The 111,227-nt window shown below is 63.7% G+C and carries 113 protein-coding genes (2 of these 113 cut by a window edge); 57 read left to right on the top strand and 56 right to left on the bottom strand.

Annotated elements, in window-relative coordinates:
- Nucleotides 1-656, bottom strand: partial view of a thiaminase II gene (gene tenA, locus BLR35_RS09305; protein WP_090380830.1) — the 5' portion only. 22 nt of this gene lie to the left of the window's left edge; the window shows 656 of its 678 coding nt (coding positions 1-656); it begins with the start codon at nucleotides 654-656; its stop codon lies beyond the left edge, outside the window.
- Nucleotides 657-784: 128 nt separating this feature from the next.
- Nucleotides 785-1,864 (bottom strand): guanosine monophosphate reductase, encoded by a 1,080-nt coding sequence (locus tag BLR35_RS09310; protein ID WP_090380832.1) that lies wholly within the window; start codon nucleotides 1,862-1,864, stop codon nucleotides 785-787.
- 110 nt (nucleotides 1,865-1,974) lie between these two features.
- Between BLR35_RS09310 and BLR35_RS09315 the strand changes: the two genes are divergently transcribed.
- Together BLR35_RS09315 and BLR35_RS09320 are read left to right on the top strand one after the other, a co-directional pair.
- A complete protein-coding gene (locus tag BLR35_RS09315) occupies nucleotides 1,975-3,396 on the top strand; it encodes an FAD-dependent oxidoreductase (RefSeq protein WP_090380834.1) in 1,422 nt (473 codons plus the stop codon).
- Nucleotides 3,397-3,446: 50 nt separating this feature from the next.
- Nucleotides 3,447-4,022, top strand: coding sequence for a peroxidase-related enzyme (locus tag BLR35_RS09320; protein ID WP_090380837.1), 576 nt, complete (start codon nucleotides 3,447-3,449; stop codon nucleotides 4,020-4,022).
- A 36-nt stretch (nucleotides 4,023-4,058) separates the two neighbouring features.
- Here BLR35_RS09320 and BLR35_RS09325 read toward each other — a convergent pair whose 3' ends face one another.
- Nucleotides 4,059-4,892, bottom strand: coding sequence for an alpha/beta fold hydrolase (locus BLR35_RS09325; protein WP_090380840.1), 834 nt, complete (start codon nucleotides 4,890-4,892; stop codon nucleotides 4,059-4,061).
- 67 nt (nucleotides 4,893-4,959) lie between these two features.
- Entirely contained in the window at nucleotides 4,960-5,484 is a 525-nt protein-coding gene (locus BLR35_RS09330; protein ID WP_090380843.1) for an HVO_A0114 family putative DNA-binding protein, read from the bottom strand.
- Nucleotides 5,485-5,658: 174 nt separating this feature from the next.
- Here BLR35_RS09330 and BLR35_RS09335 point away from each other — a divergent pair, with 174 nt between their 5' ends.
- From BLR35_RS09335 to BLR35_RS09345, 3 genes are all read left to right on the top strand, one after another.
- Nucleotides 5,659-6,309, top strand: a complete 651-nt coding sequence (locus BLR35_RS09335) for a cysteine hydrolase family protein (protein WP_090380846.1) — start codon at nucleotides 5,659-5,661, stop codon at nucleotides 6,307-6,309.
- A gap of 152 nt (nucleotides 6,310-6,461) precedes the next feature.
- Nucleotides 6,462-8,324 carry a glycoside hydrolase family 15 protein gene (locus BLR35_RS09340; RefSeq protein ID WP_090382899.1) on the top strand — a complete coding sequence of 621 codons (1,863 nt, stop codon included), beginning with the start codon at nucleotides 6,462-6,464 and terminating at the stop codon, nucleotides 8,322-8,324.
- Between the two features lie 75 nt (nucleotides 8,325-8,399).
- Nucleotides 8,400-9,410, top strand: coding sequence for a mechanosensitive ion channel family protein (locus BLR35_RS09345; protein WP_090382902.1), 1,011 nt, complete (start codon nucleotides 8,400-8,402; stop codon nucleotides 9,408-9,410).
- A 124-nt stretch (nucleotides 9,411-9,534) separates the two neighbouring features.
- On the opposite strand, the gene msrA is transcribed toward BLR35_RS09345, so the two are convergent.
- The 3 genes from msrA to BLR35_RS09360 all read right to left on the bottom strand — a co-directional run bounded on the left by msrA (nucleotide 9,535) and on the right by BLR35_RS09360 (nucleotide 11,302).
- Entirely contained in the window at nucleotides 9,535-10,068 is a 534-nt protein-coding gene (msrA, locus tag BLR35_RS09350; protein ID WP_090380849.1) for a peptide-methionine (S)-S-oxide reductase MsrA, read from the bottom strand.
- Between the two features lie 62 nt (nucleotides 10,069-10,130).
- The gene (locus BLR35_RS09355; RefSeq protein WP_090380851.1) at nucleotides 10,131-10,571 is read right to left on the bottom strand and encodes a hypothetical protein; all 441 of its coding nucleotides are present in this window, start codon (nucleotides 10,569-10,571) and stop codon (nucleotides 10,131-10,133) included.
- Nucleotides 10,572-10,627: 56 nt separating this feature from the next.
- On the bottom strand, nucleotides 10,628-11,302 hold the full coding sequence (locus BLR35_RS09360; protein ID WP_090380854.1) for a 2,5-diamino-6-(ribosylamino)-4(3H)-pyrimidinone 5'-phosphate reductase: 675 nt from the start codon (nucleotides 11,300-11,302) through the stop codon (nucleotides 10,628-10,630).
- A gap of 89 nt (nucleotides 11,303-11,391) precedes the next feature.
- Between BLR35_RS09360 and udk the strand changes: the two genes are divergently transcribed.
- On the top strand, nucleotides 11,392-12,081 hold the full coding sequence (gene udk / locus BLR35_RS09365; protein ID WP_090380857.1) for a uridine kinase: 690 nt from the start codon (nucleotides 11,392-11,394) through the stop codon (nucleotides 12,079-12,081).
- On the opposite strand, the gene BLR35_RS09370 is transcribed toward udk, so the two are convergent.
- From BLR35_RS09370 to BLR35_RS09380, 3 genes are read right to left on the bottom strand one after another with little or no spacing between them, the layout of a single operon-like run.
- Nucleotides 12,078-13,031: a DMT family transporter gene (locus BLR35_RS09370; protein WP_090380860.1), complete on the bottom strand. Its 954-nt coding sequence runs from the start codon at nucleotides 13,029-13,031 to the stop codon at nucleotides 12,078-12,080. The two genes, udk and BLR35_RS09370, sit on opposite strands and share 4 nt — an antisense overlap.
- 56 nt (nucleotides 13,032-13,087) lie before the next feature.
- Nucleotides 13,088-13,567 (bottom strand): SRPBCC family protein, encoded by a 480-nt coding sequence (locus tag BLR35_RS09375; protein WP_090380863.1) that lies wholly within the window; start codon nucleotides 13,565-13,567, stop codon nucleotides 13,088-13,090.
- 46 nt (nucleotides 13,568-13,613) lie between these two features.
- Entirely contained in the window at nucleotides 13,614-14,609 is a 996-nt protein-coding gene (locus BLR35_RS09380; RefSeq protein WP_090380866.1) for a phosphate uptake regulator PhoU, read from the bottom strand.
- 468 nt (nucleotides 14,610-15,077) lie between these two features.
- Here BLR35_RS09380 and BLR35_RS09385 point away from each other — a divergent pair, with 468 nt between their 5' ends.
- From BLR35_RS09385 to phoU, 5 genes are read left to right on the top strand one after another with little or no spacing between them, the layout of a single operon-like run.
- Complete coding sequence (locus BLR35_RS09385; RefSeq protein ID WP_090380875.1) at nucleotides 15,078-16,115, top strand: PstS family phosphate ABC transporter substrate-binding protein; 1,038 nt, start codon at nucleotides 15,078-15,080, stop codon at nucleotides 16,113-16,115.
- Between the two features lie 14 nt (nucleotides 16,116-16,129).
- The gene (gene pstC / locus BLR35_RS09390; protein WP_090380877.1) at nucleotides 16,130-17,131 is read left to right on the top strand and encodes a phosphate ABC transporter permease subunit PstC; all 1,002 of its coding nucleotides are present in this window, start codon (nucleotides 16,130-16,132) and stop codon (nucleotides 17,129-17,131) included.
- Complete coding sequence (pstA, locus tag BLR35_RS09395) at nucleotides 17,128-18,027, top strand: phosphate ABC transporter permease PstA (RefSeq protein ID WP_090380879.1); 900 nt, start codon at nucleotides 17,128-17,130, stop codon at nucleotides 18,025-18,027. The genes pstC and pstA overlap by 4 nt, the downstream gene beginning before the upstream one ends.
- A gap of 1 nt (nucleotide 18,028) precedes the next feature.
- Nucleotides 18,029-18,865: a phosphate ABC transporter ATP-binding protein PstB gene (gene pstB / locus BLR35_RS09400; protein ID WP_090380888.1), complete on the top strand. Its 837-nt coding sequence runs from the start codon at nucleotides 18,029-18,031 to the stop codon at nucleotides 18,863-18,865.
- A 2-nt stretch (nucleotides 18,866-18,867) separates the two neighbouring features.
- Complete coding sequence (gene phoU, locus BLR35_RS09405) at nucleotides 18,868-19,527, top strand: phosphate signaling complex protein PhoU (protein WP_090380889.1); 660 nt, start codon at nucleotides 18,868-18,870, stop codon at nucleotides 19,525-19,527.
- 10 nt (nucleotides 19,528-19,537) lie between these two features.
- Here the strand turns inward: phoU and BLR35_RS09410 are convergent, their stop codons facing one another.
- The 3 genes from BLR35_RS09410 to lrpA1 form a co-directional block, all read right to left on the bottom strand.
- Nucleotides 19,538-20,362: an ABC transporter permease gene (locus BLR35_RS09410; RefSeq protein WP_090380890.1), complete on the bottom strand. Its 825-nt coding sequence runs from the start codon at nucleotides 20,360-20,362 to the stop codon at nucleotides 19,538-19,540.
- Nucleotides 20,359-21,030 carry an ABC transporter ATP-binding protein gene (locus BLR35_RS09415; protein WP_090380891.1) on the bottom strand — a complete coding sequence of 224 codons (672 nt, stop codon included), beginning with the start codon at nucleotides 21,028-21,030 and terminating at the stop codon, nucleotides 20,359-20,361. The genes BLR35_RS09410 and BLR35_RS09415 overlap by 4 nt, the downstream gene beginning before the upstream one ends.
- A 144-nt stretch (nucleotides 21,031-21,174) precedes the next feature.
- A complete protein-coding gene (lrpA1, locus tag BLR35_RS09420; protein ID WP_090380893.1) occupies nucleotides 21,175-21,603 on the bottom strand; it encodes an HTH-type transcriptional regulator LrpA1 in 429 nt (142 codons plus the stop codon).
- Nucleotides 21,604-21,756: 153 nt separating this feature from the next.
- Between lrpA1 and BLR35_RS09425 the strand changes: the two genes are divergently transcribed.
- Nucleotides 21,757-22,077 (top strand): hypothetical protein, encoded by a 321-nt coding sequence (locus tag BLR35_RS09425; protein ID WP_090382904.1) that lies wholly within the window; start codon nucleotides 21,757-21,759, stop codon nucleotides 22,075-22,077.
- Between the two features lie 54 nt (nucleotides 22,078-22,131).
- Complete coding sequence (locus tag BLR35_RS09430; protein ID WP_090380895.1) at nucleotides 22,132-22,668, top strand: DUF5815 family protein; 537 nt, start codon at nucleotides 22,132-22,134, stop codon at nucleotides 22,666-22,668.
- Between the two features lie 9 nt (nucleotides 22,669-22,677).
- Here BLR35_RS09430 and BLR35_RS09435 read toward each other — a convergent pair whose 3' ends face one another.
- Complete coding sequence (locus BLR35_RS09435) at nucleotides 22,678-23,112, bottom strand: hypothetical protein (protein WP_090380898.1); 435 nt, start codon at nucleotides 23,110-23,112, stop codon at nucleotides 22,678-22,680.
- Between the two features lie 133 nt (nucleotides 23,113-23,245).
- On the opposite strand from BLR35_RS09435, the gene BLR35_RS09440 reads away from it, so the two are divergent.
- Together BLR35_RS09440 and carB are read left to right on the top strand one after the other, a co-directional pair.
- Nucleotides 23,246-25,114: a rhomboid family intramembrane serine protease gene (locus BLR35_RS09440; protein ID WP_090382907.1), complete on the top strand. Its 1,869-nt coding sequence runs from the start codon at nucleotides 23,246-23,248 to the stop codon at nucleotides 25,112-25,114.
- 158 nt (nucleotides 25,115-25,272) lie between these two features.
- Complete coding sequence (gene carB, locus BLR35_RS09445; protein WP_090380900.1) at nucleotides 25,273-28,443, top strand: carbamoyl-phosphate synthase large subunit; 3,171 nt, start codon at nucleotides 25,273-25,275, stop codon at nucleotides 28,441-28,443.
- Nucleotides 28,444-28,513: 70 nt separating this feature from the next.
- Here the strand turns inward: carB and BLR35_RS09450 are convergent, their stop codons facing one another.
- From BLR35_RS09450 to BLR35_RS09475, 6 genes are all read right to left on the bottom strand, one after another.
- Nucleotides 28,514-29,230: a DUF7519 family protein gene (locus BLR35_RS09450; RefSeq protein WP_244510215.1), complete on the bottom strand. Its 717-nt coding sequence runs from the start codon at nucleotides 29,228-29,230 to the stop codon at nucleotides 28,514-28,516.
- A complete protein-coding gene (locus BLR35_RS09455) occupies nucleotides 29,227-30,495 on the bottom strand; it encodes a DUF58 domain-containing protein (protein WP_090380902.1) in 1,269 nt (422 codons plus the stop codon). The genes BLR35_RS09450 and BLR35_RS09455 overlap by 4 nt, the downstream gene beginning before the upstream one ends.
- Nucleotides 30,492-31,079: a DUF7269 family protein gene (locus tag BLR35_RS09460; RefSeq protein WP_090380910.1), complete on the bottom strand. Its 588-nt coding sequence runs from the start codon at nucleotides 31,077-31,079 to the stop codon at nucleotides 30,492-30,494. The genes BLR35_RS09455 and BLR35_RS09460 overlap by 4 nt, the downstream gene beginning before the upstream one ends.
- Nucleotides 31,079-31,771, bottom strand: coding sequence for a DUF4129 domain-containing protein (locus BLR35_RS09465; RefSeq protein WP_244510216.1), 693 nt, complete (start codon nucleotides 31,769-31,771; stop codon nucleotides 31,079-31,081). Before BLR35_RS09465 ends, BLR35_RS09460 begins: the two co-directional genes overlap by 1 nt.
- Before the next feature lie 297 nt (nucleotides 31,772-32,068).
- Nucleotides 32,069-33,742, bottom strand: coding sequence for a hypothetical protein (locus BLR35_RS09470; RefSeq protein WP_090380913.1), 1,674 nt, complete (start codon nucleotides 33,740-33,742; stop codon nucleotides 32,069-32,071).
- A gap of 131 nt (nucleotides 33,743-33,873) precedes the next feature.
- On the bottom strand, nucleotides 33,874-34,854 hold the full coding sequence (locus BLR35_RS09475) for a M48 family metalloprotease (protein ID WP_090380915.1): 981 nt from the start codon (nucleotides 34,852-34,854) through the stop codon (nucleotides 33,874-33,876).
- Between the two features lie 115 nt (nucleotides 34,855-34,969).
- On the opposite strand from BLR35_RS09475, the gene BLR35_RS09480 reads away from it, so the two are divergent.
- The 6 genes from BLR35_RS09480 to BLR35_RS09505 all read left to right on the top strand — a co-directional run bounded on the left by BLR35_RS09480 (nucleotide 34,970) and on the right by BLR35_RS09505 (nucleotide 41,462).
- Nucleotides 34,970-35,755 (top strand): ABC transporter ATP-binding protein, encoded by a 786-nt coding sequence (locus BLR35_RS09480; RefSeq protein WP_090380917.1) that lies wholly within the window; start codon nucleotides 34,970-34,972, stop codon nucleotides 35,753-35,755.
- Between the two features lie 58 nt (nucleotides 35,756-35,813).
- Nucleotides 35,814-36,647 carry a hypothetical protein gene (locus tag BLR35_RS09485; protein ID WP_090380920.1) on the top strand — a complete coding sequence of 278 codons (834 nt, stop codon included), beginning with the start codon at nucleotides 35,814-35,816 and terminating at the stop codon, nucleotides 36,645-36,647.
- Between the two features lie 78 nt (nucleotides 36,648-36,725).
- A complete protein-coding gene (folP, locus tag BLR35_RS09490) occupies nucleotides 36,726-39,191 on the top strand; it encodes a dihydropteroate synthase (protein WP_090380922.1) in 2,466 nt (821 codons plus the stop codon).
- Between the two features lie 72 nt (nucleotides 39,192-39,263).
- Nucleotides 39,264-40,442 (top strand): LolA family protein, encoded by a 1,179-nt coding sequence (locus BLR35_RS09495; protein WP_090380924.1) that lies wholly within the window; start codon nucleotides 39,264-39,266, stop codon nucleotides 40,440-40,442.
- 52 nt (nucleotides 40,443-40,494) lie between these two features.
- Nucleotides 40,495-40,692 carry a hypothetical protein gene (locus tag BLR35_RS09500; RefSeq protein WP_090382915.1) on the top strand — a complete coding sequence of 66 codons (198 nt, stop codon included), beginning with the start codon at nucleotides 40,495-40,497 and terminating at the stop codon, nucleotides 40,690-40,692.
- 110 nt (nucleotides 40,693-40,802) lie between these two features.
- A complete protein-coding gene (locus BLR35_RS09505) occupies nucleotides 40,803-41,462 on the top strand; it encodes a hypothetical protein (RefSeq protein WP_139169263.1) in 660 nt (219 codons plus the stop codon).
- Between the two features lie 23 nt (nucleotides 41,463-41,485).
- Here the strand turns inward: BLR35_RS09505 and BLR35_RS09510 are convergent, their stop codons facing one another.
- Together BLR35_RS09510 and BLR35_RS09515 are read right to left on the bottom strand one after the other, a co-directional pair.
- Entirely contained in the window at nucleotides 41,486-42,421 is a 936-nt protein-coding gene (locus tag BLR35_RS09510) for a thiamine pyrophosphate-dependent enzyme (protein ID WP_090380929.1), read from the bottom strand.
- A gap of 2 nt (nucleotides 42,422-42,423) precedes the next feature.
- A complete protein-coding gene (locus BLR35_RS09515; RefSeq protein WP_090380932.1) occupies nucleotides 42,424-44,331 on the bottom strand; it encodes a 2-oxoacid:acceptor oxidoreductase subunit alpha in 1,908 nt (635 codons plus the stop codon).
- Between the two features lie 256 nt (nucleotides 44,332-44,587).
- Here BLR35_RS09515 and BLR35_RS09520 point away from each other — a divergent pair, with 256 nt between their 5' ends.
- The gene (locus BLR35_RS09520) at nucleotides 44,588-45,322 is read left to right on the top strand and encodes an OsmC family protein (protein ID WP_090380935.1); all 735 of its coding nucleotides are present in this window, start codon (nucleotides 44,588-44,590) and stop codon (nucleotides 45,320-45,322) included.
- On the opposite strand, the gene BLR35_RS09525 is transcribed toward BLR35_RS09520, so the two are convergent.
- The 7 genes from BLR35_RS09525 to BLR35_RS09555 all read right to left on the bottom strand — a co-directional run bounded on the left by BLR35_RS09525 (nucleotide 45,323) and on the right by BLR35_RS09555 (nucleotide 51,098).
- Entirely contained in the window at nucleotides 45,323-46,030 is a 708-nt protein-coding gene (locus BLR35_RS09525; RefSeq protein WP_090380937.1) for an HD domain-containing protein, read from the bottom strand.
- Nucleotides 46,031-46,142: 112 nt separating this feature from the next.
- The gene (locus BLR35_RS09530) at nucleotides 46,143-46,823 is read right to left on the bottom strand and encodes an HAD family hydrolase (protein WP_090380940.1); all 681 of its coding nucleotides are present in this window, start codon (nucleotides 46,821-46,823) and stop codon (nucleotides 46,143-46,145) included.
- Between the two features lie 45 nt (nucleotides 46,824-46,868).
- A complete protein-coding gene (locus BLR35_RS09535; RefSeq protein ID WP_090380942.1) occupies nucleotides 46,869-47,645 on the bottom strand; it encodes a PHP domain-containing protein in 777 nt (258 codons plus the stop codon).
- Nucleotides 47,646-47,741: 96 nt separating this feature from the next.
- Nucleotides 47,742-48,533, bottom strand: coding sequence for a DUF7847 domain-containing protein (locus tag BLR35_RS09540; RefSeq protein WP_090380945.1), 792 nt, complete (start codon nucleotides 48,531-48,533; stop codon nucleotides 47,742-47,744).
- Nucleotides 48,534-48,657: 124 nt separating this feature from the next.
- Entirely contained in the window at nucleotides 48,658-49,809 is a 1,152-nt protein-coding gene (gene aroC, locus BLR35_RS09545) for a chorismate synthase (RefSeq protein WP_090380947.1), read from the bottom strand.
- A gap of 66 nt (nucleotides 49,810-49,875) precedes the next feature.
- Nucleotides 49,876-50,577, bottom strand: a complete 702-nt coding sequence (locus BLR35_RS09550) for a cytochrome c biogenesis CcdA family protein (protein ID WP_090380950.1) — start codon at nucleotides 50,575-50,577, stop codon at nucleotides 49,876-49,878.
- The gene (locus BLR35_RS09555) at nucleotides 50,574-51,098 is read right to left on the bottom strand and encodes a TlpA family protein disulfide reductase (RefSeq protein WP_090380955.1); all 525 of its coding nucleotides are present in this window, start codon (nucleotides 51,096-51,098) and stop codon (nucleotides 50,574-50,576) included. Before BLR35_RS09555 ends, BLR35_RS09550 begins: the two co-directional genes overlap by 4 nt.
- A 238-nt stretch (nucleotides 51,099-51,336) precedes the next feature.
- Here BLR35_RS09555 and BLR35_RS09560 point away from each other — a divergent pair, with 238 nt between their 5' ends.
- Nucleotides 51,337-51,654: a DUF8011 family protein gene (locus BLR35_RS09560; RefSeq protein WP_139169264.1), complete on the top strand. Its 318-nt coding sequence runs from the start codon at nucleotides 51,337-51,339 to the stop codon at nucleotides 51,652-51,654.
- 9 nt (nucleotides 51,655-51,663) lie between these two features.
- Here the strand turns inward: BLR35_RS09560 and BLR35_RS09565 are convergent, their stop codons facing one another.
- Nucleotides 51,664-52,968, bottom strand: a complete 1,305-nt coding sequence (locus BLR35_RS09565) for an alkaline phosphatase family protein (protein ID WP_090380960.1) — start codon at nucleotides 52,966-52,968, stop codon at nucleotides 51,664-51,666.
- A 331-nt stretch (nucleotides 52,969-53,299) separates the two neighbouring features.
- Here BLR35_RS09565 and BLR35_RS09570 point away from each other — a divergent pair, with 331 nt between their 5' ends.
- Complete coding sequence (locus tag BLR35_RS09570) at nucleotides 53,300-55,315, top strand: MEDS domain-containing protein (protein WP_090380962.1); 2,016 nt, start codon at nucleotides 53,300-53,302, stop codon at nucleotides 55,313-55,315.
- Nucleotides 55,316-55,324: 9 nt separating this feature from the next.
- Here BLR35_RS09570 and aroA read toward each other — a convergent pair whose 3' ends face one another.
- Together aroA and BLR35_RS09580 are read right to left on the bottom strand one after the other, a co-directional pair.
- Nucleotides 55,325-56,614 (bottom strand): 3-phosphoshikimate 1-carboxyvinyltransferase, encoded by a 1,290-nt coding sequence (aroA, locus tag BLR35_RS09575; protein WP_090380964.1) that lies wholly within the window; start codon nucleotides 56,612-56,614, stop codon nucleotides 55,325-55,327.
- Nucleotides 56,615-56,703: 89 nt separating this feature from the next.
- Nucleotides 56,704-57,081: a RidA family protein gene (locus BLR35_RS09580; RefSeq protein WP_139169265.1), complete on the bottom strand. Its 378-nt coding sequence runs from the start codon at nucleotides 57,079-57,081 to the stop codon at nucleotides 56,704-56,706.
- Between the two features lie 200 nt (nucleotides 57,082-57,281).
- Between BLR35_RS09580 and BLR35_RS09585 the strand changes: the two genes are divergently transcribed.
- On the top strand, nucleotides 57,282-57,602 hold the full coding sequence (locus BLR35_RS09585) for a cupin domain-containing protein (protein ID WP_090380969.1): 321 nt from the start codon (nucleotides 57,282-57,284) through the stop codon (nucleotides 57,600-57,602).
- Between the two features lie 15 nt (nucleotides 57,603-57,617).
- Here BLR35_RS09585 and BLR35_RS09590 read toward each other — a convergent pair whose 3' ends face one another.
- Entirely contained in the window at nucleotides 57,618-58,790 is a 1,173-nt protein-coding gene (locus BLR35_RS09590; RefSeq protein WP_090380970.1) for a LolA family protein, read from the bottom strand.
- Nucleotides 58,791-58,901: 111 nt separating this feature from the next.
- Between BLR35_RS09590 and BLR35_RS09595 the strand changes: the two genes are divergently transcribed.
- The gene (locus BLR35_RS09595) at nucleotides 58,902-60,092 is read left to right on the top strand and encodes a M24 family metallopeptidase (RefSeq protein ID WP_211704974.1); all 1,191 of its coding nucleotides are present in this window, start codon (nucleotides 58,902-58,904) and stop codon (nucleotides 60,090-60,092) included.
- Between the two features lie 66 nt (nucleotides 60,093-60,158).
- The gene (locus BLR35_RS09600) at nucleotides 60,159-60,617 is read left to right on the top strand and encodes a response regulator (protein ID WP_090380975.1); all 459 of its coding nucleotides are present in this window, start codon (nucleotides 60,159-60,161) and stop codon (nucleotides 60,615-60,617) included.
- Nucleotides 60,618-60,623: 6 nt separating this feature from the next.
- Here the strand turns inward: BLR35_RS09600 and BLR35_RS09605 are convergent, their stop codons facing one another.
- Nucleotides 60,624-61,631, bottom strand: a complete 1,008-nt coding sequence (locus BLR35_RS09605) for a sodium:calcium antiporter (RefSeq protein WP_090380978.1) — start codon at nucleotides 61,629-61,631, stop codon at nucleotides 60,624-60,626.
- Between the two features lie 64 nt (nucleotides 61,632-61,695).
- Nucleotides 61,696-62,736, bottom strand: a complete 1,041-nt coding sequence (locus BLR35_RS09610) for an NAD(P)/FAD-dependent oxidoreductase (protein WP_090380982.1) — start codon at nucleotides 62,734-62,736, stop codon at nucleotides 61,696-61,698.
- A 164-nt stretch (nucleotides 62,737-62,900) separates the two neighbouring features.
- On the opposite strand from BLR35_RS09610, the gene BLR35_RS09615 reads away from it, so the two are divergent.
- The 8 genes from BLR35_RS09615 to BLR35_RS09650 all read left to right on the top strand — a co-directional run bounded on the left by BLR35_RS09615 (nucleotide 62,901) and on the right by BLR35_RS09650 (nucleotide 68,169).
- Nucleotides 62,901-63,299, top strand: coding sequence for an ABC transporter permease (locus BLR35_RS09615; RefSeq protein WP_090380983.1), 399 nt, complete (start codon nucleotides 62,901-62,903; stop codon nucleotides 63,297-63,299).
- A 117-nt stretch (nucleotides 63,300-63,416) separates the two neighbouring features.
- On the top strand, nucleotides 63,417-63,728 hold the full coding sequence (locus tag BLR35_RS09620; protein WP_090380987.1) for a nucleoside triphosphate pyrophosphohydrolase: 312 nt from the start codon (nucleotides 63,417-63,419) through the stop codon (nucleotides 63,726-63,728).
- Nucleotides 63,729-63,785: 57 nt separating this feature from the next.
- Nucleotides 63,786-64,544, top strand: coding sequence for a prephenate dehydrogenase/arogenate dehydrogenase family protein (locus BLR35_RS09625; protein WP_090380989.1), 759 nt, complete (start codon nucleotides 63,786-63,788; stop codon nucleotides 64,542-64,544).
- Entirely contained in the window at nucleotides 64,541-66,025 is a 1,485-nt protein-coding gene (locus tag BLR35_RS09630; protein WP_090380991.1) for a small ribosomal subunit Rsm22 family protein, read from the top strand. Before BLR35_RS09625 ends, BLR35_RS09630 begins: the two co-directional genes overlap by 4 nt.
- 56 nt (nucleotides 66,026-66,081) lie before the next feature.
- Nucleotides 66,082-66,900, top strand: a complete 819-nt coding sequence (gene surE, locus BLR35_RS09635; protein WP_090380993.1) for a 5'/3'-nucleotidase SurE — start codon at nucleotides 66,082-66,084, stop codon at nucleotides 66,898-66,900.
- An 83-nt stretch (nucleotides 66,901-66,983) separates the two neighbouring features.
- Nucleotides 66,984-67,214: an Rdx family protein gene (locus BLR35_RS09640; RefSeq protein WP_090380995.1), complete on the top strand. Its 231-nt coding sequence runs from the start codon at nucleotides 66,984-66,986 to the stop codon at nucleotides 67,212-67,214.
- Nucleotides 67,215-67,473: 259 nt separating this feature from the next.
- Nucleotides 67,474-67,869 (top strand): helix-turn-helix transcriptional regulator, encoded by a 396-nt coding sequence (locus tag BLR35_RS09645; protein WP_090380999.1) that lies wholly within the window; start codon nucleotides 67,474-67,476, stop codon nucleotides 67,867-67,869.
- Nucleotides 67,870-68,022: 153 nt separating this feature from the next.
- Nucleotides 68,023-68,169 (top strand): DUF1328 domain-containing protein, encoded by a 147-nt coding sequence (locus tag BLR35_RS09650; RefSeq protein WP_090381001.1) that lies wholly within the window; start codon nucleotides 68,023-68,025, stop codon nucleotides 68,167-68,169.
- 34 nt (nucleotides 68,170-68,203) lie between these two features.
- Here BLR35_RS09650 and BLR35_RS09655 read toward each other — a convergent pair whose 3' ends face one another.
- On the bottom strand, nucleotides 68,204-68,599 hold the full coding sequence (locus BLR35_RS09655) for a hypothetical protein (RefSeq protein ID WP_090381004.1): 396 nt from the start codon (nucleotides 68,597-68,599) through the stop codon (nucleotides 68,204-68,206).
- Nucleotides 68,600-68,717: 118 nt separating this feature from the next.
- On the opposite strand from BLR35_RS09655, the gene BLR35_RS09660 reads away from it, so the two are divergent.
- Complete coding sequence (locus tag BLR35_RS09660) at nucleotides 68,718-69,002, top strand: DUF7967 family protein (protein WP_090381006.1); 285 nt, start codon at nucleotides 68,718-68,720, stop codon at nucleotides 69,000-69,002.
- A gap of 215 nt (nucleotides 69,003-69,217) precedes the next feature.
- On the opposite strand, the gene BLR35_RS20670 is transcribed toward BLR35_RS09660, so the two are convergent.
- Both BLR35_RS20670 and BLR35_RS09665 read right to left on the bottom strand, forming a co-directional pair.
- Nucleotides 69,218-69,376 (bottom strand): hypothetical protein, encoded by a 159-nt coding sequence (locus BLR35_RS20670; protein ID WP_170831004.1) that lies wholly within the window; start codon nucleotides 69,374-69,376, stop codon nucleotides 69,218-69,220.
- A 78-nt stretch (nucleotides 69,377-69,454) separates the two neighbouring features.
- The gene (locus BLR35_RS09665; protein ID WP_170831005.1) at nucleotides 69,455-72,115 is read right to left on the bottom strand and encodes a valine--tRNA ligase; all 2,661 of its coding nucleotides are present in this window, start codon (nucleotides 72,113-72,115) and stop codon (nucleotides 69,455-69,457) included.
- A gap of 331 nt (nucleotides 72,116-72,446) precedes the next feature.
- Between BLR35_RS09665 and BLR35_RS09670 the strand changes: the two genes are divergently transcribed.
- From BLR35_RS09670 to BLR35_RS09685, 4 genes are all read left to right on the top strand, one after another.
- On the top strand, nucleotides 72,447-73,241 hold the full coding sequence (locus BLR35_RS09670) for an alpha/beta fold hydrolase (RefSeq protein ID WP_090381012.1): 795 nt from the start codon (nucleotides 72,447-72,449) through the stop codon (nucleotides 73,239-73,241).
- Nucleotides 73,242-73,354: 113 nt separating this feature from the next.
- The gene (locus tag BLR35_RS09675) at nucleotides 73,355-76,372 is read left to right on the top strand and encodes an MMPL family transporter (RefSeq protein WP_090381014.1); all 3,018 of its coding nucleotides are present in this window, start codon (nucleotides 73,355-73,357) and stop codon (nucleotides 76,370-76,372) included.
- Nucleotides 76,373-76,568: 196 nt separating this feature from the next.
- A complete protein-coding gene (locus BLR35_RS09680; RefSeq protein ID WP_090381017.1) occupies nucleotides 76,569-77,456 on the top strand; it encodes a DUF4097 family beta strand repeat-containing protein in 888 nt (295 codons plus the stop codon).
- 90 nt (nucleotides 77,457-77,546) lie between these two features.
- Nucleotides 77,547-78,605, top strand: a complete 1,059-nt coding sequence (locus BLR35_RS09685) for an NAD(P)-dependent alcohol dehydrogenase (protein WP_090382918.1) — start codon at nucleotides 77,547-77,549, stop codon at nucleotides 78,603-78,605.
- A 9-nt stretch (nucleotides 78,606-78,614) separates the two neighbouring features.
- Here the strand turns inward: BLR35_RS09685 and BLR35_RS20970 are convergent, their stop codons facing one another.
- From BLR35_RS20970 to BLR35_RS09720, 7 genes are all read right to left on the bottom strand, one after another.
- Complete coding sequence (locus BLR35_RS20970; protein WP_244510218.1) at nucleotides 78,615-79,040, bottom strand: hypothetical protein; 426 nt, start codon at nucleotides 79,038-79,040, stop codon at nucleotides 78,615-78,617.
- Nucleotides 79,041-79,365: 325 nt separating this feature from the next.
- Nucleotides 79,366-80,040, bottom strand: a complete 675-nt coding sequence (locus BLR35_RS09695; protein ID WP_090381021.1) for a sensor domain-containing protein — start codon at nucleotides 80,038-80,040, stop codon at nucleotides 79,366-79,368.
- An 82-nt stretch (nucleotides 80,041-80,122) separates the two neighbouring features.
- Complete coding sequence (locus tag BLR35_RS09700; RefSeq protein WP_090381024.1) at nucleotides 80,123-80,407, bottom strand: DUF7521 family protein; 285 nt, start codon at nucleotides 80,405-80,407, stop codon at nucleotides 80,123-80,125.
- Nucleotides 80,394-80,780 carry a hypothetical protein gene (locus BLR35_RS09705; RefSeq protein WP_244510219.1) on the bottom strand — a complete coding sequence of 129 codons (387 nt, stop codon included), beginning with the start codon at nucleotides 80,778-80,780 and terminating at the stop codon, nucleotides 80,394-80,396. The genes BLR35_RS09700 and BLR35_RS09705 overlap by 14 nt, the downstream gene beginning before the upstream one ends.
- A complete protein-coding gene (locus tag BLR35_RS09710; RefSeq protein ID WP_090381026.1) occupies nucleotides 80,777-81,124 on the bottom strand; it encodes an ArsR/SmtB family transcription factor in 348 nt (115 codons plus the stop codon). The genes BLR35_RS09705 and BLR35_RS09710 overlap by 4 nt, the downstream gene beginning before the upstream one ends.
- 164 nt (nucleotides 81,125-81,288) lie before the next feature.
- Nucleotides 81,289-82,929 carry an ABC transporter permease gene (locus tag BLR35_RS09715; RefSeq protein ID WP_090381029.1) on the bottom strand — a complete coding sequence of 547 codons (1,641 nt, stop codon included), beginning with the start codon at nucleotides 82,927-82,929 and terminating at the stop codon, nucleotides 81,289-81,291.
- A gap of 1 nt (nucleotide 82,930) precedes the next feature.
- Nucleotides 82,931-83,806, bottom strand: coding sequence for an ABC transporter ATP-binding protein (locus tag BLR35_RS09720; protein ID WP_090381031.1), 876 nt, complete (start codon nucleotides 83,804-83,806; stop codon nucleotides 82,931-82,933).
- Nucleotides 83,807-83,984: 178 nt separating this feature from the next.
- Between BLR35_RS09720 and BLR35_RS09725 the strand changes: the two genes are divergently transcribed.
- Nucleotides 83,985-84,770: a sensor domain-containing protein gene (locus tag BLR35_RS09725; protein ID WP_244510220.1), complete on the top strand. Its 786-nt coding sequence runs from the start codon at nucleotides 83,985-83,987 to the stop codon at nucleotides 84,768-84,770.
- On the opposite strand, the gene BLR35_RS09730 is transcribed toward BLR35_RS09725, so the two are convergent.
- The 5 genes from BLR35_RS09730 to BLR35_RS09750 all read right to left on the bottom strand — a co-directional run bounded on the left by BLR35_RS09730 (nucleotide 84,771) and on the right by BLR35_RS09750 (nucleotide 90,140).
- Nucleotides 84,771-85,679: an HFX_2341 family transcriptional regulator gene (locus BLR35_RS09730; RefSeq protein WP_090381039.1), complete on the bottom strand. Its 909-nt coding sequence runs from the start codon at nucleotides 85,677-85,679 to the stop codon at nucleotides 84,771-84,773. It lies immediately after the preceding gene.
- A 1,300-nt stretch (nucleotides 85,680-86,979) separates the two neighbouring features.
- Entirely contained in the window at nucleotides 86,980-87,588 is a 609-nt protein-coding gene (locus BLR35_RS09735; RefSeq protein WP_090381042.1) for a DUF6517 family protein, read from the bottom strand.
- Nucleotides 87,589-87,692: 104 nt separating this feature from the next.
- Complete coding sequence (locus BLR35_RS09740; protein WP_090381045.1) at nucleotides 87,693-88,100, bottom strand: hypothetical protein; 408 nt, start codon at nucleotides 88,098-88,100, stop codon at nucleotides 87,693-87,695.
- 226 nt (nucleotides 88,101-88,326) lie between these two features.
- Nucleotides 88,327-89,880, bottom strand: coding sequence for a sodium:solute symporter family protein (locus BLR35_RS09745; protein WP_090381047.1), 1,554 nt, complete (start codon nucleotides 89,878-89,880; stop codon nucleotides 88,327-88,329).
- Nucleotides 89,877-90,140 carry a DUF3311 domain-containing protein gene (locus tag BLR35_RS09750; protein ID WP_090381050.1) on the bottom strand — a complete coding sequence of 88 codons (264 nt, stop codon included), beginning with the start codon at nucleotides 90,138-90,140 and terminating at the stop codon, nucleotides 89,877-89,879. Before BLR35_RS09750 ends, BLR35_RS09745 begins: the two co-directional genes overlap by 4 nt.
- Before the next feature lie 175 nt (nucleotides 90,141-90,315).
- Between BLR35_RS09750 and BLR35_RS09755 the strand changes: the two genes are divergently transcribed.
- The 3 genes from BLR35_RS09755 (at nucleotide 90,316) to BLR35_RS09765 (ending at nucleotide 92,880) form a co-directional block, all read left to right on the top strand.
- Nucleotides 90,316-91,119 (top strand): ArsR/SmtB family transcription factor, encoded by an 804-nt coding sequence (locus tag BLR35_RS09755; protein ID WP_090381052.1) that lies wholly within the window; start codon nucleotides 90,316-90,318, stop codon nucleotides 91,117-91,119.
- 129 nt (nucleotides 91,120-91,248) lie between these two features.
- A complete protein-coding gene (dnaG, locus tag BLR35_RS09760; protein ID WP_090381055.1) occupies nucleotides 91,249-92,607 on the top strand; it encodes a DNA primase DnaG in 1,359 nt (452 codons plus the stop codon).
- A gap of 90 nt (nucleotides 92,608-92,697) precedes the next feature.
- Complete coding sequence (locus BLR35_RS09765; RefSeq protein WP_090381059.1) at nucleotides 92,698-92,880, top strand: hypothetical protein; 183 nt, start codon at nucleotides 92,698-92,700, stop codon at nucleotides 92,878-92,880.
- 3 nt (nucleotides 92,881-92,883) lie between these two features.
- On the opposite strand, the gene BLR35_RS09770 is transcribed toward BLR35_RS09765, so the two are convergent.
- Complete coding sequence (locus tag BLR35_RS09770; RefSeq protein ID WP_090381062.1) at nucleotides 92,884-94,221, bottom strand: DUF92 domain-containing protein; 1,338 nt, start codon at nucleotides 94,219-94,221, stop codon at nucleotides 92,884-92,886.
- Nucleotides 94,222-94,419: 198 nt separating this feature from the next.
- Here BLR35_RS09770 and BLR35_RS09775 point away from each other — a divergent pair, with 198 nt between their 5' ends.
- From BLR35_RS09775 to BLR35_RS09790, 4 genes are all read left to right on the top strand, one after another.
- Nucleotides 94,420-95,025, top strand: coding sequence for an undecaprenyl diphosphate synthase family protein (locus tag BLR35_RS09775; RefSeq protein WP_090381064.1), 606 nt, complete (start codon nucleotides 94,420-94,422; stop codon nucleotides 95,023-95,025).
- Between the two features lie 97 nt (nucleotides 95,026-95,122).
- Complete coding sequence (locus tag BLR35_RS09780) at nucleotides 95,123-95,953, top strand: DUF7847 domain-containing protein (RefSeq protein ID WP_090381066.1); 831 nt, start codon at nucleotides 95,123-95,125, stop codon at nucleotides 95,951-95,953.
- A gap of 108 nt (nucleotides 95,954-96,061) precedes the next feature.
- The gene (locus BLR35_RS09785) at nucleotides 96,062-96,514 is read left to right on the top strand and encodes an ArsR/SmtB family transcription factor (RefSeq protein ID WP_090381069.1); all 453 of its coding nucleotides are present in this window, start codon (nucleotides 96,062-96,064) and stop codon (nucleotides 96,512-96,514) included.
- Nucleotides 96,511-97,455 (top strand): hypothetical protein, encoded by a 945-nt coding sequence (locus BLR35_RS09790; RefSeq protein ID WP_139169266.1) that lies wholly within the window; start codon nucleotides 96,511-96,513, stop codon nucleotides 97,453-97,455. Before BLR35_RS09785 ends, BLR35_RS09790 begins: the two co-directional genes overlap by 4 nt.
- Here BLR35_RS09790 and BLR35_RS09795 read toward each other — a convergent pair.
- A complete protein-coding gene (locus BLR35_RS09795) occupies nucleotides 97,452-98,798 on the bottom strand; it encodes a hypothetical protein (protein ID WP_090381074.1) in 1,347 nt (448 codons plus the stop codon). The genes BLR35_RS09790 and BLR35_RS09795 overlap by 4 nt on opposite strands.
- A 251-nt stretch (nucleotides 98,799-99,049) precedes the next feature.
- Between BLR35_RS09795 and BLR35_RS09800 the strand changes: the two genes are divergently transcribed.
- The gene (locus tag BLR35_RS09800) at nucleotides 99,050-101,101 is read left to right on the top strand and encodes a cation:proton antiporter (RefSeq protein ID WP_090382920.1); all 2,052 of its coding nucleotides are present in this window, start codon (nucleotides 99,050-99,052) and stop codon (nucleotides 101,099-101,101) included.
- 24 nt (nucleotides 101,102-101,125) lie between these two features.
- Here BLR35_RS09800 and uppS read toward each other — a convergent pair whose 3' ends face one another.
- On the bottom strand, nucleotides 101,126-102,067 hold the full coding sequence (uppS, locus tag BLR35_RS09805) for a polyprenyl diphosphate synthase (RefSeq protein WP_090381076.1): 942 nt from the start codon (nucleotides 102,065-102,067) through the stop codon (nucleotides 101,126-101,128).
- Nucleotides 102,068-102,230: 163 nt separating this feature from the next.
- On the opposite strand from uppS, the gene BLR35_RS09810 reads away from it, so the two are divergent.
- The 5 genes from BLR35_RS09810 to BLR35_RS09835 all read left to right on the top strand — a co-directional run bounded on the left by BLR35_RS09810 (nucleotide 102,231) and on the right by BLR35_RS09835 (nucleotide 105,894).
- Nucleotides 102,231-102,635, top strand: a complete 405-nt coding sequence (locus BLR35_RS09810; protein ID WP_090381078.1) for a DUF5778 family protein — start codon at nucleotides 102,231-102,233, stop codon at nucleotides 102,633-102,635.
- 357 nt (nucleotides 102,636-102,992) lie between these two features.
- Nucleotides 102,993-104,330: a glutamyl-tRNA reductase gene (gene hemA / locus BLR35_RS09820; RefSeq protein ID WP_090381083.1), complete on the top strand. Its 1,338-nt coding sequence runs from the start codon at nucleotides 102,993-102,995 to the stop codon at nucleotides 104,328-104,330.
- Between the two features lie 92 nt (nucleotides 104,331-104,422).
- A complete protein-coding gene (locus tag BLR35_RS09825; RefSeq protein ID WP_090381085.1) occupies nucleotides 104,423-104,710 on the top strand; it encodes a 4a-hydroxytetrahydrobiopterin dehydratase in 288 nt (95 codons plus the stop codon).
- Between the two features lie 19 nt (nucleotides 104,711-104,729).
- Entirely contained in the window at nucleotides 104,730-105,116 is a 387-nt protein-coding gene (gene lwrS, locus BLR35_RS09830) for an LWR-salt protein (RefSeq protein ID WP_090381090.1), read from the top strand.
- Nucleotides 105,117-105,255: 139 nt separating this feature from the next.
- Nucleotides 105,256-105,894 carry an HAD family hydrolase gene (locus BLR35_RS09835; protein ID WP_090381092.1) on the top strand — a complete coding sequence of 213 codons (639 nt, stop codon included), beginning with the start codon at nucleotides 105,256-105,258 and terminating at the stop codon, nucleotides 105,892-105,894.
- A gap of 3 nt (nucleotides 105,895-105,897) precedes the next feature.
- On the opposite strand, the gene BLR35_RS09840 is transcribed toward BLR35_RS09835, so the two are convergent.
- The 3 genes from BLR35_RS09840 to BLR35_RS09850 are packed head-to-tail and all read right to left on the bottom strand — an operon-like array spanning nucleotide 105,898 to nucleotide 108,938.
- Complete coding sequence (locus tag BLR35_RS09840; protein WP_090381094.1) at nucleotides 105,898-106,545, bottom strand: helix-turn-helix domain-containing protein; 648 nt, start codon at nucleotides 106,543-106,545, stop codon at nucleotides 105,898-105,900.
- A gap of 54 nt (nucleotides 106,546-106,599) precedes the next feature.
- Nucleotides 106,600-108,537 (bottom strand): molybdopterin biosynthesis protein, encoded by a 1,938-nt coding sequence (locus tag BLR35_RS09845; RefSeq protein ID WP_090381097.1) that lies wholly within the window; start codon nucleotides 108,535-108,537, stop codon nucleotides 106,600-106,602.
- Nucleotides 108,538-108,587: 50 nt separating this feature from the next.
- A complete protein-coding gene (locus BLR35_RS09850; protein ID WP_090381099.1) occupies nucleotides 108,588-108,938 on the bottom strand; it encodes a hypothetical protein in 351 nt (116 codons plus the stop codon).
- A gap of 393 nt (nucleotides 108,939-109,331) precedes the next feature.
- On the opposite strand from BLR35_RS09850, the gene BLR35_RS09855 reads away from it, so the two are divergent.
- The 3 genes in view from BLR35_RS09855 to BLR35_RS09865 are tightly spaced (at most 11 nt apart) and all read left to right on the top strand, a layout consistent with a single transcriptional unit that may run on beyond the window.
- The gene (locus BLR35_RS09855) at nucleotides 109,332-110,273 is read left to right on the top strand and encodes an ABC transporter substrate-binding protein (RefSeq protein WP_090381102.1); all 942 of its coding nucleotides are present in this window, start codon (nucleotides 109,332-109,334) and stop codon (nucleotides 110,271-110,273) included.
- A gap of 11 nt (nucleotides 110,274-110,284) precedes the next feature.
- On the top strand, nucleotides 110,285-111,001 hold the full coding sequence (locus tag BLR35_RS09860) for an ABC transporter permease (protein WP_090381104.1): 717 nt from the start codon (nucleotides 110,285-110,287) through the stop codon (nucleotides 110,999-111,001).
- On the top strand, nucleotides 110,998-111,227 hold the 5' portion of the coding sequence (locus BLR35_RS09865) for an amino acid ABC transporter ATP-binding protein (protein ID WP_090381107.1). Its footprint extends 538 nt past the window's final position; only the first 230 of its 768 coding nucleotides appear in the window; the start codon lies at nucleotides 110,998-111,000; its stop codon lies off the right edge, out of view. The genes BLR35_RS09860 and BLR35_RS09865 overlap by 4 nt, the downstream gene beginning before the upstream one ends.

Consider the following 111,227-nt stretch of genomic DNA (forward strand, 5'->3'; position numbering starts at 1 on the left):
TCCCACCCTTCCTGCGTGTACGCCATCTCCCAGAACTGGTGCTCGAGTCGGGCACTCGTCAGGAACGCCTCGCGCATGGCTTCGTGTTCGCCGGGGTGGCGTTCGCCACAGCGGTCGACGAACGCGCGCATCCAGTCGACGGCCTCGCGGAACTCGTCGCTGGTGTACTTCTCGACGAACGGGACGTAGGGGTTGTCCGCCGTTTCAAGGTTTTCCGCCATGTGCTCGGCGATGTCGAGGTAGCCCTGTCCGCAGGGGTAGATCGCCGCTGCGATTTCGGCGAGCGAACCCTCGTGAGCGGTCCGCACGAGGTAGTTCGTGTAGGCGACGCAAGTCGGCGACTTCTGGACGGTCTCGAGTTCCGTAGGTTCGATCCCGTAGTCGGCGGCGAACTCGCGGTGGAGGTCCATCTCGAAGTCCAATATTTCGTGGGCGACGCCTAGCAGGTGCGTCATCGTCTCCTCGTCGCGGGCCTTCGCGCCGCCGATAGCGAAGACTCGAGCGTAGTCCAGCAGGTACCGGTAATCCTGGCGGACCCAGGTCAGGAACGCCTCCTCGTCCAAGGTCCCTGCTGCGAGTTCCCGAACGAAGGGGTGTCGCTTCTGTGCGTCCCAGATCGATTCGCCGTCCTCGAGGAGTTGATCGCTGAACGCCATCGACCGAACCTACGTATTAGGTAGTAATATAATCTAGTTATCCTCGGTCGTACTGGTTCCTCGCGAACGGTACCGACGCGTCCCGACGTCGAACGCGGTGAACGTGTGAACGTCGTCGAAAAGAGTCGTTAGTCGTCCGCCGTCGCGGTATCCATGCTGTCGACGCTGACCGTCTCCCACTCGTCGTCGGTGTGGGCTCCCTCCCGTTCCCTGGCGCTCGCCGCGACGCGGATGAACTCCGCCGTCGCTCGCGCGTCCGGAATCGTGTGGCCGCCGCAGTAGGAGAGCCCAGACTTGATGCCGGCACAGAACTCCGAGGCGACGTCTTCGACGGGTCCCTTGTACGGCGTCAGCCCCTCGACGCCCTCGTCGGCGCGGACGTTCTCGCTCTTGTCGTTTCGTTCGTTCGCCGCCGCGGTCGTCGCCATGCCGCGGGATCGCTTGTACCGAACGCCGTCGACTTCGACGATCTCGCTCGGCGCTTCCTCGGTGCCGGCGAAGAGACTCCCGAGCATCACCGTGTCCGCGCCGGCCATCAGCGCCTTCACCGCGTCGCCGGAGGTCCGGATTCCGCCGTCGGCGACGACAGTGACGTCGAGTTTCCGGGCGACGTCGGCACAGTCGTCGACGGCCGTCAACTGTGGTACGCCGGCCCCCGCGACTTTCCGGGTCGTACAGTGAGAGCCCGGTCCGACGCCGACCTTGACGCAGTCTGCACCGGCCTCGGCGAGATCTTCGACGCCCTCGGGCGTCGCTACGTTCCCCACGATCAGGTCGACGTCGGGGAACGTCGAGCGAAGTTCCTCGGTCGCCTCAAGCGTTCGTTCCATGTGTCCGTGGGCGACGTCGACGACGATCGCCGACGCGCCGGCCTCGAGCAGGGCCGCCGTCCGGTCACAGTAGTTCTCGTTGATGCCGACTGCGGCAGTGACTGGTTGCCCGGCGTCTGCGACGGCTTCGACCTCGGCTGCCTGGTCTTCGACGGTCAGGAACCGGTGGATCGTTCCGATGCCGCCGGCTTCCGCGAGCGCAATCGCGAGATCGGCCTCCGTGACCGTGTCCATCGCGGCCGAGACCAGTGGCGTCTCGAGTTCGATATTCGGCGTGAGGTTCGTCGAGAGATCGACGTCGCTACGACTATCGACGGGCGATCGTTGCGGAACCAGCAGCACGTCACCGTAGCTGAGTCCCGTCCTGATGTCGTTCATAACCCCTCAAACGAAAGAGCCAGATGGAAATAAATCCGTTGTCTCGATATGGTGAGTATCTTCGCTCGTGAGACTCCCGATTTACGGGTTCGGACAGTGAACGGACGGCCATGACCGAGACGTTCGTGATCGTCGGCGGTGACGCAGCGGGTATGTCCGCAGCGAGCAAAGCGAAACGCGACGACCCCGACCTCGAGGTGGTCGTCTTCGAGAAAGGCGAGTGGGTTTCCTATGGGGCCTGCGGGCTTCCCTACTACGTCAAAGGCGAGATCCAGTCGCTCGAGTCCCTCGTCTCGGTGACGCCCGAGGAGTTCCGCGAGGAACGAGGGATCGATCTGCGGACCGGCCACGAGGTCGTCGCGATCGACCCCGACGAACGGACGGTCACTGCCGAGAGTCCGTCGGGCGAGGTCGTCCAGCCGTACGATCACCTGCTGCTCGCGACCGGAGCCGAGGCCGTCGTCCCGCCGATCGAGGGCACCGACCGCGAGGGCGTCTACACGCTCGGCTCGATGAGCGACGGAAAAGAACTCAGGGAGTACGTCGCTCGCGCCCGCACCGGCGAGTCCTTCCAGCAACCGGACCGCGGGCCGGCCTGTCGCTATCTCGAGGACTGTGCCGGCCCCGTCGCGGTCGTCGGCGGCGGGTACGTCGGGATCGAGATGGCCGAGGCGCTGGCCGCGAACGACTTCGAGGTGACGCTGTTCCAGCGGGGTGACCGGCTGCTGAAAGGGTTTAGCGAGGCGACGAGCGACCGCGTGGTGACCCACCTCGAGGAGCAGAGTGTCGACGTACGGCTCGGCGCCGAAGTCCAGAAAATCGCCGGAGATGACATCGTCGAGGCGGTCGTCACCCCGACCGCCCGGATTCCTGTGGAGATGGTGTTGCTCGGAACGGGCGTCCGACCCCGAACCGCTCTCGCGGAGGATGCCGGGATCGAACTCGGGTCGACCGGTGCGATCGCGACCGACGCCTATCGGGAGACGAACGTTCCCGACGTCTACGCGGCCGGCGACTGTGCCGAGGCGTTCCACGTCGTTACCGGAGAACCGACCTACGCACCGCTGGCACTCACCGCCAACCGCCACGGTCGTGCGGTCGGGCAAACCGTCGGGGGAACGCCGACCGAAGGCGGCGGCGTCGCGGGAACGGCCGCCGTCAAAGCGTTCGACGTCGAGGCCGCACGAACCGGACTGCTCGACCTCGAGGAGGGTCGAGCGGCCGGGTTCGATCCCGTCGCCGAGACGATCACCGCGAAATCGCGGGCTGGGTACTATCCCGAGGGTGGCGACGTGACGGTCACGCTGACCGCCGACCGCGACACCGGCCGGGTGCTGGGCGCGAGCCTCGTCAGCGAGTACGGCGAAGGTGCGGTTCACCGCAGCCACGCGATCGTCGGGGCACTCGAAGAGGACGCGACCGTCTTCGACCTCGAGAACTACGACCTCGCGTACGCACCGCCTTTCAACACGACGTGGGACCCCGTACTCGTCGCTGCGAAGGTGCTCGGTGGGAACCTGCGGTCGGCGTAGTACAGTCGAGAGCAACACTCTTTTGTTCCGACTGGACCTTCCGCCGGGAGATGACACACGTCCCATACCGCGATCCGGACGACCTCGAGGCGAGTCAGCGCGAGCGGTTGATCGACCCGTGGCGGGAGCACTTCGGCTACGTCTCCCTGTTCCGGAAGGTGTTGTTGCACGATCCGGACACGCTCGCGGCCTGGGACCGGTACTACCGCGGCGTGATGACAGACGGCGAGGACATCAGCGGCGCCGAGAAGGAAATCGCGTTCGTCGTCGCCGCGGCCGTCGACGACTGTCCGTACTGTATCGCCAACCACGGCGAGTGGCTCGTCGAGGAACACGGCTACTCGATGGCGGAGTTCGAGCGACTCGTCGTCGGCGAGTTCGAGGGATTCACCGACCGCGAGCGAGCCGTCGCGACCGTCGCGGAACAGCTCGCCCGCGATCCCTCGGGCGTGACGGGGGAACACCTGCGCTCGCTTCGCGAGGTCGGTTTCGACGACAGCGATATCGTGGAACTGTTCGTCGCGATCTGTACGCTTTTGTCCGCCAGCGCGCTGATGCAGGGGCTGGACGTCGATCCGGGCGACGCCGACCGGGATCTCGCGGCGTACGCGCCCGACGGCCGCTGATCGAGACTCTCGCAGGATCGACGCAACCGACTCGCGTCAGGACGCCAGGAACTCCTCCAGGTGCTCGAGGTACTCCTCGGGCCGGTCCTCGGGCACCCAGTGGTTGGCCTCGAGGCCGACGAGTTCGGCGTCGTCGACGTCCTCCTCGAGTCGTTCGGCGTACTCGATCGGCTGAAACTCGTCTTCCGCACCCCACAGCACGAGCGTCTCGGCCTCGACTGCGGTGTGATCGATCTCGGTGGTGTGGGAGGTGTTCGTCCCGATGGCGTTCCGCGAGAGCGAGGTCTTGGCTTCTTCGGAGGCCCACTGACCGACCATCCCCTCGACGAACTCTTCGGCGGGATCGTCGGCGTACAGGGTCCCCTCGTAGATTCCGCGGAGCATCTCCTGGAGTTCGTCGACGGTCGTGTCCTCGATGGTATCGGGCAGTCCGAGGTCGACGATCCGCTGGATCGGCCACGAGTCGTAACAGACCGCGTTCGAGAGCACCAGTTTCGAGACGGCGTCTGGCTGGTGGACCGCGTACCGGAGGCCGACGCCGCCACCGAGGTCGTGACCGACGAACGAGACGGACTCGAGTCCCAGTCCCTCGAGCAGGTCGTCGATCATCGCCTCCTGGGCGCGAATCGAGCGGTCGAACCCGTCGTACATCGCCGAGTTGCCGTAACCGACCATGTCGGGCGCGATCACGCGGTAGTCGTCGGCCAGTTCGGGCGCGGCGTGACGCCAGAGAAACGACGACGTCGGAATGCCGTGACAGAACACGACCGGCTCCCCCGACCCCTCGTCGTAGTAGGCGACCTCGAGGTCGTGGCCGTCGACGGTCACCGTCGTTTCGTCCTGTTTGTCGGACCACGTCTCCCAGTCCATGGGCCGCGCTCCACCGTCGAGGTCGAAAGTCGTTGGTGTGGCAACTGCGTGGCCGCACGGCCCGTCGTTACTCGTCGTCTTCGACAGCGATCCGTTCGGATCCGCGAGCGGTACTATCGACCAGGCGCTCGGCCTTCTCCGCGCTCAGATCGTCGACGAGGTCGAGAGCCTCGTTCGTCCAGGTCACCAGGCCGAGTTTGAACTGCCGGCGAACGGCGTCGACCGGCCGGTGGGTGTACACGTTGACGCGCCCGCCACTGGAGCGGACCCGTGACTGCTTCTCGACGACGCCGAGTTCGACGAGGTGGTCGAGGTGCCGGGTGACGACGCTGCGGTCGCGATCGACTGCCTCTGTGAGTTCTCGAATCGTCGCCTCCTCCATCGCCATCATCTGCCGACAGATCTCGAGTTCCGTTTCGGAGACGTCGAACACGGTCCCCATGACCTCCGCCTCGTCCGGCGAGTCGATCGGCACGGTGTCGTCGGCAGCGATCGGCTCGACGTCACAACAGGTAGACTCGTCCGTTCCCAGTGCGTAGTCGCCACACGAACCACAACGGTACACCGCGACCTCTGCGTTAGGTGTTCCCATCGGGCGTGGTACACTGGCTCTCCGTTAAAGGCTTTCAGCCGCAGTGTCCGGCCGTGGTCGACGGTTTGCTCGCGTGATCGGTAAGAACGACTGTCGTCCAGAATTCAGCGAGTGTGTGCGAGCGTCCCACAGTCGACGAGGGCTTATCCGCGCGACGGGCGGACGACCGGTCGTATGGGAGACATCACGATCGATCCACGAAACACGGCCGTTCTGTTCACCGACCCCCAGGTCGACGCGCTCAAACCCGAGGGCGTCATGTGGGACCAGGTCGGCGACCTCGTCGAGGAACACGACGTCGTCTCGAAACTCGAGCGCCTGCAGGACGCCGCCCGCGAGGGCGACGTCCCGGTGTTCTACTCGCCGCACTACTACGACGACGACGAGTTCGAAAGCTGGGAAGAGCTGAACGGGATCGACCAGAAGATGTTCGACGCCGAGATGTATCACGTCGACGGAGAGGGGAGCAACATCATCCCCGAACTCGAGCCCGACGACAACACGTTCGTGCTCTCGTCGCACAAACACCTCAGCGGCTTCTGGGCGAACGACATCCAGGCCCAGTTCACGAAACGCGGAATCGACACGATCGTCATCGCGGGGATGTTCGCGAACCTCTGTGTCGAATCCCACATCCGTGACGCCATCGAGAACGGATTCAAGGTCGTCGCCGTCACCGACGCGACTGCGGCACCGGGCGAAGACTTCCTCGAGGCGGCAAAGACGAACGCCGAAATGCTGGCCCACGAGACGGCACAGACTGACGACGTCGTCGATCGGCTTCGAAACGCGCCACAGACCAGCCCGATCGAAGCAGAAGAGTGAGCGGATCGGTCCTCGACGTCCTGAACCCGGACATTCCGCCGTTGTTCCGGGTGCATGGTCCGCTTTTTTGCTGGTGGCTTCCGTACGAGCGGTATGTGCGTCACTTCGGCGCCCGACGCGTTCGGGCTCGCCGTACGCGGTAGGTGGTCGCGATGACTGAGGCCGAGGAGTACCCGCCCATCGAGGCCTACGGCGTCGTCGGCAACCTCGAGACCTGTGCGCTCGTCGCGCCGGACGGCTCGATCGACTGGTTCCCGTTTCCCCACCTCGAGTCCCCGACGATCCTCGCGGCGATCCTCGACGCCGACCGCGGCGGCCGGTTCCGGATCACCCCGACCGACGGGTTCGAGTCGGAACGCCGGTACGTCGGCGACACGAACGTCCTCGAGACGACCTTCCGTACCGACGAGGGAACGGCGACAGTGACGGACTTCCTGCCGCCGGCGAGTCGGGTGGACCACCCGAAGAAGGTCCTCTACCGCAAGGTCGGCTGTGCTGATGGAACGGTCGACTTCGCGGTCGAACTCGAGCCACAGTTCGACTACGGCCGTGCGGACGCGACCATCGAATCGGTCGACGACGGCGTCCTCGCCGAGGGTGGTGACGAACGAACGCTGCTAGAGTCCCCGATCGACCTCGAAATCGAGGACGGCCGTATCACCGGCGACCTCTCGCTCCAGGCCGGAGAGGAAGCGTGGTTCCTGCTTCGGTGTACGGGCGCCGAGGACGCGAACACCGACCCGGAAGCCGCGCTCGAGGAGACGATCGCGTACTGGACCGACTGGGTCCACGACTGCGACGCGGACGACGACTGTGCCTTCGAGGGGCCGTGGCACGACTCCGTCGTTCGCTCGCAACTGGTGCTCAAACTGCTTACGCACGCCGAATCGGGTGCGATCGCGGCCGCACCGACGGCGTCGCTCCCCGAGGACGTCGGCGGCGTCCGGAACTGGGACTACCGGTTCAACTGGCTGCGCGACACAGGGTTCACGGTCCAGGCGCTGATGAACCTCGGAACCGCCGACGAGGGACGGGACTACTTCGACTGGTTCATGGACCTCTGTCAGGCCGACGACCCCGCGGCGATCCAGCCGCTGTACGGCCTCCACGGCGAGTCCGACCTCGAGGAGCGCGAACTCGACCACCTCGAGGGGTATCGCGGCTCCAGTCCCGTCCGCATCGGAAACGGGGCTGCCCAGCAGCGCCAGCACGACGTCTACGGCGAACTTCTGCTGGCCGTCGACGAGATGCGCCAGCACGGCCGAGGACTGTCCGACGACGAGTGGACGCGAATCCGGGATATCGTCGACTACGTCCGCGAGATCTGGGACGAACCGGACGCCGGTATCTGGGAAGTCCGCGGCGGCGACCGGCACTTCGTCCACTCGAAGGTCCTGTGCTGGGTCGCTCTCGATCGCGGCCTCGCCATCGCGACCGACGGCGGCCACGACGCCCCGCTCGAGGCGTGGCGTGAGACCCGCGAGACGATCCGCGAGGACGTACTCGAGCACGGGTACGACGAGGACCTCGGGGCGTTCGTCCAGGCTTACGGGACGGACGCGGTCGACGCGACGGGGCTGTTGCTCCCGATCGTCGGCTTCCTCCCGTTCGACGACGAGCGCGTCCAAGGGACGATCGCCGCGATCGAGGATCGGCTGCTCGAGGACGAGATCTTCGTTCTGCGGTACGACGGCGACGACGGACTTCCGGGCGAAGAGGGTGCGTTCGTGCTCTGTTCGTGCTGGCTGATCGACGCGCTCGCGCTCTCGGGCCGCGTCGACGACGCGCAGTCGCGATTCGAGACGCTGCTCGAGTACCTGAGCCCGCTGGGCTTGCTCGCGGAGGAACTCGACCCCGAAACCGGCAGCCACCTCGGGAACTACCCGCAGGCGTTCAGCCACGTCGGGATCGTCAACAGCGCCCTCTACCTGGGTTACGCTCGCGGTCACGAGACACCCGGGCCGCCACCGATGGGGATTCGGCTCGGGGAGCCGAGCGTCGACCTCGAGAGTTGAGAGCTTCGAGACACGAAGGCGACCCCAGCTATTGCCACGCCGACGCTTTTTCGACTGGTAGCAAAAGTCCGGATGATGTCACTGACATCGTTAGCTGTGAGTAGCGGGAGTATCTTCGTCTTCGATCTCACGACCGCGCTCACTCCCGTGACGTTTTCCGACCTCGTCGCGGTTCTCAGTAACCCGTGGGTGTTGGCGACGCTGATAGTGATCGTCGCGTGGTACGGTTCGAAGTTCGTCACCAATCGAATTCGGCCGCGACTCGAGGATCGCCTCAGAACGTCGACGACGAACCTGTTGCTCGTGGCGTTCCGTATCGCCGTCGTATTCTACGCGTTCGTCCCCTTCGCTGGACTGCTCGGATTCCGTCCTCAGAACGTGCTTCTCTCGTTTACGGTCCTCTCGTTGATCCTGGGCGCGATTCTCGCTCCCGTCGGGCGAAGCTACATCAGCGGCCTGTTCATCGTCTACAACCGGCCGTACGAGGTGGGAGACATGATCGAACTCGTCGAACGCGAAGAACGCGGCTACGTCGAGGAGATCACACTCGGCTACACGAAAGTCTCGACGCTCGAGAACTCGTTTCTGGTCATCCCGAACGAGTCGATGCGCGAACGGGACATCCGTAACCTCTCGGCGGACGGCGAACGAATTCGGGCGACGATCACCGTCGATATAACGTACGAAAGCGACCTCGACGAGGCCTGCAGACTTCTGGAGGAGGCCGCACGATCGGTCGACGGCGTCATCACCGACGAGTCGACGATCCGTGTCGGTCGGTCGCGATTTCCAGCCGACCCCAAAGCACTGGTCGACGAGTTCGCCGACCACGGTATCCGCGTCGTGCTCAAGTTCTGGGTCGAAGAGCCGTACCTGCCAGCCGCGATTCGATCGGACGTCCAACGAACTGCGTGGGACGCCTTCGAGAATGCCGACGTCGAAATCGCGTATCCGCACACCCACGTCGTCTTCGACGAAACGAGCGGGCGAGCGAAGATCGACCTCGACTCCCGGGACTTCGATCGCAACGGCGATGCCGACCGGTCGGCCGCCCGTGACGACCCGTCGGAGGTGGACTCCCGGTAGGGGATAGATCCTGTCGGCTCACGCTCGAAAGATCGACGTCTTCCTCTGCCTGGACGCAGAAGGACCCCGAGAGTTGGATACAATCGCGCTACAGTCGACCACTTCGACGCCCGATTCCGGTCGCTCAGTCGTTGGTGACTGCCTTCTCCGCGAACTTCTCGCGGACCTTCTCGACTTTCGGCGCCGCGTGCATCGTACAGTAAGCGTCGTTCGGGTTCTTTTCGAAATAGTTCTGGTGGTACTCTTCGGCCTCGTAGAAGGTCTCGAGCGGCTCGATCTCTGTCACGATCCCCTCGTACAGCCCTTCGGCCTCGAGCTCGTCGGCGAACGCCCGGGCCGTCTCGAGTTGCTCGTCGTCGTGGGCGTAGATCGCAGACCGGTACTGCGAGCCGACGTCCGGCCCCTCGCGGTCTTTCGTCGTCGGGTCGTGAATCGTGAAGAAGACCTCGAGTAGGTCCTCGTAGACCACGACGTCGGGGTCGTACTCGAGCTGGACGACCTCGGTGTGACCCGTTTTTCCGGTACAGACTTCCTCGTACGTTGGGTCCTCGGCGTGGCCGCCTGCGTATCCGGAGGTGACAGATTCGACGCCCTCGAGTTCTTCGAAGGCCGCTTCGACACACCAGAAACAGCCGCCGCCGAACGTAGCACGTTCCATACGTGACTGAACGGGCCACGAGAGGAAAGATGTGACGGGTTCACGACCGACTGACGGTGAAACTACTCGGGTCCAGTATCGGGTTCGAGGTGTCGAAACCCGAGTGCCAACTGGAGCAGATATTCGACCCCACCGATGAGAAGAGCACCGAAAAGCGGGAGAAACCAGCCCCAGAGGTAGAGATCGAAAATCATCGGCGTTGCACTCAGCGCGGCGCCTACCTCGTAGGCATCGAGTATGCTCGAGTACGAATGCAGGGCGGCGTAGGAGTAGAGTCCGACGGTACAGATGAGCGGTGTGACGAGCCGAGCCCGGAGTATACAGTACACTGGAACCGCTCCCAGAGCAAACGCCCCTGCGAGTTTCCACAGTACTCCTACTCCCGAAAGTGGCGAATATCCAAGCGGCATGAAGAGACGATACTGAATTACCAGCGTGACCGTGACGAGAAGGAGGCCACTGACGAGAGACGCCACGCTGTATTCGTCGAGTCGGGAGCCCATACGGTCAGTATTGTCTAACTATACAAATCGATTTGTACGGTCGTTCACTCGTCGTGTCACTCCCCGCCGTCCGCCGTCCAGGTCAACAGGACGCCGTCGTCGATCCGATCGACACTCTCGAGTGCGAGCGTCGGGAACTCCTCGACGAATCCCTCGCCGTCGGCCAGCGTCGGCGCGTCGCGGCCGCCGATTACCTTTGGACCGACGAAAACGCGTAGCTCGTCGACCAGACCGACCTCGAACAGCGAGAAAATGAGTTCGCCGCCGCCCTCGACCATGATCTGCTCGAGGCCTTCCGCCTGCAGCGCCGCGAACGCCCGCAGGAGGTCGACCCGATCCTCGCCTGCGGTCACGAGTTCGGTGTCTGGCCGGTCGGCCAGTTCCATCCGTCGGTCGACCGGCGCGGCCTCGCTCACGCAGACGTAGGTCCTCGCCGCGTCGTCGGCGATTTCGGCGTCGAGTGGCGTTCGGGCCTTCGAGTCGACGACGACTCGAGCGGGATTTGCGGGTTCGCCGTCCTCGAGTCGCCGTTCTCTTCGGTCGGCGTCCTTGACGGTGAGACTCGGATCGTCCGCGAGGACGGTGCCGACGCCGACGACGACGGCGTCGCTGTCTGCGCGGAGCCGGTCGACCCGGTCGAAGTCGGCCTCGCCACTGATCGCGATCTGTTCGCGGCGTCTCGAGGAGAGTTTCCCGTCCGCGCTCGCGGCGGCGTTGACGACGACGTGCATACCGGTTCTGCCGGGCGGATCGTAAAGAAGCCAGCGTCTGCTCGATCCGTATCAGGGAATTGATTACGGACGGCACCCAGCCTCGAGTGATGACTATCCCGTCGTTCGTCATCGGGATCGCTGGGGGAACGGGGGCCGGCAAGACCACGGTCGCACGGACGCTGGCAGACGAAGTCGGCGAACCCGTCACGCGCATCCCGCTGGACAACTACTACGAGGACCTCTCGCATCTCGAGTACGAGGAGCGCGAGGAGGTCAACTACGACCACCCGTCGGCCTTCGAGTGGGAACTGCTGCGGGAGCAACTCGATACGCTGTTGCTGGGCCAGCCGGTCGAGATGCCTCAGTACGACTTCGAGGTCCACAACCGCAAGGACGACGGCGTGACCGTCGAGCCGACGGACGTGATCGTTCTCGAGGGCATCTTCTCGCTGTACGACGAGGAGATCCTCGATATGCTCGACCTCCGAATTTACGTGATGACCGACGCCGACGTCCGCATCCTGCGCCGGATCGAACGCGACGTCGTCGACCGCGGACGCGACCTGGAGGGCGTGATAGCGCAGTACCTCGAGACGGTCAAACCGATGCACGAGCAGTTCGTCGAACCGACGAAGAAGGAGGCCGACGTGATCATTCCGGAGGGTGCGAATCGGTCTGCGCTGGAGCTTCTGATCGAGAAAGTCGAGTCCGAACTCGACGACGACCGAGAGGATCCCGACGCATTCGGACGGGACCGGGACGACGAACCGATCGTCGACGGTTCGACGACCCGCTAACGCTCAGTGCTGGTTTCCTCGGCTTCACCCTCGAGGTCGACGCCTTCGGTCTCGACTCCTTTTCGCCGCTCGCGTTCGATCGTCGTCACGTAGATGCCGGCGAGCACCACGAGTCCGCCGACGACCGTGATCGCGTCGGGTACCTCCGCGAGCAGGAACAGCGCGAGGATCGTCGCCCCCACGGGTTCGCCGAGCCAGGTGACGCTGACGACCACCGACTCGAGGTGTTTCAGCACCCAGTTGACGACGGTGTGGCCGAAGACGCCGGGACCGATGGCCATCCCCAGGAAGAGCAGCCACTCACGGGCGGGGTAGGCGACGAACTCGTGACCCTGCGTGCCGACGAGAAGCCCGAGCGTCAACGCACAGGCCGTGTAGACGACGGTGACGTAGGGGAACAGCGAGACGCGTTGCCGGATCGATCGGCCGGCGAGTACGTAGCCCGCGACGGTCACCGCGCCGAGCAACGCGAGCGCGTTGCCGTACGTCGTGGCGTCCGACAGGGGTGCTTGCCCGGCGTCGCCGAACGACATCGCCGTCGCACCGACGATCGCGATGGCGATGCCGGCGACGGTCTCCGCCGAGACCCGCTCGCCGAGCACAAGCGCAGCGCCGAGTGCGACGAATATCGGCTGGGTCTGGACCAGCGTGACGCTCGCGGCGACGCTCGTGTGGTTCAGGCTCTCGAACCAGGCCGCAAAGTGGACCGCAAGCGCGACTCCGGCGAGGACCGCGAATCCGAAGTCTCGACTCGAGAGCCGTGCGAACTCCTCGCGGTACCAGACAAAGGCGATGGGTGCGACCATCGCCGTCGTAAAGAGCACGCGGTAGAACGCCGCCACCGAGCTAGGAGCGTGGCTCCAGCGGACGAGGATCGCGCTCGTACTCGCCGCGAAGATAGCGAAGGCGAGTGCCACGTACGGGGTCGTCTCGAGGTCGGGGACGCGCACGTTGCTCTGGACACTCGAGCGAACACCCAAACGCCTTGCGAATCGACGCCTGCGTGTTACTCGAATCTGGCTTTCGTCCTGCGATGGCGTTCGCGGAACATGGCCTCGAAGCCGAGCGGCGAGAACGGTGACGCCGCATCACCCAGCGGCCCAAGCGGGAGGTCGTACTCGACGTGATCCCGGAGGATCGTTCGGTCGCCGTCGGCGTAGAAGGTGTGGGTGTGAATCCAGTGATCGAACGGCCCGTAGACCATCTCGTCGCGGAAGTACGCCGTTCCGTCCTGCCGTTTACGGTCCGTGATGACGGAGGTCCAGTGCTGGCGCGGCCCGACACCGAACGGACGGATCGACAGTGCGACTTCCGATCCCGGCTCGAGCACGTCTGGATCGGCTTCGCCGTCGGGTCCGATCACGGCTTCGACCCGCAGGTCCAGCCAGTCGGGAGTCAGTGCCTCGAGTCCGGATACCCGCGAGTGGAAGTCCCAGACCTCCTCGAGGGGTGCGCGAACGGTCGTTCTGCGCTCGTAGGTCGGCATACGTACTGCCTACCACGACCGCCCTCAAAACGTTCTGGCCGCCGATTCAGGGACTGGGTGCTGCCTTCTGGAGAACCGTCTCGGCAACGTTACCACCGTAGTCACCGCTCCGGGAGAGCGAATCGAGGATCAGGCCGAGCGACTGGGCCTGGACGGAGTCGAGGTCCCGAAGCATGTCGTCGATACGCCGCGTGTGTTCGTCGATCTCGAGCACCGACTCGAGTGCGTCGTGACCCAGTTCCGTCGCCTCGTCGCTGTCCTCGGCGAACAGCGCGTCCATCGACTTCTCGATGATGTCGGCGGTATCCGCGTGCAGTTCGAGCAGTGCCTCCGCGACGCCCTCGGGAACGTCCTCGAGTTTGAGCGCGAGCTTGCTGATCTTGACCGCGTGGTCGGCGACCCGCTCGAGCTGGCGTGCACTCGAGTGGTAGTCGAAACAGTCCTCGCGGGAGACGCCGAGTTCCTCGGCAGCACCGGGCGATCGGAGCGTTGCCCGGAAAATTCGTGAGACGACCAGCCAGAGCCGGTCGACGTCGTCGTCGCGTTCGATCACGTCGTAGGCGACGTCGTCGTCGTTCTCGACTAACGCCGTCATCGCGTCCTCGAGCATCGAGGTCGCGATCAGCCGCATCCGGGTGACGGCGTTGACGATCGACAGCTCCGAGGAGTCGAGCAGATCCTGGACGACGACGCAGTCAGTCGTCTCCTCGACAACCTCGACGCCGATCAACCCCTGTATCGCAGAGCGGATCGCCCGCCGCTGCTCGGTCGTGATTCGGCCGGCCTCGAGGCGGATAACGTCGAATCCGCTGACGTACATCGTCAGCACCGCCCGCGTAAGTCGCTCGTCCTCGAGCGTCGAGATCTCGAGTGTTCCTTCCTGGTGTTCGGTATCGCTCCGAGGCGTGACGAGCAGCGTATCGTCCTCGGAGTAAATTTCGACGGTGTCGCCGCTGGTTACCTCGTTTTCCGTCGCCCAGTCCTTGGGGAGTGAGACGGTGTACGTCGAGCCACCCGTTACCTGGACCTTTCGGGTCTCCATGTGGCGCGCTTTTCGCGGATAGAATATAAATCCCCACACATCTATAGAGGATTGGCGAATGGCTCGATTAGTGCCTCATGAAGCACCTAAGGACTTGGTTTGGAGTTTGGGGAAGAACGTACTAATACTGTCTCAGAAATAGGCCTCTGTATAAATATGTAGGAATATGTAGTCGGGAATTCTGGACGAGACAGACTGCCTTCGACGAGCAGTATAACTGCGGACACGTTCGGCGATAAGAGCGTATTCGACACGAATTCGAACGTGAGGTGGATTCTATCGCGAGCCAAGATATCGACGACAGTGATCGCTCACTCATCGGCCAGAATATCCGTTCTGATACCTGAGGCCCCCAAATTGCCCAGTTGCGGCACACTACGTACCAATATGTAGGGATCTATCGAGATACTCGAATAGATATATAGGTATTAGCATCTTCTTTATAGGAACCGGGGCAGGTTTGACGTGATGACGGACAACACGTCCGCAAATGGTAGCAAGGGGGTTGCATCGAGACGGAAGTTCCTCGCTGGCGCTGGCTCGGCAGGGATCATCGCGGTTGCAGGCTGCAGCGCGATGGGTGGTGACGGAGACGGCCTCTCCGGAACGATCGACGCCTCGGGTTCGAACACAGTCGCACCGATCACCTCGTGGGCCGGTGAACAGTTCGAAAACGAGTTTCCGGATGTCCTCGTAGACGTCGCGCCGGAGGGTACTGGTGCCGGTTTTCAAGAGTTCTGTCGTGCCAACTCTGACGTCCAGAGCGCGAGCCGAATGATCACGGAGGAGGAAGTCGATCTCTGTGACGACAACGACGTTAACTACGGTTTCCTCGAGGTCGGCCTCGACGGACTCTCGGTCGTCAAGAATTCCGAGAACGACTGGGTCGACAACATTACGCTCCAGGAACTCCAGACCGTCTGGGAGTTCGAAGCGACCGACGAAGTCACCCTCTGGAGCGACGTTCGCGACGAGTGGCCCGACGAAGAGATGCAACTACACGCCTGTGATAGTGCGTCCGGGACGTTCGATTACTTCACTCGCGAGATCAACGGTGAGATCGGCAACGTCCGCGACGACTACTCCGCGACCAGCCAGACCAACGAGATCATGGCCGCAGTCGCCGACAACGAACACGGCTTCGGCTGGGGTGGTCTCGGGTACCTGCGCGATATCGAAGACGATCAGCCCATCGAGGCCGTTCCGGTCGAGAGCGACGTCGACGGCGACTTCTACCTCCCGACCCAAGAAAACATCGAGGAGGGGCTGTACTCGCCGCTCGCTCGCCCGCTGTTCGCGTTCGTGAACATCGCGAGTCTCGAAGAGCGAACGGACCTCATCGGCTCGTTCGCGCGGTTCTACACTAACGACGCCCAGCAGTTCGCCCGTGACGAGGGCTTCTACGCTGCCCCCGACGCAGTTACCGAGGAGAACCACGAGAAGATCGACGACTGGCTCGATCAAGTCGGTGCGTCGCCTGACGACCTCACCGTCCAGCGCGAATAAGCCCCGACAACGCAATGAGTACCGAACTACACAACAGGTCAGGTCCCGGCATCAGCGGCGATGGGGCTGCCGAAGCGGACAACGCGGCCGACCGTCGAGCCCGGCGCGTCCTGTTCGGCTGTGCCGCAATTACGGTCCTGACTACGCTCACAATTTTTTTCGTATTGATCGACAACGCGGCGAGTTACTTCTTCGGTGCACGGTTCACCGAGATGTTGCTCGGCGCGGGCGTCGAACGAACGGTGACGTTCACCGAATTCTTCACCGGCACGCGGTGGGCACCCGACCACGCGACGCCTGCTCACGGGGTCCTCCCGATCGTCTTCGGAACCCTTGCGATTACGGTCGGTGCAGCGTTCGTCTCAGTTCCGATCGGGACGGCAACCGCGATCTACCTTTCGGAGTATGCTTCCGAGGGTGTCCGTTCGAAGCTCAAACCGACGCTCGAGGTTCTTGCCGGGATTCCGACGATCGTCTACGGCTACTTCGCGATTTCCTTTATCAACCCGGTCTTTGTCGCACCGATCGCCGAGATGCTGTTTGGCATCAACATGGGTCGATACAGTCTGCTCTCTGGGATGTTGGTCGTCGGCATCATGACAATTCCGATGGTTTCGTCGATCAGCGAGGACGCGATGTCGGCCGTCCCGGACGACCTCAGAAACGGTGCGTACGCCCTCGGAGCGACGAAGTTCGATGTCTCGACGCGAATCGTCGTTCCGGCGTCGGTTTCGGGAATCTTCGCATCGTACATCCTCGCCGTCTCCCGGGCGATCGGTGAGACGATGGCGGTCGCTCTCGCGGCCGGGATGCAACCCCAGATCACGGCCAACCCGTTCGCCGAAATCATGACGATGACGGCGTACATGGTAAAGATGGCACGCGGGACGACCGCGGTCGGAACCGTCGAGTACCAGTCGCTGTTCGCCGTCGGCCTACTGTTGTTCGTCATGACGCTCACGATGAATCTGCTCAACGACTGGTTCAAACGCCGCTTCCAGGAGGAATACCGATGAGTACCGAGACGGACCACGACCTGTTCGGCGATATCGACCTCGGGTGGGAACACCGGAAGAATCGACTCTTCCTCGGGATCATCGTCACGGCATCGATGTTCGGCGTCGTTATGCTGGCGCTGCTGTTGTTCGACGTCGCCGCCGACTTCTACGTCGGGCTGACCGAGTACAACATTAGCTTGGTCGAGTTTTTCACTCGAGACGGCTCTCGGCGCGAGGAGCTGTCCGGTTTCAGAGGCGCGATCGTGGCGTCGATCATGCTGATGATCCTGGTCACGGTCCTGTCGTTTTTCGTCGGCGTCGGCTCTGCGATCTATCTCGAGGAGTACGCGCCGGACAACCACGTTACGCGACTCATCGAGGCGAACCTCGCGAACCTCGCAGGTGTGCCCTCGATCGTCTACGGGCTGCTCGGACTGGCGGCGTTCGTCAACGGGATCGGAATGGGACCGATCCTGCTGGCCGGTGCGATCGCACTCGGACTGCTCGTAATGCCGATCATCATCGTCTCGTCGCAGGAGGCGTTGCGTTCGGTTCCCGACGGCGTCCGAAACGGCTCCTACGCGACCGGCGCGACGAAATGGCAGACGATCCGTCGCGTTGTGCTCCCGGCGGCGATGCCGGGCATTATGACCGGAACGATTCTGGCACTTGCGCGTGCGATCGGCGAAACGGCCCCGCTGATCATGGTCGGAGCGATCTTCGTCAACCGGATGCCGCTCGGACCGTTCGACCGGTTCAGCGCGATGCCTACCCAGATCTACAACTGGGCGAACGAACCGAGTCAACACTTCATCCACCTCGCTGCGGTCGGGATCGTGGTACTGCTCTCGTTCCTGTTCGTGATGAATGCAGTCGCGATCTACATCCGGCACAAGTACGAGACGGAGGTCTAACATGGCAACACAAGAGAACGAGAACTCGCTGATCACAACTGAAGTACAGACCGAGAACACGGGACGATCCGATCGTTCACACGAGACCGTCCTCGAGGCCCAGAGCCTCGACGTCTACTACGGCGACGATCGAGCGCTGTCGGACGTCTCGATCGAGATTCCCGAACACGAAGTGACCGCGATCATCGGCCCGTCGGGCTGTGGGAAATCGACGTTCCTGCGCTCGATCAATCGGATGAACGACCAGATCGACGTCTGTCGCGTCGACGGCGAACTCCACTTCCGCGGGAAGAACGTCTACGACGCCGACGTCGATCCGGTCGCCTTGCGTCGGAAAGTCGGTCAGGTCTTCCAGAAGCCCAACCCGTTCCCCAAGTCGATCTACGACAACGTCGCCTACGGGCTCCGCGTCCAGGGGAAAGCCGACGACGTCGATCTCGACGATGCCGTCGAACGTGCCCTACGAGGGGCGGCGCTGTGGGACGAAGTCCACGACAAACTCGATAGCTCCGGGCTCGACCTCTCGGGCGGCCAGCAACAGCGGCTCTGTATCGCCCGCGCGATCGCGACCGATCCCGAGGTCATCCTGATGGACGAACCGACCTCGGCGCTCGATCCCGTCGCAGCCTCGAAGATCGAAGATCTCATCGACGACCTCGTCGAGGACTATACGGTCGTCATCGTCACCCACAACATGCAGCAGGCGGCCCGTATCTCCGACAAGACTGCCGTCTTCCTCACCGGTGGCGAACTCGTCGAGTTCGACGACACTGCAACGATCTTCGAGAATCCCGAAGACGACCGTGTCGAGGACTACATTACCGGAAAATTCGGATAACCATGTCACGACAAGAGTACCAACAACAGCTCGATACGTTGCGCGAGGACGTCCTCGAGATGAGCGATATCGTCTGCAGTCGCCTCCGGAAGGCACTCGAAGCACTCGAGACGAAAGACGAAGCCCTCGCCGAGGAGGTGATCACCGGCGATCACGAGATCAACGAACTGTACCTCGAACTCGAAGGCGACTGTATCGACCTGCTGGCGCTCCAGCAGCCGGTAGCTGGCGACCTCCGGTTTGTTGCCGCCTCGTTCAAGATCATCACCGATCTCGAGCGGATCGCCGACCTCGCGACGAATCTGGGCGAGTACACCAAACGAGCGGATCGGGACCGCTATCCCGACATCGACATCCGTCACATCGGGACGGAAACCGTCGAGATGCTGGAAGCAGCGATGGCCGCGTACGCGAGCGACGACGCCGACGCGACGTACGACATCGCCGCGATGGACGAACGGGTAGATCACCTCTGTGAACAGGCGAGCGAGGTCGTCGTCAGGGACCTGCTCGAGACCGACATCGGCGACGACTCGCTGCTCGAGGACGTCGAGCGGATGCTGTTGACGATCCGCGATCTCGAGCGCATCGGTGACCACGCGGTCAACGTCGCCGCGCGAACGCTGTACATGGTCGAGAACGACGACGAGTTGATCTACTGATTCGTGACGGTTAGGCGTCGATCGCCTCGATCACCGTCTCGTCTAGCTGTTTCGCGTCGGTGAACACCCGCCGGCTGAGCAAGAGCGTGTTCGCGACGACCGTCAGACCGCCGGCGGCGAAGATCATCAGCATGATCACGAACTGGTACTGTGCCGCGTAGATCGGGTTCGCGCCGGCGATGATCATCCCCGCCATCAGCCCGGGGATCTTGACGATTCCGAGGCTCTTGATGGCGTCGAGCGTCGGGATCAGCGCGGCGTAGACGCTCGTCGATACGTACTCGGTGATGGCCTCGTCGGGCGATGCGCCGACGCTCAACAGCGCCTCGATCTCGTTGCGGTTGGACGCGATCTCGCCGGTAAATCGATCGAGCGCGAGGGAGTTCGTCTGCATCGCGTTCGCGATAATCATACTCCCGATGACGACGAGATCTCGCATCGTCGTCTCGATTGCGCCCGCGAACGTCATCGCGACAATGGTCAGACCGGCTCCGAATCCGATCGAGACGATCGAGGTCCTGAACACGCCCGGCAGCGCCGTCCCCCGCTTGTAGGAGATCCACGCCGCGACGACGATCATGAACGCGAGGACGACGCCGGCCCACGCGACGTGTGCTGCGAGCAGTATGTCGATGACCGCGCCGGCCGCAACCACCTGTATCAGGCCGCGAACGGCGGTCGTGACGACCTCCCGTTCGAATCCCAGCTGTCGGAGGTAGACGACGCCGAGGACGAGCACCGTCAGGACGGCGGCGATAGCGATCTGGACGAATCCCGTGACGACGACCGATTCCGTCGCGTACTCGAGGAAGGTCTCGAGCGCGGCGTCCGTCATGCGATCACCTCCTCGGGCGTCCCCTCGGCGACGACCGCGCCACCGTCGAACTCGGCGACGCGGTCACCGAGTCGCTCGGCCTGTGAGGTGTCGTGGGTGACGAGGACGCAGGTCAGGTTGTCGGTCTGTATGAGTTCCTCGAGGAGCCGTTCGATTTTCGACTCCGTCTCCGTATCCAGGTGGGAGGTCGGCTCGTCGAGCAACAGCACCTCGGGATCGACGTAGAGCGTCCGCGCGATAGCGACCCGCTGTCGCTCGCCACCCGAGAGGTCGTCGACGCTCCGGTCCTCGTACCCCGGTAATTGCAGTCGCTCGAGCAGACGCCGCACCCGTTCGTCGTCGATCGGTTCGTCACGGATTCGGTCGCCGACGCCGACGTTCTCCCGGACGGTCCCGGGGCGAAGCGCCGGGTCCTGCGGGACGAACCCGACCCGCTGGCGTAGCTCCTGAGGTTCGATCTCGCGGTAGTCGGTGCCCTCGAGATAGACCGTCCCGTCGGTGGGCTCGTCGAGACGGTTGAGCAGCCGCAGGAACGACGACTTCCCGGCCCCCGACGATCCGATGACGGCGAGGACGTTCGATTCGTGAACGGAGAGCGAGACGGCGTCGACGATCCGCTCGCCGTCGACGACCCGCGTCAGAGAGTCGGTTTCGAGCTTCGCGACCATCCTATCGGACGTTCTCGCTCGTGCTCAATAGCCACGCGGGCCAGCACCTGCTCGGACCCGAAGGGCGTTCCCGCCGATCGCGAACGGAGAAGAGAGCCGAAAACGGCGACGGACGAACCAGGAACCGATCCCCCGACTGCCCTCTTACTTGAGCCGCTCCTGCAGGAACGACGGATGTGCAGCGGTGACGCCTTCGATCTCGAGTAGCTCTTCGGAGATGAACTCGCCGAGTTCGTCGCCGTCGGCGGCGCGCACTTCGGCCATCAGCATGTGGTCGCCGCTCGAGCTATACAGCGCTTCGATCTCCTCGAGGGCTTTCAGCGCCTTCGTCGCCTCGACGTAGCGTTCGCTGGCGACGTCGAGGCCGACCAGCGCGATCGTCTGGCTCGAGAGTTTCTTGGGGTCGATTTCGGCGGAGTAGCCGACGATGACGCCCTCTTCCTCTAGTTGGTTGATGTACTTGCGAACCGTTGGTTTCGAGACGTCCGCCCGTTCCGCGATCTCGGCGTACGACGCCTGTGCATCCTCTTCGAGTACTTCGAGGATGCGATCTTCCGTCGCCTGGGTACTCATGAGAGAGTGTTTTGCTCCGACGGGAAAATATCTTTTGTATACGAAAAGGTCGGATCTGCTATCGGTAGGTCGGTGTTCGAGTAAGTGCTGAACCACCGCTCGAGCGGCTATCGTCGGACTTATTCGCGTTCCCTGCCCACCCTCGAGGAGGAGATGGTCGATCCGAACTACATCAGCGGTGCCGTCTGGCTTCTCTGTGGACTCGCAATTCTGTATCTCGGCTACCTCATCGCCATCCGCGGGCGAGCGGATCTACACCAGAATTACGACGACGAGAGTCCGGTCGACCCCGCCTACGTCTCGCGGTGGGCCGGTGGAACAGCACTTTTGATGGGGGTGCTCGTGGTCGTCTACGCGATCAGAGAGATGCTCTACGGCTTTCAGCCGTACGCACTCGGCGCGCTCGTGGTCACGCTACTGGTCCTGAGCTACGTGACGAAACTGTTCGCTCGCGGCTACGGCTACCGCGGCTGATCCCCGGACTCTCGAGTCGTCGCCCTTATGCCTCGGCCGGCCGAACGACGCCCAATGGCAGAGCCCCGCGTCCCGGGTTCCGATCCCGAGCGACACCTCGAGTTACCCTGCGGGCAGACGATCGACCCTCACGACATCGACCTCGGCATGCGCGAGTACTCCTGTTCCTGCGGGGAGTCTCACGCGGTCGTTACCGACGCCCACCCGCCCTCGCGGTTCTTCCCGGAGTCGCTGGTCGCCGTCCTCCGGGAGACGATCGAGACCGACGACGAGTTCGACCAGTTCGGCACGCCACACCTGATGGGCGTCGCTCTGGAAGAGTTCCCCGAGAAAGTCGCCACGTACGACGCCAGCGACGACGGCGCAGTCGGCTACGCAATGGTGTGGCTCTTCGACTTCGACTCCCGACGACTCCACGAGGTCGTCGTCGAACTCGTCGTCGAACTGATGGAACACGCGATCAGCCACGCCGACGACGATTCCGCGATCAGCGAGTTCGAATCCCAGATGCTCGAGTTCGACGTCAGCGAGTTCGTCGAACAGTACCGGGCCCAGCGGGATTTCGACGGTGCAGGCGACCGACCCGTCTGAGATTCTTCTTCACCAGTCCGTCAGGTCGACGGTCGTCGAGTACGTCTTACCGAAGACGTGATGTTCGGTCACGGAAACGCGTCGAAGGTCGTCGGGGGCCGTCGCCTCGACGCGATACCCCGTCGCGACGAGGTCGTCCGTACAACTGAACCGCCACCGCGAGTCGTCGGCAGCGACCACGAGCAGATCCAGTCGATGCTGTGAACGTTCGTAGTTCGCGTGTGCCAGGTCGACCGTGCCACATCTGCTCGAGCCGTACTGGATCGTTCCGCGAGCAGTGACGGTATCGTCGTCGACGGTGACCTCCGGTGGGTCGTCGACGCTCACCTGTCCGTCGACCGTTTCGAACTCCGTATCGAGTCCGAGTCCGGGTATTCGGTCGAGGCAGCCGGCGAGTCCCGTCAGTGCCACGCCAGCGCCGGCCATCATCGTTCGGCGTTTCATAGTCTTCAGTTATCGAATGCGAGCAAGTGTCTTCGGCCGGGTCAAAGCGCCGTTTGAGTTCTCGGCCGCGGTCCACCGGTCCGTGCCGTCACGTGACCAGAGCTATGTCGATCGAGTAACAACTGGCGAGACGATGCCACTCGATCCGACTCGGATCGTGCTGACGGTCTCTGTCCTCGTCGCACTGGGGTTCGGCTGGTACTACGGGGGCCGAAAACGCTGGCGGGCGCTGGTCGCGGACCGATTTCTCTACGGCGTCCCCTGGGGAACGCTGGTCACCGTTGCAGTCGTCGTCGCGTTCTACGCGCTGGCACAGGGCGGGATCGTTCGCTGGCACGACCCACTGACGCTGCCGTTTATCACCTGGTCGTACTTCTACCCGACCGGACTGCTCACCGCAGGAGTCGCTCACGGCTCGCCACAGCACCTGGCGTCGAACATGGCGGGAACGCTGGCGTTCGCACCGATCGCGGAGTACGCCTGGAGTCACTACCCGCCCTCGAGCGGGCGCTCCCGGACACGGTCCGACGACGGCCTGCTCTCGAGGCCCTGGATCCGTGCGGTCGTCGTCTTCCCAGCGGCGTTGCTCGGTATCGCCGTCCTGACGGCGGTACTCGCGCTGGGGCCGGGACTCGGGTTCTCCGGGGCCGTCTTCGCTATCGCCGGCTTCGCGGTCGTGAACTACCCCGTCACGACCGTCGTCGCCGTCGTCGCCGCGAGCGCGATCCAGACGCTGTTCGACGCGCTCGGCCAGCCAGTCGTTCGCGAGACGCTCGAGGCGGGAGCACCTGGCCCGCCGGCGTGGGCCGGGGTCGGGTTCCAGGCGCACTTGCTCGGGTTCCTGCTGGGGGCGATCCTCGGGATCTTGCTGTTGCGCCGTCGAGAACGACGGCCGTCCGTCGGTCGGATCTTCGTCGGGGTCGTGCTGTTCGGGATGGCACAGTCATTGTGGCTGCTCGTCGTCCCCGGTGACGAGGTCTACGCCCTCTATCAGGGAGTTGGCGTCGTCATGGTGCTCGGTATCGCGGCGGTGACGGCGGTCGCCGTCGCGGGGAGCGAAGGCCCGCTGCCGCGACCGCTCGCCGTGCTGGGACTCCCTTGGGTCCCCTCACGTCGACAGCTCGCGATCGGTTGGCTGCTCGTGCTCACACTCGGATTCCTCGCGGGCGTCGCGGGAGCCGTCTTCGAGGAGCAACCGCTCGCACCAGCGGTACTCGGACTGGCGCTGGTCGCCGTCCTGCTCGCAGTGCCGGCGTTGCCGCCGGTCGTCCCCGACCGCTGGTTCCCGACGCCAGTCTCTCGGCGCGGCACCGCGGTCGCCTGTCTGCTGGTGCTGGTGGTGCTCGTGGCGCTCCCGAGCGTGCCGTTCAACCTCCTCGTGGTCGGCGACGATACCGTTCCAGGCAGCGGCGAAGTCGACGTCGGCGGTTACGCCGTCACCTACGAGCAAAACGCCACGACCGGACAGTCGCTGATCGCCAGTCCGGGAGCCGAGCCGGAAAACGAGACGCTCGAGACCACCCACAACGGCGTCATCGTCGTCAACGAGGATCGCGAGATCTGGACCGTCGGGACACAGAACTACACCCTCGAGCACGAGGGCAACGCCTCGGTCGTCGTCGGCGGTCTCGGGTGGCACGAAACCGTCGAGGTCACTCGGACCGGCTGGGAGGTACTGGGTAACGAGACGGCATACGGCGTCGACCTCGAGGTCGACGGCGAGACGACGCGGTCGTTCGCGTCCGAGCCGATCCGGGCCAACGCTCAGATCGACGGCCACGAAGTCGGCGTCGCACCGGCGGACGACGCCGACGAGCCGTTCGAACTCCAGGTCGAGCGCGACGGAAGCGACGTCGACACGACCGAGATCCCGTCGGTCAACGAGACGACGACGGCCGGCGACCTCGAGTTCGCGGTCGAGGAATCGGACGGTGCCCTCGAGTTGATCGCGTCGGCGGACGACACCGCCGTGTTGATCGCCGAGCGAGAGACCGACGGGTAGCTGTCGTCTTCGACCGTTGAGATCAGTTTGTCCGGAATTGGTCGACCTCGAGAGACCGTTCGCCGACGACGAAGATTCGAATTTCGAAAAGCCATTTCGAGATTCGTACTGTATCGTGGGGCTTATTACGATGTGCGAACTCCGGATGAACAAGACCAATGAGCACGGAGACCGACGACGCTGCAGGGGACGGACGCAAGATCCTGCTTATCGGCAGCGGACCGATTCAGATCGGACAGGCTGCCGAATTCGACTACTCGGGTGCACAGGCGTGTCGCGCGCTCCAGGAGGAGGGCGCGGAGGTCGTCCTCGTCAACTCCAATCCGGCGACGATCATGACGGATCCGGAGATGGCAGACGAAGTCTACATCGAACCCATCACGACCGACGCCATCGCCGAGATCATCCGGAAGGAGAACCCCGACGGCGTCATCGCCGGTCTGGGCGGCCAGACGGGATTGAACGTCACGGCGGAACTCGCCGAGGAGGGCGTTCTCGACGAGTACGACGTCGAGATCATGGGGACGCCGCTCGATACGATCTACGCGACCGAGGACCGCGACCTCTTCCGCCAGCGTATGGAGAAGATCGGCCAGCCGGTTCCGGGATCGACGACCATCTCGCTCGAGGAGGGCGAGTCGGTCTCCGAACTGACCGAAGAGGACCTCAGAGAGCGCGTCGAGGAAGCCGTCGAGGAAGTCGGCGGACTCCCCGTCATCGCCCGCACGACGTACACGCTCGGTGGTTCCGGATCGGGCGTCGTCCACGATTTCGACGAACTCCTCCAGCGCGTCCGGAAGGGCCTGCGTCTCTCTCGTAACAGCGAGGTGCTCATCACCGAGTCTATCGCTGGCTGGGTCGAATACGAGTACGAGGTCATGCGCGACGCCGACGACTCGTGTATCATCATCTGTAACATGGAGAACATCGACCCGATGGGCATCCACACCGGGGAGTCGACGGTCGTCACGCCCTCGCAGATCGTCCCCGACGAGGGCCACCAGGAGATGCGTACGGCAGCGCTCGACGTCATCCGCGAACTCGGCATCCAGGGTGGCTGTAACATCCAGTTCGCCTGGCACGACGACGGCACGCCGGGCGGCGAGTACCGCGTCGTCGAGGTCAACCCCCGCGTCTCCCGCTCCTCCGCGCTCGCCTCGAAAGCGACCGGCTACCCGATCGCTCGCGTGACCGCGAAAGTCGCGCTCGGCAAGCGCCTCCACGAGATCGAAAACGAAATCACGGGCGAGACGACCGCTGCCTTCGAGCCAGCGATCGACTACGTCGTCACGAAGGTTCCGCGCTGGCCCAAGGACAAGTTCGACGACGTCGACTTCGAACTCACCACGGCGATGAAATCGACCGGCGAGGCGATGGCCATCGGCCGCACCTTCGAGGAATCCCTCCTGAAAGCCCTCCGATCGTCGGAGTACGAACCCGACGTCGACTGGGACGACGTGAGCGACGAGGAACTCGAGGAACGCTACCTCGAGCGTCCATCCCCCGACCGTCCGTACGCGATGTTCGAGGCCTTCGAGCGCGGCTACACGGTCGATGAAGTCGTCGAACTCACCGGCATCTTCGAGTGGTATACCGAACGTTACAAGCTCATCGCGGAGTCGACCCGTGCCGCACAGGAAGGCGACTTCGCGGAGGCTGCGATCGCCGGACACACGAACGCGACGATCGCTGCGACCGCGGGAGCCGACGTCGGCACGGTCGAACAGGAGGTTCCCGACCGCACGTACAAGCAGGTCGACACCTGCGCCGGCGAGTTCGAGGCCGAGACGCCGTACTACTACTCGGCGCGCAAGAACGAGTTCGAATCCGATCCGCTCGACGACGACGGCGTCGCGGGCGAACTCGAGGTCGACCCCGATCTCGAGAGCGTCATCGTCGTCGGCGGCGGCCCGATCCGTATCGGACAGGGTGTCGAGTTCGACTACTGTTCGGTCCACGCGGTCCGTGCCCTGCGCGACCTGGGAATCGACGCCCACGTCGTCAACAACAACCCCGAGACGGTCTCGACGGACTACGACACCTCGGACGGCCTGTTCTTCGAGCCGATCACCGCCGAGGAGGTCGCCGACGTCGCCGAAGCTACGGGCGCGGACGGCGTGATGGTCCAGTTCGGCGGCCAGACGTCGGTCAACGTCGGCGAGCCTCTCGAGGAGGAACTCGCCCGGCGCGGCCTCGACTGCGAGGTCATGGGAACGAGCGTCGAGGCGATGGACTTAGCGGAGGACCGCGACCGGTTCAACGCCCTGATGGACGAACTCGAGATCGCACAGCCCGACGGTGGCACCGCCTTCTCGAAGGAGGAGGCGCTGGAACTCGCCCACGACATCGGCTACCCCGTGCTCGTCCGTCCCTCCTACGTGCTCGGCGGCCGCGCGATGGATGTCGTCTACGACGACGAGGAACTCGAGACCTACATCGAGGAAGCCGTCCGCGTCTCCCCGGACAAGCCGATCCTCGTGGACGACTTCCTCGAGGACGCGATCGAACTCGACGTCGACGCCGTCGCCGACGGCCGCGACGTCCTGATCGGTGGCATCATGGAACACGTCGAAACGGCGGGCGTCCACTCCGGCGACTCCGCGTGTATGATCCCGCCGCGCTCGCTCGACGAGGACACCCTAGAGCGCGTCCGCGAGGTCACCGAGGACATCGCCGAGGCGCTGAAGACGAAGGGACTGTTGAACGTCCAGCTTGCCGTCCGTGACGGCGAGGTGTACGTCCTCGAGGCCAACCCGCGTTCCTCGCGTACCGTTCCGTTCGTCTCGAAGGCGACCGGCGTTCCGATCGCCAAACTCGCGGCGAAAGTCATGGCCGGCGAGACCCTGAGCAGTCTCGAGGCCGAGGAACAGATCCCGGAACACACCTCGATCAAGGAGGTCGTCCTGCCGTTCGACCGCCTGCCGGGTTCGGATCCACGTCTCGGCCCCGAGATGAAATCGACGGGCGAAGTGATGGGCACGGCAAGCGACTTCGGGACGGCCTACTGGAAGGCTCAACAGGCCGCCCACAACGCGGTGGACGAGGGTACGGCGGTCGTCGACCTCGACGTCGACGGCTTCGACGAGCACTTCGACGTCGCGGACTTCGACGACGTCCCGCAAGCGATCCGCGAGGGCGAAGTCGACTTCGTCGTCAGCCGCGACCGCGACTCCCTCGAGATGGCCGTCGAAGAGGAGATTCCGTACCTCTCGACGGAAGCGAGCGCGGAAGCATACGTCGAGGCGCTCGAGAGTTTCGATGGTGATCTCGAGGTCGACACCGTCAGCGATCGTCCGAAACACGTCGCGAAGTGGGGGCTCGAGGAGTAGCGTCGGTCGATTCGTTTTGAGAAGCGAGGGATTTTCGAGGGGCGCGATCGTGATTCACGCGCCATCCCGCCTACCGCTCCGACGGAAACCGGAAGAACGTGAGTCCGAAGACGGCAACGGCGGTCAACAGTAATCCGATTCCGAGGACCGACGAAGTTCTCGCCGGAAGAGACGCGACGGCAAGCGTCAGAAAAACGGCGAACCCGGCGACGAGTCCCGTCGTCGCAGCGTTTGCAAACTCGAGTTCGGCTGTTTCAGTGTGGTTGTCGATCTGCTCGCCGAGCGAAATCCCGCGCTCGGCGGTATCCCAGGCGACGAGTAACAGTGAGACGGCACAGATTGACCGCCAGAGTGGCGGGTTCGCGATCACCGTGTTCGCGACGATCCCCAGGAACACTAGTGTCATCCCCGTGAGCATGAGTCCGCGGAGCCACCGAACGTACGTCGGGAAGAGGGCAAACGCCACGGAGACGAGACCAACGCTACAGAGCAGGATCGGAACGAGTCCCAGTGGTGACGGAGCAAGGACGAACGCGCCGACACACGCGGTGACGACGACTGCGAGTCCGATTCCCGCGAGTATCCGTCCGCTGACCCGGACGCCGCGGCGTCGAAGCGCCGTACCGCCGACGAAGAGCGCGAGTCCCGCCGTAAGAACGAGCAGTGGGGCAATCTGGAACGACCCCGTGAGACCGGCGAAGCACCCTGTGACGGCAGTGGCGAGCGAGAGATACCCGCTCGCCGCCGTCGGAGAGCCGCTCCCGGGACTGCTCGGAAGCGACGTCACGGTCGGATCCCCCGTTGGATCGCCATCTCGAGCGAGCGGTCAGGCCGCCAGTCGATCACGTCAGTTCCGGATCTGCGGAGCGAGCCGATCCGATTGTCGCGCTGAAGGCGTGCCAGTTCGGTTCCGAGCGACCGGTCCGTCGTTACGTCGGGCGATAGCACCGCCACCGAACACCCCGCCGACTCGAGCGTTCGCGTCGCGTCGATCGGATCGTCGTCAAGGAGCGGGGAGAAGAGGACGACGTCGGCCTTGCGTGCGAGCCGTCCCCCGACCGTTCGAACCTGCTCGTCGAACGGGGCGGCTTCCGACCGACGATTCGACGACGGTGGATCGACCGGGACGATCCCATCGGTCTCGAGTTCGAGCGCGCGTCGAACAGTCGCGACGTGGTGTGCGCTGCCTGGTGGAATCCACTCGAATTTCGGCCCCAGGACCGCCGCACCGATCGGTTCGTCCCGTTTTTCGATCGCGTCGATCACCGCACGGGCGGCCGCGACCTCGCAGGCCACCGCGTGTGGTTCGTCGGAACCGGCTGCGTGGTAGGACTGCGTTCGCGCGTCCAGACAGAGGACGATCGAGCGCGATCGTTCGTCGCGGAACCGCACCGTCGAGAGGGTTCCGGATCGGGCGTACCGGTTCCAGTCGATCCGGTTGACCGGATCACCTCGTCGATACTCCCGCACCGCGGCAAACTCGAGGCCATCGTCGGTCTCGATGGGGGTACTCGATCCGTGTCGACGCCGCATCGCCCGGTCGGTCGGAAGCGTCCGGACGGTCGGCTGGCACGCCAGCACCGTCTCGGTCTCGAGGGAATCTGCAACCTCGGTCCCGCCGGCGAGGTCTCGAACGAGAACGGACGCCGGTTCGAACCGGTGAACGCCGTGGGTCGCGACCACGGTGTACGAGAACGTCGTCTCCTCGTCGGGGCCGAGTACCGCCGTGTGTCGAGCGGATCCGTCTTCCACGGAGAGCAGTCGGGGAACGCCATCCACGACGCGAAGATCGAAAACCGGCCGTCGACCGGCGTTTCGAACCGTTGTCGTGACCTCGACCGTCTCTCCGTGTGCGGGGTGGTCCGCGGAGACCGTTCGCTCGATCTCGAGGGTCGTTCCGGACTTCGGCGCGAGGTGACCGTACGCCGCGAACACGAACGCGGGAACTGCCAACAGGAGCGTCGTCGGTTCCTCGAAGAAGACGCCCACACCGGCCGCGAACAACCCGGCAACGAGAGGGACGTTCCACCGAACGGTGCGTCGTAGCGTCACCGATCGTTCACCTCCTGTTCGGCAAGCACCAGTACCGCCTGCACCGTTCGTCGCAGCCGTCGAGTGAACCGAAGCCGATCGATCGCCAACTCGAGACGGGTTCCCTCCCGATCCGGATCGGCTCGGACGAACTTGGCTGCGATCGGATCGTTCGTCCACGTTCCGTTCTCGAGCATTGCTTCGGCTGTTGCCTGGTCACAGTCGGACCTGTGGACGAGCGTTCGAACGATGGTTTCGCGCAGTTGCTCTCGAAGTCGACGGCGACGGCTTTGCGGCAGCGACACCGGCCAGCGACGATCGACGATTCGTTCGACATCGCGTCCCGGAACCGGTGTCGTCGGAACCTGTTCGGGGACGGTCGGTTCGGTCTCCGACGGGTCCTGCAGGGACCAGACACCGAGCGGAACCAGTGAAAACGCAAGCAGGAAAAACAGCGTGAAGGTCGCGGCAAGGAAGTGCTCGCCAGTCCACGGCCACTGAATCGCCGCAGCCGCGGTCGAGCTCACTACGAGAGCGAGCCCTGCGGCGAACGACAGGAGTCCTCCCGCAACGAGCGTCGTTCGAACGATAGCAATCGACCGCATCAGTCCTCACGGGATTCGTCCGCGTCAGTTTCGGCTCGATTTCGAGACGGCGATTCCTGGCGGTCCGGTCCGTACCGTGTTTCCCTGAACCGCCGCGTGACGGTCTCGACGTACGACTCGTTGTATCCGTCGTCGACGGCTGCGGTCGCCCACTCCGCTGGCGTCCGAGATCGGGGACGGCTCGCGTCGATCCCCTCGATCATCTCGAGCCACTCCCGACCGACGTCGTCCGGCGCGGTTTCGGGGGGCCAGGGATCGGACGCCGTCTCGCTTCCCGTCGGTTCTCGAACCCACCACCGGGGATTCACTACGGCGTTCGCAGACATGAGCGTCAACGACTGGAGTCGGCGTCGAGAGAACACGCCAGCGGCAACCACGAGAAGGACGACGAGACCGAGAAGAGCGACGAGATACGCGGCGTTTACGACGGCGACAAACACTTCGAGAGCCGATCCGGGTGCGGAAGCGGGCGTAGCTGGCTCGAGGTCGATCCCGAACACGCCAAGCACTGCGTCGAGAACGACCATCAACGCGGCGAGGAGTGATAGTCCCGACCCGTCGCCGTGTTCTCCCTCCAGGCCCGGTGCCGGGGACGACGATATCGACGCCGTCTCGAGTGCCGTCGCCGAGAGGCCAAGCGCGACGGCGGCGAGAAGCGCCGATCCAGCGACGACGGTTCGTTCGAACCGCATTTCATTCGATGGTTTCGTGGCAACACACAAAAATGTGCTCACGGCGACCGAGTGTGTTCGCTCGGCAGGGACAGCGTCGACGAGACCCACGGCAACAGGGGGCCGGCGACAGGAACGTCGAGAACGCGGGCGTGCGAAGGTGGTGCGCTGACCCATCGTCTCGTCGTGATAGAACCGAAGTTCCCTGACGGCAGAATCTCGAGGCCGAACGCCTTGAGGGAATCACAGTACCGATTCGTCCACTCGACACAAGATGTAACCTGAATGTCGTCGAACGGCCAGTCGTGAGACTGCCGGTCACTCGAGGACGTACCGGTCGAACCGCTCGACTGCGTACAGGTAGGCGACCGGCGGTGCGATCAGGCCGACGATCAGGACGGTCCAGGCGACGGTCGAGACGGTTCCCGGCGTTATACCTGCCATTTCAGCAGAGATCGGCGTGAACTCGAGCAGTACCGAACTGAGTTCTGCGATGGGTTCTGCGGCGTCGGTGTAGATGATTCCCGCACTGGAAGCCGGGAAGACGATCCCGGCCGTGTAGAGCATGAACGCCGACTTACTCGGCATCACCGCCTCGCGGTTGTTGGTGATCTTGACGCTGCCGAACCGCGGGAAGGCTGAGCCGACGCCGACCGCAAGCGCCGGCGACGCGACCGCTCCCACGATGGTTCCGACGAGCAGGACCGCCGTCGCCTCGAGCGAGAGCGGACTCGCGAAACCGGCGACGAGTGCGACGACGACAGCGATCGGGATTCCGACGAGCGAACTGGCGATCATCCGGCCGCGGATCGCGTCTCGGCCGGAGAGCGTCGAGGTCAGCACGGCTGGCAGCGCCCGCCCGAGATCACCCAGCGGGTTCAGCGTGAATAGAACGCCGGTACCCCAGACGACGTACAGACACAGCAGGACTGCCACGTACGGCGGTAGCGCCCCGGTCTGGATGATATCCTGCACGAAAAACAGCACGCCGAACAGGGGGTAGGCGACGTAGGCAAGCCGGATCGGTGCCCGACGGGTACGCCGGATCGCCGCCACCGTCACCGACCGGACCGGCCGCGAGAATCCGGACGCAAGGGCGGCCGCGAGGCGACTCGAGGAGTCTGTCCCCGAACTCGACACCGTCTCGTCGCCGGTCCGTGCTGGGTCGGCGAACCAGTGCATGCGGGCGGAGGGAATCGCGACGGCGACGGCCAGCGCCGTGACGATGGGTACGGCGAGGAGCGTGGCGATTACGTGCGTGCTCGAGGTAGTGACGTTCGGAATCGCGAGCAACAACAGGTAGCCCGGCCAACCTAGCGGGCCGTCACCGAGCATCGAAAACAGTCCGACGGTGATCGCGTCGAACCAGCCGACGGCGATCGAGCCGAAGTACGCCAGTCCGATCAGGAAGACGAGCGGCGTCCGGTAGCGCGCGATCGGCTCGTAGACGGTTATCAGGTGTCGAAACCAGATCCCGAGGACGAAGCCGACGGGAACGGCGGTGACGAGCAACAGGGCGACGACGAACGGGGCGACGAGGATCGGCAGAACAGTTCCGGCTCCGGACGCGAACGCCGCAGCGAGGATCGTCGCCGGGAGGAGGATCCAGAGCGAGAACAGCAGGATCTCGGCACCGATCACGCCGACGACGACGTTTCTGAGTCGCGTCGTGAGCAACAGACAGGCCGGTTCGTCGACGTCGGCGGCCGCGGTCACGGCACGGACGGCGGCCATGACGACCAGAAACAGCCACGCGAGCGCGGCACCACCGGTCACCGCCTCGGTCGCGAGTTCGGCCGTCTCGGGGCCGAACTCGCTCGCGGCGACGGCCTCGCCGAGCGTCGGCAACAGGAAGAGCCCGATGGCCGTCATCGGTCCGAGCGCGAGCACCGCGATGGCTGCCATCACGAGCAGTTTCGTCCGGTCGCCGCCGACCGACCGTAGCGTCCGCCGACACTCCGTGCGGGCAACGGTCGCGGCTGCTCCCTTCATCGCCGCTCACCACCCGTGATTCGACGTGTAACACGACGACGGGGAAACAGTTCCATGGTAGGGACGGCGTGGCGACGCCAGTAAACGTTTTGGATCGCTGTCACTCCTCGAAGCATTTCATCGACGTACTCTCACGTCTCCCGGTCGCGCTCGAGTTCTCGCAACGAGTCGATTCGGTCTTCCGTCGGCGGATGCGTCGTGAACAGCCAGCGGCCGATCCGGTGGAGTCGTTTCCGGAGCCACCAGTAGGATGGCTCTCTGTCGCCGTCCGGCCCGAGCATGACCTTCTCGAGTTCCCGTGGCTCGAGCGGGAGGATCGACAGCGACGAGACTCCCGACGCCTCGCGGAGGTCGCGGTTCGGCGTGTCGGTGATCTCCTGGTCGAGTCGCCCGAGTGCGCTGGCGAGGACGGCCGGCGAGCCCGTCGCTTTCGCCGCGGCGCGATCCGCTGCTCGCTCGCGGACTCTCGAGAGGCGAGCCGTGATCGCTCGTCCGACGATCCAGAAGACGTTCGAGAGGAGCGCAAGCGGGACGAGGACGATTATGCCCCAGCCTGGGTTTTCGATCTCCGCGAGCCGCGAGCGGAGCCCGTCGGCGAGTACGACGGGGAGCGAGACGGCCGTGACGACCATCGCGTCCCGATTCTTGACGTGTGCGAGTTCGTGTGCGATCACGGCCTCGAGTTCGTCGTCCTCGAGCGTTCGTATCGTTCCGGTCGAGAGCACCAGGTGGACGTTCTCCGGCCGGAAGCCGACGGCGAGTGCCTCGGGTGCGTCCCGTCCAGAGACGGCGATCGTCGGCATCGGAACGTCGAGCTGGGCGGCGACCCGCGTCGTCAGCTGGTACAGCTCCGGTGCCTCCTCTTCGTCCACCGGATGGGCGTCCGCGAGTCGCTCGATCGTCTCGAGATGCATATACTCGAGATAGCCGATCGAAAGCAGCGTCACGGTCGTAATTGCGAACGCGACCTGGGACGGGAACTGTGCGCCGAACGAGGCGAGGAGGACGTAGAAGACGGCCCAGACGCCGACGAGGAACCCGATCGTCACTACCACGAGGCCGACGAGGGCGGCGATCATTCGTCCCTGGAGCCCGATCGAACTGGAGGACATACGCGTTCGATCGAACCGACCGTTCAAAAACGTGACCGGTTCAGTCGGCCGTGACCACCGACGATATCTGACAACGAGGTGTAGTATTTAACTGACGGCGACCGTAACGGACCGTATGACCGCCCGCGACTACCCCGCGATAGCGACGGACGGACTGACGAAACGGTACGGCGAGACGACCGCCGTCGCCGACCTCGACCTCGAGGTCGACCGGGGTACCGTCTACGGCTTTCTCGGACCCAACGGCGCGGGGAAGACGACGACGATGCGGATATTGACGACGCTGACTCGGCCGACCGACGGGACCGCGCACGTGGCGGGACATCCGATCACCGACCGCGAAGCCGTCACGCCACACATCGGCTACCTGCCCGAGGAGCCGCCGATCTACGACGAACTCAGCGGTCGCGAGCAACTCGAGTACGTCGCTGGCCTCCGAAACCTCCCCGAAGACGACACGAGCGAACGTATCGAGTCGCTGCTCGAGCGATTCGGCCTTCGCGACGACGCCGACAAGCGCATCGAGGAGTACTCGAAAGGGATGCGCCAGAAGGTCGGCGTCATCCAGGCCGTCCTCCACGAACCCGCAGTCGCTTTCCTTGACGAACCCACGAGCGGACTCGATCCCCGCGCCGCCCGGACGATGCGGAACACCATCGCCGAACTCGCTGACCGGGAGATGACGATCTTCCTCTCGACGCACATCCTCCCCGTCGTCGACGAACTGGCGGACGTCATCGGCGTCCTCCACGACGGCCGACTCGTCGCGGAGGGCGACCCCGAGACGCTGAAATCCCGCGCCGAGACCGGTAAAGCGCGGAGTCTCGAGGACGCCTTCCTCGAGGTAACCCGCGAGTCGCCCGGAACCGAGGACGTGGCGGCCGGAGCGCCCCCAGAGTGACCGTCGTCTCCGAACGTGCTTGCGAACCTACAAATGGTTCGGTGAGGAAGTCTCGCGTATGAATTCCCCGCTCGACGGTAACGCACCCTCGCTCGGCACGATCACAGCCGGGCTCGTCGGTGGTGCCGGAAACGCCGCCGTCGTCCTCGCACTGTACGCCCGTGCCGAGTATCCCGTGCTCGAGTCGGTGACAGCGACGACGTTCCTGGCGCTCGGAGCGTTCGCCGTCGGCTTCGTCCCGCTGTTTCTCGCGGCCTATACTCGACTGTTCGCGCCCGCAGTCGGCTTGCTCGCAGTCGTTGTCGGAACCGTCTATCTCGAGTTCACGACGCCGATGCCCGAGTGGAGTGAGATGGGTGACTACGTCATCGTCGACGGCCCGACGCACGTGAGCAGTTACGCGAACACCTGGTACGTCTGGCTGGCGCTCGCGGCAGTCGTGGCCGTTGCGGAGTTCGGGATTCGGCGACGATACGGTATCGCCGACGGACGACTTCGGAACCTGACGGACTGGCCGCTTTCGCGGACCGCCCGCTACACAGTCGTCCTCGGGACTGCGGCGCTCGTCGGCGCTGGAACGTCGCTGCTGGTCGTCCGGTCCGGAGTCCAGCCGTCACCGTTCGTGTCCGTCGTCTTCGCGTTCGCGGCCGCCGCCACTGCGGTACCGATCGCGGCGCTGTTCGAGGACGGCGCACTTCTGCCACTCGCGCTCTTCGCACTGGTGCCGTACTTCCTGGTCCTCGAGGTGTTCGTCACGACCGACAGCCCCGTCCACATTCTCCTCTTCGGTCCCCACGCCGTCGTCCTCGCGGTCGTCTGGTGGCTCGAGCGGACTGCCAGGAAGCGTCTCGGCGGAGCAGACGGCGGAGCGACCGACGAACGACCCGCGTGACCCGCCGCTCCCGTCGCGTGTTCGCTCGAGCGGAACCCACTCCGATACCCTAAAGCGGCCGGACAGGTTGGTTCGAATATGGAGTATCACGAGGCGGCGGACTTTTGCTTCGGTCTGCGGCGGTTCCGTCCGAAACCGGGGACGGAGTCGACCGCACGGTTGCTCGCCCACCTCGAGAACCCACACGAGGGCGTCGATTTCGTCCAGATCGCCGGCTCGAACGGCAAGGGGAGCACGGCTCGCATGCTCGAGCGGACGCTTCGGGAAGCCGGCCTCTCGGTGGGACTGTACACCTCGCCACACCTCGAGGACCTGCGGGAACGGATCCGCGTCGACGGGCGCAAGATCCCTCGATCGGCCGTCACCGAGTACGTCGAGGCTGTACGCGGCTACGTGACGGAACGCGCCGCGGACGGCGAGTCGCCGACCTTCTTCGAGACGATGACGGGGATGGCGCTGTGGCACTTCGGCCGGGAAGAGGTCGACGTCGCCGTCTTAGAGGTCGGTATCGGCGGCCGACTCGACGCCACGAGCGTCGTCGATCCGGTCGCCAGCACAGTGACCAGTGTCACCCTGGAGCATACGGGTATCATCGGCGAAACCGAGACCGAGATCGCCGAAGACAAGGCCCACGTCGCACCCGAGGACGCGCCGCTGGTGACCGGCGTCATGGGCGAGCCACTCGAGTCGATCCGCTCGGTTGCTGGTGACGTGGTGACGGTCGGGCACGAGGGAGCTGATCCGACCTCCGACGTGACCGTCTCCTACGACGGTCGGCAGAACCACACCGAGGCCGCGATCTCGATCGACGCCGGGGAGTGGGGCCTCGAGACGCGAATTCCGTTGCTCGGCACCCATCAGGCCGAGAACGCAGGGATCGCCGCCGTACTCGCCCGCCAGATCGCCGACGTCTCGGAAGTGGACATCGCCCGTGGGCTGCGAAGCGCCCACTGGCCCGGCCGGTTCGAGGTGATGGAGACCGATCCGCTGGTCGTCCTCGACGGCGCACACAATCCCGGTGCTTGCGAAACCGTCGCCGAGACGCTCGCGAGCTACGACTACGACGACCTGCACCTCGTCGTCGGCGCGATGCACGACAAGGACCACCGCGAGATGGCCACAGCGCTGCCGACGCCGACGACGGTCGTCACGGCCGAACCCTCTCTCGACCGCGCCGAGGATCGGGACGTCCTCGCTCGCGTCTTCGACGAGGCCGGCGCGGACGAGGTCCGGACGGCACCGTCGGTCCAGGACGCGCTGACGGTCGCGATCGAGCGAGCCGAAGACGACGACTGCGTGCTCGTCGCCGGTTCGCTGTTCGCCGTCGCCGAGGCCCGCTCTCGATGGACGACTGCAGGCGTCCCGAAACGGATTCGGAACCTCGAGGACGCCCGCGAGACCCTCGAGAAGGCGAACGTCCCCGAACCCGCGGTCGACCGGACACAAGAGAGCGCGGTCCACCGGGTCCTGAAGACGAACCTGCAGTACCAGCAGGCCCACGAACTGAAAGACGAACTGCTCCGACTCGGTGGCGACTGCGTCCTCTCAGGTCACGGCACCGACGGTGAACGAGTCGACGCCGTCCTGATGGGGACGCTCGAGACGTTCGAGGACCTGATCGACGCACTCGAGACCGACGGCGGCGTCGGCTCGACCGACGTCGCTCGAGAACTGCGAACGGCGCTCGAACTCGAGTCGAGTCGGGACTCGAGCGAGACCGACGACGCCCGCTGGCCCTGGGAGGACCGTACTGCAGTGATGGGTATCCTGAACGTCACGCCCGATAGTTTCCACGACGGCGGCGAATACGACGCCGTCGACGACGCAGTTTCCCGCGCCGAGGCGATGGTCGAGGCCGGCGTCGACGTCCTCGACGTCGGCGGCGAATCCACCCGACCGGGCGCGGACCCAGTTCCGATCGAGGAGGAGATCGACCGCGTCGTCCCCGTCGTCGAACGGATTTCCGACGTCGACGCCCACGTCTCCGTCGACACGCGCAAAGCGGCCGTCGCGGACGCCGCTCTCGAGGCCGGCGCGGACATCGTCAACGACGTCTCGGGGCTCGAGGATCCCGAGATGCGGTTCGTCGCGGCCGACCACGACGCCGGCCTCGTCGTGATGCACAGCATCGACGCGCCGGTCGTTCCCGATCGCGACGTCACCTACGACGACGTCGTCGAGGACGTCATCGACCAGCTTTCAGAACGGATCCTGCTCGCGGAGAAGGCGGGACTCGACCGCGACCAGATTATCGTCGACCCGGGACTCGGGTTCGGCAAATCGTCGGGCGAGAGCTTCGAGTTGCTCGGCCGGGCCGACGAGTTCCGCGCACTCGGCTGTCCCGTCCTGATCGGCCACTCCCACAAGTCGATGTTCGGTCACGTCGACCGCGAGGCCGGCGAGCGACTCGCGGCGACCGTCGCAGCGACGGCGATCGCGACCGACCGCGGTGCCGACGTGATCCGGGTTCACGACGGTTCCGAGAACGTCGCCGCGGTCCGGACGGCGCTGGCTGCGCAGGATCCGGCACAGTTCGAGTGGTAGCCGGTGAATCGACGTTCACGTTTCTGTAACTGATCGGTGATCTCATAGGTCTCGCACCAGTAGTCGACGACCATGTCCCCGACTGTCGACCGGAGAGTCGCCCTCCTGCTTTTCACGATCGTCGTCGTGGTACTCGCCGCCGGCTGTGTGGCGATCCCGACGACCGACGATTCCTCGGGTGACCTCGAGGAGCGAATCGCCGACGCCGAGCCACCGGCCGAGATCGACGCGACCGTCGAGGTGCGGGAGGTCGTCGACGGCGAGCCGACGACGGCGACTGAATCTGTCCAGTTCCGTGCCGATGGGGCCAGTCGGATCGAAACCGACGACACCCTCTTGATCGTCACCCACGGTGACCAGCGCTGGCACCACGACCGTGAGTCCGGGACCGTCCAGCAATTCGAGGTCGATCCCGACGCGACGCCGTTTCTCGAGGGACTGTACGACCAGCAGGCCGAGTACGTAGACCGGTACGACGTCGCCGAGGTCGAGGAGACGACGCTCGAGGGTCACGACGTCTACCGCGTCGCCTTCGATCCACCATCCGGGGAGACGGTAGATCGGTCGGTCAGCGTTCTCGCAGGCGATACCGAGTACGTCCTCCCGCTCGAGCGAACCGACGAAGTCGACGACCGCAGCGTCGAGACCGTCGAGGTATGGTACGACGAGGAGCAACTGTTCCCCCTCAAACATCGAGTCGAAGGTGATGGGATCGCACTCGAGACCACGTACCGGAACGTCACGTTCGATCCGGGGCTCGCGGACGAGCGGTTCGAGTTCGACGAACCGACGGCAGACGGCCCGAACGAGAGCGGCGAGGACACCGTCGAGATTGGCTTCCCAGAAATCACCCAGCACGAGACGGTCGACGGCGCGGACGAGGCCGTCCCGTTCACCGTCGCCGAACCGCCGGCCGAGGCGCTCCCGGACGCACTCGAACTCGACCGGATCACCAGCTACGAGTTCTCCGACGAGGAGCGAACGCAGGCGTCGCTGTCCTACCGCGGCGACGGCGAGACGACCATCGTGACGACGAGCGACGGTCCGCGAACGTTTGCCGTCGGCGGCGACGACATCCAGGTCGGAGACGCCGACGGAACGATCGCCGCCACCGATCAGGGAACGGAACTCGAGTGGGTGTGTGACGATCGCTACTACTCTATCTACGTCAGTGACGGCGTCGGCGACGACCGAGGACTCGCCCTCGAGATCGCCGAGGCACTCGAGTGTGAACCGGCAGCCGAAAACTGAGAGGCCGAGCGAATCGTAACGAATATCGATCGAGGCTGACACGATGGCGAACATGGCAAACTCGAGTCGCGACCGCTTCGTTCGCATTGCCCTGTTGTTGACTCCCGTGGCACTGGTCGCTGCAGTGATGGCCTCTCCGCCGGATCCGTTCACACTGGTCCGGTATGCGGTGCCACTGCTGGCACTCGTTCTTCTGACCGCGTATCTGCTCGCGTATCGAGACGGACTCGAGACGCTCGAGTCGAACTAGTTCGGCTTCAGTTTCGGTCACTGTCAGCGTTTGCAGGACGACTTCGCGGACTGAAACAACCGTTTCACCCTGGGGTACTTTTTATTCGGTCGGCGACGTTCTCGAGGACGATGAATCGACGGGCGATGCTGGCTGTACTCGGGACAACGACGTTCGCCGGGTGTGTAAGCGAGGGGCCAGGCGACACCGGTGAGACGAATCCCAGCCGAACCGACGACGGCTCCGACGGAGCCAGTGGCGTGACGGGCGACGGCACGATACTGAGCCACTTCGACGACAACCCATCTCGCCCCGACTGCGAGAAAGAATCGACGACGATCGAGGTCAAACGCGGTGACGAAATCCGCAAGGAAGAGACAGCCGAGACGATCCCGTATCCGGAGCCACCGAGGTCGTTTGCCGAGGACGACGTCGTCGAGTTCGTCGAGACGTTCGATCACGCCTACGTGACCCAGGATGTCCTCTGTGACGGCCGTTCGGGACACGCGCTTCGTATCGCCCATACGGTCGAAACGCGTGAGACGTTCGACTGGCACGAGGACCTCACGACCGTCTTCCTCCTGCGAGCGGCCGGTGTCCCCTGGGGGGCCGACGAACAGGGCTACGAGTGGCAGGCCGAGATCCCTTTCACCGGTGTCGTCTACGCCGTCGACGAGACCGGCGTCGCCAGAGCCGAGGCCGGCGAGATAGGGACGCGCGAATCCGACAAAATCGAATCACAGATACCCGATCCACTCGAGGACGGCGAGCTAGTCGCTATCTTCGAGTAACCGAAAAACGAAGCGACGACGCGTTACTTGTGGCGGTCGAGCAGGTCGTAGCTACGCTCCCACTCGACGTCGTCGTCGAAGTAGCGTTCGGCGAGTGGCTGTTCGGGGAGTTCGCCGACGGCTCGCTTCTCTTCGCTGTAGGACGGGCGGTCCTCGTCGATGTAGTACCGGCCGGTGAGGACGGTGCCTTCGTTGAGGACGTTTTCGGTCTCGCGCATCATCTCGGCGGCTTCCTCCCGGTCGTGGACGTCGAAGTCGTAGTCGTCGGACTCCTGGACGTCGACGTAGGGGACGTACTGGCGAGCGTCCTTGTTCCAGGTCGGACACTGCGTCAGGAAGTCGACGTGGGCGAAGCCGTCGTGTTCGATCGCTTCCGCGATGATCTCTTTGGCCTGGTTGGGGTTGACGGCGGCGGTGCGGGCGACGTAGCTCGCACCGGCGGTCAGCGACATCGACAGCGGTCGGATCGGCGTCTTCGCGCTGCCCGACGGCTGGGTCTTGGACTTGTGACCCTTCGGACTCGTCGGCGACGTCTGGCCCTTCGTCAGCCCGAAAATCTCGTTGTTGAACACGATGTAGGTCATATCGTGGTTCTCTCGGGCCGAGTGGATGAAGTGGTTCCCACCGATTCCGTAGCCGTCACCGTCACCGCCCGCGGCGATGACCTCGAGGTCCGTGTTCGCGAGTTTCGCGGCGCGGGCGACCGGAAGCGAGCGGCCGTGGATCGTGTGGAACCCGTACGTGTCCAGGTAGCTGTTCAGCTTGCCGGAACAGCCGATTCCGGTGACGGTAAGCACTTCCTCGGGGTTCTTGCCGACTTCCGGAAGCGCCTGCTTCAGCGCCTTCAGGACGCTGAAGTCACCACAGCCCGGACACCAGGTCGGCTGCGGTTCGACACCGGGCGTGAACTCGTCCCGGTCGATCTCTCGTTCCTCTCCGATGGCGTTGAATGCACTCATGGTTAGTCACCTGCTGCGGGTTCGATTCGTACCTGTGCGGTCGGTTCGCGGTCTTCCTCGGCGACGTTGACCTCGTAGCCCTCGACGACTTCTGCGGGTTCGAACGGGTTGCCGTTGTACTTCAGCAGGCTCGTCATCTTCTCGCCGAAGCGACCGAGTTCCTTCTGGATCAGACCACGGAACTGGGCGGTGGCGTTCATCTCGACGACCATCGCCTCGTCGACGCTCTCGAGGAATTCGGTCATCTCGGCTTCTGGGAACGGCATCATGTCGGAGACGCTAACGCCCTTGACCGAGTGGCCGTTCTCGTTCAGGCGGGAGACGGCTTCCTCGACGGCACCGTGACTCGATCCCCAGGTGATGATACCGTAGTCGGCGTCGTCCTCGCCGAAGTAGGCCTGGTTGGACTCGTGTTCCTCGTCGAGTTCCTCGCGGATGGCGTCGAGTTTCCCGATGCGTCGGTCCATCTGGTAGACGCGGTTGTCGGGGTCCTCGCTGATGTGTCCGACCGGGCTGTGTTCGTTACCCGTGGCGAGGTAGCGCCCGTCCTTCTGACCCGGCAGCGATCGCGGACTGACGTGTTTGTCGTTGTCGACCTCGTGCTGGAAGCGGTGGAACTTCCCGGAGGCGTCGTGTGCGGCCTCCTTGAGTTCCTCTTCGGTCAGCGTCGCGCCCAGGTCCGGCGACGGCTCGCGGTCGAAGAACTCGACGTCGACGTTTTTGTTCTCGCCGCCGAGTTTCTGGTCGTAGATGATGATCGACGGGATCTGGTAGTCCCAGGCGATGTCGAACGCGAGGCGAGTCTGTTCGTACGCCTCCTCGATGTTCCCTGGCGCGAAGACGACGCGCGAGGAGTCGCCCTGACTGGTGTAGAGGACGTGCTCCAGGTCACCCTGTTCGGGCTTCGTCGGCATCCCGGTCGACGGACCGGCACGCATCGCCTCGATCAGCACCAGCGGCGTCTCGGTCATCTCGGCGAGGCCGAGCGGTTCGCTCATCAGGGCGAATCCACCCCCGGAGGAACCGGACATCGCCTTTGCTCCGGCGTGGCTCGCGCCCAGTGCGAGCGCAGCGGCGGCGATTTCGTCTTCGACCTGTTCGGAGACGCCTCCCATGTCGGGGAAGTTCTGGCTGAGGATCGTGAACACGTCCGTCCACGGCGTCATCGGGTAGCCAGCGATGAACCGACAGCCGGCGTCGATGGCACCGTAGGCGATCGCGTTCGAGCCCGACAGCAGTGCCTGTTCGGTCTCGTGGCTGCCTTCGGGCGCACGCAGATCGTGCTCGAAGTCGTACTCGTCGCGGACCGTCTCGTAGGCCTCGTGGAGAATGTCCAGGTTCGACTCGAGAACGTCACCGCCCATGGCGTCGGACATGAGGTCCTCGATGTGCTCGAGTTCCATGTCGAGCAGAGCGGCCGTGACGCCGACCCCCGCGGTGTTTCGCATGACCTCGCGCCCGTGTTCTTTCGCGAGGCCACGCAGGTCCATCGGGAAGACGTGCCAGTCGTTTTCTTCGGCACGTTCCTCCAGGTTCACCTCCTCGACGTCTTCCTCGCTGATGAGGCCCTCGTCGTAGACGATGATGCCGCCCTCTCGGAGTTCGTCCAGGTTCTCCGAGAGTGGCTTGAGTTCTTCGTTGCCGTAGTAGGCGTTCTCGCTGGGGTTCCGGGCGAACGAGTCACCCAGTGCAAGCAGGAAGTTGTAGCCGTCCCCTCGCGACTGTACCTCGTGGTCTGCGGCCCGGATTTCGACGTACGTGTGGCCGCCACGGATTCGGGATGGATAGTGGCGATGTGTGAATACGTCGAGCCCCGAGCGCATCAGCGCTTTCGCGAAATTCTGGCTGGTCGAGTCGATCCCGTCTCCGGAACCGCCTGCGATTCGCCAGATGAGTTCGTCGTCGCTCATAGGTAAATCAGTGGCCGGTGGGCCAACCGTGACTGAGGTTTTCCCTACGGAACCTAAAGCCTTTGCTATACATTACCATATATCTTTCGTGAAGAATGGACAGTCGTGCAGAGTTCCGTATGAACAATTATTATTGTAGCAGAATGAACCGGTTCAGATACTCGTTCATCGATAGACAGATGTGGTAGTTCGGGCCTGGAACTGGCGGTCACGAACCGACGGTAGCTTTTACCAATCGTTCGTGGTGGTCGATGTCATGAGATACATCGTCCGGGTACCGAAACTCGATGGGGGGATGCAAGCGACGTTACGCGAGTGGCACCTCGAGGAAGGCGAGGCGCTGGCGGAGGGACATCCCATCGCGTCGTTCGAGTCCGGAGCGAGTGACGTCACCCTCGAGGCACGGGAGAACGGCGTTCTCCGACGGACGTTCCTCGAGGAGGGGGAGACGGTTTCGTCCGGAACCCCGGTCGGAATCGTTGCGCCAGCTGAAACAGACGTCGAGGACCTCGAGACGGCGCTCGAGCACGTAGAGGGGGCTTTCACGGTACTGCCAGCGGACGGACGGAATCGCCCCTCAGAGACCGAGATGCCCGGCCGAACCGCGACCGCGACGAACCCCGAGGGAATGTCCGGGCGACTCGAGACCGGCTCCTTCGAGTGGCGATACGACGAACCCGCGTCTTACGGTGGTACCGAGACCGGTCCGACGCCGGTCGATGTCTTCCTCGGTGGGCTGGCGGCCTGTCTCTCGCTGAGTACGCGCTACCAGGTCGAGAAACGCAACGCCGACGTCGATGAAATCTCGGTCACGACCGACGCGACCCCCGAACGCGGGCCGGTCGAGTCGATTGCGGTGACGGTCTTCCTCGAGTCCGACGAAGACGACGAGACCCTGGTACGGATCGTCGACCTCGCCGAACGGGGCTGTCACGTCTCGCAGTTGCTCAGGGACGATCTCGAGCTGGAGCTTTCGTGGAGCCGGTGCTGATCAGGCGTCTCCGTGCCACTCGGCCCGGAACTGTTCGTAGAACGCCTCGAGAACGTCGTGGCGCTTCTCGGCCAGGTCGCGAGCAGGGTCGGTGTGGAGTTCCTCACGCAACCGCAGCAGTTTGTCCTCGAAGTGGTAGAGCTGAGAGTACTCGTGCCCGTTCGGATCCCACATCGGTGTTCCGTGTGCACCGCCGAAGGCGAACGTCCGTGCGATGCCGATCGCACCCATGGCGTCGAGATTGTCGGCGTCCCGCAGTATCTCCGCTTCGATCGTCTCTGGCTGCGGGTCGTCCCCACGGAACGCGAGTTCGTCGTGAACCGCGACGCAGTGTCGAACGGCGTCGATCCGATCCCGGCCGACGCCCGCGTCCTCGAGGATGATCTCGACTTCGGATAGCGTTTCGGCCGGCTCACAGCCCGTCTCCTCCCCGATCACGCGGTGTATGTCGTGCGTAAGGGCTGCACATCCAACCACAGTCCGGTCGGCGTCTACATCCGCCGCGAGTCGCTGACAGAGTCGAAATACCCGCCAGACGTGGTGCATGTCGTGGCCGGAACTGTCGCTCGAGAGGTACTCCCGTACGCCATCGGCGACCGCCGGGAACGGTTGCTCGTCGCGTCGTGGCCCGCCAGGATGCTCGCCGGTGATCGGAGCGGGATCCGAGAGCGTCGTACCCGACTCTTCGGTCCTTTCGTCTGTCGTCATAGCTGTGATCCGCCCCTCCGCCGATCGTCAGCCGTCATACCTCCGTGTTGACCCGGCCCCGCATAAAGGAGTTCGTAATCCGACACGATTCGATTCGGGAACGGTCGGTTTCCTACCCGTCGACGTCCCACGGCGGCGAGGCCAGCCTTCCGATCGACTCGACGCAGTACGTGGGATCGTACGCTTCGGAATCGGCGCTCTCGGAAACCCACACCGACTCGAGGCCGGCAGCAGTCGCGCCAGCGACGTCCGTCTCGAGGGAGTCGCCGACGTGGACCGTCGTCTCGGGCGTCGCCTCGAGCGTCCGAAGCGCGCGTTCGAACGGCTCCGGATCAGGTTTCGGCAGCGTGTCGTGGCCGGCGACGACGACCGCGTCGACCCACCGCTCGAGATCGACGGCCGCGATTTTCTGTCGCTGGGCGTCCCGTGCCCCGTTCGTAACGACGGCGAGACGGTAGTCGTCGGCGAGGCTCTCGAGCACGCTGGCAGCGGACGGCAACAGTTCGACGTTCGACTGGTCGCGTTCCGCGGCGAACGCTGTCGCAACGTCTCTCCCTAGCTCCCGATCGTAGCCGTTCTCCGCGGCGAGCGCGGCGAAACACTCGCTTCGGAGTTCGTCCATCGACTCACACCTCCGGGCAAACTCGTCGTAGCGGGCGTAGTACTCCTCGACGGAAAACAGCGGCTCGAGGCCCAGTCCCTCGAACGACGCCTGCAACACCTCGCCGGGCGATCGCACGTAGCGGAGCAGGGTTCCGTCGAGGTCGAACGAGACGGTTTCGATTCGAGTCACGCGTTCGAGGTTCCGTTCGAACCTGCAAAAACGAACTGATCGGGGTTACTCGAGCGCCGGCGGATCGACCGGCTCGAGTCCCCAGTCGTCGAGAAACTCTGCGAGGAAGTCGGCCCGCTGGCCGATCTCGTCGGGTGCGTGCGAGTCGGTGCCGACGGTGACGGCGACGTCGTGTTCGCGAAGCACCTCGAGGAACGTCCCGGAGGGATGGACGATCCCCTCGTCTGTCAGTGCTCGGCCGGCGTTGATCTCGGGAACCGTCCGGGACTCGGCGAGCGCGCGGGCGACGCGTCTGTACTGCTCTTCGGTCGCCCTGCCGCGAAGTGGCTTCGTCCGCTCGATCAGGTCGACGTGGGCGGCGATATCGAACAGCTCCGACTCGATCAGGGCGACGAGTCGATCGAAGTACTCCTCGACGATGCGGTCGCGTTCGGCCGCCGAGCGGTCGGTAAAGTGGGAGGAGACCTGCACGTTCGCCCCGGCAACCTCGTGGACGCTGCCGACGGTGTAGTCGAAGTCGGCCTCCTCGAGAAACTCGCGAATCTCGGCTTCGTCGCGCGGGTCGTAGTCCATCTCGACGGCGTCGTAAATCTCGATATCGACCCGCTCGCGCAGCCGTTCGATCGCTCCTCGACGCCGGTCGTACGTGATATCCAGGTTGAACCCGTAGACGCTGCGAACCCACTCCATGCGATCCCGTGGGGCGACGTTGCAGTGGTCGGCGAAACCGACACCCTCGAGTCCGGCGGCCTCGGCGGCCCGGACCATCCCCTCGAGGAACTCGCCGTCCGAGTAGTTGGAGTGGACGTGGAAGTCCTCCATACAGTCGAATCACGGGTAATCGTGTTAGGCGTTACGCCGGCCGCAGAAGGTCGATGCCGTCACACTGACGGGGATTCGATCACCGATCGCTCGAGATCAGTACGCCGGGGTCGCAGCCGGTTCGTCCTCGAGAATACTCCGGTAGTAGGAGACGAGGTACGAGTAGGAGTAGGCGAACGCGAACGTGCCGAGCACGAGCGTCACCGCGATCGAGAGGAACAGCGTCGACTCGGAGGCGATCGCGGTCTCGCCGGTTTCGGTGAACTCGATGGCCGAGAGGTAGAGTGCCATACCCGGCCCCTGTCCGATCAGGCTGATCACGAAGAAGACGATCGTGAAACCGACGACGCTCAAGAAATTGTTCCAGACGAGGCTGACGCTCTGAGAGAACGAATCGATTGCTCTGGCGTCACTGACGACAATTGCGGCGTCGTAGAACTGGAGAAACATAACCAGGAGGGCCATGACCACCATCAGGAGGACGAATCCAATTCCCATACCGACCAGGCCACCGCCAGCGGCGGCCGTACCGACACCGACGATCATCATCAGGATGCCTCCCATGAACGAAACCCCCATTATGATCACCGCGAACAGCACCGTCGCGCCGAGCATCGACACGTAGTTCTCTTTGCCACCACGGACGAACGACCCGAGTCGGGTCGTCCCCTCGAGTCCCTCGTCGATCATCGTGATGATACCGCCGAGCAGGAACGGCGTAACGAGAAGGGAAAGCGGATAGACTAGCACTTGGGCCATCGAACCCACGTATACGTCCAGCAGGATCGCTACTTCGCTGAGAAGAACGAAAAACACCCCCACGAGTAGAATTGCGGGATTCTTTCGAAGAACTGACGCTGCAGTCGATAACGAGCCAATTGCGCTCATACTCGAGTCGACTCAAAGATAGTACTTAAAGCAGTCATCGGGTTTTCCGACCGAGAAACTGCTCGTTCGGTCTCGAGAAATCGAATACGCTACTCGAGAACCGTGCGTAGAGACGGGCGACCGATCACTCGTTTCGCGGATTGCTCGGGTGGTACTCCGTATCGTACTCGCCGGGCTGGTCGTCGACGCGGTCCGGGTTGATCCGGCCCGACAGCAGCATGAAGTCGACCAGGGTGAGCGCGAGCATCGCCTCGACGACCGGCACGCCACGCGGCGGCAGGACGGGATCGTGCCGGCCGATGACCTTCTCCTCTTTTAGCTCGCCCGTTTCCCAGTCGGCGGTCTGCTGGCTCTTGGGGATCGACGTCGGCGCGTGCAGCGTCACCTCGCCGTAGATGGGTTCGCCGCTCGAGATGCCACCCTGGATGCCGCCGTGGTCGTTCTCGACGGGCGTCGGGTTCCCGTCGTCGTCGAACTCCCAGTCGTCGTTGCGTTCTTTGCCCGTGTACTCGCGTGCCTCGCGGCCGAGGCCGAACTCGAAGGCCGTCGTCGCCGGCACCGCCATCATCGCCTGACCGAGTCGCGCAGAGAGGGAGTCGAACCGCGGCGCGCCGAGTCCGATGGGGACGCCCTGCGCCTCGAAGTAGATCGACCCGCCGATGGAGTCGCCTTCCTCCTGGTACTCCTCGATCAGGTCTTGCATCTTCTCGGCCGTCTCGGGGTGGGCACAGCGGACGTCGTTCTCCTCGCTGTGTTCTTTGATCTCCTCGAAGCTTACCTCGGGTGCCTCGACGTCGCCGATCTGGTTGACGTGAGCCTTGAGTTCGATGCCTTCGCGCTCGAGGATTTTCTTCGCGATCGCACCTGCAGCGACCCAGTTGACCGTCTCGCGTGCCGAGGAGCGGCCGCCGCCGCCCCAGTTGCGGGTTCCGAACTTCGCGGAGTAGGTGAAATCGCCGTGGCTGGGACGCGGCGCGGTGATGAAGGGCTCGTACTTCTCCGAGCGGGCGTCCTTGTTCTGGATGACTAGGCCGATCGGCGTTCCCGTGGTGTAGCCGTCCTGGATCCCCGACTTGATCGAGACGTCGTCGGGTTCGCCGCGGCTGGTCGTGATCATCGACTGGCCTGGTTTGCGGCGGTCGAGATCCGCCTGGATGTCTTCCTCCGAAAGCTCGAGACCGGCGGGACAGCCCGAGATGGTACAGCCCATCGCCTCGCCGTGGCTCTCGCCGAACGTGGTCACCTGAAAGAGGCGACCGAAGCGGTTGCCGTTCATTACCCCTCCCTCGGGGACGGGGACACTTAGCAACCCAGGATTCCTGCAAGTGCTGGCGCGAAGCGGTCACGCGAGGCCGAGCTGTGCGAGCCCGCCGTAGGGGACCAGGAAGAGATACAGCTGAACGATCCCCGCAACGATCAACAGCACGCCTGCGGCCCGCTCGAGCCACGGCCCGCGCGGAACGATCACCTCGAGGAGGGCTTCGCGGCCGACCGCCGTCGCCATCGTCACGAGGACGAACATCGTCGCCATCCCGCCGGCGTAGGCGCCGAAGGTGACGAGCGCGGCCGTCGTTCCGGTCGTGAAACTCGAGACGACGACGGCGACGAAAAGCGGCGCGGTGCAGCCGGCGGCTGCGACGGCGTAGACGGCACCGAACGTCAGGTAACCGCGGTAACTCCGACGTCGTTCGGGCAGCGATATCGTGAGTCTCGACAGGTGCGCGAACCCACCGAGCATGACGACGCCGAGCGCAATCAGGAGGAGACCGGTCCCAGCTCCCAGGAGGACGAGCCGCTGGAGGTACTGGGCGCCGACGGAGACGGCGACTCCGACGATTCCCAGGTAGACGACGAACATCCCGCTACTGGCGACGAGGCTCACTTTCGCCGCTCGCCACAGCGTTGCCCGTCCCGAGGCCGCGCCGTCGTCCCCGAGGAAGTAGGCGACGTAACCGGGCAACATCGGGTACGCACACGGGGCGAAAAACGTCATTACGCCGGCCATGAACACGAACCCGAGGCGCAGTTCCGACAACTCGATCATTCGAGTTCGGCGTCGATCGCGTCGGTGATGTCGTCTGCACCGGTGTTGCCGCTGGTGTGCCACCGAACGTCCCCGTCGGAGTCGACAATCACTATCGACGGGTAGACGCTGACGCCGAACTCGTCGTGGACGTCCGAGTCGGGATCGATCCCGGCGGGCCAGTCGGCACCTTCGTCGTCCCAGTAGTCGGTGACGAGACCCTCCTCGTCCTCGGGCGAAATCGCCCGCATAGCCAGCGTCTCGGAGTCGTACTCCTCGCGGACCTCGTGAAGACTCTCGAGTTGCGGTTCACACGGCCCACACCAGGTCGCGAAGAAGTAGACGAGCGTGAGGTCGGCGTCCGTGACGAGGTCCATGGACTCTTCCCCTACGACGCCGAGACTCTCGTGGCGAAGGTCCGGCGGGACGCTCGAGGGAATGTTGTTCCCCGCGATGCCCGAAAACAGGCCGAGACAGCCCGACAGGGACGTCGTCGCCGCGAGTGCGACGAGGCCACGGCGGGTGAGCGCCGCGTTACGCATCGGCGTCACCCCGTGTTCGTGGCGATCGGTTCCAGGAGGGCCGAAGCGTCTCGATCGAACTGACGTGGGGATAGTCGGGGGCCATGTGCGACAGTTGATGACAAAAATATAAAATACAGGTGTCGATTTTCCGGGCGAGAAAACGCTCGAGTCCGGAGACTGTCGGTACCAGTGGAAGGTCGCTCGATTTGTACGACGAATGCGAAAAATTAAGCTTTTCTACTGATTTCTATCTAACGTGTACGAGGAAATTCGGGGTGGAGTGTTTCGACAGCCAGATGGATATCGAATGGCCCTCGTGTGGATTATTTTCGGATTCGCAAATTTCGGACTCTTCCTCTTCTCTTCGCGGGAGGTGTTCATGTTTCTAGCTATCGGAATCCTCCTTTTGCTTATGGCGGTTCCAGAGGCGCTCCCGGAAGAGTATACACGTGAAGCGGGGATCCTTCGCCTGATCTGTGTCCTACTTGCCGTTACAGTGGTCCCGTATGTTCTGGTATCCGTAGATATCGGATTTGCTCTCGAGACTGGTCGAGGACTGGACGCGCTGTTTTGACGACGATCTTTACGAGAGTTCTCGCGATAGCTCCTCCAGTTCGACCGCCGCGAACGGAACGAGCATCTCGTCGGGGTGGAGTCCACCATGCATTCCGATCAGCTCGAGTTTCGTCGGATCGGAGCCGTACCAGACCGACAGTTCGCGATGGCAGACGACGAGGTCGCCGAGTCGACGGTGGAAGGTGTCGCTCTCCTCGCCGTCGCCGAACAGGTTGCGGTCGAGGACTTCTTCGCGCGTGAAAACCTTCGCGTCGAGCGTGTCGAGAAGCGTTTCGTGAACCGCTTCTCGCCGTTCGTCGGGGTCGTGCAGGTGCAGGTGGAGGTTCCGCGGACTGCCGGCGTACCTGACCGGTTCGCCGTCGGCGTGGCGCTCGAGCGCCTCGGTGACGCCGTCGACGGTCTCGAGGTCGACGTTGCGCTCGGGATCGGTATCGACGTGGCCGTGGTCGGCGGTCAGAACGAGGAGCGTGTCGCCGTGTTCGTCTTCCGTCTCGAGTCGAGCGAGTCCGCGCTCGAGTGCGGAAAGCGAGTCGGAGACTGCCTCGTCGTACTCCTCGCTACTGGTTCCGTAGGCGTGAGCGATGGTGTCGATCTCGGGGACGTAGGCGAACAGGTAGGCCGGATCGTCCGCCGCAGCAAAGGCTTCTGCGAGCGCCGATTCGAACCCCTCGAGGCCGTGGACTGGACCGTCCGGATTCCCGTAGGTGTGACACGCCGCGCCGTCGTAGGTCTCCTCGAACGGGACGACGTGACGGCAGTCGACACCGCACTCGACGAGTTTTGGGTAGATCGGTTCGCCCTCGAAAATCTCCTCGAGGTCGTACTCGACGGCGTCGTCGCCGGCACGGACGCGCGTCGAGAACGCCTCGTATGCGGCGTCGTCGGCCGGATCGTAGACATCCCAGCCGAGAACGCCGTGTGATGCAGGGAGCCTGCCGGTGTGGAAGGTCGTCAGCGCCGCAGCCGTCTCCGACGGGTAGATCGAGGTCAGCGGCGTTACTGTCCCGCTGTCCTCGAACCGCTCGAGCAGCGGGTGGTCGAACCGTGTCCAGGGCTCGAGGCCGAAACCATCGAGGACGACGACGAGGACGCGGTCGTACCGGTCGTCGAGGGGCGTCGCGTCGCTGGAGTCGACTGTGCCGACACCCGAGAGGACGTCGGCGGATAGCGGCCGTTCCCCCTCCACGTCGGCGTCGAGGAGCGTCTGGACGGTGTCCGGAACGTGCCCGAAACAGTAGCTTCCGTAGTCGGGAACGAGGTAATCCTCTCCGCCGAGGCGGTCGCGCAACCGTGTCTCGAGGTCGCTACGCATAGATCCACCGACGGGTTCGAGCGAGAAAAGTCCCAAGGGGCAAAAAGCGGTCGTCTCCGTCCGGTCAGCTATCAGCCGTGACGATTGTCTCCCTTCGAATTCAGTAATCCGGCCTGAGAGTGTCCAACTCCGACCGAAACGACCGCTCTCCTTTTATGTCCGAGTCCGTTTTCTGGTTCTACGATCGCGCTTCCGACGACGGAAGTGTACCCACGGAACCGACGTCCTGAATCGCTCACTACCACCGTTGTCCCCCGGTCCTCCAGATGCGGTCGGCCGACGCCAGGCCTGCACTGTCAGAGGGGACGTCTCGACACACCCTATCCACAGAATGAGTCAATCCCTACAATCGCTTCCCGACAGACCGGACGCTTCGACCACCGACGACGACGTTCTCGGCCTCGAACAGAGTCTCGAAGCCCTCCAGGAGAGTTCCGAGTTCGGGGGCCCCGTCGAAACGCTGGGTAGCTACGAGTCCAACGACCACCTCGCAGCCATCTACGAGGGCCAGGACGAACAGTTCGCCACTGCAGTGCCGTTCATGCGGACGGGGCTCGAGCGGGGAGACCGCTGTCTCTACATCGCCGACGAAAACGAGATCGACGAGGTGCTGTCGGCGATGGACGACGCCGGCGTCGACGTCGATCGTGCCCTCGAGTCGGGCGCGCTGACGATGCATACTGCCCAGGACACCTACTTTCGGAACGGCGAGTTCACGCCCGAGGACATGATCGCGTTCATCTCCGACGCGATCGACGACGCCCGCGAGGAGTACGAGGGACTGCGGATTACCGGCGAGATGACCTGGATTCTCGGCGACGATCCGGAACTCGAGACGCTGATCGAGTACGAGGCGAAACTGAACGATCTCCTCCCGGATTCCAACGGGATCGCGCTCTGTCAGTACAACCGCAATCGGTTCCCCGCGGAAGTGATCCGTGACGTCATCAAGACCCACCCACACCTCGTCTACGAGAACACGGTCTGCCAGAACTTCTACTACACGCCGCCCGAGGAGTTCTTCGGGCCCGAACAGCCCGAACAGGAAGTCGACCGAATGATGGGGACGCTGCTCGACCGGACGAGAGCACGAACCGAACTCACGGATCGCCAGGAACACCTCCAGCGACAGAACGAGATTACTGCCGACCCCAACCGGCCGTTCGACGAGAAACTCGAGGGGCTGTTCGACCTCGGTTGCCAGCAGTTCGACCTGGAACTCGGCGGGATGGCCCGCGTCGATCCGGACGACGACCGGATAGAAATCGAGCGCGTCAGCGACGATCACGACTACCTCGAGCAGGGCCGTGAACTACCGCTGTCGGAGACCTACTGTGACGCCGTGTTCGACGAGGATCAGACGGTCGGTCTGTCGCTCGCGCTCGAGGGTGACGAGGAGTACGCCGACACTGAAATCCACGAGGACGGCGGACTGCGATCGTATCTCGGCACCCGAATCGAGGTCGACGGCGACCGCGACAGGACGTTCTTCTTCGTTGACCCGGAAGGGCGCGAAGAGCCGTTCACGGCCGACGAACGGACGTTCCTTCGACTGATGGGCCAGTGGGTCGAGTACGAACTCGAACGCCAGCAACGCGAGGAGGAACTCGAACAGTCGATCGATCGCCTCGAGAAGTCCAACGAACGACTCGAGCAGTTCGCCTACGCTGCCTCTCACGACCTGCAGGAACCGCTGCGGATGGTCTCGAGTTATCTGCGACTGCTCGAGAGCCGATACGAGGACGACCTCGACGATGACGGCCGGGAGTTCCTCGAGTTCGCCGTCGACGGTGCCGACCGGATGCGCGAGATGATCGAGGGGCTGCTTGCCTACTCCCGCGTCGAAACGGCGGGCGAACCGCTCGAGCCGGTCGACCTGGACGACGTGCTCGACGACGTACTCGACGACCTCCAGTTGCGAATCGAGGAGAGCGACGCGACGATCACTCGTGACCCCCTTCCGATCATCGATGGCGACGGCAACCAGCTTCGACAGGTCTGTCAGAACCTGCTTGCAAACGCCATCGAGTACAGCGGCGACGAGCCGCCACGAATCCACGTCTCGGCGGAGCGAAGCGAGAGCGACGAAGCTACGGCCGAAGACGAGTGGATCGTCTCCGTCCACGACGAGGGGATCGGAATCGATCCCGCAGAGACCGATCGGATATTCGACGTCTTCGACCGGCTCCACAGCCGCGAGGAGTACGACGGCGCCGGGATCGGACTCGCACTCTGTGAGCGGATCGTCGAGCGACACGACGGCCGCATCTGGGCCGACTCCGAACCGGGCGAAGGATCGACGTTCTCGATCGCGTTCCCGTGTGCCGGCGACTCGAGTCCGCAGTAAGAGCGATCGCTACTGGCGCTCGAGCGTCACGCCGACGTCCTCGAGCACCTCGAAGAAACCGGGGAACGAGACGTCGACGTGGTCGGCGCCTTCGATCGTCGTCTCGCCGTCGGCGACGAGTCCCGCCAGCGCGAGCGCCATGATAATCCGGTGGTCGTCACAGCCGTCGACGGTCGCGCCCTCGAGAGTCGACTCGCTGCCGTGGATCGTCAGCGAATCCTGTTCCTCGGTCGTCTCGACGCCCATCTTCCCCAGTTCGCGGGCCATCGCGCTCACGCGATCGGTCTCCTTGTAGCGGACGTGTTCGGCGTTCGTAACGTGCGTGTCACCGTCTGCGACCGCACCCAGCGTCGCGATCGTCGGCAGCAGGTCCGGCGTGTCCTCGACCGAGACCTCGATTCCCGAAAGTGAGGCGCTCGAGACGTCGATGGTGCCCGCGTCGCGGTCCCACTCTACGTCGGCACCCATCCGGTCGACGACGTCGACGATGGCGGTGTCACCCTGTGCGCTCGGGTTCGCTCCCTCGATCCGGAGTCCCTCGCCGCTCGCGATCGCACCTGCAGCCAGCGGGTACGAGATCGACGAGAAGTCCCCCGGGACGGCGTACTCGCCACCGACGGGCGAATACGACTGGGCTCCTTCGACCGTGAAGCCGTTCTCGGTGTGGCGGGCCTCGACGCCGAACGCCTCGAGCACCTCGAGCGTGATATCGATGTACGGCGCGGACTTGAGTTCTGTCTCGAGGTCGATCTCGATTCCTGCCTCCGTTACGGCGCCAGCCATCAGCAACGCGGTGATGTACTGCGAGGAGACGTCGCCCGGGATCGACACCTCGGTGCCGGCAATCGGTCCCGTCACGACCAGCGGTGCCTGTCCGTTCCGTCGGGTGCTGTAGGCTTCCCCGCCGAGGTCGGCGATAGCCTCGAGAAGCGGGCCCTGCGGCCGCGAGCGCAGCGATTCGTCGCCGGTCAGGACGGAGGTACCGTCGGCGAGTGCAGCTGCGGCGGTCACCAGTCGCATCGTCGTCCCGCTGTTCTCGCAGTTTATCACGTCCGCCGGCACGTCTGGTCGCCCGTCGAAACCGTCGATCTCGAGGGTGCCGTTCTCGAGTCGCTCGACATCACCGCCGAAAAGTTCGACGGCGCGGGCGGTGGCCTTCGTATCGGCGCTCCAGAGCGCGTCCCGCACGGTCGCGCCGTCGGCATACCCGGCGGCGAGGATCGCCCGATGGGTGTAGCTCTTCGACGGCGGTGCCCGGACCGTCCCTCGAACGCTCGAGGGCGATATGGTGACGTTCATGCTCGCGGTGTGGTTCGGCGTGCCTATACCGATACCGGTACGGAGGAAAATTGGGGGAAGACGGAGTCGGTCACGTCCGGTTCGGACACTCAACTCGTGTCGTCGATGACGTCGACATCCCACTCGTCGTCCGGAATCTCGGCCTCGGTTTCGACCTCGATTAGCATATTTTCGTACAGGAGTTCACTGACTCCGACCATCGTAGCCGCTGGATACTGCGGCCGGTCGAAGAAATCGCTTCTGACCTCGTGTATCCGCAGCTGACTCTCCGACGAGAGAACGTCGTCTCTGACGAAAAATCGTAGCATCGTAACGTCTTGCATACCTCCACCGAGGTCCTCTAACCCGTCTCGAATGAGCGAGAGAGTCGTCCGAGTTTGTGTCTCGAGGTCGCCTTCTGGATGACCAACTCCCGAAAATACGACCTTCCTGTATCCCGGTCGGTGCGTTACGATGCCAGAGGACATTTGAAACTCGTCGATGATTTCGGAGTCGATGGATTCTCCCGCCCCCGGGGCGATAATGGTCTTTTTCACAATGTAACGCTGTCTACGTACTCTCTTATTAAATTATAGTTATTATACATATGATATATCTCATAGCGAGAAACCGTGACTACCCGAAACTTGCTAACGCTTATTACTCGCTCCGTGGGCAGGCAACCCTGATGTCCGACTACACGACAGTAAACTACCGCGACGTCGACGACCAGCACGGAATGCACTTCCTGCGCGACGAACTCGACTGCGAGAACATGGGCGTCACCGTCGTCGAGTGCGAACCCGGCTGGGAAGGCAAAGAACACGACCACGAGGACGAAGGCCACGAGGAGGTGTACCTGTTGATGGAGGGCGAAGCGACAGTCACGATCGGAGACGAGGAAGTTGAGATGAGCGAGGGCGACGCGATCAGGATCCCGCCGGACGCGACCCACCAGATCCACAACGGCGACACGGAGAGCCGGTTCGTGCTGATGGGCGCGCCGTAAGCCGACCGCGGCGAGCTACTTCCTGCTCGAGAGACAGCCGACAGAGGGCGCGATCTCCTCGAGCGACTCCGACGCCATCGGACTCGAGAGTTCGTAGTTCAGGCCTCCGCAGTCCCAGAACAGGCTCTCGATGCGGCCATCGCGGTAGTAGACCGTGTTCCCTTCGAACTCGAGGCCGGTCTCCGCGAGGACGTCGGGCTCGAACCGCCGGACCTCCCGAACGGCGAGGAACAGTTCCCGTTCGGGGCGGTCGGGGTCGGCGTACCACAGCGTCGTCGTGGTTCCGGAGTCCGCCCCTTTCTCGACGAGTGTGATCCGATCGAGGGCGTACGGGTCGGGCATCTCTGGCTCGGGTAGCTCGTAGGGAGCCCGTTTCTCCGCGGCCGCTCGAGAATCGAAGATCCCCTCCGGTTCGGTACCGATCTCGACGACCTCGGCGTCGGCCGGCGGCTCGTAGGTGAACGTGTCCGGCTCGAGGCCCGAATCGAGCGCGAGGTCCTCGTAGGTAACGGTCAGTCGGTGGAGTATCTCGCCGTCGGTGGTTCGAACGACGTCGCGTTCCCTGACCGGATACCGGTACTCGTCGTCGATCCAAATCGACCGCGAGATCGTCGCTTCCTCCAGATCGTCGACGGGCGTCTCCTCGAGTGGAATCCGGTAGACCGTCTCGCCGACGAGCAGGTCGAGCGAGCGGTCGATCTCGACCGAGTCGGGGTCGGCGTCGATCCGGTGGGCTGGACGGCCGTCGACCGTGTCCGTCCCCTCGTAGCGAAGGTCGTAGTCCTCGAGCAGGTTCTCGAGCACCTGGCGCGTCCGATCGGAGACGATGCGGTTCGGGTGGTGGCGTTCGGTCACCACGCTCTCGTCGGGGTAGTACTCCCAGGTAACCGGCCGACTCCTCACCGAGACGGTCCCTGCCGGCGTGTCGGGGTCGTCGGACTCGAGCACCTCGAGGCGCTGTTCGCCCGGCGGCCGCTGGACGATTCGGTCCGTCCGCTCGCCCGTCTCAGTCGGTGTCTCCATCGTCATCGTCCGCTGAGCCTCGAGTGCCGTCAGCCCGGCGCGGGTTTCGAGCGCCTCGCGGAGGAGGTCGTCGCTCGAGGGGGAGTCCGTGGAGTCGCCGCCAGGAATTGCGACACAGCCGCCGAATCCGATGATACCCGTTACGAGGAGCTGACGGCGGTACATACCAGCCCGATAACATCGATCGGTGATAAGGTTGGGGATTTGCCATTAGGTCCGGCGGCTCGTTCTCGAAACCACGAAATTATGTTTCGGCCGCACGGAGTGGCTCGTATGATAGACGTCGACACTGACCTCTCGTCGCTTCGACGCCACCTCGAATCCGCCGGCGTCGACGGTTACCTGATCGACGACGACGCTACGGACTCCGACCAGCGGTACGTCTCCGGTTTCACCGCGCCGGATCCGTTCCAGACGCTCGTCACCGACGACGGCGTCCACCTGCTCGTCTCCGGCCTCGAGTACGGCCGCGCGAAGTCGGAGGCCGACGCCGAAACGATCACCCGCCGATCCGCCTACGACTATCGGGAGCTCGTCGCGGAACACGGCGCGTACGGCGGGAAGATCCGGACGATCGCCGCCTTCCTCGAGGACCACGGCGTCGACTCGATCTCGGTCCCGCGAAACTTCCCGACGGGGACCGCCGACGGACTCCGCGAGCAGGGGATCGACATCACCCTCGAGTCCGACGGGATCGTCGAAGAGATTCGCGCGATCAAGGCCGACGAGGAACTCGAGGCGATCCGGGAGAGCCAGCGGGCGAACGAGGCCGCGATGGCATGCGCCGAGGAGTTGATCGCCAGCGCGGACGTGGACGACGATGGAACTCTGATCGGCGAAGACGGTGAGCCTCTGACCAGCGAACGCGTCACGGAGGAAATCGAGGTCACGCTGCTTCGACACGGCTGTGGGCTCGACGATACCATCGTCGCCTGTGGAGCCGACGGCGCGGATCCGCACAACCGCGGTAGCGGCCCGCTCGAGGCCGACGAACTGATCGTGATCGACATCTTCCCGCGGAACAAGGAGACGGGCTATCACGCCGACATGACTCGTACGTTCGCCCGCGGTGATCCGGGCGAGGAAGCCCGACGGCGGTACGACGTGACCCGCGAGGCGTACGAGGCCGCACTCGCGACCGTCGAGGCCGGCGTCACCGGCGCGGCGGTCCACGACGTGGTCTGTGACGTGATCGAGGACGCCGGCTACGAGTCGCTGCGAAGCGATCCGAGCACGGAGACCGGCTTCATCCACAGCACCGGCCACGGCGTCGGACTGGACGTCCACGAACAGCCGAGCGTCTCCCCCGCGGGCGGCGAACTCGAGGCTGGACACGTGATCTCGATCGAACCCGGGCTCTACAATCCCGACGTCGGCGGCGTTCGGATCGAGGATCTCGTGGTCGTCACCGAGGACGGCTACGAGAACCTGACCGATTACCGGGTCGGTCTCGAGCCGACGAACTAATCGCCCTCCGTCGATTCTACTGTCCCTTCCGGTACAACCTATATTCGTCCGGGCCGAAGCGAGGATATGAGAGAGATAGACGTGGATGAAGGCGGCGTAGCCGACATCCTGGTCGTCGACCAGAGCCCGGGCGACGTTCGGTTGCTCGAGGAGGCGTTCACGGAGGGCAGCGTCGCGAACGCGGTTCACGCAGTCGCCGACAGAGAGGAAGCGCTCGAGTTTCTAGGCAACGACGGCGACTACGAGGACGCGCCGTCGCCGGACCTGATACTCCTCGATCTGGACCTCCCGGGACCGAACGGCGAGGGGTTGCTGGGGGAGCTCAAGGGAGACCCGGAGCTTCGACACACGCCCGTGATCGTTCTCACGGGCTCCGACGCCGAGGAGGACATCCTCAAATCCTACGACCTGAACGCGAACGCCTACGTCCGGAAGCCGGTTGAACCGGAGGACTTCGTCACGATCGTCCAGGCAATCGAGGACTTCTGGCTGGCGCTGGTCGAATTACCGTCTGGCGACGAGTGACGACCATTACAGAACGATGCTGGTGACGCCCGTACTCTCGAGCAACATCCAGCCGACGAACGCTGCATAGACCGCGAGCAACAGCCAGGCTTCGCGGTCGGTAAGTGTGAAGTCGGTGCGTGCAGTGGCGAACACGACGATCGTCGCGACGACGAGAAACCCCATCAGCGGCGCGGCGATACCGAAATCGACGGGCGTCGGGCCGGCGATCAACACGCCGACGGGGACGGCGACCAGCAGGTCGAAGACGTTGCTCCCGAAGACGTTCGCGAGACTGACCGTCGACTGGCCGCTCTGGGCGGCGTGGACGCTGATGATAGTGTCCGGGAGGCTGGTTCCGGCCGCGATCACGGTCAGCCCCCACAGGAACGACGGGGTGTCGAAGTAGACGCCGAGTTCAATCGCGGCGTGGACCAGCACTTCGACACCCACAAGGATCAGTGCGAGGCCGATCGCGAGAATACCCCACTCCCTGACACCGTCGACGGACGCCTGCTCTTCGGCGGCCCGGTACTCGGCCGATTCCTGGTACTGAATGAACAGGTAGAGGCCGTACAGTCCGAGCGGAAACAGCGCGAGCGGCCGGTTCACTTCGCCGAACAACCCGACGTTCGTCGGGTAGTAGATGACCGCGAGTGAGAAGGTTAGAAGCAGCGTCGCGACGGCGATGATGTAGAACTGCGCCTCACGGTAGACGATCGCCCGGTTCGCCTCCATCGTGTCGCGGTGGTAGAGCGTCGATAGCGCCGGAATCACCAGCACGTTGAACACCGCCGAGCCGACGATCGCCGCGACCCCGAGTTCGAACTCGCCGTAGCGGACAGTCGCGATCACGACGCTCGAGAGCTCCGGAAAACTCGAGCCGATGGCTGCGATCACCGCACCCTGGACGATCGGCGGGAGTCCGTAGTACAGCGCCAGCCGTTCGGCGGACCGCTCGAGATAGAGACTGCCCGCCCAGACGAGAGCGGTTGCGCCGGCTGCGAGCGCGATCAGCCACAGGAGTGCGAGCATGCTCGTCTCCGATCGATCTACGGAGGAGTGCCACTCGTGGTCACAAGTAAGCGAGCGCTGTGACTCAAACCGACTCGAGCGCGATCCGTTCGCCGACCTCGAGGCCGTTACGCAAGGCGGCGTGGACCCGGGCTTCGCCGGCGGCCCAGTCGCCGAGACAGTACAGTCCTTCTTTTTCGGCGCTTCGAAGCGGGCCGCTCACCACGCCCTCGTCGGGAAGTGCGTACCGCCAGCCCTGATGGTCCGTCCAGTCGGGTTCCGTGAGTCGGTCGTCCGCGAGCAACTCGGCCGTGATCGATGCCAGTTCCGCAAGTGCGTCCTCGGGTGGCTCGTCGTAGTGATCGGTCGACCACCCGGGGCTCGCCTGGACGACGAGCAGCGACTCGCCGTCGGGAACGTGGCCGGGTTTGCACTCTTCGCGAGCAACCCACCCTACCTCGTGGTCCGTATCCGTGTTGATCAGCGCGTAGTAGGGAACCTCGAGTTCGAACGGGTAGTGAAAGACGCCGGTCCAGATCGTCCGATAGGGGACGTCGTCGACGACCTCGACGAGCGTCTCGCGGAGGTCGGCGTCCCACTCCGCCGACCGGAGCAGGTCGGCGGTCTGGGGTGCGGGCGGGTTCAACAGGACGGTATCGAAGGGGCCCCACGTCGCTCCGTCGGCGTCCTCGAGTCGCCAGACGCCGTCGTCTCGAATCAGCCGCTCGACGCGGGTACGGCGATGAACGTCCGCGTCGGTCCGGTCGAACAGTCGCTTCGCGATCTGGGTCAGTCCGCGGCGGTAGGTCCACTTGTGTCCGGTGTTCTCCCGGCCCGGCGAGAGTCTGCCGCTCCGATCGAACGTCCAGATTGGCTCGTCTATCTCGACCAGACCGTCGGTCTCGAGCGTCCCGGTAAGCAGTTCAGTAACCCGTTCGTCCGCGGATTTGACGTAGTTGGCTCCGTAGTCGTAGACGACGTCGTCGCGACGCCGCGTCGCCGCACGACCACAGAGGCCGCCGGACTTCTCGAGGACCGTTATCGTGGCGTCCTCGAGGGTTTCCGAGAGCACGTACGTCGCGGCCGCCGCAGCCGCACCTGCGCCGACGACTCCGATCCGTCTCATGGTCGTTCCTGTGGGTTGCCGGCTCAAGTATTCTCGTGCTACTTGTGTGGGGTCGGTAAGGTGGTTCGAGTCGTATGAAGCTGGCTCCGTATACTGACCCGATCGCTGTGACGAACATCGGTACCTGAAGTAGCTATTTACGCGCGATCCTGATACGGCGGTGTATGAGTTCACGGAGCGGTGTGGCAGGGTACCTTCTATATCTGGCAGCAGTCGCACTTGCGCTTCACGGACTCATTCACTTCCTCGGAATCGGGGTGTACTTCGAAGTAGTCGAGATGGCCGACCTCCCCTACAAGACGACACTGCTCGGCGGTGCCATCGACGTGGGTGATATAGGGATCCGCATCTTTGCCGTGCTGACCGCCGTGGCGGGGATTGGGTTCGTCGCGTCGGCTGTCGCGTTGGTGAGCGACTGGCGATACTGGCGACTCTTGTTGCTCGCAGTCACAGTATTTTCGCTCGTTCTTACTGCCCTCGACTGGACGGTCGCTTCGATGGGCGTTCTGGCCAACCTGACGATACTGGCGGCTCTTTTCGTGCAGTCCATTTTCACAAAGTGAGCCAGATCTCGTGTTACGTTCGTGCTCTGTATTCAACACGGTTCCCGAAACTCGTCCTCGATTAAGTGTTTCAACGAAACCGGCCAGTTACAAGACCCAGGCGTTCGATCCCGACGTATGCCTCGAGAGTACGACAAACTCGTCCGCGACGACATCCCGGAGATCATCGAACGAGACGGCGAGACGCCGGTCGTCCACACCGCGGACGACAACGAGTACGGACGCCGATTGCTCGAGAAACTGGACGAGGAAGTCACAGAATTTCGGGAGAGCGAGGAGATCGAGGAACTGGCCGACGTCCTCGAGGTCGTTCACGCTATTCGAGCCCACGAGGGCGTCTCGAGGGAGCGACTCGAGGACCTCCGCTCTGAGAAAGCCCAGGAACGGGGACGGTTCGAGGAGCGGATCGTGCTCGAGCGAGTCGAGTAGTTCACTCGAGCCGAACGATCGAACGCCTTTTGCGACGGCAGGCGGTACGTCCCACCGATGGACGTACTGATCGTCGGCGCGGGATCGATGGGGACGTGGTTCGGGCAGGCGATCGACGCACCCGTCACGTTCGCCGACGTCGACCCGGAGGCCGCGGTCGAAGCCGCCGACGTCGTCGGGGATGCCGACGTCACGGATCTCGAGGCCGACGATCGATACGACGTCGTCTGTCTCGCGGTGCCGATGGCACACGTCACCGACGCGGTCGCCGCCCACGCGGATCGTGCCGAGCGAGCGGTCGTCGACGTCTCGGGCGTGATGGAACCGGCCGTCGAGACGATGCGAGAATACGCGCCCGAACGCGAGCGGGTGAGTCTGCATCCGCTCTTTGCGCCCGAGCGTGCACCTGGCTCGATCGCCGTCGTTCGCGACCGCGAGGGACCAGTAACGGAGGCGTTGCTCGAGGATCTCGAGGCAAGCGGTAACGATCTCCGGGAGACGACGGCGGCCGAACACGACGAGGCGATGGAGACGGTTCAGGCGACGACCCACGCCGCCGTCCTCGCGTTCGCGCTGGCGGCGGAGTCGGAGTCGGTTCCCGAGGGGTTCGAAACGCCGATTTACGAGCAGATGGAGACGCTCGCCGAACAGATGACCGAGGGGACGCCGCGAGTCTACGCCGACATCCAGGACGCCTTCGACGGGGCCGACGCCGTCGCGGAGGCAGCACGCCGGATCGCGGACGCCGACGGCACCGAATTCGAACGACTGTACCGGGAAGCAGCGGACCGATGGCAGGAGGGTGATCACGAATGAGCGACCAGCGCGAGGCGATCCGATCGAACGCCAAGTATCTACGGAACGTCCGACCGATCGATCCCGAGGAAATCTGCGAGTACGTCGAGGGAACGCCACATCCCGCGGTCGTTCGCCAGCACCTCCGCGAAGACGCGCCCGTCCTCGGACTGATCGAACGCGAGGACGGGAGCTTCGTTCCCGTCGAGGACGACCCCGTCGGGCCAAACCAGCGACCGGTTACCGAGTTCCCCGCCGAGTACGGGAACGCACTCGAGAATCTGCTGGTCGACCGCTACGGCGTCGACTGGCACGAAGATCCGACGGGCAGCCTGCTGCGGTCGACGATCCGCCGGTTCAAAGATCACTACCTCGAGGGGCGCCACGTCGAGTACGACGACGACGTCGCCGCGGGCTACGCGATCTATCACCTGCCGGGCTACTACGCGGCGGTCCAGTACGCGCTCGACGATCTGGCTGATCGCGGCCTGCTGGGACGGAACCTGCGGGTACTCGACGTCGGGGCCGGCGTCGGCGGCCCCGCGATGGGTCTCTCTGACTACCTCCCCGAGGACGCCTTGCTCGAGTACCACGCGATCGAACCGAGCGCGGCCGCGGACGTCCTCGAGGAACTGCTCGCGGAGACGGGCCGGAACGTACACCCGACGGTCCACCGGGAGACTGCCGAGGCGTTCGACCCCAGTTCCGTCGCTGGCGACTCGTTCGACCCGACCGACGCCGACGACGGCTTCGATCTCTTGCTCGCCTGTAACGTTCTGAGCGAACTCGAGGATCCCGACGCCGTCCTGCGGAAGTATCTCGAGACGCTCGCACCCGACGGCACCCTGCTCGCGATGGCACCTGCGGACAAGAACACGAGCATCCAGCTTCGGGAGCTCGAGCGGGCGGTCGAGGACGAACGGCTCCACGGCGGAACGGAAGACGGGGTCACTGTCTACAGCCCTGCCGTTCGGCTCTGGCCGAACGACCGTCCGACCGACCGGGGCTGGTCGTTCGACGTTCGCCCGGATCTCGAGGTACCGTCGTTCCAGCGCAAACTCGAGGACGCCGCCGACGATCCCGACCACGAGGGAGGCGAGTTCGTCAACGTCGACGTGCAGTTTTCCTACTCGCTGTTGCGCGTCGACGGCAAGCGCCGGATCGACCTCTCGCTCGAGGCCGACGAGTGGGCGAAGATGGCCCAGATGGAGCGTCACGTCACGAACCGGATCGACCTCGTCGCGGCGAAACTGAGCCGGTCGCTGAGCGAAGACGACGCCGGTCGTTCGGGATCGAATCCACTGTTCAAGATCAGCGACGGCAGCGAGTCGATCGACCACTACGCCGTCGTGACCAAGGAGACGGCGCTCAACCGGCCGCTGCTCGAGGCGGAGTACGGCGAGGTCTGTTCGTTCGAGCAGATCCTCGCGCTCTGGAACGACGACGAGGAAGCCTACAACCTGGTCGTCGACGAGGAGACGATCGTCGATCGGATCGGCTGAACGGACACGACCTACTGAAGCGGTGTTCTTTTCGCACCGGCGGTCGACGACCCGGTATGAGCGACTCCCTCGAGATCCTGTTGACCAACGACGACGGGATCGACAGCACCGGTATCCGGGCGCTGTACGACGCACTCTCGGAGCACGCCGACGTGACCGTCGTCGCTCCCACGGACGACCAGAGCGCCTGCGGACGCTCGATTTCGCACGAGGTGGACGTCTACGAACACGAACTCGGGTTCGCTCTCGACGGGACGCCCGCCGACTGCGTCGTCGCGGGCCTGTCCGCGCTTACGCCGGAGACGGTCCCCGACCTGGTCGTCGCCGGCTGTAACGAGGGGGCTAACCTGGGCGAATACGTCCTCGGACGCTCGGGGACCATCAGCGCCGCCGTCGAAGCGGCCTTCTTCGACGTGCCCGCGATCGCGACCTCGATGTACGTCCCAGTCGGCGACATCTCGTTTGCGGAGGTCGAACTCGAGACTGCGGACTTCGCCGAAGCGACTCGCGTGACGACCTACCTGGCGGAACACGCCCTCGAGGCTGGCGTCTTCGATCACGCCGCCTATCTCAACGTCAACGTGCCGGTCGCGGACGGCGACCCGGCGCCGATCGAGATCACTCGTCCCTCGAAACGCTACGAGATGGACGCCGAACGCGACGGCGACCGGATCCGTCTCAAGGACCGAGTCTGGGAGTCGATGGATCCCGAAAAAATACCCGACCCCGACGGGACCGACCGTCGCGCCGTTGCCGAAGGCCGGATCAGCGTCTCGCCGCTGACTGCACCCCACTCGACGAACCACCACGAACTGCTCGAGGAACTCGCGGATCGGTACCACGACAGGGCCGGGATCGACGACCGACGCGATTGACTGCCCGACACGTCGTGCGACCGGATTATCAGCGTTCGGTGACAATCCCGACTGATTTGTACCTCGACGGTGAACAGTCTCGTATGGTAACGGTCGAGATCGAATACTGCGTCCCCTGTGGATTCCTCTCGCGTGCACAGGACGTCCAGCACGCCCTCCTATCGACGTTCGGAGAAGAACTCGAGGCAGTTACCCTGCGAACGGGAGCCAACGGCGTGTTCGTCGCCCGCGTGGGCGACGAGGTCGTCTTCGACAAGGCAGAAGACGAGTACGACGTCGACCAGATCGTCCGCCAGGTCAGGGAGCACCTGTAGGCCAGCGAACCGTGCATCTTCGAATATCGGGCGAAACGGACACACAGGTCGGCTTGCGTCTCGCAAGGCGGCCCGCCTTTGGCGAGGAAGACGTCAACGATATCGTGTTATCACTGTCGCTACAGCAGTTGCGATACAAATATATGTACGATGAAAGCGAAACGAAAGCTAACTACGCGTTCGCGGACCGACGGTCACACCGTCACTGTCTGTGCCAGCGCTACCGCCATCGTTCACAGCAATGGAGGGTAACCAACACATGGTACTGAACTCACTCAGGACTCGTCTCTCGTCTCTCTGGTCCCGCGGTTCGACCGACGACGCCTCGACCGGCGAGTCCACGACGACGGAGGAATCGGACGACGAACAGGGCACCGACGAGACGCTGAGTTACGCCGAAGAGATCGAGTACGGCGTCGACGAACGCGAACTTCCCGACGAGGACAAGGTTCTCAGACTGCTTGTCAAACGTGGCGGTCGCGTCAACCAGGAGACCGTCCAGAAAGAGACCGGCTGGTCCGAGGAACGGCTCTCGGGCGTCATCGATCGGATGGAAGACGACGACCAGATCAGTGCCATCACGGTCGGTCGGAAAGAGGTCATCTGTCGACGCGGATTCGAACCCAAAGGGTATCGATCGCACATAAACGAGTGAGGCGTCTGCTGTCTCGATTCACCGGCGAAACGCGAATTTCTACAACTGTGCCGCACTCGACTATCAGTCGTTCGTCCGAACCCAACCGCCAGTACGAGTTCGGACGCGTATGAAGGCCGAACGCCCTTCCATCTCGTGGCCCTCTATCCGTCCATGTTAGAACTCGCACTGCTGTTTTTCGTCATCGCGATCGTCGCTGGCGCGCTCGGAGCAACTGGTGTCGCAGGACTCACGATGAGCATCGCGAAGTGGCTCGTAATGCTGTTCCTCGTGCTCGCGATAATCTCACTCCTGCTGTAACGTAACGGCCGGACCAGGAGTGGCGCGAGCGCGATTACTCCCTCGAGTGATCGCTCTCGAGGCGAGGGCATCCCTCGAGCAGCGACAGTGGCAGTTCGCCCCCGTTCGACTCGAGGGCGTCGACGACGGCCGCGACTTCGTCGAACCGCCAGCCTCGCTGGGCACAGAACGGATCGGTCGTCCAGTCGACGAACCCTCGATCCGAGAGCACCGGTAAATGTCGGTGTTTGAGCGCGAGCGCGAAGGCCCGACGTTCTCGCCCCGTCATCGAATCCAACGTCGCAGCGTCAGGAAGGCTGATACGTCGCCCGGTGGGTTCGTCCAGCAACGACACCACCAGTCGTCGCCGTGGTTCGGCCGCGAGCGCCTCGAATACGTCGTCCCACCGTTCGACGGATCGTTTCGAATCTCCCAACCGTTCCCCCGTCATTATTATCGGCCCTCTGTTCCGGCAGAATAGTAATTGTGGCTCGTCGTGTCTGCAACCGAACATCTTCCCTCGAGTACCTCCCCCGACGAACTTTGTCATCCACATCGAAGGGGCGACTATGGCGAGCGAAACCGACGAAACCACTCGAGTCTGGCTGGTGGAACGAACCTATTCGGACGACGAACAGAACCTGATCATCCTCACGTACGCGACGACCGACGGAAGGCAGTACTTCCGAAAGGAACGGGCGCTTACGGGCGATTCGGACGTCCGGGGGACGACCGCGGCGGTCGAGTCCGAGTCGTCGAATCTCGGTCCGGTCGACGACCCCGAACTGAAAGAACAGTACGCCACCGAAGCGACGCGGATGGCGGAGAAACACGACCCGGACGACGCGATCTAGGCGTTATTCGACGATGACCACTGCCGACTCGGTCTCGATCATCTCGCCCTCGCCGGAGTAGGTGCGCTCCGCGAACACGCTGATCTGTGGCGGACCCTGAACTCATCAAGGCTGAGGTTGACCTTGACTTTCAATACTTGGAGTGTTCTAATTAGCTCGTTTTACGGCGTACGCAGGCTGAGAAGAGTGGATGATACGACGTCCACCAGTAATCGTCATCCGAATATGGCGACAATCACGTTTATTAATAACCCCACCAGTGCGAAAATCACCAACTGGAGTGGTGGATCTATCTCGAAAAAGATCGCAAATCCGATAGCCAGAATCGTGATCTGCAACCCAATAATGCTAATGACTATCTTGTCTTCTTTCATTCACCACCAGGTGAATTACAAGTCGCCATCAATCTTCCTGTTCCCTGTTCTATTATATAGTAGGTAGTTCCGGTTGGATCAGGCGTCCTCGACGATGACGACCGCCGATTCGGTCTCGATCATCTCGCCCTCGCCGGAGTAGGTGCGCTCGAGTTCGACTTCGAACAATTCGTCCTCGAGTTCCTCGCCGGCGACCCGGAGCACGCCAGCGTCGTCGTCTATCTCGTACTCGCCGCTCTCGATGCCGGCGTCGATCTCGCCGACCTTCTCGCCGAACTTCGGGCCGAGCGTCGAGTAGTCGAGGTCGATCGAGGCGACCTCGGTCGTCACTTCGGGCTCGTCCTCGAGGATCTCGAGGTCGGCGACGTGCATCACGTTCGCGATGGCGTCGTCGAAGCCGTCGATCTCGCCGTAGACGGCGACGGACTCGAGGTCGGCGTTCAGCGGGAGCTGGTTCTCGCTCTTGTAGCGTCGTAGCGCAGAGATGACCTCCATCGCGGTCTCGCCGGCCGCGAGGTCGGCGTCGTAGCCGCGGACGCCAGGCCAGTCGCGGACGTGGATGCTGGTTTCCTCGAGGTCTCCTTCGCCAGCATAGACCGCCTGCCAGATCTCCTCGGTGACGTGGGGCAGGAACGGTGCCCACAGCTCGAGGAAGGTCTGGTGAGCCGTCCGCAGCGCGTACTGCGTCGACGGGTTGTCCTCGCGTTCCTTCGCGATCTCGAGGTAGTCGTCACAGAACGTGTTCCAGAAGAACGTCCGAAGGCGGTCGCGGGCCTTCGCGAACTCGTAGTTCTCGAGGTGGTCGGTCAGCTCCTCGGTGGCGTCGTCGAGTTCCGCGAGCAGCCAGCGGTCGATCGGCTCGAGGTCTGCGGGCTCGTCGGGGTCGCGCGGTGCGAGATTGTCGACGAGTTTCGAGGCGTTCCAGAGCTTTCGCAGCAGCTTCTCGCCGGCGGTGAGGTCTTTCTCCTGGTACGGGAAGTCGTCGCCGACCGCTGCACTCGCGGCCCAGAACCGCACGGCGTCGACGGGGTACTCCGCGAGCACCTCGTCGGGCGCGACGACGTTACCACGCGATTTCGACATCTTCTCGCGGTTCTCGTCCAAGACGTGGCCGTTGATCATCGTCGCGTCGAACGGCACCTCGCCGGTGTGTTCGTAACACTTGACGACGGTGTGGAACAGCCAGAACGAGATGATGTCGTGACCCTGCGGGCGCAGGTCGAACGGATACAGTTCCGGCTTCGCCATCGTGAACTCCTCGCTCTCCTCGTCCCAGTCCCAGCCAGCGTTGACGAGGGGAGTCAGCGAGGAAGTCGCCCACGTGTCGAAAACGTCCTCTTCGGCGACGAACTCGTCGCCGCCACACTCGGGGCAAGCGTCGACGTGTGGTTCGTCCGAGAGGGGATCGACGGGGAGGTCCTCCTTCTCCGCGATGATCTCGTGATCGCAGTCCGCACAGTACCAGACCGGGAACGGAATCCCCGAGTCGCGCTGGCGCGAGATCAGCCAGTCCCACTCGAGGCCCTCGATCCAGTGTTTGTAGCGAGTGAACATCTTCTCGGGGTACCAGTCCATCTCCCGGCCGGCCTCGAGGTACTCCTCCTTGTGATCGAGGATCTCGACGTACCACTGCTTGGAGACGCGGAACTCGACGGGCGTGTCACAGCGTTCGTGGACCTGGACGGTGTGGGAGATCTCCCAGCGATCGCGGAGGGAGCCCTCCTCCTCTAAGTCCTCGACGATGGCGTCGCGGGCTTCCTCGGTGGACATGCCCTCGTAGTCGCCGGCGAGGTCGGTCATCGTCGCGGACTCGTCGATCGCCACGCGCAGCGGCAGGTCGTGGGCCTGGTACCACTCGATGTCCTTCTGGTCGCCGAAGGTACAGCACATCACGATGCCGCTGCCTTTCTCCATGTCGACGCGCTCGTCGGCGATGATCGGCACCTCGTGGCCGAAGATCGGGATACGAGCGGTCTCGCCGACGAGGTCCTGGTTCTCGTCGTCGTCGGGGTGGACGAAGACGGAGACGCAGGCCGGGATCAGTTCGGGTCGCGTGGTGGAGATGACGAACTCGTCGCGGTCGGTGCCGTCACTCGTCACTTCGAACGCGATGTCGTTGAAGTGCGAGCCCCGGTCGTCGTCTTCCATCTCGACCTGGGAGATCGCGGTCTCGCAGTCGGGACACCAGATCGCGGGTGCCTTCTTGCGATACTCTCGGCCCTTCTCGTAGAGGTCGATAAAGGAAAGCTGTGAGATGCGCTGGACGCGAGGTTCGATCGTCTTGTAGGTGTTGTCCCAGTCGATCGAACAGCCCAGCCCCTGCATCTTGTCGGTGAACTCGGCTTCGTACTCCTGGCAGACCTCGCGACAGAGTTCCTGAAACTCGCGGCGCTCGTAGTCCTGGTGGCGGATGTCGAGTTCCTTCTCGGTCAGACGCTCGGAGGCGATTCCGTTGTCGTCGTAGCCGAAGGGGAACAGCACGTGGCCGTCGTGCATCCGCTGGAATCGCGCGGCAAAGTCCTGCAGCGTGTGGCCGTAGAGGTGGCCCATGTGGAGGCTCCCCGACACCGTCGGCGGCGGCGTGTCGATCGCGTATGTCGTGTTCGGGTCGCGTTCGGGGTCGCTCTCGTAGGCGTAGACGTCCTCGTCGACCCAGGCGTCCTGCCAGCGGCGCTCGACCGCTTCGGGGTCGTAGCCGCCCTCGAGAGTCGGCTCCTCGCGTTCTTTCTCCATACTCATGCTCTCACCGCCCGTGGCGGGCGTCGTCGATGCGTCGATCGTGGGATCGTGGATGATCGGTCGTCCATAGCTGATACTGGCCGTTGCTCGGTGAATTTCGGTCTGGAACAATACATCCGTCGAAACGGGGTGGGAGATGCGGGGCTACGGGGCCCCTACGAAGACGGCGTCGCGCGGGCCGTCGAACGTGCCGGCCGAATCCGCGACGGAACGGATCATACTCACCAGTAGCAACGGGGAGGATGTTAGGTGTTTCGCGTTCTTTCGCGAACGCGCCCGTCGGTCTGCCGGCAGCACCACTAAGGAACTGCCCCGTATACGACGTCGCGCTATGGATCGACAGCGTTCGGCTACGACGGAGATTCGCGGCGTCGACGTCGCCGGCCCGCCGGACGGACGACCGATCGTCTTCGTCCACGGAGCGATGTTCACGCGGAAGATGTGGGGGCCACAGCGGGACGCGCTGGCCGACGAGTACCGCGTCATCGCGCCCGACCTCCCAGGCCACGGTGAGCGAGCGGGCGTATCGTTCGATCTCGAGTCTGGAATCAGGGTCCTCGACGACGTCGTCGACTCGCTGACGGACGACGGAGCGATCCTCGTCGGCCTCTCGCTGGGTGGCTACGTGATCACCGAGTACGCGAGCCGATATCCGGACAAGGTCGACGGCCTCGTAATCGTCGGGAGCAGCGTCAACCCCGTCCGGGGGATGAACCTCCTGACGCGACTGACCGGAGCCGTCGCACGATTGGCGACCCGCAGCGACCGTATCGAGCAACTCGTTCAGCGACTCGGGAGACGCTGGGTTCGCAACCGGGACCTCGACCCGGAACACGAACGAGAGATCATCGAGTCGGGACTCTTCCCGCGAGAGTTCGGCATGCCAGGACCGGATCTGGGAGGGCGAAACGTCCGAGCGACCCTCGAGACCTATCGTGGCCCGGTGCTCGTGATCAACGGCGAGCGCGATATGATCATGCGTCGCGGCGAGCGAGAGCACGCCCTGGCTGGCGACGCGGACGTGATCGTACTCGAGGGCGTCGGCCACGTCTGTAACCTCCACCGCCCGGAGACGTTCACGAGGGTCGTCGAACAGTTCGTTCGACGGGTCGATGCACCGGAGTAACACGGCTTCAGACGGTCGTTTGGTAGAAGTGTTATCAGTGTTCGTGTACGAGCGACAGTCGATGCACTGGTTGCGAGCGTTCGGTCGTGTACGACGTGTAGGTGGTCGTATCGATGGTGAGTGACCTCGCCACACGGTACGCCGATGGGCTGGTCGCTCGTAGCAAACTCGTTATCGTCATCTTGCTGCTCGTGACCGCCGGGGTCGCGGCGGGAGCCGTCGTCAACGAGACCGAAGACGCCGGTATCGGCGAGTTCGAGACCGGCTCCGAAGAGGAGGCCGCCCTCGAGTACGTCGAGGACAACTACAACACCGACGAACAGGTCGTCACACAGATCGTCGTCCGTGACAAGGGTGGCGACGTCCTCACCAGGGAGTCGCTGCTCGAGTCGCTGTCCTTCCAGCAGGACGCCCTCGGGAACGAGTCGATAAACGAAACCGTCGCCGACGACGATTTCGTCGGTCTCGAGAACGCCGTCGGAATCGCGGCCCACACGGAGGACCGGGTCGACGAGTTCGAAGAACGCGGCGAGGAACTCGGCGAACGCCAGGCCGAACTCGAGGCCAGAAGCGACGTACTCGAGGAGGGTATCAACGAGAGTCGCGAAATTCAGCGCGAGTACGAGCAGCTGAACGCGACGACGGACGAAACCGATCCCGAGTACCAGGAGGGCGCCGCCGAACTCGAGGCGCAGTTCGAGGCAGTCCTCGAGGAGACGACCGCAGCGGCCGACCTCGACGACGAGGAGGCCGACGAGTACGCACAGTTCGCAGAGCAGGCCCGCGAAATCGAGTCGGGTCTGTTCGTGATCGAGCAAACGACCGACGATCCCGAATCGGTCGACGAGTACGGGGAGCTACAGGAGCGTCTCGAGGGTGTCTACGCCGGTGCGACGGTCGGGTTGCTCGAGGAGGAGTTCGAGGCACTCGAGTCTGACTTCGAAGCTCTCGAGGAGGACCGCGAGGCGTTCGAGGAGAGCGACGGACCGACGCTCGCGGAGCAGGTCGACGCACTCGAGGATCGTTCCGACGAGGAGGTCGAGGAACTGCTCGCTGACGTCCTCGATCCCGACGCCGACGCCGGTGACGAGGACCCTGCGGAGTTCCTCCCGGCCGACTACGAACCCGGCGACACCGAAGCCGACTCCCGGATCACGTTCCTCTTCCAGGCCGACGACAGCGGCGAAGACGAGGATCCCGAAGCGGCCTACGAAGCCCAACTCGAGGTCGAATCGCTGTTCGAGGAACGATTCGACGACGGGTTCGTCTTCGGCCAGGGAATCACCGACGCCGCCTCCTCGAGTGCGGTCGGTGACAGTTTCATCATCATTACCCCTGTCGCGCTCGTGCTCGTCCTGACGATCCTCGCGATCACGTACCGCGACGTCGTCGACGTCCTGCTCGGTCTCGGCGGTATCGCGGTCGTGATGGCCTGGCTCGGCGGGCTGATGGGCTGGCTCGAGATTCCGATGAGCCAACTCCTGATCGCGGTCCCGTTCCTGCTGATCGGGCTCTCGATCGACTACGCCCTGCACGTGGTCATGCGCTACCGAGAGGCGAGAGCCGGCGTGCTCGATATCGGCGACGAGCGGACGGACGGCGGCGTCGCTCGCGGCATCCGGACCGGGATGGCCGTCGGCGTCAGCGGCGTCGTCCTCGCGCTCGCCGCGGCCACCTTCTCGACGGGGATCGGATTCCTCTCGAACGTCGTGAGTCCCCTACCTGCGATCCAGGACTTCGCGATCCTCAGCGCCGGTGGCATCCTCGCGACGTTCGTCGCGTTCGGGATCCTCGTGCCCGCGCTCAAGGTCGAGGTCGACCGCGTCCTCGAGAACCGGTTCGGCCGCGATCGGGCGAAGTCGCCGTTCGGGGTGAGTGCAGGGCCGATCAACCGCCTGCTCTCCGGCGGCGTCGTGCTGGCTCGACGAGCGCCGCTCGCCGTCGTCTTCCTCGCGTTCCTGCTTGCCGTCGGCGGCGCCTACGGCGCGACGGGCATCGACACGGAGTTCAACGAGGCGGACTTCCTGCCCGAGGACGCCCCCGAGTGGGCGAAGTCCTTCCCCGAACCGTTCGCGCCCGACACCTACACCATCAGCGACGACGCCGAGTACCTCGGCGACAACTTCCAGGATCCCGACTCGCAGGCTGAGATACTGATACGCGGGGACGTGACCGATCCCGCGACGCTGCCCGCGATCGAGGACACACGCCAGAGCCAGGCCGTGGCCGGCAACAGCACGATCGACAGCGAGCCCGACGGCTCGGCAGCCGTCGACGGCCCGCTGTCGGTCCTGGAGGACGTCGCCGCGGACAACGAGACCGTCGCGGAGGGTCTCGAGGAACGCGACACGACCGGCGACGACGTCCCAGACGAGGACCTCGAGGGGCTGTACGACCTGCTGTACGACGCCGATCCGGACGAAGCGGCGACTGTCCTCGAGCGGACCGAAGACGGGGAGTACGAGTCGGCTCGACTGCTCGTCAGCGTTCGCGGCGACGCATCGGCACAGAGCGTCGCCGACGATACCCGTGCGTTCGCAGCGGAGATCGAGGACGGAGCGGCGGTGACGGCGATCGCGACCGGCGGACCGGTGACGACCGCGGTCGTTCAGGACGCCCTGCTCGAGACGCTCGTCCAGGCGTTCGCGGTGACGCTCGTGGTCATCCTGGTCTTCCTGACGGTCCTCTACTGGGTGCGCCACCGTGCGCTCTCGCTGGGTGCCGTGACGCTCGCTCCGGTCGTCGCCGCGCTCGCGTGGCTGCTCGGAGCGATGGCTCTACTCGACGTCCCGTTCAACAGCGAGACGGCCGTCATCACGAGCCTCGCGATCGGGCTCGGCGTCGACTACAGCATCCACTTCGGCGAGCGGTTCGTCGCGGAGCGAGAGCGCCAGGAGTCGATCCACGACGTCCTCACCGCGACGATAACCGGCACCGGCGGCGCGTTGCTCGGCAGCGCGCTGACGACGGCCGCCGGCTTCGGCGTCCTTGCCCTGGCGCTCGCACCGCCGCTCCGACGATTCGGGCTCGTGACCGGACTCAGCATAGTCTTCGCGTTCCTCGCGTGCATGACGGTGTTGCCGAGCCTGCTCGTGCTCCGCGAGCGGGTGCTCGTGCGTCTCAACCGGTGAACCGCCCGTCTTCCCGTGCTGACCGGTGACGTACGCTTCGATACCAGGAACTGTGCATGGCGTTGCTCGAGTAGCAGTTTTTGTAATAAATACCTCCCCTCAGTCGGCGGGCACCCATATATGAATGAAGGGGGTAGACTGGCCGGTCGCCAGTCACGACTCCGGATTGACATAGGTAGTGTCCGTACGGACGAGTATGAACTCGAAGACGACCAGACGAAAACTACTCGGCGGTGCCGCAGCGACCGCGAGCGCCGCACTCGCCGGCTGTAGCGGGATGACCCCCTTCGTCGGCCAGCAACTCGCACACACCGAGACCGTCTCGTCCGACGACGTCGAGCGCCTCAGCGTCGACACCACCAGCGGCGAAATCACCGTCACCGGCGGCGACCACGACGAGATCGGCGTCGACGTCGAGAAACAGTCCAGTTCGATCCGGACCGATCTCGAGGACCTCACGCTCCAAACGGAGCAGACCGACGGCACCCTCGAACTCCGCTCTGAGTGGGACGGATCGCTGGGCTGGTTCGAGAGCCAGCCCTCGATGAACCTCGAGATCGACCTGCCACGGGAGATCGAACTCGAGGAGATACGGACCAGCGTCGGTCGTGTGACGGTCGCCGACGTGACAGGTGATCTTGAGGTTGACACCAGCACCGGCCGCGTGACCGCCAGGGACATCGACGGCGACCTCGAGGTCGACACCACGACGGGCCGGGTCGACATCACGGACGTCGACGGTGCGGTCGGTGCCGACACGACCACCGGCCGCGTCGAAATCCGGGACGTCGAACTCCTGGAGGACGTCTCGACGACGACGGGCCGGATCGAAACCGACGTACCGGCGATCGACGGCGACACCGAAATTACGGCGAGCACCGGCCGCATCGAGGCGGCGATCAGTCCCGACGTCGACGCCGAACTCTCCGTCCGGACGAACACCGGACGTCTCGAGATCGACGACCTCGAGTTGACCGACGCGACCCGCGGCGACGACCTGGTGACGGGGACGCTCGGCGATGGCGGGCCGGAACTGCGGTTCGAGACGAGCACCGGGCGGATTACGCTGACGACGCTCGAGTAGGACTCGAGTTGCGGTTTTCGGTTCGTACCGATGGGGAGCCGTGAAACCTTTTTGCCGACCGACGATGTGGCGAGAGACCGCGTTATGAGCATGAAAGCGTTCGTTATGGAGGAGATCGGCGAAACGGGGATCACCGAGAAGGAGCGACCGGAACCGGGGCCAGCGGATGCGATACTGAAGCCGACGAAGGGGTTGATCTGTACGTCGGACTGCCATACGGTCCACGGTGCGGTCGGCGAGCGCGAGAACCTCACGCTCGGACACGAGATCGTCGGCATCGTCGAGGAGGTGGGCGACGACGTCAGCGACTTCGAGGCCGGCGACCGTGTCGCCGTCGGCGCGATCACACCGGACTGGAACTCGAGGGCCGCCCAGGACGGCCACCCCTCGCAGTCGAATGGGGCGCTCGGCGGCTGGAAGTTCGCGAACGTCAAGGACGGGACCTTCGCGGAGTACGCCCACGTCAACGACGCCGACGGGAACCTCGCGCACATCCCCGACGGGGTGAGCGACCACGAGGCCGCGTACACGGCGGACATGATGTCGACAGGATTCGCCGCGGTGGAAAACGCCGACCTCCCGGTGGGCGGAACCGTCGCAATCTTCGCCCAGGGACCGGTCGGGTTGATGGCGACGAAAGGAGCAGTGTTGCAGGGCGCCGGAGAGATCATCGCCGTTGAGACCGTCGAAAAACGACAGGAACTCGCAAGGACGTACGGCGCGGACCACGTCGTCGACTTCCAGGAGGGCGATCCCGTCGAGGAGATCATGAATCTCACCGACGGCGAGGGCGTCGACGTCGCCGTCGAGGCGCTGGGAATGGACGAGACCTTCCAGGACTGCATCAAGGCCGTCAAGCCGGGCGGGACCGTCTCGAACGTCGGCTACCACGGCGAGGGCGAGTTCCGGCACATCCCCCGCGAGGAGTGGGGCCTCGGCATGGCCGAGATCGACGTCGTCACCGACCTCTGTCCCGGCGGCCGACTCCGTATCGAACGACTGCTACGGCTGCTGGAGAACGGCCGTGTCGATCCGACGCCGATGACGACCCACGAGTTCGCGTTCGACGAGATCGAGGAGGCGTTCGAACTGATGGACAGCAAGGAAGACGGGATCATCAAGCCGCTAATTCACTTCAAAGAGGAGTAGGTCGTAGCCCTATTCCGGATCGATGACGTCGATATCGAGTCCTAGATCCAGCTCCGCCTCTTCGGGTCGAACGATCCTGAGCCAGTCATCGGGAAACGTGTACGTTCCTCGAGGGAAGCACTCGTCGTTGATCGGGCTACTGAGGACGGTAACCGTTCCACCCTTCTGCTCTCCTGGATCCAGTTCGACGGTAGGATATCCGACGTCCGGCCAGACAGGTCTACTCTCGGTTTGCGCCGTCCAACACCCGTCCGCTGGCAGTTCCGGCACCCACTCGTCGGGCTGATCTTCGTCGGGATCGGCGTAGAGCTTCTCCGTATCGGCCGGAACGAGATGAATCTCTGCATCTTCGTCCGTGTGCTCTCCACCGTAGCTCCGCCACGGATACGGATACGGGAGTTGCACCTCGTACGTGTCGTCCCCGTCGTTTCTCACCCCAAGTTCGATCTGAGGCGGAGTGTCGTCCGTCGGTGGCTGGTCGACCGCCCCCTCGAAACTGAATACGTCGTCGAATTCGTCCCCACTTATCGTCGTATGGACAGCCACTTCTGGCCACTCGGCCGCTTCAGAACCGCTTTCCGGTGGTGTATCGCTCCACGTCCGGCCACCGACACAACCACCTAGTACCGATACCGTGCCAACAGCGGAGGTAGTTAACCACGTTCGACGGTCCATACGCTTTCTTTTCCCGACAACCGAATAGTCACTTGGAACGGTCAGATAGCTCTTTTACCTTTTCTCGCTCGATACGGACACGTCCTCACTCTCTCGCAGTCAACAACCCTTCGGCGACTATGGCTGACAGCCGTCCGCCGAGGTTCACAAGCACCAGCGTGACGTAGCCGATGGCGACGCCGCCGGCAGCTGCGAGCAGCGACCGGCCGAACGTATCGATTGGATACCAGCCCGCGAGCACGACGTGTTCGCCGTAGTACAGGGGCGTGATCACGAGGTTGGCGGTCAGCGAGAGGCCGACGACGATTCCGACGAACGCCACGAACCCCAGGAGGGTTTTCCACACCAGGTAGACGGCCCCGAGCCACGTTGCTCGTCCGAGTACCAGTTCCCGCAGGAAGGCAACTGCCCCGTCGTCAGTGTCGGGAAAGCCGGGCGCGACGTCGGCCTCGAGCAGGCCCTCCGTCACCGCGCCGTCGAGCCACGCCAGCGCGACGAACATCAGGAGGGTGACGACGAACGCGATAGGACCGAGCAGCGCAGTGACGAACGCGAACGGGCTGAGCAGCGTGATGCTCAGTCCGAGCGTCGTCGCGATTCCCGTCACGGCGACAGTGAAGTACAGTATCGCCAGCGGAAACGCAAGCAGCAGGTACGCCAGCGAGCGGTACGTCCAGGGATCGACCGGAGCGGCGGCGATGCCGCGTCCACCGGTTGCAGCGCCGTTCGATCGCGTCGAGTCGGTCGTTGTCGTACTCATCGTCCTCGAGCGAGGAGTGGACGGCCACGGCCCTAAACCGGGGTCGCGAACTGTCGCCCGGACCACTCTGCGAAACGTTTAATTAGGTCGCCTCGAGCGAGTAGAGGATCGCGAGCAGGCCGACGATGTTCGCGAGCAGGATGCCGAGCAGCGTCGCCGCTTCCGGCAGTTCCACGGCGGGTGCGAGGCCGTAGCTGACGAGGAACGGACCGACGGTGATCGCGGCGATGCCGACGGCCAGAAAGCGCATCGCGTCGCTGTCGTTGCGCTGGTAGCCCCGGTAGGCGAGGCTGGCAACGATGGTCCCCACGAAGGCGGTCGCGAACGCCGTCGCGAACAGGACGGTCGCGGGGTCAGCGGCGACCATAGACCACCCCCAGGATGACGAGCAGTCCGAGTAGCTGTACCGCGGTCGCGATCACTTCCTGCCAGACCGGAGCGACAGCCGGCATGTTCGAGAGGACGAGTCTGAGGAGCATGGGTATCGTCGTGAGCAGTACGAGGCCAGCGCCGAGCAGGAGCATCCCGACGCCGCCACCCGCCCGATAGCCGCGATAGAGCCGAACGGCGAGATACACCGACAGCACCGTCGCGACGAGCAAAGCGAGAAACACCAGCACGACCAGTTCCGGCGATCCGCCGACCGCCTGAGTGTCGAGCGGTACGAGCCGGCCGCTGAACGTGCCCTCGACTCCGAAGGGTGTCGGCTCGAGTCCGGAGTTCGATCGCTGCCCGATCATTTGAATCCCTCGTAGAGTCTGGTAAAGCGGTCGGCTGCTGCTTCCGTCGGCCCGCGATCGACGTCGACCTCGAACCCGTTCTCGTCGAGTCGGATTCGTACCTCGCGGAGCCGGGCGCTGTAGACCTTGTAGTGGTGGCCGCCGGGATCGAGTTTCTGCTGGTCCTCGAGCAGGTCCCGTTCCTGTAGCTGTTCGACGCGTCGGTAGATAGTGGACGGATCGGCGCCACAGGCGTCGCTCAGCGCGTCGACGGACTTCGGTTCCTCGCGGGTTTGCTCGAGGATCGTCCGCATGTACTCGTCGCTGAGGACGTCGACGACGTCGGCCTCACCGTCGTCGCTCATCGTCTTTCGATTTCGTTGACAGCACAAAAGTTCCACTGGTGCACTCGAGGCGAACGGCGTCGTTCGTTCGTGCTGGCTCGTATCGCCCGAAACCGTTCGTATTTCGGACCTCATCACCGAGTCGAGTTGTGTGGAGATTCATTGTTCGGATCGGGTGACGACGGCTACGTCTGCCGGTACCGGTGGACGAACGCGGTAACGAGTGCTGCCAGCCCGATCCCGCCGAACAGCAGCGGCGTGGTCGTCCCGGCCGTCGCCGACGTTGCCCCGGCGAAGTCGAGCACGGGGACCTCGTTGAGGGGGCCGACGTACCAGAGCAGCAGGTACGTCAGCTCGAACAGCCGTCTCGTCCCGGTCCAGTACCCCATTGCCTGTGCGAGCGACGGGACGAACAGGACGGCACCGACGAGGACGACCGCACCGCTCGCTCCCGCCTCGACGATCAGCGGCCACAAGGAGACGCCGAAGAACGCCGTCGCGACGATTGCACCGGCGAGCCACTCCGCGACGAGCTGTCCGTAGGGCTGCTTCGACGAGACGATAAACGGCGTGATCCGGTGTCGAACCGCCCTCGAGCCCATCGACGACCACAGGAACAGCGGCCAGATCGCTGCGACGACGACGAGGCCGGTACTGGCAGCCGAACCGGTGAGACCGGCGATTCCGATCACGAGCGCGCCGGCGTACCACCACCAGGGCTGACCACGCACCAGCAGTCGTAGTTCCTGCACCACGAGTCGGCCGATCCCCCCGGCAGTTCGGTCCGTGACGGGTGTCAGGGCCGCGTTTTCGACGCTCCGAATATCGGACGTTTGGCCCGTTGCCGTCGAACGAATCGAGGGAAGCACCCGGAGCAACCTGCAGACGGTCCCGTCGGAGTTCGTGGAGCCATCGCGCTCGAATCGTTCGTACGGGACGGTGGCGAGCGCCGCGAAGCCGATCCCCAAGAGGATCAACCCGAACCGGTTCGCGTAGAACCAGAGCGGCAGCCAGTCGCCGTCCCAGTGGAACCGGACGATCTCTGCGCTTGCGCTACCGGCACCGAAGTTCGCAACTCCCAGCCCATCGTACTCCGGGGCAACCGAATACAGCGCCTCCGCCGTCAGTTCGGCCGAGACGAACATCCCGACGGTATCGGTCAACTGGAGCCAGACCGGGATTTCGTCCGGGGCGTAGTCGGCCGTTGCGAGTGCTACTATCAGCGCCGTCATTGCGGTGAAGAAGTACACCACGTTCCCGATCGTCCCGTCGAGCCAGTCCGTCGACTGAAACAGGAGCGTGACGCCCGCGACGAGACAACCGACCGGCATTCCGAGCAGAAACACCGTTCCGAGAATCCAGACTGGATCGGTCGTTCCCGTCCCGTGAACGAGGTGGTTGATGACCGCCGCGATCCCGAGTGTTCCGAGCACGACGGCGACGTATCCGACGTGGCTGAGCCATTTTCCGAGGAGTAACGTCCGCGTACTGATGCCAGTGCTTGCAACGAGACGGTCGACGTCGGTCGTTCGGTCCCGCTCGAGCGAGCCCGCGAGGAGGTAGTACCCGAGGAAAAGCAGGACCGATGCGCCCGTCATGCCGGCGGTAAGGCCAATATACGCCGACGTGGGTTCGCCGGTGTACTGGACCGTTCCGCCGTCGCTCGAGTCCACGTAAAATATCTCGACGGTGCCGACGTTGACCAGGTAGCCGAGGTACGCGATTACGGCCAGGACGACGAGCACCTTCCGGGAACGGATTCGCTGGCGGAAGTCCGCCCGTGCGACGTGGAAGATGGGACGCCAGGACGATCGCCCAACCTTCATACTACACCGCCCCTCGCCGTTCGATTCGATGGAGATAGGCGTCCTCGAGCGTCGGCGTCACCGATGTCGCGTCGGGTTCCGGGCGTTCGTCGGCGATTACCCGAACGCTGACGCCGTCGGCCCGCTGGACCGTACTCGACACCTGGTACTGCTCTCGGACTGCCTCGAGGTCGTCACGGGAAACGAGGTACTCGTAGACGCTTCCGTCGGTGGCTTCGACGAGCGTCTCCGGGTCCGTGTGGGTCACCAGTTCGCCGTCCTCGAGGAGGGCGACCGTGTTCGCCGTCGCCTCGATGTCCGGGACGATGTGGGTCGAGAGCAAGACGACGCGGTCGCTGGCGGTCGAGGAGATGACGTTCCGGAACCGCACACGCTCTTCCGGATCGAGTCCGACCGTCGGTTCGTCGACGACCAGCAGGTCCGGATCGTTCACCAGCGCCTGTGCGATGCCGACGCGCTGGCGCATCCCGCCGGAGAACGTTCGGAGCTTGTCGTTCCGGACGTGCTCGAGGTTCGTCAGCGAGAGTAACTCGTCGATCCGGACGTCGGCGGTTTCCCGGTCCAGTCCCCGGAGTGCAGCGATGTACTCGAGGAACTCCTCGGCGGTGAGGTCCGGGTAAACGCCGAAGCTCTGTGGCAGGTAGCCCAGCCCTTCACGGACCACTGATGGGTTCTCGACGATATCGGTGCCGTTCCAGTAGGCGGTTCCGGTCGTCGGCTCCGAGACGGTCGTCACGATTCGCATCAGCGTCGACTTACCGGCACCGTTCGGGCCGAGTAGTCCGTGTATTCCCTCCTCGAGTTCGAGGTCGACTCCTCGAACGCCCCATACGTCCTCCGCGTATCGTTTTCCGAGGTTCTCGAGACGTAGGTTCATTTCCTTGTCACGTTATCCCAGGGACCGCACAAGTATGTAACGGGGCTGATGATTGTGAGACTCCCAATTCTGCGAAATAGTTATATATGAAGACGGATCTCGAGCAGTTGCGAATCGGTCAACGACGCGAAACGGGTGACCAACGTTTATAGTCTCGGGGCCGGCAGTCAGGACCGAGATGGCGCGTTCGACGGCCAGGGTGACCGACGATCGATTCAGCCGACTCGGAACCGGCCTCGAGCGATTCCTCTCGGTCCCGCTCGAGCGCCAGACGTATCTCAACCTGGCCTATCTGCTGCTTGCGTTCCCGCTCGGGCTGGCGTACTTCGTGTTCGTCGTGGTCGGCGTCTCGATGGGGTTCGGCTTCTCGATAACGATCATCGGGGCCATCGTCGGAATCCCTATCCTCGCAGTTACGGTCGCCATCGCGCTCGCGCTGGCCGGCTTCGAACGCTGGCTAACGTCGTCGATGCTCGAGGTCGAGGTCGACCTTCGAACAGAACTGTCGGGAGATGGTCGACGCGATCAGTTCCTCTCGCTGGTGACCGATCCCAAAACCTGGACGCCGCTGGTTTACCTCCCCGTGAAGTTCGTCCTCGGACTGGCGTCGTTCGTCCTGGCGATAACGGGCCTGTCGACCGGCGTCAGCATGCTCTTGCTCCCGTTCTACTACGACAACCCGGGAGTGTACGTCGGCGTCGTCCCGGACCGTGCCCCGGAGATCCACCAGACGCTGTATCTCGGCTGGAACTACCTGCTGGTCGGCTTCGAGGCCGTCGTCACCGTCGGCCACTGGAGCATCGACACCTTCCCGCGGGCGCTCGCCGCCGCCGCGGTCGGGATCGTGCTGTTGCTGGTGACGCTGCACGTCCTGAACGGTCTGGCTCGTCTCTCGGGCTGGTTCGCCCGCGTGACCCTCGAGGACGGCTACGACCCGTTCGCCGTCGTCGCGCGGTCGCTGTAGCTACTCCTCGAGGACGTCGTCACCACGATCCGAGTGGGCCCGGACCCACAGTTCGCCGATCCGGGAGAGTCTGGTCCGGTAGGACTTCCCGTGTTCCTCCCGCTCGATGTAGCCCTTGCCGCCGGGTCCGAGTCGGTCGACGTTGTAGATCACCTTCGAGCGGAAACTGTCGGTGTACTCCTCGTTGAGTTCGCGAGCCAGCGATGCCGCCAGTTCCGAGACCGAGTCGAACTCGCCGTCCTCGCCGAGTTTGAACAGGATGAGTTCCTCGAACGGCTTGACGTTCGAAAAGGAGGTGACGGGGAGTTCGACGATGTGGCTGCCGTCGATCTCTTTGGCTCCGATCGTCGTCCCGCGTTCGTCGAACTCCGCGAGGAGGTCGCGGGCGCTCTCGAGGCGACGGTCGACTCGCTCGTCGTCGACCCCGCCGCTGTCGAGGTCCTCGAGCAGGTCGATCTGTTCCCGTAACTCCTCGGCGAGTTCCGTCTCGAGGTACTTCTCGGGGGCCGTGTAGTAGGTGTGGATCGCCTCGCGGTCCTCCTCGCGTTCGACCATCAGAGAGTTGGCCGCCGTCGCGAACGCAAAACTGACCGTTCGGGGCATCGCGGCGACGTTGACCCAGACCTCGTTGCCTCGCTCGAGTTCGGCGGTGATGAGGCCGTAGGCCTGTTCGAACGCCTCGTCGTAGTCGTAGACGTCCTCCAGAACGAACCGCTCGGTCTCGGCACCTAACAGGTTCTGGAAGTCCGTCTCGAGTTTCTCCGAGAGGTGCCGGGAGTACTCGACGTTTGCCTCGCTGCCGACGGCGCCCTCGAGTAAGATGACGCTGTCGACGTCGATCTGATCGCGGACCAGCGGCGCGATCAGCCGGTCGTAGTCGAAGCCGACCGGGACGATGTGGGTTTGCATGTGTAGGGGTTGGAGGGTCCGACTCCTAACAGTATTGATCTCGAGGGGGTTCTTATACCCATTGTCAGATCCAATACTGCTCAATTCCACATCGCCAATGTTGGGCCTTACTCCCGTCTTGGGTTCCTCATCGGAACCGAGAATGTCCCAACCCTTAATTCTAATTCTGTCCTATGAGTATAGACACAATATTCTATGTTCTATAATTCGTGATAAGGGACTACATTGAGATAACTAATTGCTTTGGTCTGATGGAATACTTTGCTCCTCAATTATTTGATGTCGATGTAATCCACAATAGCAAAATTTCTCGCAACAATCCCCACGTTTGTTTTATCATCCACGCCAAAGACCCTATTATCATGAAGGCTATTTCCCGGGAAGATAGGTATCCGTAGTGGAGGGATATAATACCCACTATAATTAATAAAGAGGACAAAATAATTAGAATAGAAATAGCGAATAGAGAAGCTAATACGGCCTTTTTCGGAACTACTTTCGCTCCGCTCTGGAAACCCTTATGCCCTTCTTCTTCTTCGCCTTCTCTTAGACCGCCCGCCTTACTCAAGGAATCCGCGCCCTGCTATGGCAGAAGCGCGGCTACAGAATAGGATCTGACTTGCCGAACGGCAAGACAGGTTCATACCAACTGTTAGCACAGTCGTCAACTTAAGACTGCCGGTGACGATACTTGAGATCGAACTGATTTCAGGTCATAGAATCCGATATGTGGATAATATTTTGGACTGTGATGGACAGACTGGGTTGCCAGGAAAGTTGAGCCTTGGATCAAAGAAATGGATTAGAGTTCAGATTATGATAGTATGATTGGATATACAGAAATAGCAGATAAGAGGATCAAGAAACTCGTAAGGAGGGTATTTGTCCACCATTGTCGTCTTTCCATTTTCCGCTGGTGAGCCACCTGAAATCCTTTTGATGTCAATCCGAACCCATTTTCATGTACTAGTCCAATTTCTTGCAAATAATTCCGTGATTCTGCTATCTCTTCTGGGGTTAGACCAGTCTCTTCTGAAATAACATGGTTCTTTCCAAGGAAATCACCAAGTGCTTCCCCAAAACCTTCATACGACTCATTGGTTGACATCTGATGTTCATACATCGCTATAAGAACTTTGACCCAATTCGCTTTCTCTTGCTTAAACGGGATATTCATGAGAAGCAGATAGGAGTAGATCCTAATCGTTCTGACGATTGAGTGAACTATATCGATCCTAATCGTCTGCGGTTCCGTTTTACTAGCTCGAAAAGAGAGTAGAGCCGGCGCTGCTAATCGAAATCAGATCTCGAGTCCCCGAATCAACGCCGCGACCGTCTCCCGATCTCGTTCCGGATCGACGAGGTCACTCGAATCTCCGTCGAGTCCGGCGTCGACCGCCCACTCGCTCCGATCGAACTCGAGGGGCACCGTCCCGCCGGCCATTCCGTAGCTCTCCTCGGTCGGCCAGACGGCGACGTGGGCTTCTGCAGGGAGTCGAGCCGTCGTTTCGCCGCCCTCGAGCGGGTACGCGGCGTCGAGGACGTACCACGTGCCTGCGGCTCCGTTCGGGCCTTCGAACTCGAGAGCGTCGCGCTGTCCGTCGACGACGACACCTTCGTCCGTGATGGTGTCGACGAACTGTGATTTGGCCTTCGGCGCGGCCATCGATAGCGCCGACGACGGCGAGACGCCGACCGCCGAGAGCGGCGGCGAGAACGTCATCTCGACGGTAAACAGCGACCGGACCGGAATCTCGCTTCCGGCGGCCGATTCGAGGGACGTGGTTTCGACCGGTTCGTACAGCGTGGTTTCGGCGGTGATCGAGGTAACCATCACGGTCGTCTCCGCGGTTCGGGTACCGAGGGGCTGCCACTCCTCGGCCAGCGGCTCCGGCAAGTCGTGCGACATCTATCCCGTCTACGCGAGGGATACCTTTCGATGTGTTGCTCTCGACGTTCGTCGACGACCTGTGTTCGTTCGAAGCATCGTGCTGGAATCAACCCCGTCGGGGTTCAGATTTCGATGTTCTCCTGGCGTTTTCGCTCGAGTCGCTGACAGCCAACGACCAGCGAATCGGGGATGTCGCCCACAGCCGAGTGCAACGCGTCGAAGACGATGCCGACTTCCTCGAAGTTGGGGCCTCGAGAGGCCGACAGGGGCTCTCGCTCCCACTCGATGAACCCCATGTCCGCAAGCATCGGGAGATGGCGGTGATATAGCTCCTGGCGGAGACGATCGGCATCGATGGGGACGTTCGGATTCGCGGCACTTTCCGGGAGCGGCACCGACTGGTTCGGCGGCGCATCGAGCAGGGAGAAAACGAGTTGCCGACGAGGTTCCGCCGAGACTGCCTCGAAAACGCTGTCCCACTTCTCGATGACGCGCTGTCCGTTCTCGACCCGTACGTCTAGCGTGTTCATACTCGAGTGGATCGAATTCAGCCCATATAAAACATTGTCCTAACGACACGATCGGTAGAAATTATGCGTGAGACCTACGTTAGAACGTGAACTTCTGGGTCGGTGTCGATCGAATCCGTCGTGCTCGAGGGAAGATCGGTTCGATCGTACGGACTGCTGTCGGTCAGTGACGGCACACTCGCAGGGTTGGTTGCAGTTGTACCTGTAAATCGATTAGCAGACCGTCTTAGTCGGCCGAGAGCCCCTCGAAGTAGATCGCTCGCTGTTCGTCGGCCGCGGGCGTCGTCAGCAGCGAGACGCCGACGGTCACGACGAGACCGACGCCCATCCCGACGATGCCGGCGGTCCAGCCCATGTACGTGCCCTGTAACACCGTCGTAACGACGGCGATCAGTAGGGGGACGAGTTCGCCGGCGAGAGGAACGATCGCGAGGAACTCGAGTGCCGCCACGATCGGATCGACGAAGAGGTTCCCGAGGTAGAACGCCTGGCTAGCGAGGATTCCTGCTACGATCCCGTCACGGGTGGTCTTGCGCCAGTAGAGCGCGACCATCACTGGCAGAGCGAGCTGGGCGAAGCCGCTGAAGGCTGCGTCGCCGAGTTCGAACAGCGTCGCCGGATTCCAGAGGCTGACGACGAACGCCGCCGTCGCGAACACGACGACGCCGACGCGGGCGATCAGGTCCTCGCGGCGGTCCGAGACGTCGGCCTCGAGGTAGGGTCGGTAGATGTCTCGCGTGAAGTACGACGAGCCCGACAGCAGCATCGAGTCCGAGGATGACATCATCGCGGCCATCGCGCCGGCGATGACGAGCGCGGCGAACCAGACGGGCGTGTACTCCGCGAGGACGGCCGGGAGGACGTTCCCGCTCTCGGGGACCGTCACGTCCAGTCCACGGGCCCACGCGCCGAGCATGAACGACGGGACGAACAGCAGGACACAGAGGATCGGCCACAGCGCGAACGAGCGCTTGAGTACCGTTCGCGAGCCAGCGGCGAAAAAACGCTGGTTGACCTGCGGGAACATCGCCACGCCGAAGCCGATCACGATAGCCGTCGAGAGCATCCACTGGACCGTGTAGTGGTCGCTACCCAGCGTCAGATGGTGGGCCGCCTCCGCCTCGAGCGCGGCCGTCGCGACGCCGGGGCCGCCGACGACCGCGAGCACCCAGATCATCGCGATCCAGGTCGTTACGAGCATGAATAGGCCCTGCAGGGTGTCCGTCCAGGCGATCCCGCGCATTCCCGCGACGACGACGTAGAGGATCATAAAGGCCGTAATCAGCCCCGCACCGACGGCGTAGGGGACGGCTCCTTCGGTCAGCGCCTCGAGTGCCGTCCCTGCCCCGACCTGCTGGAGCATGACGTAGGGGAACAGCCACAGGAGGCTGACGCCCGCGACGAGTCCGCGGAGTCGTCTCGAGCCGAAGCGGTCGCCGAGCATCTCTCCGAGGGTGACGTAGCCGCGCTGCTGGCCGAGCAGCCACTGTTTGTAGCCGATGGCGTACCAGAGAATCGCGAAGATGATCCCGTCCATCAGCCCCATGACGAGGATCCACTCGGGGCCCTCGTGGTAGGCGACGTTCGGGCCGGCGAAGAACGTGAACGCCGACAGTAGCGTCGCGAACGTCGTAAACAGCAAGACGACGGTTCCGAGCGTTCGGCTGGCGAGGTAGAAGTCCTCGGCCGTCCGATCGGTCAGTCGGTACGCGACCAGGCCGACGACGAGCGCGAGCAGGAGGTAGCCGACGATGATGCCGAGCTGTATCGCAAGCGTCACGGTCCATCACCTCCGCTCTCGTTTCCGGGTCGGTCGCCCGCTCGAGCAGGGGCGGCCCTGCTTTCGATTCCGATTCCCCACGCACGTTGAGTGAAGATCCAGAAGACGATCGACGCCAGTATCATCCATCCAATGTGCCACCACAGCCACAGTGGGAGGCCGGCGACGACCGTTCCCTCTCCCCAGAGGAACCACGGGATCGCGAGCGCACTGAGGACGATGGCGACGACGATCCAGCCGACGAGTTCCGAACGGCGCATATCGGTTGGTCCGATCGAACGTGGTTAACGGTTTCTATTCGATTACCACTATTGAAGAGATTTATTCACCGATAGAGAGTCACACTTCCCCTCCTGCGATTCCCGGTAGCTAAAAGCGTTCTTTCAGGTAGGAAAAGGAGTATATGTGTTGGCCAGAGAATGGGAATTAATCGATATGGCCCGTCTCTTCCCCTTTCGCTCCGAGACGTCTCCGCAGGACGGAACGCCGCGCGTCGTCGACCTCGAGGGGGAAGACGCCGACGCGGTGTTCAGTGCCCTCTCCTCGACGACGGCCCGGAAGATCTACTCGCAACTCGACGCCCAGCCGGGAACGCCGAGCGACGTCGCCGACGGCATCGACTCCTCGATCCAGAACGTCCGGTACCACCTCGAGAACCTGGAGGATGCCGGCCTCGTCGAGGTCGTCGACACCTGGTACTCCTCGCGTGGCAACGAGATGAGCGTCTACGCGACGACCGACGGCCCGCTGATCGTTACCAGCGACGAGTCGAAAGCGGACCAGCTCAAGAAGGCGATTTCGCGGCTGATCGGCGGTATCGGTGCGCTCGCCGGCGGGAGTCTGCTCGTTCAGTACGGTGCAACCCGCTGGATGGCACCGGGAACGGGAGCAACGCCGGGAGCGACAGAGGACGGAAGCGGAGAGTGGCTCGGTCCCAGCACCGAGACGGACGACCGAGCGGACGCTGCCGACGAAGAAACGGCGGACGACGCCGGCGACGACGCGGGGATCGCAGGTGTTCAAGAGGACACGGACGACGATGCACAGGTCACCGCCGAGGACGAAGACGTCTACGTCGGGGACGAAGTCGAATTCGACAGCTACGACGCCATCCCCGACGGCGGAGCCGAGGCCACTGATGCCGTCTTCGCCGTGCCGCCGGGTGTCCTCTTCTTCCTCGGGGGTCTGGTCGTCTTGCTCGCGGTCGCGTACTGGTACTGGTATCGGCCGGCGTACTGATCGGCACGTCCGTCCACGAACGCTTCGCATGTCAACAGCTATTTGCCCGTCACGATCCAACTTCGTATAAACCGATCTCTCGCGCGATTGCAATACCGTCGCGTCGTCCCCTCCCGGGGACAGATCCCTATGGAAGATACCTCGAAATACCTCATCCACGCGGACGTTACGGCTGACGGGGTCGTCGAGCGGAGCGACGTCGTCGGCGCTATCTTCGGGCAGACGGAGGGGCTGCTGGGCGACGAACTCGACCTCCGTGATCTCCGCCAGTCACAGAAAGTCGGCCGCATCGACGTCGAAATAGCCAGCACCGGCGGCAAGTCACACGGCCACCTCACCATCGCGACCAGCCTCGACAAGGTCGAGACCGCGACGCTCGCCGCCTCCCTCGAGACGATCGACCGCGTCGGCCCCTGTCGGGCGAACCTCGAGGTGACCGAACTCGAGGACGTGCGCGCGGCAAAACGCAAGGAGGTCGTCGAACGGGCGAAGGAACTGCTCGAGACGGGCTTCGACGACTCCGTGATGAGTTCCGAGGAGATCCTCGCGGAGGTCCGCCAGCACGTTCGCGTCGAGGACATCACCGAGTACGAGGGCGTCCCGGCCGGGCCACGGGTCACCGACAGCGACGCGATCATCGTCGTCGAAGGTCGATCGGACGTACTCACTCTGTTGAAGTACGGCGTCAAGAACGCGATCGCGGTCGAAGGAACGAACGTTCCCGACGCCATCGCCGAATTAACCCGTCACCGAACGGTCACTGCCTTCCTCGACGGCGACCGTGGCGGCGACCTCATTCTCGAGGAGCTCGCACAGGTTGGTGACATCGACTACGTGGCCTTCGCCCCGTCGGGCGAGTCCGTCGAGGAACTCGACCACCACCAGCTGTTTACCGCGCTCCGGAACAAGGTCCCCTACGAGACGGTCTCGGGAATGAACGAGCCTCGAGAAGCGATCGCGGCGACCGACGGCAGCGCGACGCCCGCACCGTCGCCGACCCGGGAGCGACCCGACCCGTCCTCGAGCGACCGCGACAGCGACGACGAATCGAGCCCGTCGACGGTCGACGTGACCGACGACCCGCCCTCCGCCGTCGACTCGCGACCTACGCCGTCCGAGACGAGTGCTGACGACGACGCCGAGGAAGCGGACGACGAACACCCAGTCGAGGAACCCGAAACCGTCTACGGTCACGCAGACGAGGTCGTCCGCCAGGGAACCGACCGCGTTCGGTTTCTCGACGCCGAGAACGAGCCGATCGACGAGGCCGATGCGAGCGAGGCCTACGCGACGCTCGAGGACCTCGAGTCGGCTCCGACGACGATGGTCCTCGACGAGATTCTCGGCCAGCGGCTGCTCGATCTGGCGGCCGACCGCGGCGTCGAACGGATCGTCGCCCGCTCGCTCGGCCAGTTCACCAAGCGGCCGACCGACGTCCGTATCCACGCCATCGACGACGTCGCGGAGGAAGCGCCGACGACCGACTGACCGTCCGCCGCCGATAGACGTGGCTGTGATGGTCACACAGAGTCCTGTCGGTCCGATTCGTTCATATTCTCTCTCTTCCGAGTTCCGCCAATGAGTCCGCCCGCATCGGCTGCACTGTTTCTCCTCGGTGTATGGGTGCTCGTGATGCTCGCAGTGCCGTGTGTCGCCGCGTACCACCAGTGGCGCTGGAAGAACGGTCTCACGAGCGATGGCTATCCGTTCCCGGAAAGCGAAAGCGTCCCGGCCGACGATTCGATGCCCGCAGACGACTAGTCGTCACCCGAGAACCGCGAGCGAGAGCACGAGCAACGCGGCGACGATCGCACCGGAAAGTGTCGCGAGGAAGTTCACGCCCTGGTTGCCGAGCAGTTTCCCCTCGAGCGTCGCCCCGAGAAGGCTGTCGACGGTCATTCCGACGAAGCCGGCCGCGAGGACGATACCGGCACCGACGACGTCGACCTCGGGGAACAGCCAGTAGGAGATGCCGGCGACGACCGCCGCACCCGCGATGCCGGCGATTTCGCCTTGCCAGGTGACGCCGCCGTCGGTGCCGGGTTCGACGGGTTCGAAGGTCGTGATCAGCCGCGGCGTCTCGAAGACGCTGCCGATCTCGCTCGAGAGCGTGTCGCTCATCGCGGTTGCGACGGAGCCGGCGAACGCGAACAGGAAGAGGTTCGGATCGGGATTGCCGGGCAGGAGCGTTGCAGAACTGGCGGCGTAGCCGAGGACGGCGACGAGTCCGACGGCGGCGTTGCCGAGGACGTTGCCCGTCCCGCGAGCGCCGTCGTTGTCCTCGGCGACGCCCAGATCCTCCTTTCGCTCGTAGCGGAACTTCGTCGCGAGACCGCCGATCGCGAAGAAGGAGATGAGGACGACGAACCAGCCGTAGCCGCCCAGAACGATCGTCAACAGTCCCAGGAGGACGCCGGTGAGCATCCCGGCGACCGAGGCCGTCTCGAGCGCGTAGGAGACGTACCCAAGCGCGATCGTCACTACGAGCGCGGCGGCGATTTCGACGGCGCCGAGTGCTGGCTCGAGTTCGGCCAGCAGCCACAGCAGGAGGCCGACCGAGATCATGACGATGGGGTCGTCGTAGAGCAAGAGGACGTCACGGAGCAGAGCAGCGAGCAGGGCGCCGCTGGCGGCGAGAAAGAGGATACTCGGCAGGGCGGTCTCGACGGCCTCGATCGATCCGGTGATCGCGAGCGTCCCGGACTGTCCGACGACTCCCGCCGCCGTCGCCGCGAGCGCGAACGCAGTGACGTGGGCGACGTCGTCGTCGGTCCACAGGCGGACAGCCTGTTCGACGAGGTTCCCGTAGCCGACCAGGAAGACGGTCCCGACGAAGACGGCAATCGACATCGACGTTCCGACCGCGAGCAAGCCGAGTGCGACCCCTGCGAGGACGAACGTGAGTAGCCCGTAGAGACGACCGTCCTCGTAGTCACCCGGATAGGCAAGCAGATCGAAGAGCGGCCCGTCGGTGATGGCGAACGTACCGAGTAGCAAGGCTGCAGCGAGCACCCCGGCGATTTCGGGCCCCAGCAGCGGGACGGCGAGCGAGAGCGTACAGAGTGCTGCAAAGACGCCGGCTCGCCGAACGGGTTCTGTCACGATTATCGGTCCCTTTCTGTCGGGTTTACTTGAAGGTTCCCGAACTCAAATCGATGGCGTTTTCGAACGATACGAGCAGTCTCTCGTAGTTTCTGTCCCTTTTCTGAGGGCAGGATTGTCGTCATCACGGACCGATTTCGGCGGACGAGACCGTCCGGTAGCGCAACCTGTATAGTACCTGCCCTGATAGCTGCCGGCGTGGGACTGTACGAACGCTATCTCGCCCTCCGGATCCGCCGTCACGAAGCCGGGCCGCCGGACCACGTCGCGCTCGTCATCACCGAACGCGACCTGCTCGAGCAGGGCGCCTACGACACGCTGACCGACTTCTTCGAGTGGGCTGTCGACTACGCGTCGCTCGTGACCGTCTACGTGAGCGTCCTCGACCTCGAGGCCGTCCCCGCCCTGCGTCGGGAACTCGAGACGATCGACGCGCCCCGCGAGGTCGCCGTTCGCGGGCCCGAGGATCGGACGCCGGCGGACGCACCGATCCAGATCGGAATCGGACTCGGCGGGAAACACGAGTTCACGAGCGCGGTCCGGACGCTCGCGGAGAGCGTCGAAGCAGGTGAACTTGCGCCCGAAGAGATCGACGACGAGGCAGTCGAGACGCATCTGGTCTTCCCCGCGGAGCCGGATCTGGTGATCAAGACCGGTGCGGAGCGCCTCTCGGATTTCATGATCTGGCAGTCGGTCTACTCGGAACTGTACTTCACCGACGTCAACTGGCGGGACTTCCGCAAGCGGGACTTCCTGCGGGCCGTGCGTGAGTACTGCAATCGGTCGCGGCGGTTCGGTCGGTGACGGAGACGCTCGAGGCCCCGATAACCGCCCGATAGAAGGCTCAAAAACGATTTTGACTCTCCGTCCGATCTAATATAGCTCTCGTCGAACGACCAGTATGGCAGTGATAGCCGCCTTCAAAGACGGTTGGACAGCCCTCCTCGAGAACCCGATCCTGCTCGCTGCCGGTTTCGTCTACGCAGTCGGCAGCCAGCTCGTGACGGTCGGCGAGCTAACGGGATCGTTGGCCGTCAGCGTCGTCGCGTCGGTCGCGTGGTTCCTGCTGTTCCCGTTCGTCCTCGGTGGACTCATCGGAGCCGCACTCGAGGCCGTTCGGGGAGCGGAGACGTCGTTCGGCCGGTTTCTCGGCACGGGAAGACAGTACTACCTTCGGCTGCTGCTCGCGACGGTGTTGTTCGCGGTGCTCGTCTTCGGGTTCGTCATCGTCACGATGATTCCGTCGTTCGTCGCCGGATTCGGCGTGGTCGGACTGGCGGGGATCGACGAGACCGCTGCGATCGGTGCCGGTATCCTCCTGTTCGTGGGATACGTGTTGCTCGTGGCGTTTTTCATCATGTTCATCCAGTTCTACGACGCTGCGATCGTCGTCGACGAGGAGTCGACGCTGGCTGCCTTTTCGCGAAGCGTCGGCTTGGTTCGCCGGAACCTATTGAGCGTGATCGGCTACTCGATCCTCTGGGCGGTGCTGTTGAATCTGCTGCTGGTCCCCGAGTACCTGCTGCAGGCGACGATAGACGAAGCGCCGTTCCTGCCCGCGATCGATCCGACCGTCGCCCAGTTGCTCCTGATCCCCGCGGGAATCGTCCTCGGAACGTTCGCCTTCGCGTACCTCTACACCGTCCACACGGCGTACTACGTTCGGATCGCACTCGGCGAAGACGACGGTGCTGACGGAACAGCCGGGGTGCAGACGCCCCCGGCCGACTGACTCAAAATTCGTTTTGAGTCACGGAAAGAACTACCCACCATCCCCGCAAAGCGTTAGCCCAGCGACAGTCGCTCGGCTCGAGCATCGACCGAGCGACCCCACAGACCCATGTCGAAACTACTCCCGACGCGAACCGACGCCACCGTCCAGCGAAGCGGCGATCCGGCAGTGTTGTGTATCGACGACGAGGAGACGCAAGCGGTCTTTAGCGCGCTCTCGTCGGAAACAGCGTACGAGGTCTTCCAGTTGCTAAACGAGGAGCCGGCGACGCCGACGGCGATCGCCGGCCGACTCGAGCTGTCGATCCAGAACGTCCAGTACCACCTCGAGAACCTTCAGGACGCGGGCCTGATCGAGGTCGCCGACACCTGTTACTCCGAGAAGGGCCGCGAGATGGATGTCTTCGTCGTCTCGACCGAGCCGACGCTCGTCTTCCTGGGGACCGACGACGATCGTGCCTCCCTCAGACGAGCGTTCAAGGCGTTCTCGTCGCTCGTCGGCCCGCCGGCGATCCTGCTCGCGATCGGTGAAACGCTCTCGCGACTGCTTGCCGGTGAATGAGCGACTCGTCGGACGCATCGCTGCCGTCTCCATCGGGTGCTCACGCCGGAACCCGGAGCGTTGAAGCCGTCACTTCCAGTACAGGTACTCGAATGGTCCCGGCGATCAAGGACCGCCGCGACGTCGACGGCTGTGCCTGCCTCCAGTGTCGGAGCGTGACGGCTGCGACGACCCGGCGAACGATCCTCGAGTCGGTGCTCTGGAGTGCCACCCTCCTCCGTTCGTACCCGTCTATTCTCGCGTTCGCGATACCGTTCGTCCTCACTCGCCGGCTCCTCGAGAGCAGCCTGCTCTCGCTATCTCCACTCGTCATCGGACTGTTCGAGGGTGCGATCACGTTCGGACTCTTCGTCTTTCTCCGGGCGTACGTCGGGGCGATCGTCGCGGGCGAGTTGACTGACGTTCAGGTCTCGGTAACCGATCGCGTCCGTCACGGTCTCGGACGGCTTCCCGCACTCTTCGGGCTGGCGCTCGTGGCCGTCGGCCTGTTCTTCGGTGTCTGGATGCTGGCGACGGTCGTCTCGATGATCGGAGTCGGCGCTGTCCTCGCTGCCCCGATCGAATTGTCGATGGTTCCACCTGCCGTCGGTTTCGGTGCGCTCGTGGTGTTTGTATCACTCCCGTTTCTGTATCTGATCTTCAAGATCTGGATCGCGATGGAAGCGTGTATCGTCGGGCAGTACGGCCCGCTCGAATCCGTTCGCGTGAGCTGGCGGATCACCGGAAACTACGGGCGAAAGCTCCTCGTCATCCTCGTCGGCCTCGTCGGGAGCGTCGGATTTCTCTATGCCGTCGCGTTCGTGCCCGACGTCGGTGGCGCGTCCACGCTCGGACCGGTCGTTAGCGCGGTTGCGACGAGTGTCGGCGAGATCACGTCCGTGGTCTGGTTCGGCGTCTACGGCCACCTCTACGTCCAAGGGATCGTCGGAGTCGACGGCTAACCTTCTCGAGCGACATCACAGGTGTCGGTCCGACGAGCGACGAGTATCACGCCGACAGCGACGGCCAGACCAGCCGCTCCGATCCCGAAACCAGGGGTTTCGTCGACCGACGGCTCGTTTCGAGCGGTGCCGGTTTCGTTCCCGTCAGTGGCCCGTTCGGTACCGGGTCCGGTATCGTCTTGATCGACGATCGACTCGCCCTCGGTTACGCTCCCGTTCCCATCGATCACTGCAGCCGGTGAATTGCCAGGATAGTGTGATTCGAACAGGGGCGGCTCTCGCTCGAGGTGGACGTGAATCTCCTCGTCGGTCGGGAGCGTCGTCCGGTCGCCGTCGGGGACCGTCAACGTCCGGTTCGTCCCGGGATCGAGGCGTTCCCTGTAGTGGAGGTCGTCGTCGGCGTCGGTTATCCGGACCGTTCCGCCGTGTGAGAGCGCCACGTCGAGCGTAAGATTCCGCGCCGGGGTGCCGTCGACGGTCGTCTCGCCGACGTCGATTACCTCGAGTTCGCCGGCAGGGTTCTCGACCGATCCGGCGTAGGTCTCGATGACCGTCCCGTCGTGACGTAGTTCGAGTTCGTAGCCGGTTCCGGGGTCGACGTCCGCGAGGTCGAATTCGAACCCGCCGTCCGGGGACGGACCGACCGTCGCGGTTCGGGCTTCGCCCTCGAGTTCGAGGCGAACGTCGACTCCCTCGTCCGCGGGGACGTTGACCTCGACGTCGCGTTGCATCGTCTCGGTCGGGAGCGGATCGCCGTCCGAGAGATGTCGTACTTCGGCTTTCGACTCGTAGAATCGCATCGGTTCGTCCATCGGATACGGTTCGTGTTCCGTCCCGTACGCGACGCCGAACGCCTCGCGGTCCCACACGTCCTGCTCGTCGGCGACCGGGAAACCGGGCTCGACGACGGCGTAGGTGACGGTTCCATCCCGGTAGATCGTCGTATTCTCGGGTCCGAGCGGAACCTCCGTCACCCCGGTCTCCGGCGTCGGGTTCGTCTGGTAGAGTCGGAGATCCGCGTCGGCGTCCTCGAGGGCGTCGAAGAACTCGTTCGTCCCCTCGGCACCGTTCGTCGATTCGGAGGCTGGCAACTGTTCGTCCTCGATCGCCACGACGAGCGTCTCGGTCCACACCATCGCGCTCGCGTTCTCGATCGATCCGTCGGCGATCAGGGACTCGATCTCGTCGGCGTTCTCGAGGTCGTCACTGGTGACGTCAACGGCTCTGTACGTCGTCACCGTCGCGTTCTCGTCGGTTGCGACGGCGACGGGGACCAGTCCAGCCGCCACGAGACCAAACACGATCGTCGCGGTGATCGCTGCGAAGAGGGCAACACGTCGCATACGACGCACCATTCTATCAATTCGATAAAACGATGCCGACTCCTCGACATCGATTGCTCACTCGATACCGGAAGAGGGACGAAGCGGACGAACACTCGGCTTTATCGGCAATTTTCGACTTTCAATCGGGTTTTCGAGACGGACTGTTAGAAAGGGTTTAAGAACATTGACTGTAAGATTCCAGCAGTGACCGAACCGTATCGGCGAACGCCGTCTCCTCTCGGATAGTTCTCCAAATCGATGTATCCATGATGTTCGACTCACTGTCAGGATTCCCGCTCGAGGACCCAATCTACGTATTTACGCTCGCGCTGGCTGCCTTTCTCGTCGGGCCGTTGCTCATCAAACGGCTCGGTCAGCCGGGAATCGTCGGAATCGTTCTCCTTGGGGTGTTGATCGGGCCTGACGGCACCGGGCTGGTCGCACACGGCGATGCGATCGAACTGCTCGGAACCGTCGGACTGGTCTACCTGCTGTTTACGGTCGGACTCGAACTCAATCTCCGTGGCTTCTTCCGTGCACCCGAAAACGCCGCCGTATTCGGGTTGACGAGTTTCTTCCTGCCGTTGACTGTGGGCGTATTCGTCTGTACGTCAGTCCTGGGATTCGACTTCTGGCCAGCACTCCTGCTCTCAGCGGTGTTCGCCTCGCACACGCTTCTGGCCTACCCAATCGTCAACCGCTACGACGTCACGCAAAACGACGCCGTCACGGCCGTCTTCGGCGGTATCCTGTTTACCGATACGCTCGCGCTGACACTGCTCGCGATCGTCCTCGGCGTCGCCGACGGCGGCGGACTCTCTCCACTCCTGATCGGCCAGGTGTTTAGCTCCCTCATACTCCTGTTCGCGACCGTCTGGCTCGTCGTCCCGCCGATCGCCCGGTGGTTCTTCTACAACCTTTCAGACGAGAGTTACTTCGAATTCCTCTTCGTACTCGTCTTCGTCTTCGCCAGTGCGAGTCTCGCCGAAATCCTCGGCATCGACGGAATCCTCGGCGCATTCGTCGCCGGCGTCGCGTTCAACCGCCTGATCCCACAGGGCAGTACGCTGATGAACCGCATCGAATTCGTCGGGAACGCATTTTTCATTCCCTTCTTCCTGTTGCACGTCGGAATGCTCGTCAACGTCGGCGTAATACTGGACGGTCCACAAACGCTCCAAATCGCGACAGTCATCATCGCAACGATGATCGGTACGAAGTTCGTCGCCGCCTGGACCGTCGGCGAACTTCTCGACTTCGATCGGACCGAACGCGGCGTCATGTTCGGCCTCTCGAGCGGACAGGCTGCTGCCGCGCTGGCGATCACGATCCTCGGCGTCGAGGCCGGCCTCTTCGGTGCGGCCGAACTCAATGCAGTCGTCCTAATGTTGCTCGTGACCGCGCTGGTCAGCCCGTGGATAACCGAACGATACAGCCGCCGGCTCGCAGTATCCGACGACGCCGATCCCGAACGCGAGGACGCGGTTGACCCTCGAATCTTGCTCCCGCTTCCACCAGACTCCGAAAACCGACGGGATCTCCTCGAGTTCGGGTTCTTGCTCCGAGACGAGTCGGGAACGAACCCGATTCACTTGCTCTCGGTCGTCCGGCCAAGCTGGAGCGGAGATACGGAGTCGAACGTCGAGGAAGTCGAAAGCCAGCTCCGGGATCTCGCCGAGTTCGCCTACGCGGCGGAAGCACCGCTCGAGATCGAAACGCGCGTCAACCACAACGTGGCCTCGGGGATTGCACGCGGCGCACTCGAGACGCGATCGGACCACGTCATCATGGGATGGAATCCGAGCAAGACTTTCGGCGAGAAGGTGTTCGGGAGTATCATCGATCAGGTACTCGACTGGACCACGCTTCCGGTCTCGGTCACGCACTTCGGTCACCCGGTGAACACGACCGGCCACCTGCGAGTGATCGTTCCGCGAAGTATCGATCACCACGACGGCTTCTACGAGGGGGTGTACAAGGTCAAGCGACTCGCGGACAAACTCGGCGTCCCGATCACGGTCTACGTCTTCGAAGAGCAGACCAACCGGTACCAGCAACTGTTCGATTTCGTCGAGATCGATGTCTCGGCCGAGTTCGAAACGGTCTCCGGCTGGGATGACCTCCAGTCCGAACTCAGAGACGTCACCGAGTCTAACGACCTCGTCGTGACGCTCTCGTCGCGGGTCGGTGGCGTCGGCTGGGACGACGAACTGGAAGCACTCCCGAATCGGCTCGTCGAACTGCCGTCGCGCTCGTTCGTCGTGTTCTACCTGCGGGAAGGTGAGCCCGACTACGACTCGCAGTTCCTCCGGATCGACTGACCGTCGAACGAGAACAACGTTTGATCAGTCCGCGACCGGCTCGCCGCCGTCGACGTCCTCGGCCATCGAAAGCTCCCCTTCGGCGGGGCGTTCCGAAGTCGGCAACGAGTCGCGAAAGCGGCCGACGATCGATCGAGCCTCCGGCAGTTCGGTATCGCCGAGTGCTCCCAGCAGGGCCAGCGCCCGCCGCGCTCGAGTGCGTCGCCAGGATTCCGCGCGGTGTTCGTACGTCCGAATACCCCTGAGGAAGTCGGTCTTCGAGAACTCGGGCCAGTAGGGAGTACAGAAGAAGACCGCAGCCTCGTTGCCGTTTGCGTGCCAGGGCAGGAAGTTCGAGGTGCGCTCGTCGCCGCCGGTCCGGATGATCAGGTCGACGTCTCGCACCGGCCGGTCGTACAGCCGCTGTTCGATCGTCTCGACCTCGATGTCGTCGGGCTCGAGGTCGCCAGACTCGACTTCGGCCGCGACGTCTCTGGTGGCCTCGAGCAGTCGCGAACGACCGCCGTACGCGAGTGCGATGTTGAGCACGAACTGGTCGTACTCGCGGGTCTGGCGTTCGGCGTAGTCGACGGCCTCCTGGACGCGTTCGGGGAGCATCTCCGTCTCGCCGATAGCCCGGATGCAGACCTCGTTGTCGTGGACGCGGTCGGCGTCGGCGAACTCCCGGAGTTTCTCACAGAGCAGGTCGAACAGCGCCTCGTTTTCCTCCTCGGGACGCTCGAAGTTCTCCGTCGAGAACGCGTACAGGGTCAGTTCCTCGACGCCGACGTCCTGACACCACTCGAGGACGCGTTCGGTCGTCTTCGCGCCCGCACGATGCCCGTCGGGGGCGTCCTCGCCCTGTTTGCGAGCGTACCGGCGGTTCCCGTCCTGAATCACTGCGACGTGTGTCGGCGCGCCGGCGATCTCTCTGGAGAGCAGGCGTTCGTAGACGTCGTCGACGCGCTGACGGACCCACCGCTTCATCGATCGGTTCAATGCTACCGACGACTATGTGTTTTGTGTGTTACTTTCCACCACTGTGACTCGTACCCACACCGTGGGCCGGTAGTAATACACCCGTCAAACGACCCGCATACGGCTCCGACGAACCGTGACGGCTATCAGTGGGCGGACCAACCGTTCGACAATGGCAGACGCGATCGACGACGACCTCTACCAGCGAACGAAGGCACTGCTCGAGCCGGGAGAGATCGATCTCAACGGTGCGATCGTCCACACCGACTACGACGGCAGTGAGGACGTCAAGATGATGCAGGCGACGATCGACGTCGGCGACGTCATCGCCGAACACTCGGGGTACGAGCCGACCGACTGCTACGTCTACTCGGGCAACGACGATCCCGACTTCTCTTCAAACCAGCACCAGGGGCTGACCCTCGACGACGAGGAGTTCGTCTGGGAGTGCCAGCAACTGTTGCGCGAAGGGAGTTTCGACGTCGTCATCTACTACCGGGCCAGCGCCGACCACGAGGCGATCCTCGAGGAGATCAGGGAACTGGGCTTCGACGTGACCGGCGTCGAGGGTGAGTGATTCCCGAGCGCCACTTCATCGATCTTCAGGTATGTACACTCTCTCGGACGACGACACGGGCGTGATGGCACATCCCACCAGCGACGGCTCGAGCGGTCGAACAGTTCCGGCGACGGACGTGACTCTCGAGTGCCGTACCGAACAGTTCCTTTCGGGTGCTGGCAAAACGCCGACGGGTCGTCGGATCGTAGGAGTGGCGGTGAATACGTGGGGCGGACCACGGCGGTCGAAAGCGGCTCTCGCTACCGTCACCAGTTCGTCGGAATTTTGGACAGCTTTACGTATCGAAGCTTCCAACACTCGGCAAGTGATCGAGGACGTGATCGCGGAAACCGTCGCTCTGAAGGGTGATCGCCCGTGACCAGCGCCGGCGTCGTCACCGCTGCGCGGGTCACCCACGAGAGCGGGAGCGTCGACGACCTCGCCGCCGCCAGTCCGGAGGACCAGCGGACGGCCGTCACCACGCTCTGCTCGCTTCCGGAGATCGAAGAAGCGTACGTCCTCTCTACCTGTAACCGCGTCGAGGCATACGTCGTCGCGACGGACGGCGCAGTCGGCCGGGCCGCCCTCGAAGAGTTCTTTACCGGCGTCGACGACGACGCTATCGTCGAATCCCGCCACGAGGAGAGCCTGCGTCACCTCCTGCGCGTCGCGACGGGCCTCGAGTCGGTCGTCCTCGGCGAGGACCAGATCATCGGCCAGGTTCGCGACGCCTACGAGGACGCCCGCAGCGCCGGTGGCATCGGCCCGATGCTCGAGGCCGCCGTCACGAAGGCGATCCACGTGGGCGAACGCGCCCGGACCGAGACCGAGATCAACGAGGGCGTCGTCTCGCTGGGCTCGGCCGCGACGAAACTCGCTGCCGGATCGATCGACCTCGAGGGAACCACTTCCCTCGTCGTCGGTGCCGGCGAGATGGGACGGCTCGCCGCCCGGAGCCTCACAGACGCCGACGTCGACGAACTCCTGATCGCGAACCGAACCGTCTCGCGCGCCGAGGAGCTAGCAGCGACCCTCGAGGCCGACACCGAAACCGTAGAGACGCGTGCGGTCCCTCTGGAATCCCTCGCGACGGTCGCAGGCGACGCCGATGTCGTCGTCACGGCGACCGGCAGCGCCGATCCCGTCCTCGAGCCCCGTCATCTCGAGGCCGACGGAACGGAACAGGTCGTCGTCGACCTCGGTCAGCCCCGCGACGTCGCGCCGGCAGCCGACTCGCTCGCGACCGTCACCGTCTACGACCTGGACGACCTCGAGTCGATCACCGAAGAGACCCGACGGCAACGCGCCGAGGCCGCCCGCGAGGTCGAGTCGATGGTCGACCACGAACTCGAACTGCTGCAGGACCAGTACAAGCGCGCCCGCGCCGACGAGGTCATCGCCGCGATGTACGAGTCCGCAAACCGGATCAAGGACCGAGAACTCGAGAAGGCGTTCTCGCGACTCGAGGGCGACGAGGACGGCGAACTCTCGGACGCCCAGCGTGAGGTCGTCGAGTCCATGGCCGACACCCTGGTGAGCCAGTTGCTCGCGCCGCCGACGCGAAGCCTTCGCGAGGCGGCCGCCGAGGACGACTGGGGGACGATCAACACGGCCCTGCAACTGTTCGATCCTCACTTCGGCGACGAGATCGGTGCGTTGCCGTTCGGCGAGGAGCAGCGTTCGGACGTCGCGCTCGAGGCGAGCGACGACTAACGGCCCGCGTTTCCTTCCCCGACTGCACCCTTAATTACGTGATTGCCGTCGTGTGCCCAACCATTATTTGAGTGGGTTCCGTTCGCACGGACATGGCTGACCTGCTTTCCGACGACGAGATCGAAGACCAACTACCCGAGGAGTGGCAACGCGAGGGCGACGAAATCGTCCGGAGCTACGAGTTCGACGACTACCTCCACGGGGTCAACTTCGCCCAGATGGTCGGCGAAATCGCCGAATCGCAGTTCCACCATCCCGAGATCGTCATCCGCTACAAGGAAGTCGAGATCCGGCTGACCTCCCACGAGGAAGGCGGCATCACCGACCAGGACGTCGAGATGGCCGAACTGATCGACTCCGAACGCGAGAGCCAGGACTGAACGGTCTCGGACAGCGACCATGGAAGCCCACTACGTGTTCCGCGTAACGGCCCGAATCGAGGGGACGACGCCGTCGGTATCGGTCGATCCGGCGACCGCCGAGACGACGGTCACCGTCTACCGCGAGGCACCGGAGCCCGGAACGGAGGGCTGGCTGTTCTTCCGGAACACCCTCTGGCGCGGCGAGGTGTCCGACCCCGAGTACGGACGACAACTCGCCGAAGAGTGGCTCGGCGACGGACTCGAGGTCAGGTCCGTCGCGTTCAGCGAACTCAGGACCGACGAGGCCTACTTCGCGGCGTTGAAAGACGCGATCGCCGACGATCTCGAGGCGTTCAAGGCGGCGAACGTCTCGGAAGTGCTCTCGAAGTACCTGGGCTCGAGTATTAGGGTTACCGACGGCTGAACGGATTGCGGTACTGACACCGACCGCCAGATTGGTCGGCAATCGGCAGTCATCGGCTACACCAGACGGTCTGAAACTCGAGCAGACGGGCGAGCAACCGGAACACATATATTTCAGACCGTCTTACAGTTGTGTCCCTATGGTTTCCGAGTACGACTTCTGGCTGCTCGATCTCGACGGGACCCTCGTCGACGTCGAGTGGTCCTACACCCGCGGCGTCTTCGATCGGGTGGGCGACCGGCTCGGATACGAGTTTAGCGATCGCGAAGCCGACATCCTCTGGAACGGACTGACCGGCTCTCGCGACTACCAGCTCAAAGAGTGGGGGCTCGATCCCGGCGAGTTCTGGGACGCCTTCCACGAAGAGGAAGATCCGTTCGTCCGTGCAGAACAGACCTATCTCCACGACGACGCCGAGTTCGTTGCCGACCTCGACGAACCGGTCGGGCTGGTCACCCACTGTCAGGAGTTTCTCTGCGAGCCGGTTCTCGACGAACTCGATATCCACGACTGGTTCGATGCCCGACTCTGCTGTACCGAACAGACTGGCTGGAAGCCCGACCCTGCGCCGGTCGAACACGTCATGAACGAACTCGGCGTCGGTCACAACGGACACCAGGGCGTTCTCGCAGGTGACGGTGCGTGCGACGTCGGCGCGGCCTGGAACGCCGGTATCGACGCGATTCACGTCGAACGGGTCGGTCACGAACGACGCGGCCAGTGTGTGCTCGGAGACTACCGCGTTCGCTCGTTCGACGAACTCGACTTGCCTCAGTAAGGTTTACGTCCGATTCGCAGGCTCGAGTTCGTCGTTTACTAGCGTCTCGTAGGCACGCCGGAACCGTTCGGACAGCGCCTGATGAGAGATCCCGAGTTCTTCCGCCAACTCCTCCATCGAAATCCGACGCGGGATCTCGAAGTAGCCGTACTCGAGTGCGGCCTCGAGTGCCTCCCGCTGCTCCGGCGTCAATCGCGTGTCGACTTCCGACTGGCCGTGAACGTCGGTAACGCGTCGGAGGTCGGCGTCGACCCCCTGTTCGACGAGCCGATCGTAGCCGTTACAGAGCGCGTCCCGGTCCGGAAACCGGGTCTTTATCTGCCACCACCCACTCGCTCCCCAGGCCTCGAGTAACGATCCGCCGTCGACGAGCAATCCGTCGTAGAGGCGGTCTATCCCCTTCCCGTCGGTAAAACGAACGTCGAACAACAGCCGGTCGTCGGTCTCGACCAGTAGTTCCGTCGAAACGACTGCGGGATCGGCGTCGAACGCCCCTTCGACTCGCTTGCGGTCCACGTCGGACACCCAGAGCGACGGCCGGCTTTTCGAGACGGACGACTCGAGTTCGAACGTAGCGTCCGGTACGTGTTCGAACGTCGTCTCGAGTGTCGTGTCGGCGGCCGAAAGCCGAAGTTCCGCGATCGTCGACATTACGACTCGTACACCACCCCAGACTAAAAATCGCTTTTCAGGCCACAGTGACCGTCAATACTGCTGAAACGACGTTCCGTCGTCCGCGAGAAGCGCCTCGAGTTCCCGGACGCTCGCTTTCTCCGTTCGGTCGGGATTCGCGAGTACGCGGACGCGCTGTTTGTCGATCGGGACGAACTCGAGGTCGAGACGGTCGGCCGTCTCTGCCAGTCCGAGACCGGCGTCGGCCTCGCCTGCGACGACCTTCCGGGCCGGGCTCTCGTGGGCTCGCAGCCCGAGGTCGAAGCCGTCGATCGCCTCGACGAGGTCGTGGCGGGCCGTTCCGCGCTCGTCGGCCAGGTCCGCGACGGCTTCACCGAGGCTCGTCCGCAGGCCCGAATCGGTCGTCCGGTTGACGAACCGGAGTTCGCGGTCGATCAGATCATCGAGTCCGTCGATTTCGTCCGGATTACCGGGTCGCACGATCAGCCCCCACTCCCGGCTCCACTGGCCGAGTTCCACGGCGTCTGGATCGGCCTCGCTGGACTGGTCCTCCTCGACAGTAGCCACCGTGAGATCTCCGGCCATCGGGCCGGCGACGACGGCGACGTCCGGAACTCCGTCGCGGAGTCGGCGCAACCCTGGCCGCGATCCCTCCGAGAGGTATCGGGGGTTCTCGAGGCGGTCGAGCAATCGATTCAGCGTCGGGTCGTCCTCGCCGACGCCGAGCAGCGACGGTGGTCGAACGTCCGGCGAGAACAGGGTCGCCGTCACGGACTCACCGGCCTCGAGGTAGTCGGTCTCGGGGCTCACCTCGACGACACCGTCTGCCTCTGCGAGGCTGGTCGTTGCGCCGCTGCCCTTGTCGACGGGGTAGATCAGCGTCTCGCCGTCGCCGTCTTCGACCAGTCCGACGGGCATCAGTCGCAGGCGACCCTCGCCGTACCGCTCCTGGGCGGCCATCCGCCCTTCGACGGTCGCAGACATCGGCTCCGACAGCCCCGCGGCTTCCCGGATCGCCGGCGCGACGAACGTTCGAAAGACCATCATCGCCGAGACCGGATACCCGGGCAGACCGACGTACGCCGAATCGCCGGCCGACGAGCGGCGATCGGAGCCGTCCAGTCGGCCGACGAGCATCGGTTTCCCGGGTTTGACGGCGACCCCGTGGAGCAGCAGTTCGCCCTGTTCCTCGATCACTCGGTAGATAACGTCGACCGCGCTGGCGCTGGTCGATCCCGACGAGAGCACGAGGTCACACTCCTCGGCAGCCTGCCTAAGAATGCGTTCCATCTCGTCTTGCTCGTCGCCGGCGTGGGGATAGAGAACGGGGTCGCCGCCCGCGTCCTCGACACCTGCAGCGATGGTGTAGCTGTTGACGTCGTATATCTCGCCACGATCACTGTCTACGTCCTCGCCCGGCCGAACGAGTTCGTCGCCGGTCGAGACGATGCCGACGGTCGGCCGTTTCCGGACGGGCACCTCGTCGATTCCGAGCGCCGACAGCAGTCCGATATCGCGGGGCGTCACCCGCGTTCCGGGCCCCAGTGCTCGCTCGCCTGCCGCGACGTCGGCACCCGCGAACATCACGTTGTCGCCCGGTGCGACGGACGTCCGGACCAGGACGTCCCCACCGTCCGTATCCGTTCGCTCGACCGGCACCATCGCGTCCGCACCCGACGGCATCACCGCACCCGTCGAAATTTCGGTGGCCTGCCCTTCCTCGAGTGCCACGTCCGGTTCCTCGCCGGCGTGTACCTCGCCGACGACGTCCAGTCGAGCGGGATCGGCCTCGTCAGCCCCGAACGTATCCCGTGCCCGGAGCGCATAACCGTCGAGACTTGCCCGATCGAACCCTGGTACGTCCAGTTCGGCGTCGAGTCGAGCAACCAGTACCCGGCCACGGGCGTTCTCGAGCGAGACCCGTTCGACGCCGCCCTCGAGCGACAGCGACGCGATTGCCTCCCGTGCCTCCTCGGGGGAGGCGAGGTCGCGAAACTCCTTGCGGTCCATGTCGGCCCTTCGACGGCGGCGCGTAAAAACGTCGGTCGAACGGAACGCCGTCAGGTCGCTAGCCCGATCCTCGCGTTGACCCACCCGTCCGTGACGACCTCGAGGTGGTACGTTCCACCGTCCTCGAGCGTCTCCTTGTGTTCCAGTTCGCCACGGTCGGTTTGCTCGTACATGATTCTGTTCTCGTCCTCGTCCAGGAGGTCCGCGTGAGCGAACGTTCCTCTCCTGAGAGCGAACTCGATGATGAGTTCGTATCCAGGCTCGGCCTCGAACGTATAGCTGCTACTGTCGGTGAGTGTGTCGTCGACGATTTCTATGTCTCCGGGGGCCCCACCCGTACACCCGGCCAGTGTCGTCACCGCTAGCGTACCCCCTACAGCTAACAGCCGTCGTCGCTTCATAGACTACCAGCCGCATTCAAGATAAATAATAGCTCTGGCAGATTGTATAGTGCCTGTCACAGGTCTGTTCTCCGATAATTCGATCGATCTCGTTTGCCCAGGACTGACGGGGCTAGAACCCGCCGTACGGCGGTAATACAGTACCAACTGCAACTATCTACACCTGATCGCACAGCTCTCGTTCGATCAGGTATGCAGTGACTTGTAGTGGCGACTGAAGTTGTTCTCTCGACGACCAACTAGCGAACTGTCTGTGGCGACGTACTGGCATGCTCAGCGTAACCAGAAGTAGTTGTTTTGACTCCCTATCTCCCGACATATCGTAAGTACGTAGTCGGTTTCAGTTACCTACTGACCCAAAGGTATTTCTCGGTCGCATTCGTCGTAGTATCTATGTCGATACAACGTCGTCGGTTCCTCGCTACCGTTGGGGCTGGCGGAACCATCGGTCTCGCTGGCTGTGCAGCACTCAGTCGCGACGGGGGCACCGATGGGAGCGACCCCGGCGTAAGCGGCGAAACGCTGACGCTGACGACGACGACGAGCACGTACGACACCGGCCTGCTCGACGAACTCAACGCTCCCTTCCAGGACCGGTACGGCGTCACCGTCGACGCCATCGAACAGGGAACCGGTGCTGCCCTCGAGACCGGACGGAACGGCGACTCGGACGTCGTGATGGTCCACGCCCGGTCGCTCGAGGACGAGTTCGTGGAAGAGGGGTACGGCGTCAATCGCCGCGATCTCATGTTCAACGACTTCGTCGTCGTCGGTGGATCGGACGACCCGGCGTCGGTCGCCGGAACCGACGACGTGACTGCCGCCGTAACTGCGATTGCGGAGTCGGAGTCGACGTTCGTCTCCCGTGGCGACAACTCGGGAACGTACGCGAAAGAACTCGAGATCTGGGACGAAGCGGGAGTCGGCGACGGCGACTTCGGCGAGTGGTACATGGAAGCCGGTCAGGGAATGGGTGAAGTCCTCGTCCAGGCCGACCAGCAGGGTGGATACACGCTCGCCGACCGCGGGACCTATCTCTCCATGCGAGACGAGATCGACCTCGAGATCCACGTCGACGGACCGATCGAGGGCGGGCCGGAACTACTCAGGAATCCGTACGGCATCGTCGCCGTCAACCCCGCCGTTCACGACAACGTGAACTACGACCTCGCGATGGCCTACATCGGCTACGTCACGAGCCTCGAAGGACAGGAGATAATCGAGAGCTACACCGTCGAGGGCGAACAGTTGTTCTTCCCCGAAGCGATCGCGGAGGAACCGAACTTCCGACAGTACGTCCCCGACGGGTGGGACGGCTCGAACGGTGACGAGTAACTCGAGGAAGAATGCCGTTCGAATTCACGCTCCTGCCGGTGGTGCTGGCCGAGTTCCCCTTCGAGTGGGAGTACGTCCGCAGTATCGTCTCCGTCTCACTGTACGTGAGTCTCGTGGCGGTCGCACTGAGTACGCTATTTAGCCTCCCAGTCGCCCTTCTCGTCGGATTCAAGGAGTTTCCGGGGAAAGGGCTGCTCACGGCGCTGATCAACACCGGAATGGGGTTTCCGAGCGTCGTCGTCGGGCTCGTCGTCCTGTTTGCGGTTTCGAACCAGGGGCCGCTGGGAGAGCTGAATCTCGTGTTCACGCGAGAAGCCATGATCCTATCCCAGTTCGTGCTCGCGACGCCAGTCATCATCGGCGTCAGTCTCGCCGCGGTCAGCAGCGTCGAACAGAACGTCCGCGACGCGGCGTTCGCGATGGGTGGCACCCGGACGGACGTCGCGCTGGTAACGATCAAGGAGGCTCGGTACGGAATCGCGACGGCGATCCTGGCCGGGTTCGGACGGGCGATCAGTGAGGTCGGCTCCGTCCTCATCGTCGGCGGCAACATCGTCGGTCCCGACGGCCAGTCGAAGACCCGGACGCTCACGACAGCGATCCAGCTCGAGGCCCGCCAGGGCCGGTTCGAAACCGCAATGTTGCTGGGAGCGGTCCTGGTCGTCCTCGTACTGCTCGTCAACGCCATCGTACTCCGGTACGGAAACGACGGAGGGCGATACCGATGACGCTCGAGGCGACAGCCATCCACTACGGCTACGACGACGAGACGGTTCTCGAAGAGGTGTCCCTGTCGGTGGATCGTGGCGAAGTGCTCGCGATCATCGGCCCCTCGGGGGTCGGAAAGTCGACACTGCTGCGGTTGCTCGCGCTGTTCGACGCCCCCGACCACGGCAGAATCGAGTACGACCGCAACGAGGTCTGGACAGCACCCGAACGGCAACGACTCGAGTA

Source organism: Natronobacterium texcoconense (genome assembly GCF_900104065.1).
In the GTDB taxonomy this organism is placed as follows: Archaea; Halobacteriota; Halobacteria; order Halobacteriales; family Natrialbaceae; genus Natronobacterium; species Natronobacterium texcoconense.

What these genes read in the sequence shown, in the direction of transcription:
- BLR35_RS09310 (WP_090380832.1), bottom strand. Translation starts at nt 1,864, where the DNA reads ATGAACGACATCAGGACGGGACTCAGCTACGGTGACGTGCTGCTGGTT.
- BLR35_RS09315 (WP_090380834.1), top strand. Translation starts at nt 1,975, where the DNA reads ATGACCGAGACGTTCGTGATCGTCGGCGGTGACGCAGCGGGTATGTCC.
- BLR35_RS09320 (WP_090380837.1), top strand. Translation starts at nt 3,447, where the DNA reads ATGACACACGTCCCATACCGCGATCCGGACGACCTCGAGGCGAGTCAG.
- BLR35_RS09325 (WP_090380840.1), bottom strand. Translation starts at nt 4,892, where the DNA reads ATGGACTGGGAGACGTGGTCCGACAAACAGGACGAAACGACGGTGACC.
- BLR35_RS09330 (WP_090380843.1), bottom strand. Translation starts at nt 5,484, where the DNA reads ATGGGAACACCTAACGCAGAGGTCGCGGTGTACCGTTGTGGTTCGTGT.
- BLR35_RS09335 (WP_090380846.1), top strand. Translation starts at nt 5,659, where the DNA reads ATGGGAGACATCACGATCGATCCACGAAACACGGCCGTTCTGTTCACC.
- BLR35_RS09340 (WP_090382899.1), top strand. Translation starts at nt 6,462, where the DNA reads ATGACTGAGGCCGAGGAGTACCCGCCCATCGAGGCCTACGGCGTCGTC.
- BLR35_RS09345 (WP_090382902.1), top strand. Translation starts at nt 8,400, where the DNA reads ATGTCACTGACATCGTTAGCTGTGAGTAGCGGGAGTATCTTCGTCTTC.
- msrA (WP_090380849.1), bottom strand. Translation starts at nt 10,068, where the DNA reads ATGGAACGTGCTACGTTCGGCGGCGGCTGTTTCTGGTGTGTCGAAGCG.
- BLR35_RS09355 (WP_090380851.1), bottom strand. Translation starts at nt 10,571, where the DNA reads ATGGGCTCCCGACTCGACGAATACAGCGTGGCGTCTCTCGTCAGTGGC.
- BLR35_RS09360 (WP_090380854.1), bottom strand. Translation starts at nt 11,302, where the DNA reads ATGCACGTCGTCGTCAACGCCGCCGCGAGCGCGGACGGGAAACTCTCC.
- udk (WP_090380857.1), top strand. Translation starts at nt 11,392, where the DNA reads ATGACTATCCCGTCGTTCGTCATCGGGATCGCTGGGGGAACGGGGGCC.
- BLR35_RS09375 (WP_090380863.1), bottom strand. Translation starts at nt 13,567, where the DNA reads ATGCCGACCTACGAGCGCAGAACGACCGTTCGCGCACCCCTCGAGGAG.
- BLR35_RS09380 (WP_090380866.1), bottom strand. Translation starts at nt 14,609, where the DNA reads ATGGAGACCCGAAAGGTCCAGGTAACGGGTGGCTCGACGTACACCGTC.
- BLR35_RS09385 (WP_090380875.1), top strand. Translation starts at nt 15,078, where the DNA reads ATGACGGACAACACGTCCGCAAATGGTAGCAAGGGGGTTGCATCGAGA.
- pstC (WP_090380877.1), top strand. Translation starts at nt 16,130, where the DNA reads ATGAGTACCGAACTACACAACAGGTCAGGTCCCGGCATCAGCGGCGAT.
- pstA (WP_090380879.1), top strand. Translation starts at nt 17,128, where the DNA reads ATGAGTACCGAGACGGACCACGACCTGTTCGGCGATATCGACCTCGGG.
- pstB (WP_090380888.1), top strand. Translation starts at nt 18,029, where the DNA reads ATGGCAACACAAGAGAACGAGAACTCGCTGATCACAACTGAAGTACAG.
- phoU (WP_090380889.1), top strand. Translation starts at nt 18,868, where the DNA reads ATGTCACGACAAGAGTACCAACAACAGCTCGATACGTTGCGCGAGGAC.
- BLR35_RS09410 (WP_090380890.1), bottom strand. Translation starts at nt 20,362, where the DNA reads ATGACGGACGCCGCGCTCGAGACCTTCCTCGAGTACGCGACGGAATCG.
- BLR35_RS09415 (WP_090380891.1), bottom strand. Translation starts at nt 21,030, where the DNA reads ATGGTCGCGAAGCTCGAAACCGACTCTCTGACGCGGGTCGTCGACGGC.
- lrpA1 (WP_090380893.1), bottom strand. Translation starts at nt 21,603, where the DNA reads ATGAGTACCCAGGCGACGGAAGATCGCATCCTCGAAGTACTCGAAGAG.
- BLR35_RS09425 (WP_090382904.1), top strand. Translation starts at nt 21,757, where the DNA reads ATGGTCGATCCGAACTACATCAGCGGTGCCGTCTGGCTTCTCTGTGGA.
- BLR35_RS09430 (WP_090380895.1), top strand. Translation starts at nt 22,132, where the DNA reads ATGGCAGAGCCCCGCGTCCCGGGTTCCGATCCCGAGCGACACCTCGAG.
- BLR35_RS09435 (WP_090380898.1), bottom strand. Translation starts at nt 23,112, where the DNA reads ATGAAACGCCGAACGATGATGGCCGGCGCTGGCGTGGCACTGACGGGA.
- BLR35_RS09440 (WP_090382907.1), top strand. Translation starts at nt 23,246, where the DNA reads ATGCCACTCGATCCGACTCGGATCGTGCTGACGGTCTCTGTCCTCGTC.
- carB (WP_090380900.1), top strand. Translation starts at nt 25,273, where the DNA reads ATGAGCACGGAGACCGACGACGCTGCAGGGGACGGACGCAAGATCCTG.
- BLR35_RS09460 (WP_090380910.1), bottom strand. Translation starts at nt 31,079, where the DNA reads ATGCGGTCGATTGCTATCGTTCGAACGACGCTCGTTGCGGGAGGACTC.
- BLR35_RS09465 (WP_244510216.1), bottom strand. Translation starts at nt 31,771, where the DNA reads ATGCGGTTCGAACGAACCGTCGTCGCTGGATCGGCGCTTCTCGCCGCC.
- BLR35_RS09470 (WP_090380913.1), bottom strand. Translation starts at nt 33,742, where the DNA reads ATGAAGGGAGCAGCCGCGACCGTTGCCCGCACGGAGTGTCGGCGGACG.
- BLR35_RS09475 (WP_090380915.1), bottom strand. Translation starts at nt 34,854, where the DNA reads ATGTCCTCCAGTTCGATCGGGCTCCAGGGACGAATGATCGCCGCCCTC.
- BLR35_RS09480 (WP_090380917.1), top strand. Translation starts at nt 34,970, where the DNA reads ATGACCGCCCGCGACTACCCCGCGATAGCGACGGACGGACTGACGAAA.
- BLR35_RS09485 (WP_090380920.1), top strand. Translation starts at nt 35,814, where the DNA reads ATGAATTCCCCGCTCGACGGTAACGCACCCTCGCTCGGCACGATCACA.
- folP (WP_090380922.1), top strand. Translation starts at nt 36,726, where the DNA reads ATGGAGTATCACGAGGCGGCGGACTTTTGCTTCGGTCTGCGGCGGTTC.
- BLR35_RS09495 (WP_090380924.1), top strand. Translation starts at nt 39,264, where the DNA reads ATGTCCCCGACTGTCGACCGGAGAGTCGCCCTCCTGCTTTTCACGATC.
- BLR35_RS09500 (WP_090382915.1), top strand. Translation starts at nt 40,495, where the DNA reads ATGGCAAACTCGAGTCGCGACCGCTTCGTTCGCATTGCCCTGTTGTTG.
- BLR35_RS09505 (WP_139169263.1), top strand. Translation starts at nt 40,803, where the DNA reads ATGAATCGACGGGCGATGCTGGCTGTACTCGGGACAACGACGTTCGCC.
- BLR35_RS09510 (WP_090380929.1), bottom strand. Translation starts at nt 42,421, where the DNA reads ATGAGTGCATTCAACGCCATCGGAGAGGAACGAGAGATCGACCGGGAC.
- BLR35_RS09515 (WP_090380932.1), bottom strand. Translation starts at nt 44,331, where the DNA reads ATGAGCGACGACGAACTCATCTGGCGAATCGCAGGCGGTTCCGGAGAC.
- BLR35_RS09520 (WP_090380935.1), top strand. Translation starts at nt 44,588, where the DNA reads ATGAGATACATCGTCCGGGTACCGAAACTCGATGGGGGGATGCAAGCG.
- BLR35_RS09525 (WP_090380937.1), bottom strand. Translation starts at nt 46,030, where the DNA reads ATGACGACAGACGAAAGGACCGAAGAGTCGGGTACGACGCTCTCGGAT.
- BLR35_RS09535 (WP_090380942.1), bottom strand. Translation starts at nt 47,645, where the DNA reads ATGGAGGACTTCCACGTCCACTCCAACTACTCGGACGGCGAGTTCCTC.
- BLR35_RS09540 (WP_090380945.1), bottom strand. Translation starts at nt 48,533, where the DNA reads ATGAGCGCAATTGGCTCGTTATCGACTGCAGCGTCAGTTCTTCGAAAG.
- aroC (WP_090380947.1), bottom strand. Translation starts at nt 49,809, where the DNA reads ATGAACGGCAACCGCTTCGGTCGCCTCTTTCAGGTGACCACGTTCGGC.
- BLR35_RS09550 (WP_090380950.1), bottom strand. Translation starts at nt 50,577, where the DNA reads ATGATCGAGTTGTCGGAACTGCGCCTCGGGTTCGTGTTCATGGCCGGC.
- BLR35_RS09555 (WP_090380955.1), bottom strand. Translation starts at nt 51,098, where the DNA reads ATGCGTAACGCGGCGCTCACCCGCCGTGGCCTCGTCGCACTCGCGGCG.
- BLR35_RS09565 (WP_090380960.1), bottom strand. Translation starts at nt 52,968, where the DNA reads ATGCGTAGCGACCTCGAGACACGGTTGCGCGACCGCCTCGGCGGAGAG.
- BLR35_RS09570 (WP_090380962.1), top strand. Translation starts at nt 53,300, where the DNA reads ATGAGTCAATCCCTACAATCGCTTCCCGACAGACCGGACGCTTCGACC.
- aroA (WP_090380964.1), bottom strand. Translation starts at nt 56,614, where the DNA reads ATGAACGTCACCATATCGCCCTCGAGCGTTCGAGGGACGGTCCGGGCA.
- BLR35_RS09580 (WP_139169265.1), bottom strand. Translation starts at nt 57,081, where the DNA reads ATGTCCTCTGGCATCGTAACGCACCGACCGGGATACAGGAAGGTCGTA.
- BLR35_RS09585 (WP_090380969.1), top strand. Translation starts at nt 57,282, where the DNA reads ATGTCCGACTACACGACAGTAAACTACCGCGACGTCGACGACCAGCAC.
- BLR35_RS09590 (WP_090380970.1), bottom strand. Translation starts at nt 58,790, where the DNA reads ATGTACCGCCGTCAGCTCCTCGTAACGGGTATCATCGGATTCGGCGGC.
- BLR35_RS09600 (WP_090380975.1), top strand. Translation starts at nt 60,159, where the DNA reads ATGAGAGAGATAGACGTGGATGAAGGCGGCGTAGCCGACATCCTGGTC.
- BLR35_RS09605 (WP_090380978.1), bottom strand. Translation starts at nt 61,631, where the DNA reads ATGCTCGCACTCCTGTGGCTGATCGCGCTCGCAGCCGGCGCAACCGCT.
- BLR35_RS09610 (WP_090380982.1), bottom strand. Translation starts at nt 62,736, where the DNA reads ATGAGACGGATCGGAGTCGTCGGCGCAGGTGCGGCTGCGGCGGCCGCG.
- BLR35_RS09615 (WP_090380983.1), top strand. Translation starts at nt 62,901, where the DNA reads ATGAGTTCACGGAGCGGTGTGGCAGGGTACCTTCTATATCTGGCAGCA.
- BLR35_RS09620 (WP_090380987.1), top strand. Translation starts at nt 63,417, where the DNA reads ATGCCTCGAGAGTACGACAAACTCGTCCGCGACGACATCCCGGAGATC.
- BLR35_RS09625 (WP_090380989.1), top strand. Translation starts at nt 63,786, where the DNA reads ATGGACGTACTGATCGTCGGCGCGGGATCGATGGGGACGTGGTTCGGG.
- BLR35_RS09630 (WP_090380991.1), top strand. Translation starts at nt 64,541, where the DNA reads ATGAGCGACCAGCGCGAGGCGATCCGATCGAACGCCAAGTATCTACGG.
- surE (WP_090380993.1), top strand. Translation starts at nt 66,082, where the DNA reads ATGAGCGACTCCCTCGAGATCCTGTTGACCAACGACGACGGGATCGAC.
- BLR35_RS09640 (WP_090380995.1), top strand. Translation starts at nt 66,984, where the DNA reads ATGGTAACGGTCGAGATCGAATACTGCGTCCCCTGTGGATTCCTCTCG.
- BLR35_RS09645 (WP_090380999.1), top strand. Translation starts at nt 67,474, where the DNA reads ATGGTACTGAACTCACTCAGGACTCGTCTCTCGTCTCTCTGGTCCCGC.
- BLR35_RS09650 (WP_090381001.1), top strand. Translation starts at nt 68,023, where the DNA reads ATGTTAGAACTCGCACTGCTGTTTTTCGTCATCGCGATCGTCGCTGGC.
- BLR35_RS09655 (WP_090381004.1), bottom strand. Translation starts at nt 68,599, where the DNA reads ATGACGGGGGAACGGTTGGGAGATTCGAAACGATCCGTCGAACGGTGG.
- BLR35_RS09660 (WP_090381006.1), top strand. Translation starts at nt 68,718, where the DNA reads ATGGCGAGCGAAACCGACGAAACCACTCGAGTCTGGCTGGTGGAACGA.
- BLR35_RS20670 (WP_170831004.1), bottom strand. Translation starts at nt 69,376, where the DNA reads ATGAAAGAAGACAAGATAGTCATTAGCATTATTGGGTTGCAGATCACG.
- BLR35_RS09665 (WP_170831005.1), bottom strand. Translation starts at nt 72,115, where the DNA reads ATGAGTATGGAGAAAGAACGCGAGGAGCCGACTCTCGAGGGCGGCTAC.
- BLR35_RS09670 (WP_090381012.1), top strand. Translation starts at nt 72,447, where the DNA reads ATGGATCGACAGCGTTCGGCTACGACGGAGATTCGCGGCGTCGACGTC.
- BLR35_RS09675 (WP_090381014.1), top strand. Translation starts at nt 73,355, where the DNA reads ATGGTGAGTGACCTCGCCACACGGTACGCCGATGGGCTGGTCGCTCGT.
- BLR35_RS09680 (WP_090381017.1), top strand. Translation starts at nt 76,569, where the DNA reads ATGAACTCGAAGACGACCAGACGAAAACTACTCGGCGGTGCCGCAGCG.
- BLR35_RS09685 (WP_090382918.1), top strand. Translation starts at nt 77,547, where the DNA reads ATGAAAGCGTTCGTTATGGAGGAGATCGGCGAAACGGGGATCACCGAG.
- BLR35_RS09695 (WP_090381021.1), bottom strand. Translation starts at nt 80,040, where the DNA reads ATGAGTACGACAACGACCGACTCGACGCGATCGAACGGCGCTGCAACC.
- BLR35_RS09700 (WP_090381024.1), bottom strand. Translation starts at nt 80,407, where the DNA reads ATGGTCGCCGCTGACCCCGCGACCGTCCTGTTCGCGACGGCGTTCGCG.
- BLR35_RS09705 (WP_244510219.1), bottom strand. Translation starts at nt 80,780, where the DNA reads ATGATCGGGCAGCGATCGAACTCCGGACTCGAGCCGACACCCTTCGGA.
- BLR35_RS09710 (WP_090381026.1), bottom strand. Translation starts at nt 81,124, where the DNA reads ATGAGCGACGACGGTGAGGCCGACGTCGTCGACGTCCTCAGCGACGAG.
- BLR35_RS09715 (WP_090381029.1), bottom strand. Translation starts at nt 82,929, where the DNA reads ATGAAGGTTGGGCGATCGTCCTGGCGTCCCATCTTCCACGTCGCACGG.
- BLR35_RS09720 (WP_090381031.1), bottom strand. Translation starts at nt 83,806, where the DNA reads ATGAACCTACGTCTCGAGAACCTCGGAAAACGATACGCGGAGGACGTA.
- BLR35_RS09725 (WP_244510220.1), top strand. Translation starts at nt 83,985, where the DNA reads ATGGCGCGTTCGACGGCCAGGGTGACCGACGATCGATTCAGCCGACTC.
- BLR35_RS09730 (WP_090381039.1), bottom strand. Translation starts at nt 85,679, where the DNA reads ATGCAAACCCACATCGTCCCGGTCGGCTTCGACTACGACCGGCTGATC.
- BLR35_RS09735 (WP_090381042.1), bottom strand. Translation starts at nt 87,588, where the DNA reads ATGTCGCACGACTTGCCGGAGCCGCTGGCCGAGGAGTGGCAGCCCCTC.
- BLR35_RS09740 (WP_090381045.1), bottom strand. Translation starts at nt 88,100, where the DNA reads ATGAACACGCTAGACGTACGGGTCGAGAACGGACAGCGCGTCATCGAG.
- BLR35_RS09750 (WP_090381050.1), bottom strand. Translation starts at nt 90,140, where the DNA reads ATGCGCCGTTCGGAACTCGTCGGCTGGATCGTCGTCGCCATCGTCCTC.
- BLR35_RS09755 (WP_090381052.1), top strand. Translation starts at nt 90,316, where the DNA reads ATGGCCCGTCTCTTCCCCTTTCGCTCCGAGACGTCTCCGCAGGACGGA.
- dnaG (WP_090381055.1), top strand. Translation starts at nt 91,249, where the DNA reads ATGGAAGATACCTCGAAATACCTCATCCACGCGGACGTTACGGCTGAC.
- BLR35_RS09765 (WP_090381059.1), top strand. Translation starts at nt 92,698, where the DNA reads ATGAGTCCGCCCGCATCGGCTGCACTGTTTCTCCTCGGTGTATGGGTG.
- BLR35_RS09780 (WP_090381066.1), top strand. Translation starts at nt 95,123, where the DNA reads ATGGCAGTGATAGCCGCCTTCAAAGACGGTTGGACAGCCCTCCTCGAG.
- BLR35_RS09785 (WP_090381069.1), top strand. Translation starts at nt 96,062, where the DNA reads ATGTCGAAACTACTCCCGACGCGAACCGACGCCACCGTCCAGCGAAGC.
- BLR35_RS09790 (WP_139169266.1), top strand. Translation starts at nt 96,511, where the DNA reads ATGAGCGACTCGTCGGACGCATCGCTGCCGTCTCCATCGGGTGCTCAC.
- BLR35_RS09795 (WP_090381074.1), bottom strand. Translation starts at nt 98,798, where the DNA reads ATGCGACGTGTTGCCCTCTTCGCAGCGATCACCGCGACGATCGTGTTT.
- BLR35_RS09800 (WP_090382920.1), top strand. Translation starts at nt 99,050, where the DNA reads ATGTTCGACTCACTGTCAGGATTCCCGCTCGAGGACCCAATCTACGTA.
- uppS (WP_090381076.1), bottom strand. Translation starts at nt 102,067, where the DNA reads ATGAAGCGGTGGGTCCGTCAGCGCGTCGACGACGTCTACGAACGCCTG.
- BLR35_RS09810 (WP_090381078.1), top strand. Translation starts at nt 102,231, where the DNA reads ATGGCAGACGCGATCGACGACGACCTCTACCAGCGAACGAAGGCACTG.
- BLR35_RS09825 (WP_090381085.1), top strand. Translation starts at nt 104,423, where the DNA reads ATGGCTGACCTGCTTTCCGACGACGAGATCGAAGACCAACTACCCGAG.
- lwrS (WP_090381090.1), top strand. Translation starts at nt 104,730, where the DNA reads ATGGAAGCCCACTACGTGTTCCGCGTAACGGCCCGAATCGAGGGGACG.
- BLR35_RS09835 (WP_090381092.1), top strand. Translation starts at nt 105,256, where the DNA reads ATGGTTTCCGAGTACGACTTCTGGCTGCTCGATCTCGACGGGACCCTC.
- BLR35_RS09840 (WP_090381094.1), bottom strand. Translation starts at nt 106,545, where the DNA reads ATGTCGACGATCGCGGAACTTCGGCTTTCGGCCGCCGACACGACACTC.
- BLR35_RS09845 (WP_090381097.1), bottom strand. Translation starts at nt 108,537, where the DNA reads ATGGACCGCAAGGAGTTTCGCGACCTCGCCTCCCCCGAGGAGGCACGG.
- BLR35_RS09850 (WP_090381099.1), bottom strand. Translation starts at nt 108,938, where the DNA reads ATGAAGCGACGACGGCTGTTAGCTGTAGGGGGTACGCTAGCGGTGACG.
- BLR35_RS09855 (WP_090381102.1), top strand. Translation starts at nt 109,332, where the DNA reads ATGTCGATACAACGTCGTCGGTTCCTCGCTACCGTTGGGGCTGGCGGA.
- BLR35_RS09860 (WP_090381104.1), top strand. Translation starts at nt 110,285, where the DNA reads ATGCCGTTCGAATTCACGCTCCTGCCGGTGGTGCTGGCCGAGTTCCCC.